The organism is Neisseria sp. P0004.S004, from assembly GCF_051963335.1.
GTDB lineage: Bacteria > Pseudomonadota > Gammaproteobacteria > Burkholderiales > Neisseriaceae > Neisseria.
Window position 1 is genome coordinate 114,473 of the sequence record NZ_JBQCUK010000004.1, and the last position, 111,952, is coordinate 226,424.

General features: G+C 49.9%; 107 protein-coding genes, 8 tRNA genes and 2 pseudogenes (2 of these 117 cut by a window edge). 51 read left to right on the forward strand and 66 right to left on the reverse strand.

The genetic code is table 11. The features are described 5' to 3' along the window. From ACTHRY_RS04675 to ACTHRY_RS04700, 6 genes are all read right to left on the reverse strand, one after another. A protein-coding gene (locus ACTHRY_RS04675; RefSeq protein ID WP_049323522.1) for an HlyD family type I secretion periplasmic adaptor subunit crosses the window boundary here: on the reverse strand, window positions 1–16 show its start. The gene continues 1,214 nt to the left of window position 1, outside the view; the window shows 16 of its 1,230 coding nt (coding positions 1–16); its start codon is at window positions 14–16; the stop codon falls past the left edge of the window. Window positions 17–105: 89 nt separating this feature from the next. Continuing rightward, window positions 106–2,322: a type I secretion system permease/ATPase gene (locus tag ACTHRY_RS04680; protein WP_049323523.1), complete on the reverse strand. Its 2,217-nt coding sequence runs from the start codon at window positions 2,320–2,322 to the stop codon at window positions 106–108. 43 nt (window positions 2,323–2,365) lie between these two features. Next, entirely contained in the window at window positions 2,366–3,634 is a 1,269-nt protein-coding gene (locus tag ACTHRY_RS04685; protein WP_419150070.1) for a TolC family protein, read from the reverse strand. A gap of 257 nt (window positions 3,635–3,891) precedes the next feature. Next, entirely contained in the window at window positions 3,892–5,151 is a 1,260-nt protein-coding gene (locus tag ACTHRY_RS04690) for an RsmB/NOP family class I SAM-dependent RNA methyltransferase (protein ID WP_049323524.1), read from the reverse strand. A 36-nt stretch (window positions 5,152–5,187) separates the two neighbouring features. Next, on the reverse strand, window positions 5,188–6,057 hold the full coding sequence (locus tag ACTHRY_RS04695) for a DUF1853 family protein (RefSeq protein ID WP_049323525.1): 870 nt from the start codon (window positions 6,055–6,057) through the stop codon (window positions 5,188–5,190). Between the two features lie 39 nt (window positions 6,058–6,096). Next, entirely contained in the window at window positions 6,097–6,912 is an 816-nt protein-coding gene (locus tag ACTHRY_RS04700; RefSeq protein ID WP_049323577.1) for an RNA methyltransferase, read from the reverse strand. A gap of 175 nt (window positions 6,913–7,087) precedes the next feature. On the opposite strand from ACTHRY_RS04700, the gene ACTHRY_RS04705 reads away from it, so the two are divergent. From ACTHRY_RS04705 to ACTHRY_RS04730, 6 genes are all read left to right on the forward strand, one after another. Beyond that, on the forward strand, window positions 7,088–7,873 hold the full coding sequence (locus tag ACTHRY_RS04705; RefSeq protein ID WP_049323527.1) for an inositol monophosphatase family protein: 786 nt from the start codon (window positions 7,088–7,090) through the stop codon (window positions 7,871–7,873). A gap of 263 nt (window positions 7,874–8,136) precedes the next feature. Further along, window positions 8,137–8,940, forward strand: a complete 804-nt coding sequence (proB, locus tag ACTHRY_RS04710; RefSeq protein ID WP_049323529.1) for a glutamate 5-kinase — start codon at window positions 8,137–8,139, stop codon at window positions 8,938–8,940. Between the two features lie 9 nt (window positions 8,941–8,949). Then, window positions 8,950–10,200: a glutamate-5-semialdehyde dehydrogenase gene (locus ACTHRY_RS04715; RefSeq protein WP_049323531.1), complete on the forward strand. Its 1,251-nt coding sequence runs from the start codon at window positions 8,950–8,952 to the stop codon at window positions 10,198–10,200. Window positions 10,201–10,288: 88 nt separating this feature from the next. Beyond that, on the forward strand, window positions 10,289–10,600 hold the full coding sequence (gene grxD, locus ACTHRY_RS04720) for a Grx4 family monothiol glutaredoxin (RefSeq protein ID WP_003681608.1): 312 nt from the start codon (window positions 10,289–10,291) through the stop codon (window positions 10,598–10,600). A gap of 146 nt (window positions 10,601–10,746) precedes the next feature. Further along, window positions 10,747–11,373, forward strand: coding sequence for a uracil phosphoribosyltransferase (gene upp, locus ACTHRY_RS04725; protein ID WP_003746048.1), 627 nt, complete (start codon window positions 10,747–10,749; stop codon window positions 11,371–11,373). A 97-nt stretch (window positions 11,374–11,470) separates the two neighbouring features. Beyond that, complete coding sequence (locus ACTHRY_RS04730; protein WP_049323534.1) at window positions 11,471–11,788, forward strand: DUF2322 family protein; 318 nt, start codon at window positions 11,471–11,473, stop codon at window positions 11,786–11,788. 62 nt (window positions 11,789–11,850) lie between these two features. On the opposite strand, the gene trxA is transcribed toward ACTHRY_RS04730, so the two are convergent. From trxA to ACTHRY_RS04780, 10 genes are all read right to left on the reverse strand, one after another. Continuing rightward, complete coding sequence (gene trxA, locus ACTHRY_RS04735) at window positions 11,851–12,183, reverse strand: thioredoxin TrxA (RefSeq protein WP_003681479.1); 333 nt, start codon at window positions 12,181–12,183, stop codon at window positions 11,851–11,853. A 126-nt stretch (window positions 12,184–12,309) separates the two neighbouring features. Continuing rightward, window positions 12,310–13,875, reverse strand: a complete 1,566-nt coding sequence (locus ACTHRY_RS04740) for an ABC transporter ATP-binding protein (RefSeq protein ID WP_049323535.1) — start codon at window positions 13,873–13,875, stop codon at window positions 12,310–12,312. 85 nt (window positions 13,876–13,960) lie between these two features. Further along, window positions 13,961–15,514: a fatty acid--CoA ligase gene (locus tag ACTHRY_RS04745; RefSeq protein WP_049323537.1), complete on the reverse strand. Its 1,554-nt coding sequence runs from the start codon at window positions 15,512–15,514 to the stop codon at window positions 13,961–13,963. A gap of 154 nt (window positions 15,515–15,668) precedes the next feature. Beyond that, window positions 15,669–15,767 (reverse strand): DUF333 domain-containing protein, encoded by a 99-nt coding sequence (locus tag ACTHRY_RS04750; protein WP_079453788.1) that lies wholly within the window; start codon window positions 15,765–15,767, stop codon window positions 15,669–15,671. Window positions 15,768–15,819: 52 nt separating this feature from the next. Continuing rightward, window positions 15,820–16,605 (reverse strand): TatD family hydrolase, encoded by a 786-nt coding sequence (locus ACTHRY_RS04755; protein ID WP_049323538.1) that lies wholly within the window; start codon window positions 16,603–16,605, stop codon window positions 15,820–15,822. Between the two features lie 4 nt (window positions 16,606–16,609). After that, window positions 16,610–16,963: a PilZ domain-containing protein gene (locus ACTHRY_RS04760; protein ID WP_003746058.1), complete on the reverse strand. Its 354-nt coding sequence runs from the start codon at window positions 16,961–16,963 to the stop codon at window positions 16,610–16,612. A 10-nt stretch (window positions 16,964–16,973) separates the two neighbouring features. Beyond that, window positions 16,974–17,954: a DNA polymerase III subunit delta' gene (locus tag ACTHRY_RS04765; protein WP_004520841.1), complete on the reverse strand. Its 981-nt coding sequence runs from the start codon at window positions 17,952–17,954 to the stop codon at window positions 16,974–16,976. A gap of 322 nt (window positions 17,955–18,276) precedes the next feature. Next, a complete protein-coding gene (locus ACTHRY_RS04770) occupies window positions 18,277–19,593 on the reverse strand; it encodes an MFS transporter (RefSeq protein WP_049323540.1) in 1,317 nt (438 codons plus the stop codon). Then, window positions 19,590–19,778 carry a cbb3-type cytochrome oxidase assembly protein CcoS gene (ccoS, locus tag ACTHRY_RS04775; RefSeq protein WP_003681462.1) on the reverse strand — a complete coding sequence of 63 codons (189 nt, stop codon included), beginning with the start codon at window positions 19,776–19,778 and terminating at the stop codon, window positions 19,590–19,592. The genes ACTHRY_RS04770 and ccoS overlap by 4 nt, the downstream gene beginning before the upstream one ends. Beyond that, window positions 19,778–20,083: an HLGFF motif protein gene (locus tag ACTHRY_RS04780; RefSeq protein ID WP_049344144.1), complete on the reverse strand. Its 306-nt coding sequence runs from the start codon at window positions 20,081–20,083 to the stop codon at window positions 19,778–19,780. The genes ccoS and ACTHRY_RS04780 overlap by 1 nt, the downstream gene beginning before the upstream one ends. 234 nt (window positions 20,084–20,317) lie before the next feature. On the opposite strand from ACTHRY_RS04780, the gene ACTHRY_RS04785 reads away from it, so the two are divergent. Continuing rightward, window positions 20,318–21,514: an acetate kinase gene (locus ACTHRY_RS04785; RefSeq protein WP_440374080.1), complete on the forward strand. Its 1,197-nt coding sequence runs from the start codon at window positions 20,318–20,320 to the stop codon at window positions 21,512–21,514. Window positions 21,515–21,698: 184 nt separating this feature from the next. Here ACTHRY_RS04785 and ACTHRY_RS04790 read toward each other — a convergent pair whose 3' ends face one another. From ACTHRY_RS04790 to ACTHRY_RS04800, 3 genes are all read right to left on the reverse strand, one after another. Then, a complete protein-coding gene (locus ACTHRY_RS04790; protein WP_049323545.1) occupies window positions 21,699–22,964 on the reverse strand; it encodes a histidine-type phosphatase in 1,266 nt (421 codons plus the stop codon). A gap of 141 nt (window positions 22,965–23,105) precedes the next feature. Next, on the reverse strand, window positions 23,106–25,868 hold the full coding sequence (locus ACTHRY_RS04795) for a TonB-dependent receptor domain-containing protein (protein ID WP_049323547.1): 2,763 nt from the start codon (window positions 25,866–25,868) through the stop codon (window positions 23,106–23,108). Window positions 25,869–26,251: 383 nt separating this feature from the next. Further along, complete coding sequence (locus ACTHRY_RS04800) at window positions 26,252–26,713, reverse strand: c-type cytochrome (RefSeq protein ID WP_049323549.1); 462 nt, start codon at window positions 26,711–26,713, stop codon at window positions 26,252–26,254. Between the two features lie 132 nt (window positions 26,714–26,845). Between ACTHRY_RS04800 and ACTHRY_RS04805 the strand changes: the two genes are divergently transcribed. The 6 genes from ACTHRY_RS04805 (at window position 26,846) to ACTHRY_RS04830 (ending at window position 32,197) form a co-directional block, all read left to right on the forward strand. Continuing rightward, complete coding sequence (locus ACTHRY_RS04805; RefSeq protein WP_049323551.1) at window positions 26,846–27,670, forward strand: SDR family oxidoreductase; 825 nt, start codon at window positions 26,846–26,848, stop codon at window positions 27,668–27,670. Window positions 27,671–27,783: 113 nt separating this feature from the next. Continuing rightward, on the forward strand, window positions 27,784–28,257 hold the full coding sequence (locus tag ACTHRY_RS04810) for a Fur family transcriptional regulator (RefSeq protein WP_003746077.1): 474 nt from the start codon (window positions 27,784–27,786) through the stop codon (window positions 28,255–28,257). Continuing rightward, window positions 28,245–29,174 (forward strand): CobW family GTP-binding protein, encoded by a 930-nt coding sequence (locus ACTHRY_RS04815; RefSeq protein WP_049323553.1) that lies wholly within the window; start codon window positions 28,245–28,247, stop codon window positions 29,172–29,174. Before ACTHRY_RS04810 ends, ACTHRY_RS04815 begins: the two co-directional genes overlap by 13 nt. A gap of 99 nt (window positions 29,175–29,273) precedes the next feature. Beyond that, entirely contained in the window at window positions 29,274–30,329 is a 1,056-nt protein-coding gene (locus tag ACTHRY_RS04820) for an ABC transporter permease subunit (protein WP_003746080.1), read from the forward strand. Between the two features lie 36 nt (window positions 30,330–30,365). Continuing rightward, window positions 30,366–31,406, forward strand: coding sequence for an ABC transporter permease (locus ACTHRY_RS04825; RefSeq protein WP_049323555.1), 1,041 nt, complete (start codon window positions 30,366–30,368; stop codon window positions 31,404–31,406). 110 nt (window positions 31,407–31,516) lie between these two features. Beyond that, window positions 31,517–32,197: a sulfite exporter TauE/SafE family protein gene (locus ACTHRY_RS04830; RefSeq protein ID WP_049323557.1), complete on the forward strand. Its 681-nt coding sequence runs from the start codon at window positions 31,517–31,519 to the stop codon at window positions 32,195–32,197. Between the two features lie 86 nt (window positions 32,198–32,283). On the opposite strand, the gene ACTHRY_RS04835 is transcribed toward ACTHRY_RS04830, so the two are convergent. The 3 genes from ACTHRY_RS04835 to xseA form a co-directional block, all read right to left on the reverse strand. Beyond that, on the reverse strand, window positions 32,284–33,093 hold the full coding sequence (locus ACTHRY_RS04835) for a sulfite exporter TauE/SafE family protein (protein ID WP_049323558.1): 810 nt from the start codon (window positions 33,091–33,093) through the stop codon (window positions 32,284–32,286). A gap of 1 nt (window position 33,094) precedes the next feature. Beyond that, entirely contained in the window at window positions 33,095–33,874 is a 780-nt protein-coding gene (pssA, locus tag ACTHRY_RS04840; protein WP_003746086.1) for a CDP-diacylglycerol--serine O-phosphatidyltransferase, read from the reverse strand. Between the two features lie 123 nt (window positions 33,875–33,997). Beyond that, complete coding sequence (xseA, locus tag ACTHRY_RS04845; protein WP_049323560.1) at window positions 33,998–35,347, reverse strand: exodeoxyribonuclease VII large subunit; 1,350 nt, start codon at window positions 35,345–35,347, stop codon at window positions 33,998–34,000. Between the two features lie 180 nt (window positions 35,348–35,527). Between xseA and lpxK the strand changes: the two genes are divergently transcribed. The 9 genes from lpxK (at window position 35,528) to rfaD (ending at window position 42,550) form a co-directional block, all read left to right on the forward strand. Next, window positions 35,528–36,553 carry a tetraacyldisaccharide 4'-kinase gene (gene lpxK / locus ACTHRY_RS04850; RefSeq protein ID WP_049323563.1) on the forward strand — a complete coding sequence of 342 codons (1,026 nt, stop codon included), beginning with the start codon at window positions 35,528–35,530 and terminating at the stop codon, window positions 36,551–36,553. 114 nt (window positions 36,554–36,667) lie between these two features. Continuing rightward, window positions 36,668–37,243, forward strand: a complete 576-nt coding sequence (locus tag ACTHRY_RS04855) for a DUF2059 domain-containing protein (RefSeq protein ID WP_049323564.1) — start codon at window positions 36,668–36,670, stop codon at window positions 37,241–37,243. 94 nt (window positions 37,244–37,337) lie between these two features. Then, entirely contained in the window at window positions 37,338–37,520 is a 183-nt protein-coding gene (locus ACTHRY_RS04860; RefSeq protein ID WP_003746098.1) for a Trm112 family protein, read from the forward strand. Continuing rightward, window positions 37,517–38,275 carry a 3-deoxy-manno-octulosonate cytidylyltransferase gene (gene kdsB / locus ACTHRY_RS04865; protein ID WP_049323566.1) on the forward strand — a complete coding sequence of 253 codons (759 nt, stop codon included), beginning with the start codon at window positions 37,517–37,519 and terminating at the stop codon, window positions 38,273–38,275. Before ACTHRY_RS04860 ends, kdsB begins: the two co-directional genes overlap by 4 nt. Before the next feature lie 21 nt (window positions 38,276–38,296). Next, entirely contained in the window at window positions 38,297–38,815 is a 519-nt protein-coding gene (locus ACTHRY_RS04870; RefSeq protein WP_049323568.1) for a hypothetical protein, read from the forward strand. 72 nt (window positions 38,816–38,887) lie between these two features. Further along, a complete protein-coding gene (adk, locus tag ACTHRY_RS04875; protein WP_003682888.1) occupies window positions 38,888–39,535 on the forward strand; it encodes an adenylate kinase in 648 nt (215 codons plus the stop codon). A gap of 110 nt (window positions 39,536–39,645) precedes the next feature. Continuing rightward, window positions 39,646–40,386, forward strand: coding sequence for an orotidine-5'-phosphate decarboxylase (gene pyrF, locus ACTHRY_RS04880; RefSeq protein WP_049323571.1), 741 nt, complete (start codon window positions 39,646–39,648; stop codon window positions 40,384–40,386). Window positions 40,387–40,442: 56 nt separating this feature from the next. Next, entirely contained in the window at window positions 40,443–41,405 is a 963-nt protein-coding gene (rfaE1, locus tag ACTHRY_RS04885; protein ID WP_053088396.1) for a D-glycero-beta-D-manno-heptose-7-phosphate kinase, read from the forward strand. Between the two features lie 140 nt (window positions 41,406–41,545). Then, entirely contained in the window at window positions 41,546–42,550 is a 1,005-nt protein-coding gene (rfaD, locus tag ACTHRY_RS04890) for an ADP-glyceromanno-heptose 6-epimerase (protein WP_049323572.1), read from the forward strand. 226 nt (window positions 42,551–42,776) lie between these two features. On the opposite strand, the pseudogene ACTHRY_RS04895 reads toward rfaD, so the two are convergent. The 11 genes and pseudogenes from ACTHRY_RS04895 to ccoG form a co-directional block, all read right to left on the reverse strand. Further along, window positions 42,777–43,070: pseudogene (locus ACTHRY_RS04895) on the reverse strand (transposase); the annotation flags it as partial. A 129-nt stretch (window positions 43,071–43,199) separates the two neighbouring features. After that, window positions 43,200–43,289 (reverse strand) — tRNA-Leu (locus tag ACTHRY_RS04900). Between the two features lie 21 nt (window positions 43,290–43,310). Further along, window positions 43,311–43,388, reverse strand: a tRNA-Cys gene (locus ACTHRY_RS04905). Between the two features lie 10 nt (window positions 43,389–43,398). Next, a tRNA-Cys gene (locus ACTHRY_RS04910) sits at window positions 43,399–43,472 on the reverse strand. A 31-nt stretch (window positions 43,473–43,503) separates the two neighbouring features. Continuing rightward, a tRNA-Gly gene (locus ACTHRY_RS04915) sits at window positions 43,504–43,579 on the reverse strand. A 21-nt stretch (window positions 43,580–43,600) separates the two neighbouring features. Then, window positions 43,601–43,676: transfer RNA gene (locus ACTHRY_RS04920), tRNA-Gly, on the reverse strand. 24 nt (window positions 43,677–43,700) lie between these two features. Then, window positions 43,701–43,776 (reverse strand) — tRNA-Gly (locus ACTHRY_RS04925). Between the two features lie 21 nt (window positions 43,777–43,797). After that, window positions 43,798–43,873: transfer RNA gene (locus tag ACTHRY_RS04930), tRNA-Gly, on the reverse strand. Between the two features lie 94 nt (window positions 43,874–43,967). Continuing rightward, window positions 43,968–44,528 (reverse strand): CDP-diacylglycerol--glycerol-3-phosphate 3-phosphatidyltransferase, encoded by a 561-nt coding sequence (pgsA, locus tag ACTHRY_RS04935; RefSeq protein WP_003679552.1) that lies wholly within the window; start codon window positions 44,526–44,528, stop codon window positions 43,968–43,970. A 680-nt stretch (window positions 44,529–45,208) separates the two neighbouring features. Then, window positions 45,209–45,775, reverse strand: a complete 567-nt coding sequence (locus ACTHRY_RS04940; protein ID WP_003746123.1) for a FixH family protein — start codon at window positions 45,773–45,775, stop codon at window positions 45,209–45,211. Between the two features lie 3 nt (window positions 45,776–45,778). Further along, window positions 45,779–47,263 (reverse strand): cytochrome c oxidase accessory protein CcoG, encoded by a 1,485-nt coding sequence (gene ccoG, locus ACTHRY_RS04945; protein WP_049323475.1) that lies wholly within the window; start codon window positions 47,261–47,263, stop codon window positions 45,779–45,781. 444 nt (window positions 47,264–47,707) lie between these two features. Between ccoG and tkt the strand changes: the two genes are divergently transcribed. Then, window positions 47,708–49,687, forward strand: coding sequence for a transketolase (tkt, locus tag ACTHRY_RS04950; RefSeq protein WP_049323474.1), 1,980 nt, complete (start codon window positions 47,708–47,710; stop codon window positions 49,685–49,687). Between the two features lie 67 nt (window positions 49,688–49,754). Here tkt and clpA read toward each other — a convergent pair whose 3' ends face one another. Beyond that, a complete protein-coding gene (clpA, locus tag ACTHRY_RS04955) occupies window positions 49,755–52,034 on the reverse strand; it encodes an ATP-dependent Clp protease ATP-binding subunit ClpA (RefSeq protein WP_049323472.1) in 2,280 nt (759 codons plus the stop codon). Window positions 52,035–52,037: 3 nt separating this feature from the next. Next, a complete protein-coding gene (clpS, locus tag ACTHRY_RS04960; RefSeq protein ID WP_003679561.1) occupies window positions 52,038–52,349 on the reverse strand; it encodes an ATP-dependent Clp protease adapter ClpS in 312 nt (103 codons plus the stop codon). A 257-nt stretch (window positions 52,350–52,606) separates the two neighbouring features. Here clpS and ACTHRY_RS04965 point away from each other — a divergent pair, with 257 nt between their 5' ends. The 4 genes from ACTHRY_RS04965 to ACTHRY_RS04980 all read left to right on the forward strand — a co-directional run bounded on the left by ACTHRY_RS04965 (window position 52,607) and on the right by ACTHRY_RS04980 (window position 54,143). Further along, a complete protein-coding gene (locus tag ACTHRY_RS04965) occupies window positions 52,607–52,810 on the forward strand; it encodes a cold-shock protein (RefSeq protein ID WP_002217533.1) in 204 nt (67 codons plus the stop codon). Between the two features lie 75 nt (window positions 52,811–52,885). Next, complete coding sequence (locus ACTHRY_RS04970) at window positions 52,886–53,101, forward strand: branched-chain amino acid ABC transporter (protein WP_440374081.1); 216 nt, start codon at window positions 52,886–52,888, stop codon at window positions 53,099–53,101. 84 nt (window positions 53,102–53,185) lie between these two features. Then, window positions 53,186–53,632, forward strand: coding sequence for an SsrA-binding protein SmpB (gene smpB / locus ACTHRY_RS04975; RefSeq protein WP_003679566.1), 447 nt, complete (start codon window positions 53,186–53,188; stop codon window positions 53,630–53,632). Between the two features lie 70 nt (window positions 53,633–53,702). Continuing rightward, window positions 53,703–54,143 (forward strand): hypothetical protein, encoded by a 441-nt coding sequence (locus ACTHRY_RS04980; RefSeq protein ID WP_049348438.1) that lies wholly within the window; start codon window positions 53,703–53,705, stop codon window positions 54,141–54,143. A gap of 72 nt (window positions 54,144–54,215) precedes the next feature. On the opposite strand, the gene ACTHRY_RS04985 is transcribed toward ACTHRY_RS04980, so the two are convergent. The 6 genes from ACTHRY_RS04985 to ACTHRY_RS05010 all read right to left on the reverse strand — a co-directional run bounded on the left by ACTHRY_RS04985 (window position 54,216) and on the right by ACTHRY_RS05010 (window position 60,367). Continuing rightward, window positions 54,216–54,701: a DUF4189 domain-containing protein gene (locus ACTHRY_RS04985; protein ID WP_049323466.1), complete on the reverse strand. Its 486-nt coding sequence runs from the start codon at window positions 54,699–54,701 to the stop codon at window positions 54,216–54,218. A 169-nt stretch (window positions 54,702–54,870) separates the two neighbouring features. Next, window positions 54,871–55,821: a thioredoxin-disulfide reductase gene (gene trxB / locus ACTHRY_RS04990; protein ID WP_049323462.1), complete on the reverse strand. Its 951-nt coding sequence runs from the start codon at window positions 55,819–55,821 to the stop codon at window positions 54,871–54,873. Window positions 55,822–55,929: 108 nt separating this feature from the next. Next, the gene (locus ACTHRY_RS04995; protein ID WP_049323460.1) at window positions 55,930–57,225 is read right to left on the reverse strand and encodes an NAD(P)/FAD-dependent oxidoreductase; all 1,296 of its coding nucleotides are present in this window, start codon (window positions 57,223–57,225) and stop codon (window positions 55,930–55,932) included. A gap of 149 nt (window positions 57,226–57,374) precedes the next feature. Then, on the reverse strand, window positions 57,375–58,262 hold the full coding sequence (locus ACTHRY_RS05000) for an ABC transporter permease subunit (RefSeq protein ID WP_003679574.1): 888 nt from the start codon (window positions 58,260–58,262) through the stop codon (window positions 57,375–57,377). Next, a complete protein-coding gene (locus ACTHRY_RS05005) occupies window positions 58,262–59,227 on the reverse strand; it encodes an ABC transporter permease subunit (protein WP_003746146.1) in 966 nt (321 codons plus the stop codon). Before ACTHRY_RS05005 ends, ACTHRY_RS05000 begins: the two co-directional genes overlap by 1 nt. Window positions 59,228–59,242: 15 nt before the next feature. Then, on the reverse strand, window positions 59,243–60,367 hold the full coding sequence (locus tag ACTHRY_RS05010; protein WP_003746147.1) for an ABC transporter ATP-binding protein: 1,125 nt from the start codon (window positions 60,365–60,367) through the stop codon (window positions 59,243–59,245). A 476-nt stretch (window positions 60,368–60,843) separates the two neighbouring features. Between ACTHRY_RS05010 and radC the strand changes: the two genes are divergently transcribed. Continuing rightward, the gene (gene radC, locus ACTHRY_RS05015; RefSeq protein ID WP_003746150.1) at window positions 60,844–61,518 is read left to right on the forward strand and encodes a RadC family protein; all 675 of its coding nucleotides are present in this window, start codon (window positions 60,844–60,846) and stop codon (window positions 61,516–61,518) included. Window positions 61,519–61,577: 59 nt separating this feature from the next. Here the strand turns inward: radC and ACTHRY_RS05020 are convergent, their stop codons facing one another. The 4 genes from ACTHRY_RS05020 to ACTHRY_RS05035 form a co-directional block, all read right to left on the reverse strand. Then, the gene (locus ACTHRY_RS05020) at window positions 61,578–61,850 is read right to left on the reverse strand and encodes an NF038104 family lipoprotein (protein ID WP_049359811.1); all 273 of its coding nucleotides are present in this window, start codon (window positions 61,848–61,850) and stop codon (window positions 61,578–61,580) included. Further along, window positions 61,838–62,170, reverse strand: coding sequence for a hypothetical protein (locus ACTHRY_RS05025; protein WP_004520787.1), 333 nt, complete (start codon window positions 62,168–62,170; stop codon window positions 61,838–61,840). The genes ACTHRY_RS05020 and ACTHRY_RS05025 overlap by 13 nt, the downstream gene beginning before the upstream one ends. 150 nt (window positions 62,171–62,320) lie before the next feature. Further along, window positions 62,321–63,019: an aquaporin Z gene (gene aqpZ / locus ACTHRY_RS05030; RefSeq protein ID WP_049359809.1), complete on the reverse strand. Its 699-nt coding sequence runs from the start codon at window positions 63,017–63,019 to the stop codon at window positions 62,321–62,323. A 347-nt stretch (window positions 63,020–63,366) separates the two neighbouring features. Then, window positions 63,367–66,420: a DNA translocase FtsK gene (locus ACTHRY_RS05035; RefSeq protein ID WP_049359808.1), complete on the reverse strand. Its 3,054-nt coding sequence runs from the start codon at window positions 66,418–66,420 to the stop codon at window positions 63,367–63,369. Window positions 66,421–66,584: 164 nt separating this feature from the next. Here ACTHRY_RS05035 and ACTHRY_RS05040 point away from each other — a divergent pair, with 164 nt between their 5' ends. Next, window positions 66,585–67,262: an energy-coupling factor ABC transporter permease gene (locus ACTHRY_RS05040; RefSeq protein ID WP_049323478.1), complete on the forward strand. Its 678-nt coding sequence runs from the start codon at window positions 66,585–66,587 to the stop codon at window positions 67,260–67,262. An 81-nt stretch (window positions 67,263–67,343) separates the two neighbouring features. Further along, entirely contained in the window at window positions 67,344–67,703 is a 360-nt protein-coding gene (locus ACTHRY_RS05045) for a CrcB family protein (protein ID WP_003679592.1), read from the forward strand. A 49-nt stretch (window positions 67,704–67,752) separates the two neighbouring features. On the opposite strand, the gene ACTHRY_RS05050 is transcribed toward ACTHRY_RS05045, so the two are convergent. From ACTHRY_RS05050 to ppx, 4 genes are all read right to left on the reverse strand, one after another. Further along, on the reverse strand, window positions 67,753–68,379 hold the full coding sequence (locus ACTHRY_RS05050) for an NAD(P)H-hydrate epimerase (protein WP_049323453.1): 627 nt from the start codon (window positions 68,377–68,379) through the stop codon (window positions 67,753–67,755). Between the two features lie 22 nt (window positions 68,380–68,401). Beyond that, the gene (truB, locus tag ACTHRY_RS05055) at window positions 68,402–69,316 is read right to left on the reverse strand and encodes a tRNA pseudouridine(55) synthase TruB (protein WP_440374082.1); all 915 of its coding nucleotides are present in this window, start codon (window positions 69,314–69,316) and stop codon (window positions 68,402–68,404) included. Between the two features lie 64 nt (window positions 69,317–69,380). After that, window positions 69,381–69,752, reverse strand: coding sequence for a 30S ribosome-binding factor RbfA (gene rbfA, locus ACTHRY_RS05060; RefSeq protein WP_049323451.1), 372 nt, complete (start codon window positions 69,750–69,752; stop codon window positions 69,381–69,383). Window positions 69,753–69,839: 87 nt separating this feature from the next. Then, window positions 69,840–71,348 carry an exopolyphosphatase gene (gene ppx / locus ACTHRY_RS05065; RefSeq protein WP_049323450.1) on the reverse strand — a complete coding sequence of 503 codons (1,509 nt, stop codon included), beginning with the start codon at window positions 71,346–71,348 and terminating at the stop codon, window positions 69,840–69,842. A 172-nt stretch (window positions 71,349–71,520) separates the two neighbouring features. Here ppx and ACTHRY_RS05070 point away from each other — a divergent pair, with 172 nt between their 5' ends. The 3 genes from ACTHRY_RS05070 to ACTHRY_RS05080 all read left to right on the forward strand — a co-directional run bounded on the left by ACTHRY_RS05070 (window position 71,521) and on the right by ACTHRY_RS05080 (window position 74,257). After that, window positions 71,521–72,144: a lytic transglycosylase domain-containing protein gene (locus ACTHRY_RS05070; RefSeq protein ID WP_049323449.1), complete on the forward strand. Its 624-nt coding sequence runs from the start codon at window positions 71,521–71,523 to the stop codon at window positions 72,142–72,144. 201 nt (window positions 72,145–72,345) lie between these two features. Continuing rightward, window positions 72,346–73,728, forward strand: coding sequence for an MFS transporter (locus ACTHRY_RS05075; RefSeq protein ID WP_049323448.1), 1,383 nt, complete (start codon window positions 72,346–72,348; stop codon window positions 73,726–73,728). Window position 73,729: 1 nt separating this feature from the next. Continuing rightward, window positions 73,730–74,257, forward strand: a complete 528-nt coding sequence (locus ACTHRY_RS05080; protein ID WP_049323447.1) for a single-stranded DNA-binding protein — start codon at window positions 73,730–73,732, stop codon at window positions 74,255–74,257. Window positions 74,258–74,329: 72 nt separating this feature from the next. Here the strand turns inward: ACTHRY_RS05080 and ACTHRY_RS05085 are convergent, their stop codons facing one another. The 5 genes from ACTHRY_RS05085 to argB all read right to left on the reverse strand — a co-directional run bounded on the left by ACTHRY_RS05085 (window position 74,330) and on the right by argB (window position 78,475). Continuing rightward, window positions 74,330–75,037, reverse strand: coding sequence for an SIMPL domain-containing protein (locus tag ACTHRY_RS05085; RefSeq protein WP_049323445.1), 708 nt, complete (start codon window positions 75,035–75,037; stop codon window positions 74,330–74,332). A 110-nt stretch (window positions 75,038–75,147) separates the two neighbouring features. Continuing rightward, window positions 75,148–75,639: a DUF1841 family protein gene (locus ACTHRY_RS05090; protein ID WP_049323443.1), complete on the reverse strand. Its 492-nt coding sequence runs from the start codon at window positions 75,637–75,639 to the stop codon at window positions 75,148–75,150. Window positions 75,640–75,740: 101 nt separating this feature from the next. Next, window positions 75,741–76,016 carry a cell division protein FtsB gene (gene ftsB, locus ACTHRY_RS05095; RefSeq protein WP_003679613.1) on the reverse strand — a complete coding sequence of 92 codons (276 nt, stop codon included), beginning with the start codon at window positions 76,014–76,016 and terminating at the stop codon, window positions 75,741–75,743. Between the two features lie 23 nt (window positions 76,017–76,039). Next, window positions 76,040–77,326: a phosphopyruvate hydratase gene (gene eno, locus ACTHRY_RS05100; protein WP_003746198.1), complete on the reverse strand. Its 1,287-nt coding sequence runs from the start codon at window positions 77,324–77,326 to the stop codon at window positions 76,040–76,042. Window positions 77,327–77,587: 261 nt separating this feature from the next. Then, entirely contained in the window at window positions 77,588–78,475 is an 888-nt protein-coding gene (gene argB, locus ACTHRY_RS05105) for an acetylglutamate kinase (protein WP_049323441.1), read from the reverse strand. A 174-nt stretch (window positions 78,476–78,649) separates the two neighbouring features. Here argB and ACTHRY_RS05110 point away from each other — a divergent pair, with 174 nt between their 5' ends. Both ACTHRY_RS05110 and lgt read left to right on the forward strand, forming a co-directional pair. Beyond that, a complete protein-coding gene (locus ACTHRY_RS05110; RefSeq protein WP_003746205.1) occupies window positions 78,650–79,780 on the forward strand; it encodes a M14 family metallopeptidase in 1,131 nt (376 codons plus the stop codon). Window positions 79,781–79,854: 74 nt separating this feature from the next. Further along, complete coding sequence (gene lgt, locus ACTHRY_RS05115; RefSeq protein WP_003746206.1) at window positions 79,855–80,715, forward strand: prolipoprotein diacylglyceryl transferase; 861 nt, start codon at window positions 79,855–79,857, stop codon at window positions 80,713–80,715. Window positions 80,716–80,791: 76 nt separating this feature from the next. Here lgt and trkA read toward each other — a convergent pair whose 3' ends face one another. The 5 genes and pseudogenes from trkA to ACTHRY_RS05140 all read right to left on the reverse strand — a co-directional run bounded on the left by trkA (window position 80,792) and on the right by ACTHRY_RS05140 (window position 87,461). Next, window positions 80,792–82,204 (reverse strand): Trk system potassium transporter TrkA, encoded by a 1,413-nt coding sequence (gene trkA, locus ACTHRY_RS05120; protein ID WP_049323440.1) that lies wholly within the window; start codon window positions 82,202–82,204, stop codon window positions 80,792–80,794. A 94-nt stretch (window positions 82,205–82,298) separates the two neighbouring features. After that, window positions 82,299–83,731, reverse strand: a pseudogene (locus ACTHRY_RS05125) (DASS family sodium-coupled anion symporter). 213 nt (window positions 83,732–83,944) lie between these two features. Next, complete coding sequence (locus tag ACTHRY_RS05130) at window positions 83,945–85,198, reverse strand: complex I 51 kDa subunit family protein (RefSeq protein ID WP_003746212.1); 1,254 nt, start codon at window positions 85,196–85,198, stop codon at window positions 83,945–83,947. Next, window positions 85,195–86,823, reverse strand: a complete 1,629-nt coding sequence (locus tag ACTHRY_RS05135; protein ID WP_070838242.1) for an FAD-binding protein — start codon at window positions 86,821–86,823, stop codon at window positions 85,195–85,197. Before ACTHRY_RS05135 ends, ACTHRY_RS05130 begins: the two co-directional genes overlap by 4 nt. Beyond that, the gene (locus ACTHRY_RS05140; protein WP_440374083.1) at window positions 86,823–87,461 is read right to left on the reverse strand and encodes a 2Fe-2S iron-sulfur cluster-binding protein; all 639 of its coding nucleotides are present in this window, start codon (window positions 87,459–87,461) and stop codon (window positions 86,823–86,825) included. Before ACTHRY_RS05140 ends, ACTHRY_RS05135 begins: the two co-directional genes overlap by 1 nt. A gap of 852 nt (window positions 87,462–88,313) precedes the next feature. Here ACTHRY_RS05140 and ACTHRY_RS05145 point away from each other — a divergent pair. Beyond that, window positions 88,314–89,837, forward strand: coding sequence for a fumarate hydratase (locus ACTHRY_RS05145; RefSeq protein WP_049323434.1), 1,524 nt, complete (start codon window positions 88,314–88,316; stop codon window positions 89,835–89,837). Window positions 89,838–89,989: 152 nt separating this feature from the next. Then, window positions 89,990–90,066: transfer RNA gene (locus tag ACTHRY_RS05150), tRNA-Pro, on the forward strand. Between the two features lie 153 nt (window positions 90,067–90,219). Here ACTHRY_RS05150 and ACTHRY_RS05155 read toward each other — a convergent pair. Together ACTHRY_RS05155 and yciA are read right to left on the reverse strand one after the other, a co-directional pair. Beyond that, window positions 90,220–91,011: a formate/nitrite transporter family protein gene (locus ACTHRY_RS05155; RefSeq protein ID WP_440374084.1), complete on the reverse strand. Its 792-nt coding sequence runs from the start codon at window positions 91,009–91,011 to the stop codon at window positions 90,220–90,222. Window positions 91,012–91,251: 240 nt separating this feature from the next. Continuing rightward, window positions 91,252–91,692: an acyl-CoA thioester hydrolase YciA gene (yciA, locus tag ACTHRY_RS05160; protein WP_036491440.1), complete on the reverse strand. Its 441-nt coding sequence runs from the start codon at window positions 91,690–91,692 to the stop codon at window positions 91,252–91,254. A 123-nt stretch (window positions 91,693–91,815) separates the two neighbouring features. On the opposite strand from yciA, the gene pip reads away from it, so the two are divergent. The 4 genes from pip to fghA all read left to right on the forward strand — a co-directional run bounded on the left by pip (window position 91,816) and on the right by fghA (window position 95,132). Continuing rightward, window positions 91,816–92,745, forward strand: coding sequence for a prolyl aminopeptidase (gene pip, locus ACTHRY_RS05165; RefSeq protein WP_049323425.1), 930 nt, complete (start codon window positions 91,816–91,818; stop codon window positions 92,743–92,745). 122 nt (window positions 92,746–92,867) lie between these two features. Next, window positions 92,868–93,059, forward strand: a complete 192-nt coding sequence (locus tag ACTHRY_RS05170) for a hypothetical protein (RefSeq protein ID WP_049323424.1) — start codon at window positions 92,868–92,870, stop codon at window positions 93,057–93,059. Window positions 93,060–93,159: 100 nt separating this feature from the next. Further along, entirely contained in the window at window positions 93,160–94,296 is a 1,137-nt protein-coding gene (locus ACTHRY_RS05175; RefSeq protein ID WP_440374085.1) for an S-(hydroxymethyl)glutathione dehydrogenase/class III alcohol dehydrogenase, read from the forward strand. An 8-nt stretch (window positions 94,297–94,304) separates the two neighbouring features. Beyond that, complete coding sequence (gene fghA / locus ACTHRY_RS05180; protein WP_049323422.1) at window positions 94,305–95,132, forward strand: S-formylglutathione hydrolase; 828 nt, start codon at window positions 94,305–94,307, stop codon at window positions 95,130–95,132. Window positions 95,133–95,283: 151 nt separating this feature from the next. Here the strand turns inward: fghA and rtcR are convergent, their stop codons facing one another. Then, the gene (rtcR, locus tag ACTHRY_RS05185; protein ID WP_049323420.1) at window positions 95,284–96,912 is read right to left on the reverse strand and encodes an RNA repair transcriptional activator RtcR; all 1,629 of its coding nucleotides are present in this window, start codon (window positions 96,910–96,912) and stop codon (window positions 95,284–95,286) included. A gap of 1,101 nt (window positions 96,913–98,013) precedes the next feature. On the opposite strand from rtcR, the gene ACTHRY_RS05190 reads away from it, so the two are divergent. Together ACTHRY_RS05190 and ACTHRY_RS05195 are read left to right on the forward strand one after the other, a co-directional pair. Further along, entirely contained in the window at window positions 98,014–99,588 is a 1,575-nt protein-coding gene (locus tag ACTHRY_RS05190) for a vWA domain-containing protein (protein ID WP_440374086.1), read from the forward strand. 88 nt (window positions 99,589–99,676) lie between these two features. Continuing rightward, complete coding sequence (locus ACTHRY_RS05195; RefSeq protein ID WP_440374087.1) at window positions 99,677–101,155, forward strand: RNA ligase; 1,479 nt, start codon at window positions 99,677–99,679, stop codon at window positions 101,153–101,155. Between the two features lie 32 nt (window positions 101,156–101,187). On the opposite strand, the gene ACTHRY_RS05200 is transcribed toward ACTHRY_RS05195, so the two are convergent. Then, the gene (locus ACTHRY_RS05200) at window positions 101,188–101,631 is read right to left on the reverse strand and encodes an RpiB/LacA/LacB family sugar-phosphate isomerase (protein ID WP_049323755.1); all 444 of its coding nucleotides are present in this window, start codon (window positions 101,629–101,631) and stop codon (window positions 101,188–101,190) included. A gap of 85 nt (window positions 101,632–101,716) precedes the next feature. Here ACTHRY_RS05200 and ACTHRY_RS05205 point away from each other — a divergent pair, with 85 nt between their 5' ends. The 8 genes from ACTHRY_RS05205 to ACTHRY_RS05240 all read left to right on the forward strand — a co-directional run bounded on the left by ACTHRY_RS05205 (window position 101,717) and on the right by ACTHRY_RS05240 (window position 108,818). Next, complete coding sequence (locus ACTHRY_RS05205; protein ID WP_049323754.1) at window positions 101,717–102,370, forward strand: phosphoesterase; 654 nt, start codon at window positions 101,717–101,719, stop codon at window positions 102,368–102,370. 137 nt (window positions 102,371–102,507) lie between these two features. After that, window positions 102,508–102,972: a dihydroneopterin triphosphate diphosphatase gene (gene nudB / locus ACTHRY_RS05210; RefSeq protein ID WP_049323753.1), complete on the forward strand. Its 465-nt coding sequence runs from the start codon at window positions 102,508–102,510 to the stop codon at window positions 102,970–102,972. Window positions 102,973–103,056: 84 nt separating this feature from the next. After that, window positions 103,057–103,590 carry an inorganic diphosphatase gene (locus ACTHRY_RS05215; protein WP_003678634.1) on the forward strand — a complete coding sequence of 178 codons (534 nt, stop codon included), beginning with the start codon at window positions 103,057–103,059 and terminating at the stop codon, window positions 103,588–103,590. Window positions 103,591–103,759: 169 nt separating this feature from the next. Beyond that, entirely contained in the window at window positions 103,760–105,517 is a 1,758-nt protein-coding gene (cysI, locus tag ACTHRY_RS05220; protein WP_049323752.1) for an assimilatory sulfite reductase (NADPH) hemoprotein subunit, read from the forward strand. A gap of 217 nt (window positions 105,518–105,734) precedes the next feature. Further along, entirely contained in the window at window positions 105,735–106,742 is a 1,008-nt protein-coding gene (locus ACTHRY_RS05225; protein ID WP_107832101.1) for an IS5 family transposase, read from the forward strand. Between the two features lie 262 nt (window positions 106,743–107,004). Next, window positions 107,005–107,436 carry a hypothetical protein gene (locus tag ACTHRY_RS05230; RefSeq protein ID WP_049322818.1) on the forward strand — a complete coding sequence of 144 codons (432 nt, stop codon included), beginning with the start codon at window positions 107,005–107,007 and terminating at the stop codon, window positions 107,434–107,436. Between the two features lie 19 nt (window positions 107,437–107,455). After that, complete coding sequence (locus ACTHRY_RS05235; protein WP_234398664.1) at window positions 107,456–108,229, forward strand: hypothetical protein; 774 nt, start codon at window positions 107,456–107,458, stop codon at window positions 108,227–108,229. Between the two features lie 67 nt (window positions 108,230–108,296). Beyond that, a complete protein-coding gene (locus tag ACTHRY_RS05240) occupies window positions 108,297–108,818 on the forward strand; it encodes a lytic enzyme (RefSeq protein ID WP_107832100.1) in 522 nt (173 codons plus the stop codon). 89 nt (window positions 108,819–108,907) lie between these two features. Here the strand turns inward: ACTHRY_RS05240 and ACTHRY_RS05245 are convergent, their stop codons facing one another. From ACTHRY_RS05245 to ACTHRY_RS05255, 3 genes are all read right to left on the reverse strand, one after another. Beyond that, a complete protein-coding gene (locus tag ACTHRY_RS05245; protein ID WP_049322329.1) occupies window positions 108,908–109,480 on the reverse strand; it encodes a hypothetical protein in 573 nt (190 codons plus the stop codon). Window positions 109,481–109,570: 90 nt separating this feature from the next. Continuing rightward, window positions 109,571–110,077 (reverse strand): hypothetical protein, encoded by a 507-nt coding sequence (locus ACTHRY_RS05250; RefSeq protein WP_049322330.1) that lies wholly within the window; start codon window positions 110,075–110,077, stop codon window positions 109,571–109,573. Window positions 110,078–110,526: 449 nt separating this feature from the next. Further along, window positions 110,527–111,952 carry the 3' portion of an assimilatory sulfite reductase (NADPH) flavoprotein subunit gene (locus ACTHRY_RS05255; RefSeq protein WP_049322331.1) on the reverse strand. Its footprint extends 365 nt past the window's final position, so the window shows 1,426 of its 1,791 coding nt (coding positions 366–1,791); its start codon lies beyond the right edge, outside the window; it ends in the stop codon at window positions 110,527–110,529.

The window sequence follows — 111,952 nt, forward strand, 5'->3', positions numbered from 1 at the left end:
TGTTTTCGCGGCTCATAATCGTGTATCTTTATTGTGTTTGGTGGATTTTAACCATTAGGGCAGGCCGTCTGAAAGAGTAAGTAGGTTTTCAGACGGCCTTTTGCTTTATTGTGCTGCCGATTGAGGGGCTGAGGCAGCTTGTTGTTGCTGCTGTTTGACTGCAGCAGCTTGTTGCTGTTGTTGTTTGACGTTGGCTGCTTTGGACTGTTCGTTTTGCATGAGTTTTTGCAATACTAGGTCACGCGGGCCGTCCATCACGACTTTACCATTGTCCATCACAATGATGCGGTTGACGATTTGCAGCACTTGCGGACGGTGGGTTACCAAAAGCATGGTGCGGTTGCGGCCCCATTGGGCAATGGCATTGAGCGCCATGCGTTCGGTAGCCTGGTCCAGGCTGGTGGTTGGTTCGTCCAGCAGGACGACTTTCGGGTTGCGCAAGGTCATGCGTGCCAGAGCGATGATTTGTTTTTGACCACCGGACAAGCCCAAGCCGTCTTCACCCAGAGGCATATCCAAACCGCGCGGATGGTTGCGGATGATTTTGTCGAGGCCGAAGCGGTTGAGCGCAATCAGCAGGTCTTGGTCGGTAGAATAACTGCCGGTACGCGCCAAGTCCATGTTTTCGCGCAATGTGCCGAGGAACAGGCGTGGCGATTGGCTCAACAGTAGGACTTGGTCGCGCAGGAAGTTGGGGTCAAGCTGGCGCATATCGACGCCGTCAAGGGTAACGTTGCCTTTTTCGGTATCGTACAGGCCGCTGGCCAGTTTGAGCATGGTGCTTTTACCGCTGCCGATACGGCCCAAAATACCGACTTTTTCACCCGGTTTGATGGTCAGGCGCAAATCTTCGACGGCGCTGTTGTTGTCGGCTTGATATTTGAACGATACGTTTTCAAAGGTAATATTGCCTTGAACGTTGTCCAAAGTAATGTATTTGCGTTCCGGATTGCGCTCGATAGGGCGGTTAACGATGTCGTTTACGCCTTTGAGGGCAAGTTTGGCTTGTTGGAAGCGGGTGGCCAAACCGGCGATTTGTGCCAACGGCGCCAAAGCGCGGCCGGACAGAATCACGGAGGCAATCAATGCACCCATGGTGATGCGTTCTGCATGGTTGTCGGCATGAATCAGATAGGTGCCGACGACGACCAAGAAGACGGTATTGAGCTGCTGCATGGCAACGGCGAAGTTGACCATGAAGTTACTGGTGTCTTTGACTTTGATGGAAGAAGCGGAAGTTTTGGCGGTGTATTCATCCCAACGTTGTTGTGCCCAAGATGTGGCGTTGTTGGTTTTCAGGGTTTCGATGCCTTCGATGGCTTCAACGGCAAGACCGGAGCGTTGCGAACCTTCTTTCATCGATTCGTTGATGTGGCGCGAGAGCGGGCGTTGTACGACAAAACCGACAATTACGACAATCGGAATGATGGTCAGGGGAACGAGTGCCAATTTGCCGCCGACCATGGAAATCACGAAGATAAACAGCAACAGGAAAGGCAAATCGACAATAGTCAACAAGCTGGCACTGGTCATGAACTCGCGCACGGCTTCAAATTCGCGCAGGTTGCTGGCGTATGAACCGGAAGAAGCAGGACGGTCTGCCAGACGCAATGCCATCACGCGGCGAAACAGGGCGGAGCTGATGATCAGGTCGGCTTTTTTACCGGCAATATCGGTCAAGTGGCCGCGGATCATCTTGGCGGCAAACTCAAACAAAATCGCCAAGACTACGCCGATGCTCAATACCCACAAGGTTTCATAGGCTTGGTTGGGAATCACGCGGTCGTACACGTTCATCACATACAGAGAGCTGACGAGCGCAAGGAAGTTAATGATGATGGTGGCCAAGATGACTTGGTAGTAGTAGCTGCGGAAACGCCAAATGACTTTCCAAAACCATGCTTTGGGCAAATGGTATTCAGGCAGCTCCGAGCGCATATCGGTAGCCATTTTGGGTTTGATAAACCAGCAGTAGCCTAAATACAGGCCGGAAAGCTGCTCGTGGCTGAGTTCCTGTTCCAAACCGTCAACCTGGCGGATATGGTATTTGCGCTCTTGGCCGGAGCCTTCGATTTTGGTAATGACCGCGGCCTCTTCGTTGTGCAGGATAATCATGACCGGCACGGCAAGCGAGGGAATGTCTTCCAGATTGCGTTTGGACAAGGTGTTTTCAAAGCCGTGGCTGCGCAGGACTTCGACCAGCGAGTGATAGTTGACCTTGAGCTTTTTGTCGCGCACAACTTCGGCGGACAAAGCGGCTTCGGATACGGGCGCACCCAAAAGGCGGGTCACTAAAACGATGTGTTCAATGATGGCTTTCATATTTTTTCGCGTAATGTTTTTGGTTTAACCGGCGGATATGGCTTTATTTTTGCGCCAAACCGACCCAAGCGGAGATTTTGGCCTGGGTATTTAAATAGTCGAGCGCCGCATCGCGGAAATCGTTGCGTGCGGCAACATAATCCTGTTCGATGGAGGATAACTCGCTGTATGCGCTTAAAACGTCGGTCAGTGTGCGCCGGGCGATTTTAAACTGCAATTCGTACACTTTGATGACTTCTTTCTGGGCGGCGATGTGTTGCGCCGTCAGCGCGGCACGCTGCTCGCTTTCCTGCATATCGATGGCCGACGTTTGGATGCGTTCGTTCATGTCGCGCAGGATTTGTTCGGACTTGGCTTCTGCGGCAATCAATGATTTGGCATTGCGTTCTACATTGTGTCGGGCGGCAATATCCAGCACATTCCATGCAACGTTTAAATAAAGCTGTTTGGTGTTGCGCGTTGCACTGCCTTCCAAATTGAGGGCAGGCAGGCGTTCGGCTTTGGAGGCGTCCAAATCGGCACGGACGCTGTCGCGTTCGGCCAACTGCGCCTGATAGGACGGATTATTGTTGCGGTTGGGGCTGCTGAAGCGTTCACTGATGGATTTTGCCGTGTCGTTTTTAAACGGATCTTCCAAATCGTTGGCAGTCAGTTGGCGCGAGGTGTAGCGGGATAGGCGGCTCAGCGCCAAATCCATGGTGCGGCGTTGTTGGGCAATGATGTTGGCCACTTGTAGTTGGCGCGCGCGCGCTTCAATCAACTCGGAACGGCGGCCGGCATCATATTTGACGATGGTATTTAAGTCTTTTAAGAGGTTGTTGTGGCGCGCCAAAGTCTGCTCGTTGAGGATCAGGGTTTCTTTTGCACGCAATGCGCTCAGATAGAGGCGGCCGATATCGCTTCCCAGCTGCTCTTGGCTTTCGGTGTATTTGTGTTGATAGTATTCTTCGCGGCTGCGGTCGCGGCGGACGGCGGCTTCAATCGCGCCCCATGAATAGATGTTCAGGCTGCCGCGTACGCCGACGCCGTCTTCCATATCGTTGCTGGTGTATTTATTGTGTTGTGCCAGTACTTTGGTGCCGGTCAGGGTAACAACGGGGTAATGGCGCGCACGCGTGGCTTTGGTTGTGCTTTGCGCCGCTTCTTGGGTAGCCTTGGCTTCACGCACAATCGGGTCGCTGATTAAAGCATCCCTGAGGATGTCTTGCAGGCTGTATGCAGAGGCCGTCTGAAACGGCAGCAGACAGCAGGCAACGGCAACGGCCGATGACAATAAACGGGGCTTTGTGGGGGAAGAATAAATATGCGACATGATTTTTAACCAAATGATTTATATATTATCGTTGTCCGTATCGGGTATCGCTTGAGGCAGCGAATTTTGAACGAGAACACATACATTTACAAAGCATAAAGCATTTTTTCCACCTTTTCACAATATTCTGATGAAAGGTCGAGATACATGCCTTAAAGTATATTATTGCAGAGCGCGACTATCGTATCTAATGATTTTAATGAAAAAAATCTATGAAAAAGGCCGTCTGAAAGGATTTCAGACGGCCTTTTTCAACCTTAATCCTTACGTTGCAATACGGCGGCAAAGAAGCCGTCGGTTTGGTGTTCTCCGGAGTTAAGGCGCAGGTATTTTCCGGTATCCAAATCAACCTTCAGGTTTTGCAGCAGTTCGGCGCAGTTGACGAGTTCAAATTCGGGATGTTCGGACAGGAAACGTTCGACCTGCTGCTCGTTTTCTTCCGGCAATACGCTGCAGGTGGCGTACACCAAGCGGCCTTGAGGTTTTACCAGTTTGGAGGCGGCATTGAGGATGCTGTGTTGCTGTTCCAAAAGGTTGGCCACTGTTTCGGCGGATTGGCGGTATTTGAGGTCGGGATTGCGGCGTAAAGTACCCAAACCGGAGCAGGGCGCGTCCACCAACACACGGTCAGCTTTGCCTGCCAGTCGGGCGATACGGGTATCGTGTTCGCTGCTGATGCGTTCGGGGTGGATGTTGGTCAGTCCGGCACGGGTCATGCGCGGTTTGAGGTTGGCAAGGCGTTTTTCGGCGATGTCGAAGGCGTAGATTCTGCCTTTGTTGGCCATTTGCGCGCCGACAGCCAAGGTTTTACCGCCGGCGCCGGCACAGAAATCGACAATGATTTCGCCGCGTTTTGCGCCCACCAATAAGGCAAGCAGCTGGCTGCCTTCGTCTTGGACTTCCAGTGTGCCGTCTAAAAACAATTCGTGTTTGTTAAGCGCGATTTTGTTTTTCAGGCGGATGCCCCAAGGCGAATAAGGCGTTGCCTCTGCATCGGCACTTTCGGCTTGTAACAGCGGCAGCACTTTATCTCGTTTGCCTTTCAAAGTATTGACGCGGATGTCGAGCGGGGCAGGTTGGTTGATGCTGCGGCCGAAGGCAAGGATTTCTTCTTCGCTCCAATGCTGTTGCAGTTGTTCCACCAGCCATTGCGGCAATTCTGCGGCGGTATTCAGGCCGTCTGAAAACTCGGTTTTACGGGCTTTCAAATTGCCGAGGAACGCTGTTTCTTCTTCATCAAGCAGGTCTTTGATTTGGCTGATATTGGTACTTCTGCCGAGAACCAGTGCGGCGAGAGCGGCTTTACGCGGCTGCGCGTGCGGACGGCGCAGGGCGGTGCTGATTTTTTGATAGTGGCGCAGCGCGGCAAAGGCAGTTTCGGCGATTTCGTGGCGGTCTTGGCGGCCGAGTTTTTTGTGTTCGCGGAAATAGGCGGAGAGGACGGCATCGGAAGGCTGTTTGAAAGTCAGCATTTCAGCCAAAACTTTGGCGGTGTGGTCGAGTTGTGCGGCGTTCATGATGTAATGGGTTTCTCTTAAAGTTAGTAAAGGGTTTCAGACGGCCTTCATAATGCGTTCGATTTCGTGCCAAAAGCCGTCCGGCCGTAATTCCAAAACGGCAATCAAGCCTTGGTCGATACGGCGGATTTCGGTTTCATTCAATGTTTCGGTTTCGGCAACACGCGCAGGTGCAAGATAGGCCATGCGGTCGAGCAGGTGGTAGCGCGCTTCTTGGCGTTCAAACCCGTATTCCGCCCAATCTTGAATATAGACGCCGCGCCAGCCGTATGGATTAAGCGGTGGCTCAAAAGCATGGAAACCTTGTGGAAAAAAGCCGATGCCGCGCACGATGGAAGCAGGAAGCGGATTTTCCGGCAGGTCTTGTGCGGCTAAGGTTGCTTTGCCTTGCGGCGTATGCAGCAGCTGGGATTGCTGCACCAGTTTGGCGGCTTTGTCCGGCAGCGTGTCTTTAGTATTGAGGCCGCGCAGGTTTTGCACTTGGTCTCCGCCGTAGTATTTACACGCCAGCTCGATATGGTAGGGCTGTTGGTTGAGGGAAACGACAAAATCCGCGGCGCCTAAAGTTTGGCCGTCTGAAAAAACGGGCAGATTGTATGCGTGCAGTTTGGCGTGCGGCGCGTTGGCAAACCAAAAAGCCAACAGTTCTTCGGCGTAAATGCCGAGACGGTGACCGAACGGGGCGCGTTGGGCAAGGTAATCCGTCAGCGGAGCGGGATCGGCGTCCAATGCTAAAAGATAGCGGAAACCGTGTTCCCCCAATAGTTCGCGCACGCTCAATTCGCAACCGCTTTGCCACAAAGGCGGCGCAGTCAGCAGCGAGGCGAGGTCACGGACGGGTTGGCTGGTGAGTTTCCACCATAATGCGTCTAGGGCGTAATTCATGCTTATCCGAATATCAGTCATGCCGTCTGAAAAGCTTATAATGTTTTCAGACGGCCTTAATCAGTCTTTTTTATGGATACGGTGGCTGACAGTATTGAAAAAACCGCGCAGGATGTCGATGTCTTCGGTTTGCGTGTTGGCGCGGCCGAACAGGCTCTGCATGCGGCGCATCAGGCGCTCGCCGTTGCGGCGGTTGAAAAAGCCGATGTCGGTCATCACGCTTTCCATGTGGGCGACCATGCCTTTGATTTGCTCGTGGGTTGCGGCATGGTCTTCCTGTTGCAGGTGAGTCATGGGCGAATCGGTTTGACTGAAGATTTCGTAGCACACGACCTGCACTGCTTGGGCGAGGTTGAGCGAGAAATAGTCGGGATTGCCGTTGATGGTCATCAGTCGGTTGCAGGCTTGGACTTCTTCGATGTTCAAGCCGAAAGTCTCGTTGCCGAAGACCAGCGCCACTTTCTCGCCACGGTTGGCGGCCTGCAGTAATTCGGGTACTAACTCGCGCGGGGTTTGCAGCGGCGCAGTGATTTCGCGGCGGCGGCTGGTCAGGGCGCAGGCGATAGTGGTGTCGGCAAGGGCTTCGTCCAAAGAGGCGGCAATGGTGGCATTTTCCAAAACGTCTGCCGCGCCGGAAGCGAGGATGAAACTTTCTTCCGGTAATTTAAACGATTGCGGATGATCCGGGTCGAACACGGGCGGATTTTCCGTCATCGGTGTTGCCATCAGATTGGGGGTGACGATGGTCAGTTTGTTCAGGCCCATTGTTTTCATGGCGCGCGCGGCGGAGCCGATATTGGAAGGATGGCTGGTGCGCGTGAGGATGATGCGGATGTTGTCCAGATAAGCGGGCAGGGCGGGTTTTTCGGAAGTCATGTTTTGTTTTCTGTTTGTACGGGAATCAGGTATAATGCGCCATCTTTTTGTTTTCAGACGGCCTTTTTCCATGCCGTCTGAAATGTTCTTTAACAGCATCGGAAACGATTAACAGCCTCTTGTGTGCCTTGTTCGGCGCATTAGGGCGTATTTTACCTGAATTAGGAAGAAAACCATGAATCCGTTTTTAAATACCGCTTTCAAAGCCGCCCGTAAAGCAGGGCAAATGATGATTCGCGCCGCCGGCAATCTGGATGCCGTCAAAGTAGACAGCAAAGCATTCAACGACTTCGTTTCCGATGTTGACCGCAGCTCCGAAATGATTTTGGTGGAAGCGCTCAAAGAAGCCTATCCGCATCACAAAATCACTTGCGAAGAAGGCGGCTCCCACGGTAAAGCCACCGCCGAGTACGAATGGATTATCGACCCGCTCGACGGCACAACCAACTTCCTCCACGGCCATCCTCAATACGCCATCTCTATGGCACTCCTGAACAAAGGCGTGTTGCAAGAAGCTTTGGTGTACGCACCTGAGCGCAACGACGTATACATGGCTTCCCGCGGCAAAGGCGCGTTGCTCAACGACCGCCGCATCCGTGTCTCCAACCGCATCGAATTGAACCGCTGCCTGATCGGCACCGGCTTCCCTGTTGTCGATCAAAGCATGATGGACAAGTATCTGGCGATTTTGAAAGATTTCTTGGCCAAAACCGCCGGCGGCCGTCGTGAAGGCGCGGCTTCTTTGGATTTGTGTGCCGTTGCGGCAGGCCGTTTGGACGGTTTCTTCGAGTTCAACCTCAAACCTTGGGATATTGCCGCCGGTGCATTGATTGTCCAAGAAGCAGGCGGTATCGTTACCGATATGTCCGGCAATGAAGGCTGGTTGGAAAGCGGCGACATCGTTGCGGCCAATCCTAAAGTATTGGCGCAAATGTTGAAAATTATTTCCGACCATCAATAAGCGTTTGTAGGGAACAGTCTGTATTTATCTTTGCAGACTAGAGTTTCAATAATTGGTAAAAGGCCGTCTGAAACCTGAAATAGGGTTTCAGACGGCCTTTTGTTTTGTTGTTAATGGATTCGGATAAGAGCTGAAAATATGGCTTTTGAAGGAGGCACTTTTAATTTTGTCTGTATTTTCTATTGCTTCGCAGTTATGATGTAGATACGTTTGGCTGAAATAATGCCGCTTGCAATCATAAAAATAGAAAGCAGAGGAGAATAATGAAACGAGATTTTGAAGCAGTAAAACGCATTGTCATTAAGATTGGAACCAGTTCTTTGGTGTTGCCAAACGGTAAAATCAATTTGGCAAAAATCGACCAACTGGCCTTTGTCATTTCCAGCTTGGTCGGAAAGGGCAAGGAAATTGTGCTGGTGTCTTCCGGCGCGATGGGCTTTGGGCTGAATGTCCTTAACATGGAAAAACGTCCGGTGGAAATGGCGCAGCAGCAGGCTGTTTCCAGCGTCGGCCAAGTGGCCATGATGAGCCTTTACTCGCAGATTTTTTCCCATTATCGGATGACGGTATCGCAAATCCTGCTGACGCGCGATGTGGTCGAATATCCGGAAAGTTTGGCAAACGTTACCAATGCTTTTGAATCCCTGCTTTCCATCGGCGTCATCCCTATTGTCAATGAGAATGATGCGGTCAGCGTGGACGAGATGGACCATGCCACCAAATTTGGCGATAACGACCGTTTGTCGGCAGTCGTGGCGAAAATCGTTAAAGCCGATTTGTTGATTATGTTGTCCGATATCGACGGTTTGTTTGATAAAAATCCGGCCGTTCACGCCGATGCCAAGCTGCGCAGCCATGTTGCCGATATTACCGAAGAAATTATTGCTTCTGCCGGCGGCTCGGGCAGTAAGTTTGGTACGGGCGGCATGCTCAGTAAGATTAAGAGCGCGCAGATGATGTTTGAACATCACGGCCAGATGGTGTTGATGAACAGCGCTAATCCGCGCGATATTCTTCAGGTTTTAGATGGCGCGCCTATCGGAACGTGGTTTGCACAAGAGAAATAGGGAGGTTGGATGAACTATATCGAACAGTTGGGCAAGAATGCCCAAAAAGCCAGTAAAACGTTAATCAGCTTGGGAAGCTTGGAAAAAAACAATCTGCTGCGTCAGGTTGCAACGGCTTTGGTTGAACAGGCTGAGATGATTTTGGCAGAAAATGCCCGCGATTTGGCTGCTGCAAAAGAAAACGGCATTTCGGACATTATGCTCGACAGGCTGCGCTTGAATCACGAACGCATCAAAGGCATTGCGGAAGGCGTTGGGCAGGTTGCCGATTTGCAGGACCCGATTGGGCAGGTTGTCCGCGGCTATACCAATCTGGACGGTTTGAAGATTGTTCAAAAACGCGTGCCTTTGGGCGTGGTTGCCATGATTTTTGAAAGCCGCCCAAATGTTTCGGTCGATGCGTTTTCTCTGGCCTTTAAAACCGGCAATGCCATTATTTTGCGCGGCGGTCGCGATGCCATCCATTCCAATACTGCATTGATTGCCGTCATTAGGCAGACTTTGATAAAAGCGGGAATGGATGCCGATGTAGTGCAGCTGGTCGAAGATACCAGTCATGTTGCTGCCGAGGAATTGATGCAGGCGGTCGATTATATTGATGTGCTGATTCCGCGTGGCGGCGCGCGCTTGATTCAGACGGTGAAAGAGAAATCGAAAGTTCCTGTCATTGAAACCGGAGTCGGTAATTGCCATATTTATGTGGACGACAGTGCCGATTTGGAGATGGCGGTCGATATCGTCGTGAACGCCAAAACGCAGCGTCCGAGCGTGTGCAATGCCGCTGAATCTTTGGTTGTCCACGAAAAGATAGCAGAAGCGTTTTTGCCCAAACTGGAAGAAGCCGTTGCCAAAATGCATCCGGTCGAATTTAGAGCCGATCAGGAAGCATTGCGTATGTTTAAAAATGCTGTTTTGGCAACCGAGGAAGATTACAGTACCGAGTTTCTTGACTATATTATGTCGGTCAAAACGGTAAAATCAGTGGAAGAAGCCGTCGATTGGATTAATGGCCATACGACGCATCACTCGGAAGCGATTGTGACCCAAAGCATTGCCCATGCCGAGTTTTTCCAAGAAAGCATTGATGCGGCGGCGGTTTATGTCAATGCGTCTACTCGGTTTACCGACGGCTTTGTTTTCGGATTGGGCGCGGAAATCGGTATTTCCACCCAAAAAATGCACGCCCGCGGCCCGATGGGTTTGGAAGCGCTGACTTCGACCAAGTTCTACATCAACGGCAACGGTCAGATCCGACGTTGATAAACGCCCCTCAACTTCATCAATTTGCGTATAATGGCGGGAAATTTGATTTTTCCCGAACAACCGATTTAGTAAAAAGGAACACACCATGTCCTCTATCCACGATCAAATCAAAGAAGTCGTTACCACCCACCGCGTCGTATTGTTCATGAAAGGCACGAAGCAATTCCCGCAATGCGGCTTCTCTTCCCGTGCCGTACAAATCCTGAATGCGGCAGGTTGCACCGACTATGTAACCGTCAACGTATTGGAAAACGATGCCGTACGCCAAGGCATTAAAGAATACAGCGACTGGCCGACCATTCCTCAACTGTACGTTAACGGCGAATTTGTCGGCGGCTCCGACATTTTGATGGAAATGTATGAAGCCGGCGAACTGCAAGAATTGCTGAAAGCTTAATCATCTGCAATATTCCGTAATGTAAAATTGTTGACAAAGGCCGTCTGAAACCCTGATTCAGACGGCCTTTCGCATGAATACGCACTTTGCGCGCCATGCGAAAAAAAGTATAATCCCCCTCCATCAACGCAATTCGGAAAATCAACATGAACGTTACCGTTATCAACCACCCTTTAGTCCGCCACAAACTCACGCTGATGCGTGAAGCGGATTGCAGCACTTACAAATTCCGCACGCTTACCACCGAGTTGGCACGTCTGATGGCATATGAAGCCAGCCGTGACTTTGAAATTGAAAAATACATTATTGACGGCTGGTGCGGCTCTATCGAAGGCGACCGCATCAAAGGCAAAACGCTGACCGTCGTCCCGATTTTGCGTGCCGGTTTGGGTATGCTCGACGGCGTACTCGACCTGATTCCGACTGCCAAAATCAGCGTTGTCGGCTTGCAGCGCGATGAAGAAACTTTGAAACCGGTTTCTTATTTTGAAAAATTTGTCGACAGCATGGACGAACGTCCCGCGCTGATTATCGACCCAATGTTGGCGACCGGCGGCTCTATGGTTGCCACCATCGACCTTTTGAAAGCCAAAGGTTGCCGCAACATCAAAGCATTGGTATTGGTTGCTGCGCCGGAAGGCGTGAAAGCCGTCAACGAGGCGCATCCTGATGTAACCATCTACACTGCCGCGCTCGACAGCCACTTGAACGAACACGGCTACATCATTCCAGGCTTGGGCGATGCCGGCGATAAGATTTTCGGTACACGTTAATTGAAATGTTTAAGGCCGTCTGAAAAGTGTCAAACCTAAACTTTCAGACGGCCTTGTTATATGGTTTGCTTTAAAACCCACATCAGAAAGGACAATCATGAGCTTCCAAGATAATCTGGCCACCATGCCTGCCATCAATCATTTGAGCGGCTTGGATATTCTCGATAAAGAGGGCAATGTGGTTCATCACATTCCCAATGCACCCGGCAAACAAGGCTCGCTCAAGCTTTACCATGCTTTGGCGCAAGAGTTTGACGGTAAACTTGACGCAGCGGCGGCAGAACGCGGTCTGGCATGGTTTGCCGAGCATGTTGCCGATGCCGAAGCCAATCCGGGTAAGCATCCGAATATTGATTTGCTGTTTAAAGTGAAGGCTGAAAATGCCAGCCTGATTTTGAAACCATTGGCTGCTTAATGAATACAAAAAAGGCCGTCTGAAAATTGTTTTCAGACGGCCTTTTTATATGCTTTAAAGCCTTAAGCGATAGAGGCTTCAACGAATGCAGTCAGTTGGCCTTTAGCCAATGCGCCGACTTTAGTGGCAACGTTTTCGCCGTTTTTGAACACCATCAGGGTAGGGATGCCGCGAACGCCGAATTTGGCAGGAGTGGCTTCATTGTCGTCGATGTTGATTTTAACGACTTTCAGACGACCTTGGAACTCGGAGGCGATGTCGTCCAAGATTGGGGCAATCATTTTGCAAGGGCCGCACCATGGTGCCCAGAAGTCCAGCAATACAGGTACGTCGGATTTCAAAACGTCTTGTTCGAAGCTGGCATCGCTGGCGTGGATAATCAATTCGCTGCTCATGTTTGTTTCCTTTTGAATCGGGATTAATAAATATGTTGTTCAGAATAGTGGCAGACAGGGAAAATTTCAAGTGCCGTCGCCCGGTAATAGTTTTTTTGAAATGCGCCTATCGTAATCTTTAAAGATTCAGACGGTCTCTTGAACCATGTGGCCGGAGTGTGCAATCAAATGGCGCGTGTAGTCGCTGCTTGGATTGGCAAATACGTTTTCACATTCGCCTTCTTCAACGATTTTGCCGTCTTTCAATACCATCACGCGGTGGGAGATAGCGCGGATAACCGCAAGGTCGTGGCTGATGATGATGAAGGCGAGGCCGTATTCTTTTTGCAGGCCGCTGAGCAATTCAAGGATTTGTTGTTGCCATTGGACATCGAGCGCGCTGGTTGGTTCGTCCAATACGAGGATTTTCGGGCGGACAATGATGGCGCGGGCGATGGCGAGGCGTTGGCGCTGGCCGCCGGAGAATGCGTGCGGATAGCGTTCGAGTGCGTCTTCGGGCAGACCGACTTGTTTGAGGACTTCTTCGACGCGGCGGCGCATTTCTTCGCGCGGCATTTCAGGTTCGTGCACGCGTAAGGCTTCGGAAACGGTATCAAAGACATTCATGCGCGGATTGAATGCGCCGAACGGGTCTTGGAACACCATTTGGATTTTGCGCCTCAATTCGCGTTTCCATGGCTCGCCGTTGATGTGTAGGCTGCCTTCGGAGTCGATAAGGTGCATAACGGCTTTGGCCAGTGTGGTTTTGCCGCTGCCGCTTTCGCCGATGATGCCTAAGGTTTCGCCAGATTTGAGGTCGAAAGAAATGGGGTTGAGGATGGTTTTGTCGCGTTTTTTAAACCAACCGTCCGATTCTTTGACGGAAAAGGCGACGTGTTCGGCCTTAAGTACGGTGGCCGGGTTTTCAGGCAAGGGGGCGACGCGGCGTGTTGTGCCGGCATTGAGCAGCATTTTGGTGTATTCGTGTTGCGGATTGGCGAAGACTTCGGCTGCTTTGCCGGTTTCAAGGATGCGGCCGTTACGCATAACGGCGATGTCGTCGGCAAAACGGCGCACGAGGTTTAAGTCGTGCGTAATGTAGAGCATGGTCATGCCGTGGTCTTCCTGCAGGCGCGAGAGCAGGTCGAGAATTTGGGCTTGGACGGCAACGTCTAATGCGGTGGTCGGTTCGTCGGCAATCAGGAGCTTGGGTTGGGCGGATACGGCCATGGCAATCATGGCCCGCTGGCGTTGGCCGCCGGAAAGTTGGAACGGATAAGCCTGGGCTTTTTGCTCGGGCTGGTGGATGCCGGTTTCATCTAGGAGTTCGATGGCGCGCGCCCATGCCTGTTTTTTATCCAAACCCAAATGCAGGGTCAGGACTTCGGCGATTTGTTCGCCGACGCGCATAACGGGGTTGAGGGCGGTCATGGGTTCTTGAAACACCATGCCGATTTCGCAGCCGCGCAGCTTTTGCAGGGCGCGTTCGGACTGGGTCAGCAGGTCGGTTCCGCAATATTTCAGACGGCCTTCAAAGCTAACCATCGGGTTGAGGCGCATAATGCCTTGCGACAATACGGTTTTGCCGCTGCCGCTCTCGCCGACCAATGCCAGCTTGCGGCCGGGTTGCAAGGTCAGGTTGATATTGTGCAGGACTTGCTTGCTCGGAAAGGAGCCGTTTAGGTTTTCGATTTCGAGTATAGGTGTCGTCATGGTCGTGGCCGTCTGAAAAGGTTTGTGGAATACAGATTGTTTTCAGACGGCCTGCATGAATCAAGAGGCCGTCTGAAACAGCGGTTTAGTCTTGAAACTGTTCTTTGAGTTTGCGTTTTAACACTTTGCCGGTGGCATTGCGCGGCAGCTCGTCTTGGAAGATGATTTGTTTGGGGATTTTAAAGTTTGCCAGCAGGCCGCGCAGGTGGCTGCGGACTTCGGCTTCTTCCAGTTTCATGCCTTCTTTGAGTTGGATAAAGGCAATGATTTCTTCATCGGCGTATTGGTCTTTCACACCGATGACCGCGGCGGCTTCCACGGCATCGAGTTTGTAAATGGCTTCTTCGATTTCGCGCGGATAGACGTTTTGGCCTTTGGAAATAATCAGGTCTTTTTTGCGGTCGACGATGAAGATGAAGCCGTCTTCGTCTATGGTGACGAAATCGCCGGTTTTCAGCCAACCGTTGACGATGGTTTCATCTGTGGCGTCAGGCATATTAAGGTAGCCTTGCATAACCGAACCGCCTTTGATGATGAGTTCGCCCACTTCGCCGCGCGGCACTTCGACCAATTCATCATCGACGGCTTTCACGGTCAGGCCGGGCAGGGCGACGCCGACGCTGGCGGTTTTTTGGCGTTCGGGCGTATTGACGGCCACGACGGGCGAGCATTCGCTCAAGCCGTAGCCTTCCAGCAATTTGGCGCGCGGGAATTTGGCTTTGAAGTCGTCAATGGTTTGTCCGGCCAGAGGTGCCCCGCCGCTGATAAACAGACGGACGCGGTTGAACCATCTGAAATACCAAGGGATTTTGGCTTTGCTCATGGCAGTGTAAATGGCCGGTACGCCGAGGAAAATGGTAGCGCGTTTGAGCAAAACCTGTTTCAACACGTTGGAGAACGGGAAGACGGATTTGACCAAAATAATCGAGCAGGCTTGAGATATCGGCAGCAAAACCATGGCGGTCAGCGTAAAGCTGTGGAACATGGGCAAGAAGACGACGAAACGGTCTTTTTGCGAGATTTGGAAAATTTGTTCGATGCCCGAAAGGTTGGAAAACAGGTTGCTGTAACTGATTAATGCGCCTTTTGGGTGGCCGGTTGTGCCGGAGGTGTAGATAATGTGCGCCAAATCATTGACAGACGGCTGACGGCTCAGATTCGGCTTGCCGGGGAATGTGCGTGCGGCATCGAAATAGCTGTCTTCGCCACTGGCGGCTTTGGTTTCGCCAATCCAGATGATTTTACGGACTTTGGTTTTGGCTTTGATGTTTTTGAGTTCTTTGGCCAACGGCGCGGAGGCGAACATAAAGCGTGCGTCGCAGTCATTGAGGATGTAGGAAAATTCTTCGCTTTTCAAAAAGACATTGAGTGGGACGGCTACCGCGCCGATGGAAGTAATGGCGAAATAGGCGGCAATAAATTCGGGAGAGTTGGAAACGACCAGGGCGACCTTGTCGCCATATTGTACGCCTTCGTGTTGCAGATAGGCGGCGACGGTTTCTACTTCGTGTTTGAGGGAGGAATAGCTGATTTTTTCTTTGTCGTTGAAAATGACCGTGCCTTTACCGTTTTTTTGGCAGGCGGCTGTTAGCATGGCGTAAAAATTAGGGTGGGTGTGCATTTCGGAGTTCGTGTCCATATTGTGTCGATGGGTGTACGGTTTCGATGAACCGTTTATTTCGAAGGATAGGTTTTACATCCTATCAGTAAAATAAGCAAGAGGCCGTCTGAAAATACTTTCAGACGGCCTTGAGCTTTGCTGGGCTTAGGAAAGCAATATTTTGAATTTAAACTTATTTATTGTGTTGATGGAAATATTTCCATTCTTTAAAGGTCCGGCCGTCCGGAAGATGGCACAAGCCGATTTCGTTATCGTTTCTGTCTTGAGCTATTTCGAGTTTGCCGCTGCGTTTGAGGCAGAACCGGTGGTAGAAAGTCTTAGAACTAGCCGTTGTTCAGACGGCTGTCGGGTACTTTCTTAAACAGGCGATAGAAATTGTCGCTGGTGTTTTGTGCCAATGTTTCCAAGCTCTCGCCGCGCAGATTGGCTACGAATTCGGCTGTATAGCGGACGTAGGACGGCTCGTTTTGTTTGCCGCGTTTGGGAACCGGCGCGAGGAAGGGGGCATCGGTTTCTACCAAGATTCTATCGGCAGGGACGTATTTGGCGGCTTCCTGTATCAGCGGTGCGTTTTTAAACGTCACAATGCCGGAGAAGGAAATGTATAAGCCCAAATCTAAAGCGGCTTTGGCAAAGGCGACGTCTTCGGAGAAGCAGTGGATCACGCCGGAGTTGGTGTGGCATTCTTTCAAAATCCGCAAGGTGTCTTCGGCCGCATCGCGTGTGTGGACGATAACGGGCAGGCCGCTTTCGTTGGCGGCTTGGATGTGGTCGGCAAAGCGTTGATGCTGCCATGACAAATCACCTTTACACCAGTAATAGTCCAAACCGGTTTCGCCGATGCCGACGATTTTCGGATGTTTGGCCGCTTCTACCATTTCGGCGATGGTAAATTCCTCCGCTTCTTGGCTGTCGGGATGTACGCCGATGGTGCAGTAGATGTGGTCGTGCGCCTGGGCAATGTCGAAGACTTCGGCAAAACTTTGTTTGCTGACGCTGATGGCAAGCGCTTGTTTGACGCTTTGTGCTTCCATGTTGGCAAAGACTTCGGGCAGGCGGTCTTTTAGGCCGTCAAAGTTGAGATGGCAATGTGAATCGATTAAATGCATGGTATTACAGGGTAAAAGTAGTACGGTCGCTGCGCAGGCGCGGGCCGAGCTCGGCTTCGATCAGGTTTTTTGCCTGCTGGCAGCTTTCGTGTTCGGAAAAGGCAAGGCCTACGCCTTTGGGGCGGTGGGCCGAGGTGCGCGCCGGATTGATCCAAACGACTTTGGTTGGCAGGAAGCGTTTGGGATAGTCGGCGATTTCGACGGCCAAGAGAATGTCTTCGCCTAGGGAGAATACGTCATCGGTCGGCACGAACAGGCCGCCGTGTTCTAAAAACGGCATATAGCAGTTGTACAACAAATTGGGGTCTTTGAGTTGCAAAGCCAACATCTTCGCCGGAATGTCTTTTTTATTCATCATTTATTACCTGTTAGGGTTTGTTTTGCCAAAAATCTAAATATTCGATAAGCAGATACTCAAGCTGCATTTTAACACTCAAGGTATGGTATCCGTAAGGGTTGAGCGCGTTCAGACGGCCCAATAGGGCAAACAGCCTGCGTGAATCGGTTTTAGAGGCCGTCTGAAGCAGGGCTTGGGCATGGTGCGGATAATAAAGCGGCGCCATGCTTTGTTGTGCCAAACCGACATCCGTCAGCCACTTTTGCAGCCAGTCGATGAAAACGGCCAGCGGTTGCTTTTGTTTGTCGAACGCAGCGGCGTAGTCGAGTATGGCCAACAGACGTGGGGCAGCCAGCAGCGTCAGCAACTCTTCGCGCAATGCGTCCAATTCGGGAGTCGGTGTGAATAAAGGTGCGCCGCTGTGGAATGCCAACAAGGCTTCGGCATTTTCCACGCCCTGTTGACGCAGATATGCTGCAGCTTGTTCATGGGTCGGCGAGGGCAGCACCATCTGGCGGCAACGGCTTTTGATGGTGGGCAGGAGTTTGTCGCGCGCATGGGTAACGAGCAGGAAAACAACGTGTTGCGGCGGCTCTTCCAAAGCTTTCAACAAACCGTTTGCCGCCTGTGTATTCATGCTTTCCGCCGGATGTACCAATACCACGCGCAGGCCGCCGCGGACTGCGGTCAGGTAAATGTTTTCCACAATATCGCGCACGGCATCGATTTTGATTTGCAGGAGTTTGCGTCCTATTGCCTCGCCTTCGGGAATTTCCGGCGTGAGTTCGTAAAAGTCGGGATGCGTGTTTTGGCTGAACAAATGGCACGAAGCGCACTCACCGCAGGGTTCATGACCGGACTTGGGCGATTCGCACAGCAATGCCTGCGCGACAAAGCGAGCAAACTCGGTTTTGCCGGTATTTTCTTTGCCGGTAAACAGCCAAGCGTTGGGACGGTTTTGCCAATGGGCGGCGAGCTGTTGCCATTGGGTTTCATGCCATGGATAAATCATATCGTTTGGGAACTATAAGGTAGGTGGTTATTATACGCTCAGGCCGTCTGAAAAAGTTTTCAGACGGCCTTTTATTAACTGCCTAAAAATTAATCAAATATCGTTTTGTTTTGAAATATCAAACATTAAGCCGACTTATTCACAGCCTTTGCACACGCTTGTTTGGGGAAAATGTGCATTTTGTCCGGCGGTAAAGTTGTGCTTAAAATTTAGGCAGTCCTGTTTTTTAATGTTAAATCAGACAGTAATCTGATTTATGCACAAGCTGTCCACGCGATTGAACAGTGAAAATGTGCATGGTGGGGATATATTTCAGACGACCTTATTTGCTGATTTTCAACAAAGCGGTCAAATCTCCGATAAATTTCGGTTCCCGTTTGATGAGGTAAACAATCAACGGAAGATTACCCACGGCAACAATCAAATACAGCAGCGTGATGCTGTCAAACAACATCAGCAAAACTGCGCTCAGAATGGCAGCCGACACCATAAACACGCCGTTGATGATGTTGTTGGCGGCGACGGCGTGGGCGCGGAAGGTTTCGCTGCTGGCGGTTTGCAGCCAAGTGTAGAGCGGTACGGAGAAGAAGCCGCCGAAAAAGCCGATGGCCGACATGACGAGCATAATCGGATACGCTTGGGCTTGCGATAAAAACCAGATAATGCCGTTTAATTCGGTGAAGCGTTGGCCGTGGGTCAGCCACACCAGCAATAATCCACAGACAGTCAGACCCAATGTGCCGATAGTAACCAAGCCCAAAATCAGGCGCTCGTGGCTGAGTTTGGCGCATAATACCGAGCCGATGGCGATGCCGATGGAGAACAGCGCCAACATCAGGTTGAACACATTATCGTTGCCGCCCAAATGGATTTGCGTGAACGTCGGCAGTTGGGTGGTATAAACCGAGCCGACAAACCAAAACCATGAAATACCGATAATGGAAGTGAATACAGGGCGGTCGGCCACCGCTTCACGAATCAGCGAATTCGTGCCTTTGATGATGTTCCATTCGATTTTTGTGTCCGGCATTTTAGCGGCTACAGACGGCATAAACAGGCTGGTCATCGTGCCGCCGATGGCGACCAACAACACCAAACCGCCAACAATATACGGCGGAACGCCTGCAACTGCGGTGCCCAAAATCTGGCCGAGCAAGATGGCGATAAACGTACCCGATTCAATCAGGCTGTTGCCCATAATCAGCTCTTTGTCGTTGAGGTAATCGGGCAAAATGGCGTATTTCAGCGGGCCGAACAGGGTAGATTGCGTACCCATGCAAAACAGGCAGATTAAAAGCAAAGGCGCGGATTGGATGTAGAAGCCATACGCCGCCACTGCCATGATGATGATTTCCAACAGCTTGATCCAGCGCGCCAAAACGGCTTTATCAAATTTGTTGCTCAGTTGCCCTGAGAGCGCGGAAAACAGGAAGTAGGGCAGGATAAACAGCATCGCGCCCAAGTTCAGCATTTGGCTGGATGGCAGAAAGTCGTTTTTGCCCAAACCGTAAAAACTGATCATCACGAATAATGCGGTTTTGAACACATTATCGTTAAACGCGCCCAAAAACTGCGTCCCAAAGAGCGGCGCAAAACGGCGGGTCGTGTGGAAATTCAGATTGTCTTTTTTAAGGCTCATTGTTTGGATTCTTTGTCTTCGTCTTTTTCGATCAGTTTTTCAGTGGAGTCGTCGTCCATCAAAATGCGGTGCGCAGGGCCTTCAAGGTCGTCAAACTGTCCGTTTTTACCCGACCACCAGAAAAACCAGCCGATAATAAAGGCCAAAATAATGCTGATGGGGACAAGGATAAACATACTTTCCATTACATCGCTCCGGTCAAATCGGTCAGGATAAAGGTTTTACCGCTGATGGTCAGGTATTCGTTACGCAACGAACCGATATTTTTATCGTCAAAAAACAGTTCGATACGGTCTTTAACCACGCGCCAGTATTGCGGGATATCGGTTTGCTCAAAAGGCGACAATACCGCCGCTTCGGCTGCGTCTTCACTTTGCAGCTTGATTACAAAGCGTCCGCTTTGCGGCGGATTTTGCGATTCATCGTCTGCCAGCATAATGAAAAATCCGGCGTGTTCGCCGTCTTGAGTGTGGATACTGAAATAATGCATATCGGTAAATTTTCAAAACCGCCGTCATTTTTTCAGACGGCCTAAAATAAAATTCCGTCCATTTTACATCAAATATTAAGTCAAGCAGCCGATTACATTTTTTGTTAGAATACGACGTTTACTTTGTTAATCTGTTCAGACCGCTACCCACTACGTCCCACAAGGGGTGCAACATAGCCGGAGCCGCAGTAAGGTCCCGACAAAAATGCCGTCTGAAACCTCAAGGAGCATAAAATGACACAAAAATTAATCTTGGTTTTGAACTGCGGCAGCTCTTCCCTCAAAGGTGCCGTATTGGATAACGACAGCGGCGAAGTATTGTTGAGCTGCTTGGCAGAAAAACTCAATCTGCCTGATGCCTATATCACCTTTAAATTCAACGGTGAAAAACGCAAAGTCGATCTTTCTGCCAAACCTGACCATACCGGTGCCGTTGAAGCCCTGATGGAAGAACTGAAAGCGCATGATCTCGACAGCCGTATCGGCGCCATCGGCCACCGTGTCGTCAGCGGCGGCGAGTTGTACAGCGAATCCATCCTCGTTGATGACGAAGTTATCGCCGGCATCGAAAAATGTATTCCGCTCGCTCCGCTGCACAACCCTGCGCACCTCTTGGGTCTGCGCGCTGCACAAACCATTTTCAAAGGCCTGCCGAACGTTGTCGTATTCGACACCGCCTTCCACCAAACCATGCCGGAACATGCCTACACCTACGCTGTTCCACATGAATTGTATGAAAAATACGGCTTGCGTCGCTACGGCGCGCACGGTACCAGCTACCGCTACGTTTCTGATGAAACCGCCCGTTTCCTCGGTAAAGACAAAAAAGATTTGCGCATGGTTATTGCCCACCTGGGAAACGGCGCATCCATTACCGCCGTTGCCAACGGCCAATCTCAAGACACCAGCATGGGCCTGACTCCGCTGGAAGGTTTGGTAATGGGTACCCGCAGCGGCGATATCGACCCTGCCGTTTTCAGTTTCTTGGCTGAAAACGCCAACATGACCATTTCCCAAATTACCGAAATGCTGAACAAAAAATCCGGCCTGCTCGGTATCTCCGGTTTGTCCAACGACTGCCGTACCATCGAAGAAGAAGCTGCCAAAGGTCATCCGGGCGCCAAACTGGCTCTGGAAATGTTCATCTACCGCTTGGCTAAATACATCGGCAGCATGACAGTAGCGGCAGGCGGTTTGGACGCATTGGTCTTCACCGGCGGTATCGGCGAAAACTCCGACATCATCCGCGAACGCGTATTGGGCTACTTGGGCTTCCTCGGTCTGTACATCGACCAAGAAGCCAACCTGAAAGCCCGCTTCGGCAATGCCGGTGTAATTACCACTGCCGACAGCAAAGCTGTTGCCGTTGTGATTCCTACCAACGAAGAATTGATGATTGCACACGATACAGCCCGTCTGAGCGGCCTGTAATCCTCGTCATTATTGAAAACAACCTGCCCGTAAGGGCAGGTTTTTTGTTGTGTATAGATGAAGAAAATTTTGAGAATATATTGAGAAAAGCCGGTAAACATTACGTTTGCCGGCTTTTCCGTTTGATCCACTCGCAGTTTCTGCGAATTCTCTTTTAAGTATTTTTCATAGGGTTGCATGAATGCTATTTTTTACCGTTCTTAATACCCTCACTCAACACCTGTTGAAAACGCTCGTAATCACAAAAGCCCTTTTCATCTTTTTCACAGCCTTTGAGCGTTAAAGCTGTTTGGTTTGGTGGTGTCGCTAAACTTAATGGCGTGGTGTTAATCAGCTGTTCGGTAGATTGATACACATAATCCAACTTAAATTTGAGCTTACCACTTGGTTTGTGCTTCCACACTTCAAATAGCAGCTTGCCACCGATTGGGATATTTTCCAATGAACCATCTAATTCATAAGGCTCAACACCTAATGCAGCCAGCAGAGCGACGATATTAGAATCGTGTCCAACCAATAAGTTAATTTTATTTTCGCTATTTAGCTGCTGCTGAATAAATGCCAATAACGGATATGATGCATTTTGTGCTAACGCTTCATTGTTTTTAAATAAAGTGCGGTAATATTCGTTTTTAATTTCGTTAATTGCGCGCCATTTTTCTTGGCTATCCACACGACCGTTTGCAATTTCAGAATCAGGCTTACCCACATAATGTGCGAGCAATAATGCACTGACAATTTTCTTCCCGGTGCTGATAGAACCCGTAATCTTGACCGACTTGCCGTCTTTGATACTGTATTCACCGACTTTTCCACCTAAATCACATTCGCCTTTTTGCAAACAGTTTGGTGAATTTTTATAATCGATGATTTCACTCAATAACGCATAATTTGGCACTAATTTTTGCTGTAAAGCGGTTAAATCAACGTTATTTTTTGCAGATTCAATCAAAGCTTGGCTTGGATTGTGCGCCTGCGTGTTAAAAATTGGATCTTTTTCTGAACCAATTTCACCGTGATGTTGCAGTTGAACATTACAGCCTGCAAAAGCTCCTGCCACAATGGCCTGACCTGTTGCAATGGTGCGTTGCACTCCATTCGCATAAGCGAAAATACCTTCACCCGATGCACAACGATCTGTCGTTAATAATCCTTTATCCGCAAGCCATTGTCCTAAATATTGGCCGAAATAGGTTTCTAGCACTGTCCCTTTTGCCGTGAGATAACCAGATGACACATCCCATTTTGCCCACGCATACGGGGAATATTTCGCCATTTCTTGCGGATCTTTTTCCACTGGTGAACGCAATCCGTGTCGGCTGAAAATCAATACTTTCTCTAATTCATAATCAGAACTTGAGGAAGTTTGACCATTTTCTGTTGCAAACGCACTACTTGCTAAAGCTGAGCCAAGCAAAAGTGCGGTGAATTTTAGGGTTATTTTTTTCATATTCGATACCTAATCATTTAATGTTGAAATTGAGCTATAAAAATTCAAGGCATATTTGGTGCCGTAAACTAACACCATAAATACTGCAACAATATTGACTACCGCTTAATCAGTGCAATATTAAGATACTGATAGATAGGTTTAGAACTTATAACTGATGGTAAACAGCAAAGTCCTGCCTCGTGCGTAGTTGTTCAAGACGGAGCGTGTCGTACCGCCATATTTGCCGTTGCATAAACCGTTGGCATCGCATTCGACCTCTTCATCATCCAAACCGCCTTTTCTTTCAAATACGCTGAAATAGCGCTGAGTCGCGGCATCGTTTGCGGCATCCAAAGGATCGATATAGCGTTTATTGAACGCATTTTGAATGTCGAAACGAAGGATAAGGTTTTTCTTCGGTTCATAATTGGCATAGAAATCAAAAATCAGCGGCTGTCTGTTGATGCTTTCTGTTTTTTTGATCACCCTTCTGCCCATTTGGTGTGAAGAGTAGGTATTGGCACCGGTTGTACCGTCAACAAATTCTTCCTCAGTCGTTGCCCGTGTGCTTTTGCCGTAATAGCGCATAATGCCGCCGATGGTCAATTTATTGCCCAACCATCGGGACCCTAATTCAAACCGGCCATAATCTCGGGGCAGGCGGGAAATTTTGCTTAAGCCGTAGCCTTGTTTGATTTGGTCTTCTTTAGAAGAGTTGCGGGGCGATTCGCTGGCATCGCTATAGTTGGTCGGCTGGTTGGTTTTTTGATAGGCGTAAGACAGGGTGGTAAAAAAGCGGCCGAAATCATAGTTCATTTCCACTTCCAAACCATTTTTATGGACAGGTTTGGCGTAGTTTCGATGTTGGATGGAGTATTGCAGGCCGGTACTGGTTACCCAGCTGGGTGCTTTATCCAAATCCCACCATTTGCCATAAACATTGTGGATATAGTTATTTATCCTGCTGCGATAGGCGACCAGTTTGAAACCCAATACATCGTCCGGCTTGAAAATCCCTTTTTTGAAGGTGTTGAAGCCTATTTGGTAAGTATTGGCCTGTTCCGGCTTGAGGGCGGTATTGACGCCCGAGTCGCCGATTTGTGAAAAATACATTTCTTGAATATTCGGCATTCTATGCGTGCGCGAATAGCTGATAAACGGCATAAAGTAGTCGTTGACATTGATGTTTAATGCCACCGAATGGTTTACTGCATGCTTTTTACCGGATTTGGTATAAACCGGTTCGTAAAGGTCGCAGCTTGGCGTGCAATGCTGTTTATAAATTTCAGAATCTTCTCCAAATGCTTTTTTAAAGTCTTCTTGGGTATTGAAGTAGTCGGTATATTCGCCCTTGTAGCGGTAGTTGACCATATTGGCACTGTAATTCAATTGATAAATGCCTTTTTTCAAGGAAGTATCAAAATAGAAGGTATTGAATTTTTGTTGGCCTGATGGTTGCAATATCGTTGATTTTTGGGGAAATATTCCTTTGTCGCCTTTGAAGCGGCCTAAAAAGCTGTACAAGCCGGCATCTTGATCGGGGCCGTCGTAAAACAGGCTCAGCTCTTCCGGAAAGCGGTTTTTACTGTATTGGTTTTTAAAGAAATTGAAACCGACGGTGGCTTTTAAATCTGTTTTGTTGGGAAGTTTGAAAGAGAAGCGGTTGTTGATATCCAAAAGATTGGCTGTGTTTTTGGTTTCCAAATAATCCAACAGCCCCCATCCTGAAAAACGTGAGTTTTTCGGATATTTTTGTTTACCCAGATTATGGGCGGCCAATACGTTTAAATCGACATAATCGCCAATGTTTAAATTGTAATTGGCTTGGTAGTTGCGGTTTTCTACTTTGCGGCTACCGATACGGTTGTTCATGGTACGAAGCTGAAGGTCCAGCTTGTTGTTGTCGTTTTCATATTCTACTTTGACCAAATGGCTGTTTGAGCGTTGTTGCAGGCTGGTCGGGTCGATTGGAGTCAGGTCCCATTGCGGTGCCAAATTCTCTTTCCAGCTTCTTTCCAAATCATCGACATAATCTCTTTGCAAAACTTCAGGATCGTTATATTTTTTGGAGAAAGGGTAGTCCCAATAGCTTTTGCCGACCGCATTGCGCTTGGAAAAGTCACGAACCCAGAGATTTTGTTCGTGGTCGAATTTCAATAAGTTGCTCTCAAAATATTCTTGTTTTTTACGGTCCAAATATTCCTCGCCAAAATTGCCGATACGCTGACCGCCGCCGCCTACTTTATAGTTTTGCTCGACATTACGGTGGCTGTAACCATATAACGCGCCAAGACGCGCTCCGCTGTCAAACCATTTTTGTACCGCTCCGGTTGCCATAAAGTTGCTTTTGGTGCTGTTTGTGCCGGTCAATCCTTTGGTTAAAAGGCCGAAGGTATGGTTTCCATGTACCACATCGTCTACCCGTAAAGTACGGAAATTGGCTGTACCGGATAAGGTATTGATGCCGTTGGCACCCGAGAAACTGCCTTTGGTTACATCCACGCCGGCAATAAAATTGGGATCCAGTGCCGTACCAAATTGCGAGGAGCTGCCGCTGCGTCCGGCATCGGCGGAAGTGGAATAGAAGGTTTGGGTTACGCCGTCAACCATCGTATTGACGCGTCCCAAACCGCTATCGCCACGGATATTGACCGCCAATACCCCCGATCCCTTGTCTTGTTGGGTGAAGACGCCGGGCATGCTCCGCACGATGGTATCGATGTTTTCGCTGGATTGATAAACGCGTTCACGCGAACTTTTGGCTTGGCCTTCGGTAAAAACTTTTTTCTCTTTGGCAATGTGTTTGCCTTTGACTTGAATTTCATCAAGCTCTTGAGTTGAAACCTCGTCTTCTGCGTGTGCGATACTTGTTATAGCCAGTAAAGATAATGTTAGTAGATTTAATTTGAAATTCGGATTCATGATAGTTACCTCAGAAACGAAGCTGCTACTTTATAACATATTATTAAACTTTACAAATATTTTAATAATGGTTTTTATTTGTTAAAAAATAAAGCAGATTTTTGTTTTAGGAGATAATCAATGCGCATATGATGAATCCGGCTGAAAAGATAAAGTAGGTTTAAATTTGAATCGGATCAGCCGGGAAGAGGGAAGATTTAATTGAATTTAAACGGCCGAAAGAAAAAAATTTGATTGCGATATGTGAATTGGTCCGTCGGTTTAAAATGAAACCGACAAAACATGAAATGCAAAATATAAAGTCGATAGGGAAAGGTTTGAAGCCAGTTGAAAAAAAGGCCGTCTGAAAATGATGTTTCAGACGGCCTTTATTGATTTAAGCCTTATTCCGGACCGCGGAATGTATCGTGGCAAGATTTGCAGCTTGCACCGGTTTCGCCGTAAGCGGCTTTGATTTCTTCAAGCTTGCCAGTTTGGGCGGCGGCGTTGAGTTTTTCAACTGCTGCGACGAATTTTTCTTCTTCGGCTTTGAATGTTGCCATGTCTGTCCAGATGGCAGGCAGGGCGCGGCCGTTGCCTTGAGGATCGGATTCAAACAGGGTGAACGGTTTTTTGCTGTTTTCAGCGAAGGTTGCGGCGGCTTGTTTGAATTTTTCTACGTCGTAAGGCTCTTCGTCTTTGACCATTTTGCCCATGCGGGTAAACTCGGGCATCATGGATTTGAACGCGGCCGTACGGTCTTCGGAAATTGGGCCTTTAGGCTGGGAAGGTGCGCCGCTGCCACCGCAGGCGGTCAGGGTAAGCGCCACTGCCGCCAAAGCGACAGGGAGAAAACGGGTTTTCATATGGAGTGTGTCCTATTGTGATGATATGATTATCGTTAAATTTAGAATCGGCCGGCCAAACACTCAGGCCGTCTGATAAGGCGTTATCATACCTTAAACCCAAGTCTGAAACGAGTATAGAAAGGAAACGATATGGCAATTTTGATTACCGGGGCATCGGCAGGATTCGGCGCGGCAATGTGCCGTACTTTTGTTGCGGCAGGATATCATGTCATCGGCGCGGCACGGCGCGAAGACAAATTGCAGCAGTTGGCAGAGGAATTGGGCGAGCAGTTTTACCCTTTGGAAATGGATGTTTCGCGCACTGAGTCGATTCAAAACGCTTTGAACAGCCTGCCCGAGCATTTATCCGAAATCGATTGCCTGATCAACAACGCCGGTTTGGCTTTAGGTCTGGATTCCGCCGATAAAGCCGATTTTGGCGATTGGGAAACCATGATTCAAACCAATATCATCGGCCTGACTTTTCTGACCCGCCAGATTTTGCCGCAAATGGTCGCGCGCAAACAGGGCTACATCATCAATTTGGGTTCGATTGCCGGCAGTTATGCTTATCCTGGCAGTAATGTCTATGGCGCGACCAAGGCTTTTGTGCGCCAATTCAGCATGAACCTGCGCGCCGAATTGGCAGACAAAAACATCCGCATTACCAATATCGAACCGGGCTTGTGCGGCGATACCGAGTTTTCCAACGTCCGTTTTAAAGGCGACGACCAGCGTGCGGCCGAGGTTTATGAGAATGTCGAGTTTATCCAGCCGCAAGATATTGCCGATACCGCTTTATGGCTCTACCAGCGTCCGGCGCGGATGAACGTCAATTCCATCGAAATCATGCCGGTTGCCCAGACCTTTGCAGGCATGAAAGTTTACCGCGACGAGCCTGCCCCGGCGAAGGAAGAAACGTTTGAAAAACAAAGCATGTCTTTGTTTGGAAAAATTAAATCTTGGTTTAAGTAATCGGCATCAGGCCGTCTGAACGTTTCAGACGGCCTCTTTGTTATCTGAAATTGAGTAAACACGCTATAATGTAATTTTTTATTAACAAGGCCGTCTGAAAGGCTGTTTCAGTTATGAACGCAATCAAACAAAAAATCTTAGAACAAGCGCAGCGCGATGGCGTGCAGGTAACCGCATTGCGCGAGCAAGTGCTTGATATTGTTTTGAAACAAAGCGGCGTGATTAAAGCCTACAACGTTCTGTCGCAGATGCAGCAGCAAAGCGAGGGTGTGGTTGCGCCGCCGACGGCCTACCGCGCTCTTGATTTTTGGGCGGAACAGGGTGTTTTGCACAAAGTGGCGGCGGTCAACGGCTATATTTTGTGCAGCCACGCGCAGCACGAGTGCAACGACCATTGCCACGACCACGAAGAAACAGAAGCGCACCATAGCGCGTTTATTTTGGTTTGCACCGAATGCGGTACGGCGGATGAGCAGACCTTGAGTCAAGAATGGGCGGCCTTGCGTGCAGGCGTGGCTGAAACCGGTTTCTCATTAAAAGAAGAACATGTTGTTTTAACAGGAATTTGTAAAAAATGTCAGAAGTAAAAAAGACCAAAGTCCACCTGATTTCAGGCTTTCTCGGAACAGGTAAAACCACCGCACTCAAAAGTCTGATGGCGCAAAAAGACCCAAACGAAAAATGGGTCATCATTGTCAACGAATTTGGCGAAATCGGCATTGACGGCGCTGTCTTGAGCGACAACGGCATTCCCGTGGCCGAAATTGCCGGCGGCTGTTTGTGCTGTACCGCCGGCGCGCAAATGGGGACGACCGTACAAAAAATGCTGCGCGATGCCCAACCCGACCGCTTGATGATTGAAGCCAGCGGCCTGGCACACGCCGCCAGCGTTATCGACGAACTGAAAGCCAAACCGCTCGACAGCATGCTGGAAATCGGTGCGGTCTTTACCGTCGTCGATCCGCGTCAGTTTATTAATCCCGATTACGCGCAACAAGCATTGTATAAAGACCAAATCGGCATTTGCGACGTATTGGTCGCCAGCAAAACCGACTTGTGCACCCCCGAACAGCTTGCCGAATTTCATGATAAAGCGGCCAAACTGTTCCCGCCCAAAGCCAAAGTGGTTGAAGTCCAAAATGCGCAGCTCGACATCCAGTGGCTTGATATTCCCGTTGTCGAAAAATCGCGCTACCGCCTCAAAGCCCTGCCAGACAACACCATGGGCTTCCAGTCCCAAGGCTTCACTTTCCCTGCCGGGCGTGATTTCGACGGAGAAAAATTGACCGATTTCTTCAACGACCTGCCTAAATTGACAGACGGCCTCGTCCGTGCCAAAGGCGTGTTCCAAGTGCTCGGTACATGGGTATGGCTCAACTGGGTGGACGGACAATGGGGCGCAAACCAAGTTTCATGGCGTCGCGACTCGCGCTTCGAGCTGATTGCCAAATCCTTTGACGCGGATTTGATTGAGAAAAAATTGCTGGAGGCTTTGGAGAAGTAAATCATCGTCCAAACGCTTATTAATCCGTTACGATAATGCCGTCTGAAGCAAGCGGTTTCAGACGGCCTTCAAATCAAAAAAATAGAGGAACACTTAACCATGTGGCGTTATATCTTTCATCGTTTGCTCCTTTTGATTCCCACGCTGTTGGGGATTTTGGCGATTACTTTCGCCGTGATTCAGTTTGTTCCCGGAGGCCCGGTGGAGCAGATGGTTCAGCAGCTGACGCAGGGCGCGGTTGGCGGCGAAACGGCGGGACACAGTATGCCCGGAACTTTGGCCAAAAACGGCAACCGCATCAGTGCGGAGGATTTGGCCGCGCTGAATGCTTTATACGGTTTCGACAAGCCGCCTTTGACGCGTTTTGCCGATATGGTATGGAAATTCGCCCGTTTCGATTTGGGCGAGAGCTTTTTCCATCACCAAACCGTATTTGAATTGGTGAAAGAGAAAATGCCGGTATCGATGAGTTTGGGTTTGTGGACATTTTTCCTGACTTATTTGATATGTATTCCGTTGGGTATTGCCAAGGCGGTCAGGGATGGCAGCCGTTTCGATACGATTACGGGCATGATTATTTTGGTCGGCTATACCGTACCGCCGTTTGTCTTGGGTTTGGTGTTGCTGGTGTTGTTTGGCGGCGGCAGCTTTTTTGCCTGGTTTCCGCAGGGCGGTTTGGTGGGCGATGATTTCGATACGCTCTCTTGGGCCGGTAAAGTCAAAGATTATTTGTGGCATATGGCCTTGCCGATTACCGCTTCGGTGGCAGGCAATTTGGCGGTGATGACCGTATTGACGAAAAACGTGTTCCTTGAAGAAATCCGCCGTCAATATGTTTATACCGCGCGGGCCAAGGGCTTGCCTGAGAAACAGATTTTGTGGAAACATATTTTCCGCAACGCCATGATTCCTCTGATTACCGGTTTCCCGGCCGCATTTATCGGCGCATTCTTTACCGGAAGCCTGTTGATTGAAACGCTGTTCTCGCTGGATGGTTTGGGTTTGCTGTCTTACGAGGCAGTGATGAAACGCGATTATCCTGTCGTAATGGGCACGTTGTATGTGTTCACGCTGATGGGGTTGTTGGCTAAATTGGTGTCGGATATTTCTTATTCGTGGGTCGATCCGCGCATTCACTTTGGCGGACAGAAATAAGGCCGTCTGAAAATATCTTCAATCCATTATTAAAGAATGTTTCGAACCATGAAAAAGAAAAAATCTACTTCAAACCCTACTTGGCAGGCTTTTAAGCAGCATAAGCGCGGTTGGCTGGCTTTGCGGATTTTGGCCGTTTTGTTTGTCGTTACCTTGCTTGCGCCTTTGTGGAGCAACGACAAACCTTTGTGGATACGCTATCAGGGCGAGTATTTCTTCCCTTTGGTAACTGAATACAACGAAACCGCATTTGGCGGCGATTTCGATACGCCTGCGGATTATTTGGATCCGCTTATCCGCCACAACATCACTTCAGACGGCAATTTCGCCCTGTATCTGCCCAATCCTTACGATGCCGATACCTTGAACGATTTCGATACGGCCCCCGATCCGGCCAAACCGTCCGAACGGCATATCTTGGGAACGGACGACCGCGGCCGCGACCTGTTGGCGCGCTTGGTTTACGGTTTCCGCGATTCGCTGCTGTTTGCCTTGGTGTTGACGGTAGTAACTACCGTAATCGGCGTGGTTGCAGGCGCGGTGCAGGGTTATTTCGGCGGTAAAACCGACCTTTTGATGCAGCGTTTTATCGAGGTTTGGGGCGGTATGCCGGAGCTGTACCTCTTGATTATCCTGTCTTCGTTTTTTAATCCGGGGCTGTTGATTTTGCTGGTGTTGCTGTCGCTTTTCGGCTGGATGGGCTTGTCCGACTATGTCCGCGCCGAGTTTTTGAAAAACCGTCAGACCGATTACGTTTTGGCGGCGCGCGCGATGGGCGTGAGCAACCGTGAAATCATGTGGCGCCATATCCTGCCCAACAGCTTGACGCCGGTATTGGCCTTCCTGCCTTTCCGTATTTCCGGTGCCGTACTTGCCCTGACCAGTTTGGACTTCTTGGGCTTGGGCGTACCTGCCTCACAGGCGAGCTTGGGCGAGTTGCTGGCGCAAGGCAAAGACAACTTGGACGCATGGTGGATCGGTCTGTCTGCCGTTGCTACGCTGACGGTGATGTTGCTTTTGCTGGTTATGATCGGCGAAGGTTTGCGTCAGGCATTTGACGTACGCGCACGCAGTTAATTGCTTTTCTAAAGCGTGAAGAGGGTGGGCGGAAAAGCCTGTCCTTCATTCTCAAGGCCGTCTGAAAAGTTTCAGACGGCCTCATCCATTCGTTTGAATCATTAAAAACCATGAATCAAGAAATCACATTTCTTACTCTTTTTCTGCTCGGCTTTTTTGGCGGAACGCATTGCGTCGGCATGTGCGGCGGATTGAGCAGCGCATTCGCTTTGCAGCTGCCGCCGCATTTAAACCGAATCGGGCTGATTGTATTGTTGAACTTGGGGCGCATCAGCAGCTATGTCGTCATTGGCCTTCTGGTCGGCTTGGTCGGGCAGGTCGGCATTTCCTTGGACGATACGCGCGCGGTTCAAAACGGTTTGTATATTGTCGCCAATGTCTTGCTGCTTTTGCTCGGTCTGTATCTTGCCGGTATTTCGACTGCCGCAACCAAAATCGAAGGCATCGGCAAACCGATATGGAAACGCCTGAATCCGTTGCTGAACAAATTGCTGCCGATTAAATCGGTGCCTGCCTGTTTCGGCGTGGGCGTGCTTTGGGGCTGGCTGCCTTGCGGTTTGGTGTACAGCGCGTCGTTGTATGCTTTAGGCAGCGGCAATGCCTTGCATGGCGGACTGTATATGCTGGCGTTTGCATTGGGGACCTTGCCGAACCTGCTCGCGATGGGCATATTTGCAGCGCAGTTGAAAACCTTTCTGCAAAAACGCATGGTTCGTTTGTGCGCCGGATTATTGGTGGCAGGATGGGCGATATGGCGCTTGGCCGTCTTTGCAATGGGGCAAATCGGGTAGGGAAAAAGATTTAATTTAGTTTGTTTTTATTGCTATGAAACAGGCCGTCTGAAAGATTTTCAGACGGCCTGTTTCACAAGAAAGATTTAATGTATCAAATTCCAAGTCATTTTGGCGGCAATCAGCAGCAACATAATACCGAAGGCGATTTTGAGTTTTCGGGCGGGCAGCTTGTGCGCCGTTTTAACGCCGAGCGGGGCAAAGAGGATGGTGGCAATGCTCAAAATGGCTACGGCCGGAAGATAGATAAAGCCTGCCGTACCTTCAGGCAGGTTGGCAATAGGCAAACCGTTGGCAAAATAGCTGATGGTGCCGGCAACTGCAATCGGCCACGCCAGGCCTGAAGATGTGCCGATGGCGCGGTGCGCCGGAAAGTTGCAATACAGTAGGAATGGAACGGATAGCGAACCTCCGCCGATACCGACCCAGCTTGAAGCCGCACCAAAAAGCGTGCCTGCGGCTGTCAGGCCGGGGAGGGTGGGCAGGGTGCGTGAAGGTGTGGGTTTGGAATCGCGTAGGGTTTTGAGTGCGATAAGGGTAAGAAATGCAATAAAGAAAACCTGCAAAGCCAGCGTCGGCATATATTTTGCCGTTACTGCGCCGAGGAGGACGCCGAGTATCATGCCCGGCGTCATCCGGCGGACGGTTGCCCAATCGATGGCATGTTTTTTATGCTGGGCATACATGCTGGAGAAGGTGGTAAACACCATGACGGCAAAGGAAGTGCCGATGGCGATATGCTGGGCATAGGGGTGGTTGCCTACGCCTTGCAGTTGCAATGCCCATAAGACAACGGGGACAACCAGCGTGCCGCCGCCTACGCCAAACAGTCCGGCAATAAAGCCTGCCGCGCTGCCGACGGCGAGCAGGGCAAGGATGATGTCCCAAGACCACATTTCAGACGGCCTTGTCGTGTTTGTGTGATTTATGGCGTTTTTTAAACCAACGGATGACTGCCATCACATAACCGGACAAGCTGTAACCGAGGAAGAATAGGAAGAGGACGAGCGAAGGCTCCCAATTGATCAAAAGCAGAATCAATACGGCCAACACCATGCCCATAAACGGCACTTGGCGGCGGATGTTGATTTCTTTGAAGCTCCAAAACGGAATCTGCACAATCATGGAAATGCCGGCAAACAGGGTGATACCCAATGCCCACCAATGCACGTTTGGGAAGCGTTCGACGCTGTGGTTGACCCAAATCAGGCCGACAATCAACGCAGCGGCGGTCGGGCTGGGTACGCCGATAAACCAGCGTTTGTCGACTTTGCCGATAAGCGTGTTGAACAGTGCCAAACGCAGGGCGGCGCAGGCGCAGTAGATAAAGGCGACGGAATAACCGATTTTGCCAAACTGCCAAAGTTGCCATTTGTAGGCAATCAGGGCAGGCGCGACGCCGAAGCTGACCATATCGGCAAGGCTGTCGAGCTGTTCGCCGAACGCGCTTTGGCTGTTGGTCAGCCGCGCCACGCGTCCATCCATACCGTCGAGCAGCATGGAAAGGAAAACTGCAATCGCCGCTGTTTCATAACGTCCGTGCATGGACTGGGTGATGGCGAAGAACGCGCAAAACAGTGCGGCGATGGTAAAGGAATTGGGCAGCAGGTAAATGCTGTTTTTGCGGATGGAGTTGCGCGGTGGAATCGGATTTTCTGTATTTTGTGAGTTGTCCATAATGTTTCCGTATATGCTGCGGGTGCAGATGAGGCATTATACCGCATTGGCAGGTTAAGGATTTTTAAAAGGCAATCGTAGTTTCACTTCATCAGCATAAAGTTTCAGACGGCCTTTATTGCGTCAGTCAAACAACTCGCCCTGCGCCTGCTCTTTGGTCACGCGTACGTCGGTTTCGCCGTCGGCAAAAGTGATGTGCAGTTTTTGACCTTGTTTCAACGTATCGGCATTGCGGATGACTTGTCCGCGTGTGTTTTTGACGACCGAGAAGCCGCGTTCCAGAATATGTTGAGGCGAGACGGCTTCGAGCAATGCGGCTTGGGCGGTCAGGCTTTGACGGCGGTGGGCGAGCAGCTGGCGGAAGGAATGCGACAAGGCCGTCTGAAAGCGGTCGATGTTGTTTTTGTAAACGGAAACATCAGGACGGCAATGTTTCAGGGTTTGGATTTGGCGTTCAAAACGGGCGGTATGGGCACGGAAGTTTTGCGTCATCGAGTAGGACAGGGTTTGTGCCAGTTTGCTGATTGAAGCGCGTTGCTCGTCAAGTTTTTGGCGCGGATGACGGATTTGCCGTGCGAGCCAGTCGAGCTTTTGGCTGGCATCGAAATAGCGTTGTTCCAAAACGGTTTTCAGACGGCCTTGCGCCTGTGCAAGACGGTGTAACGATTCTTGGCGGTTGGGGCTGACCAGTTCTGCCGCGCCGGTCGGGGTCGGAGCGCGTACGTCGGCAACAAAATCGGCAAGCGTGAAATCGGTTTCGTGGCCTACGCCGCTGACAACGGGAATTGCGCAGGCCTCAATGGCACGCACGACCGGTTCTTCATTAAACGCCCACAAGTCTTCAATGCTGCCACCGCCACGGCAGACAATCAGCACGTCACATTCGGCGCGTTGCGAAGCGGTTTTAATCGCTTGGGCAATTTGCAACTCGCTGCCTGTGCCTTGAACGGGCGTCGGATAAACGATAACGGGGATTTCAGGCGCGCGGCGTTTCAAGGTGGTAACGACATCGCGCAATGCCGCTGCCGCCAGACTGGTTACGATGCCGATACATTGAGGGCGGGCAGGCAAAGATTTCTTGCGTTCCGCCGCAAACGCGCCTTCCGCCTGCAACTGCGCCTTCAGCCGCTCGTAGGCTTCGTAAAGCTGCCCCAAGCCTTTGAGCCGCACCTCGTTCACGGTAATTTGAAATTCGCCCCGCGCTTCATAAATACTGATTTTTCCTGATACTTCGATATGGTCGCCTTCTTTCAAAAGCTTCGCCAAACGCATGGCTGCACCCTTAAACATCGCGCAACGTACCTGCGCGCGGCTGTCTTTAAGCGAGAAATAATAATGTCCGCTGGCGGCACGGGTCAGATTGGATACTTCGCCGGCAATCCATAAACCTGCGAGATGGTCTTCCAGCAAGGCTTTGGCGAGGGCGTTGAGTTCGGATACGGAAATGGAGGAGGGTGTGAAGAGTTCGGACATTGCGAAACAGAAAAATTGGGGAAAGCTGAATTATAAGGGTTTTAGGGCGATTCGTTGTATTCGTTTTTATGAAACTTGCGTCCTTTGTTTTAATATTATCAAAGCCGCATGTTCAGACGGCCTTGTCCGGGCAGGCTTGTGTTATATTATCGTTTGATTTTCGCTTCAAAAGCCGTGCGTATGCCCAAACTCCACCAAATTATTGAACGCCATTGGCAATCCCCTAATCCGTTTTTGTCTTTGCTGTTAAAACCATTGTCCAAGCTGTTTGCCAAAATTGTGGCGAAACGGCGCGATGATTTTGTTTCAAGCCGTCTGAAAAGCGAAAAATTGCCTGTGCCAGTGGTGGTGGTCGGTAATATCCATGCAGGCGGAACAGGGAAAACGCCGATAGTCGCCGCGCTGGTGTCGGGTTTGCAGAAAAAGGGCGTTAAGGTCGGTATCATCAGCCGAGGTTACGGGCGCAAGGGCAAGGCGGTTCATGTATTGAATACAGCCAGCAGCGCGGCAGATGCAGGCGACGAGCCTTTATTGCTGTTTCTCCAAACCGGTGCGCCGACGGCGGTAGGCAGCAGCCGTGCAGAAGCAGGCAGGGCATTGCTTGCGGCATATCCGGAGCTTGAATTGATTGTGGCCGACGATGGTTTGCAACATTATGCCTTGCAACGCGATATGGAAATTGCCGTATTTCCTGCGGCAGATACAGGGCGCACCAATTTAGATTTACTGCCCAACGGCAGCTTGCGCGAACCTTTGTCTCGATTGGCTTCCGTTGATGCGGTCGTCGTCAGCGGCGGAAAAGCAGATGCGGCATTTAAGCCGTCTGAAAATATGCTTGCCAGCCATATTGAAACAGGGCAGATTTACCGTTTGAACAGGCCGTCTGAAAAATTGGATTTTGCGGGTTTGGGAAATCAAACCATCGCCGCCGTCGCCGGTATCGCCAAGCCGGAGCGTTTTTTCGATTCGCTGCGGAACATGGGTATCACCTTGAACCAAACCGTTGCACTGCCCGACCATGCCGACATCGCAGCGGCAGACTTGCCCAATGCGGATGTGGTCATTATTACGGAGAAAGATGCGGTCAAGTTTTCAGACGGCCTTAATCTGAATCATGTATGGGTGTTGCCTGTTTGTGCGATAATTGAGCCTGACTTGGCGGCGTTCGTGTTGGAACGGCTGGAAGATTCCCGGCAGGTCGTCTGAAATCAATTGATTCCTTGTTGTGGTTTGCCTTTAATAATAAGGAAATTTATGAACCTGAAAAAATTGCTGCTTACTATTGTTGCCATTTCCCCTAAGCCTTAAAAAGGAGAAAAAATGAAATTGAAAACTTTATTGTTGCCTTTTACTGCTTTGGTCTTGTGTGCCAATGCATTTGCCGCTACACCTAGCGATGAGTCGCTGGAGCGTTTGTATCAAGTACAGAAGATGGATGCCCTGTTGGATCAGACCTTCCAAAGTGTCGAGGGGATTGTGCTCTCTGATCCAAAGATACAGGATTTTTTGAAAAATGCGCCGGAAGACAAACGTCCTCAGTTGGAAGCGGTCTTAAAGAAATATACAACTCAATTGATTGCTGAAATTAATACACCGCAAGTGCGTGCCCAGTTACATAAAGCGACGTTGGATGGCATAAAGACGGTTTATACTCAGGAAGAAGTCAACGCATTGATTGACTTTTACGGTACGACAGTGGGGCAATCGATACTCAATAAAATGCCGCGCTATCTTGAGACAACGATGGGCCCGATAATAAACATTATTAATGAAAAATATGAAAAATCAGGTTATGACAAAGACTTAATTCGAGAAATTCATCAGATTATGTGTGGCGGCAAAAATCCTGACCAAGTCTGTACACGGCAAACAAAGAAAACGGCACGGAAAAAATGATGCCGCTTGAGGCCGTCTGAAAACGAGCGCAGCAATTTTCGTCAATGTGAGCGCATCAAGTTCTGCTAAACCACCAAACCCGAAAGTAACCCCCATGGAAAAAAAATTCTTAGACATCCTTGTTTGTCCTGTTACCAAAGGCAAACTCGAATACCATCAAGACAAACAGGAATTGTGGAGCCGTCAGGCGAAGCTGGCTTATCCGATTAAAGACGGCATCCCTTATATGCTGGAAAACGAAGCACGAGCGTTGAGCGAAGAGGAACTGAAAGCATGACCGAATTTGTCGTATTGATTCCGGCGCGGTTGGATTCTTCACGTCTGCCGGGCAAGGCTTTGGCCGATATTCACGGTAAACCGATGGTTGTACGCGTCGCCGAACAGGCGGCAAAAAGTGAGGCTGCGCGTGTTGTCGTTGCCACCGACCATCCCGATATTCAGACGGCCTGTCAGGCGCATGGTGTCGAAGTGGTCATGACCTCCAATCAACACGAAAGTGGTACAACGCGCCTTGCCGAAGCGGCCAATACGCTGAAACTGCCGCAGCATCTGATTGTTGTGAACGTACAAGGCGACGAGCCTTTAATCGATCCCGAACTCATCAACCGTACGGCTGAAGTTTTGGTTGAAAACAATGTGCAAATGGCGACGGCCGCCCATGAATTGCACGATTTTGACGAGTTTATGAATCCTAACGTTGTCAAAGCCGTCCTCGATAAAAACCGCAACGCCATCTATTTCAGCCGCGCTCCGATTCCTTATCCGCGCGACGCCATGCGCGCCGAAAAACGCGAATTGCCTTCTGAAACAGCCGTTTTGCGCCATATCGGCATTTATGCCTATCGTGCAGGTTTCCTGCAACGCTATTCCGAAATGGATGTTTCTCCTTTGGAAACCATCGAATCGCTGGAACAATTGCGTGTCCTGTGGCACGGTTATCCGATTGCCGTTGAAATTGCCCAAGAAGCGCCTGCTGCCGGTGTGGATACGCAGGAAGATTTGGACAGAGTGCGTGTTGCGTTTAAAGCTTAAGGCCGTCTGAAAGGAAAAGATATGAATGATTTCCGCCATTTGAGCCGTGACGAACAAAAACTGCTTGCCGATGTTGCTTTGCTGGTCAAAGACGACGATCAAGAGTTCAACTACGAAATGTTGAAAGTAGCCGCGCCCGATGAGGCCAGCGGCGAATTTTGGTTTCGCATGGCAGAAATGCTCAGCACCCTGCCGCCCAACCAGTCTTTAGATTTGCGCATGACCGGCGGACGGTTGGCGGTCGCTGTATCGATTTTATCGGTGTTGTTGCAGGAAAGCCCCGATATTCCCCAGCTTTGGGCACAAAAAGTGATTGCGCTCAACTATCTGGCACACGGCCATCGGACACGCGCCCTCGGTTTGGCGCAACAGCCGGACAAAGCGGCAGAAGCCAACGAGGAAGAATATTTGGCAAAAGCCTTGTCCCAAAACCTACTTTCCACGTTGAAAGACGCATTGGAACGCTTCCCCGAAGACAGCTGGTTTATCGAAATGCGCGATGATGCGTGGCAGCACTTTGGCGCAGAGCAGGCCGTCTGAAGTTTTGAACGATAAACGCAAGGCGTGTAGAATTAAACAAACATCAAATCCATAAACCAAGAAGGACTCATCATGAAAGTATTATTGTTGGGCGCACCCGGCGCAGGCAAAGGCACTCAGGCCCAATTCATAACCGCCGCATTCGGCATTCCTCAAATTTCTACCGGCGACATGCTCCGCGCGGCCATCAAAGCAGGTACCCCGCTGGGTTTGGAAGCAAAAAAAATTATTGATGAAGGCGGTTTGGTGCGCGACGACATCATCATCGGCATGGTGAAAGAACGCATCGCCCAAGACGACTGCAAAAACGGTTTCCTGTTTGACGGTTTCCCCCGCACATTGGCACAAGCCGAAGCGATGGTGGAAGCAGGCGTGGATTTGGACGCAGTCGTTGAAATCGACGTACCCGACAGCGTGATTGTCGACCGCATGAGCGGCCGCCGCGTGCATTTGGCTTCCGGCCGTACTTACCACGTTACCTACAATCCACCTAAAGTCGAAGGCAAAGACGACGTAACCGGCGAAGATTTGATTCAACGCGACGACGACAAAGAAGAAACCGTGAAAAAACGCCTTGCTGTTTACCACGAGCAAACCGAAGTTTTGGTTGATTTCTACAGCAAACTGGAAGGCGAACACGCGCCGAAATACATCAAAGTTGACGGCACTCAGCCGGTAGAAGCCGTGAAAGCCGAAGTATTGAAAGGTTTGGGCAAATAAGTTTTGCCAAAGTAAAATCAAAAGGCCGTCTGAAAAAATACTTTCAGACGGTCTTTTGTGTACAAAAGCTGTTAAAATCGAAGCTATAACCGTTTATCCGCAGGCATCTTATGAATCCCTTAATCTCCGACTTCCAAACCCAGCAACAACGCACTCCCGTCATCGTCGCCCTTGATTTTGCCAACGAAAAAGACACGCTCGGATTTGTCCGCAACCTTGACCCGACATTGTGTCAAATCAAAATCGGCAAAGAGCTGTTTACCGCGACCGGCCGCAGTTTGGCAGAAAGCTTAATCAATCAAGGTTTCAAACTTTTCCTCGATTTGAAATACCACGATATTCCCCACACCGTTGCGCAGGCATGCAAAGTTGCCGCCGATATGGGCGTTTGGATGGTCGATATGCACGCATCGGGCGGCCGCCGCATGATGGAAGCCGCCGTAGAAGCCGTTGCCGGATATCACACCAAGCCGCTTTTGATCGGTGTAACCGTGTTGACCAGCATGGAACAAAGCGACTTGGCCGAAATCGGTTTAAACATCGCCCCTGAAGAACAAGTCATCCGCTTGGCGAAACTGGCGCAAAGTTCGGGCTTGGACGGCGTGGTATGTTCCGCTCAAGAAGCCGCACCATTGCGTCGTGAATTGGGACAAGATTTCGTCTTGGTCACACCGGGTATCCGCTTGGACGTTGCCGGTAATAATGACGATCAACGCCGCATCATGACACCGGCCGAAGCATTGGCGGCAGGATCGACTTATCTGGTAATGGGCCGTCCGGTAACCAAAGCTGCCGATCCGGTAGCCGTATTGCGCGAAGTGAACCGCGTGGTAAACCTTGAAGCAAACTGATTTTTAGGCGACCTTACAGGTTGAGGTCGTCTGAAAAAAAACACAACGGAGGCAAAATGCCCACCAAGTTCCAACAAGAAACCCTCAAATCCCGTTTTGCACAAGCAAAAGTCCTGGTTGTCGGCGATGTGATGCTCGACCGTTATTGGTTTGGCGATGTGTCCCGTATTTCTCCTGAAGCCCCAGTGCCGGTGGCGAAAATCGCCCGTATCGACCAGCGGGCGGGCGGAGCGGCAAACGTTGCGCGCAATATCGCCTCATTGGGCGGTAAAGCAGGGCTGTTGTCCGTTACCGGCGATGATGAAGCTGCAGATGCACTGGATGCGTTGATGGCGCAAGACAGTGTTTCTTCCTATCTGATGCGTGACAAGCAAATTGCGACTACTGTCAAACTGCGCGTTGTTGCCCGTAATCAGCAGCTTATCCGACTTGATTTTGAAGAGTCGCCTCATCGTGAGGTATTGGAACAAATCAAGCATCAATATCGTGAAGTGTTGCCTGAATACGATGCCATTATTTTTTCAGATTACGGCAAGGGCGGTTTGTCGCATATTTCCGATATGATCGATTGGGCGAAGCAGGCCGGTAAACCCGTTTTAATCGATCCTAAAGGCGACGATTACGAAAAATATGCCGGCGCTACGCTGATTACGCCGAATCGTGCAGAATTGAAAGAAGTGGTGGGCAGCTGGAGAAACGAAAACGATTTGACCGAAAAAGCTCAAAACTTGCGCCGTCATCTTGATTTGAATGCGATTTTGCTGACCCGAAGCGAAGAGGGCATGACCCTGTTCAATGAGGGCGAGCCGATTTATCAGCCTACACGGGCTCAAGAAGTCTATGATGTATCCGGTGCGGGCGATACCGTTATTGCCGGAGTGGGCTTGGGTTTGGCGGCAGGCTATACCATGCCCGAAGCGATGCACCTTGCCAATACGGCGGCAGGCGTTGTCGTGGCAAAACTTGGTACGGCGGTTTGCTCGTTTGCCGAATTGACCAATGCATTGGAAGAGCAATAATGATTGTTTCAGACGGCCTTAAAATTCTAAATGCCGTCTGAAAATAGAGTTGGAAAATAAACCAGACAGAAAAGTTTTTATTTTCAGACGGCATGATTACTTCAAGGCCGTCTGAAAAATCAAAATAAAGGAAACTCATTATGACCATTATCGTAACAGGCGCGGCCGGCTTTATCGGCAGTAACATCGTTAAAGCACTTAACCAGCGCGGTATTACCGACATTGTTGCCGTCGACAATCTGAGCAAAGGCGAAAAATTTAAAAACCTTGCCGAGTGTGAAATTGCCCATTATCTCGATAAACACGAATTCATCCGTCAAGTGCGCGGCCATCTTCTGCCTTACGATAATATCGAAGCGGTTTTCCATCAAGGCGCATGTTCCGACACCATGAACCACGACGGCCTCTACATGATGGACAACAACTATCAGTACACGCTTGATCTCTTGGACTGGTGTCAGGACGAACGTATTCCGTTTCTTTATGCTTCCAGCGCCGCCGTGTACGGCAAAGGCGAAATCTTCCGCGAAGAGCGCGAACTGGAAAAACCACTCAATGTTTACGGCTACTCTAAATTCTTGTTTGATCAAGTATTGCGCCGTCGCATGAAAGAAGGCCTGACCGCCCAAGTCGTCGGCTTCCGTTACTTCAATGTTTACGGGCAACAAGAGCAACATAAAGGCCGTATGGCATCCGTTGCCTTCCACCATTTCCACCAATACCGCGAACACGGCTATGTTAACCTGTTTGGTGCCAATGACGGCTACGGCAACGGCGAACAAACCCGCGATTTTGTCAGTGTAGAAGACGTCGCCAAAGTTAACCTTTACTTCTTCGATCATCCTGAGCTTTCAGGCATCTTTAACCTCGGTACAGGCCGCAGCCAACAGTTTAACGAACTTGCCGCTGCCACCGTCAACGCCTGCCGTGCAGCCGAAGGCAAGCCTGAAATGAGTTTGAAAGAGTTGGTTGAAGAAGAGCTTATTCGCTATATCCCATTCCCCGATGCACTTAAAGGCAAATATCAGAGCTTCACTCAAGCGGATATTACCAAGCTGCGCGAAGCCGGGTATAAAGAAGAATTTTTGGATGTAAAACAAGGCGTCAGCCGTTACGTGAAATGGATGCTGGAGAACTTGGTTTAAGTCTTTCTGATTTGAATGATAAGGCCGTCTGAAAAAAGATTTTCAGACGGCCTTATCATTTTGGGAAATTTTAAAATGAGACCTTTGTAAAATTCCTTTTCCTCCCAACAGCCGAAATTCAAACACAAATTTTCGGCTTTTTTCGCCCCTAATTATTCCTGATTCTACCCAAATACCCCCTTAATCCACCTTGGATACCTGATTAATCAGGCATCCGGGCCACCTTTTAGGCAGCAATAGGCACATTTAGCCTGTTAGCCGCTTTCAACAGGTTCAAACACATCGCCTTCAGATGGCTTTGCGCACTCACTTTAATCAGCCCGAAATAGGCTGCCCGGGCATAGCGGAATTTACGGTGCAGCGTACCGAAGCTCTGTTCGACCACATAACGGGTCTTCGACAAATATCGGTTACGTTTGGTTTGCGCTTCCGTCAGCGGACGGTTGCGGTGGGCTTTGCGCATAATGCCGTCCAGCAACTGATGTTCTTTCAGATGTTGCCAGTTTCCCTCACTGTCATAGTCTGAGGCCTTTGCAGGAGCTTGTCACATTTGACACAAATCAGGCACAAACAAAAAAGACAGCCTTACAAATAAGCTGTCAATTAGAAATTTAGAATCTTAGGTTTTTGAATAAATTCAGATATTTATTGGTGCCCGGAGCCGGAATCGAACCGGCACGGCCGGTTTAGGGCCGACGGATTTTAAGTCCGTTGTGTCTACCTATTTCACCACCCGGGCGTAGACAGTAAATTGAGAAATTGGAGGCGGGGGCGCGGATTTGAACCGGCCTGTATAAGGGTTGCACCCCTTATAGCATAAACACTCTGCCACCCCGCCATGAAAGGGATGGAGGCGAGAGTCGGAATCGAACCGGCGTAGACGGATTTGCAATCCGCTGCATAACCACTTTGCTATCTCGCCAAAACTACGTTTGAGTGTTGTAGTATGAAACTGGAGCGGGAAACGAGTCTCGAACTCGCGACCTCAACCTTGGCAAGGTTGCGCTCTACCAACTGAGCTATTCCCGCGTATTCGGATGCATGATTTAATGGAGCGGGAAACGAGTCTCGAACTCGCGACCTCAACCTTGGCAAGGTTGCGCTCTACCAACTGAGCTATTCCCGCATTTGAGTGCATCTGAAATTAAACTGGAGCGGGAAACGAGTCTCGAACTCGCGACCTCAACCTTGGCAAGGTTGCGCTCTACCAACTGAGCTATTCCCGCGTATTCGGATGCATGATTTAATGGAGCGGGAAACGAGTCTCGAACTCGCGACCTCAACCTTGGCAAGGTTGCGCTCTACCAACTGAGCTATTCCCGCTCTGATATTTGTTGCTTCGTATATCGAAGAAGACGCAATTATTATGGATTTAATCGTGTGCGTCAAGTGTTTTGTTTTTATTTTTTTAAAAAATTTATTTGAATTCTTTCCATGCCATTTTCAGGTAGTAGCACATTGACCAGATGGTCAATACAGATGCTATAAACATCAATATGTTACCAATGAGATAGAAAGGATCGTTATATTTGTCTGTGCCGATAAGCAAAAGGAAGATGGCGATCATTTGGGCAGTGGTTTTGAATTTGCCGATGGTTGCCACGGCAACGCTGCCGCGTTTGCCCATTTGTGCCATCCATTCGCGCAAGGCGGAAATGGTAATTTCCCGGCCGATGATAATCATGGCGAAGATGGCGTATGTCCTGCCAAGGCTGACGAGCAGGAGCAGGGCAACTGCGACCATGAGTTTGTCGGCAACGGGGTCGAGGAATGCGCCAAAGTCGGAAGTTTGTTTCCAGCGGCGTGCCAAAAAGCCGTCGAACCAGTCTGTAATAGCGGCAAGTGCAAAGATGATGGCGGCTGTCCAGTTGACGGTTTGTGGTTGAATCCATGTGTTCGGTAAATAGAATAGGATGGTGAACACGGGGATTAATAGGACGCGCATCCAGGTAAGTAAAATAGGTATGTTCCAAGGCATGGTTTGGGATCTTTTGGATGATGTGTCGGGTTGTTCATTATAGCTTATTTGTTCACTCTGCTTTTTGAAGTGTTGTTTTTTTGCCGACAAGTATCTCGGGCATAGATTTTTGTCGTGTGGGTCGTGAAGAAAATCTGCTAAGGCCGTCTGAAAAATAGGCTGTTGCGGAGTGTAAATGTTTTTGGGTAGAAAAGTAGCTGCGAAATAGTGGGCAATAAGGTCTGCCTGCTGTTCGATATTTAATTGGTTAATGTGGGGTAAGGGGATGGGATAGGCGTAAGCTTTGCGTTTTCTGTATCCGCCTTTGAGCATGATGAATAGGCCGGAAAGCCAAACTTTGTGACCGCGCTGGTGTTGCCAGACATGTGTCAGCTCATGAATCAGCCAAATTTTGTAGGCTATGCCGGCTTGAGTGAAATCTTCTGGGCAGTGTTTACGCGGAAAGTATATGTTTCCATTGGGCGCAATGGCGGTATTGGCGTTGGGTAGAAGCGGAATGCCGCGATATATTTTGATGCGGTGGAAGTCTATGCTGTCCGAAAAAACTTGTTTTGCCATGCGGACTTCGTTTTCGGTCAGTCTGCGCCAATCGGAAAAAATCATATTTGGAAGAGAATAAATATAAGAGGGTATGAAGATTTCAGGCCGTCTGAAAGGTTTCAGACGGCCTGGGTCGGGATTTATTGTTCTGTTGAAGCGGCTTGTTTGCCGTTGTCGAACAATTTGTCCATGGGTGTCAGGTTGACTGCATTGCCTTGGCTGACTATCCATTTGTTTTCAACACGCCATACGCCTGAAGCATCTTCAACGCGCAAGTACCAATGGTTGGTTGGGCGTAAAGGCTTAAAGACGGCTTCGTATTCCATGCGGCCGTTTTGTGGCTCGGCTGTTACGGCGCGCAGCTTGACGGTTTGGTCATCGGCTTTGCGTGTCGGGTGCATCAACAATAGGTTTAATGGCTGTTTGGTATCGAATTGTCCGCTGACGAATACTTTGGCGGCGTTCATATCCGGACTGATTAAGACCTGCACCTGAATTTGCCGTTTAACGGCTTCTTCATCGCGGTGAAGTTGGATTTCGATGTGTTTGCCGTCTTTGTAGTAATCGTCAGACACCAAGTCTGTCGTGTGTTCTTTTGCGACGAAGAACATGGAAACGCTGGCGATAACGACGAAGATGGGGCCGGCCATCAGCACCCAGGGCCAAATATGTTTGTACCAAGGTTTGATTTGGGGTTGTGGGGACACCGTTTATTCTCCGATAAAGGTTGCTTTTTCTTCTAAAGTAGTCGGTTTGGAGTCGGCAGAGCCGGTCTCGCGATAGGTAAAGGTAAATTCGATCGGATGGCTGCCTTTGTCGGCGTATTCGGGAATGGTAGATACCTGTACTGGGATGGTAACGGTTTCCCGCGGCGCAATTTTAATACCGTTTTCAGGCAGGCCGGTCAGCGCGATTTCATCAAAGCCTTTGACGGTTGCAGTCATCAGTTGTTCGTTTTCACTATTGTTGATAATGCGCAGGTTATAGGCATTTTCCAACCAGCCTTGGCTGTTTTCGCGAACCATGACGCCACGGTCTTTCAGGATATCGACTTCGACCATTTTTCGGGTGGAAATGCCGACCAGGAAGGCGATGATGACCACCAGGAGTACTGCGCCATAACCGGCTACGCGCGGACGTTTCAAGCGTTTTTTGATGTCGCTTTCAGGGTATTCATGTTCCAACGCGCCTTCGGTCGTATAACGGATCAAGCCGCGCTCGTAGCCCATTTTGTCCATGATTTCGTCACAGGCATCGATACACGCTGCGCAGCCGATACATTGGTATTGCAAACCGTCGCGGATGTCGATACCGACGGGGCAGACTTGCACGCACATGGTGCAGTTGATGCAGTCGCCCAAGCCGCTGTCTTCTTTGTTGGCGGTTTTTTTGCGTGCGCCGCGCGGTTCGCCGCGTTCGGTATCGTAAGAAATAATTAGCGTGTCTTTGTCAAACATTGCACTTTGGAAACGTGCATACGGACACATATGCAGACAAACTTTTTCGCGCATGATGTGGGCGAAGAAGAACGTCATGAATCCGTAAAACGCTGCGGCAAACATCGCGCCGCCGCCTGCTGCTCCGGTAAACAAATCAGGAACAAACTGGCGGATCGGGACAAACCAGCCGGCAAAGGTAATGCCTGTCCATGCGCAGACAAGGAAAATCAGCAGGTATTTAGTGGCTTTGATGCGGATTTTGGTGAAATTCCACGGCGATTTTTCCAGTTTTAGGCGTTTGTTTCTATCGCCTTCGACCAAGTTGTCAATCCACAGCATAATTTCGGTGTAAACCGTTTGCGGGCATGAATAGCCGCACCACAAACGGCCGGCAATGGTTGTCCACCAAAACAATCCGAATGCGCAAATCATCAGCAGCAAGGCAAGGTAAATCAAATCGCCCATGCCCAGTGACAGTCCGAAAATGAAGAAATGACGGTCAGGAATATTGAATAAAACCGCCTGACGGCCGCTCCAGTTGAACCATGGAATAACGTAAAATACAAACTGGGTCGCCAATACGGCGGCGATACGCAGTTTGGCAAAGCGTCCTTCCGCCTTTTTGGGATGGATGCGTTCGCCTTCAGGATGGATTTGAATCACGCTGGATTTGGGTTTGGAAGGTTTGGGCGCAGTGGCTTTTGCTGTTTTTTCTGTTGAGGGTGTGGTGTTTTCAGCTTGGTTTTCTGGTGACATTTCAGTGTTCCTTGATGAAGTGCACACAAGCCTGTTGTCATGGTAGTAGTTGGATGTGAATATTTTCAGACGGCCTTTCGCGTGCATACAAATCATAACATTTGACTCTATTCAAAGCAAAAGAAGGACTTCGTCTTAACAACGGATTCCTTGCGGCCGTTTGATGTAGGGCCGTCTGAAAAGGGCGGTATTCAAAGGTTTACGGTTCAGCTTGTGTACAAACTTATAGTGATTTGCTATTTACACGATAAAAATATATAAAGCACTGTTTCAAAACGAAATAACAGTTAATATCATCTATCCTGTCTGTTTCGGGCAACCGAGTGGAAACAGGCCGTCTGACAAAGCGAATATCAAAAGCCATCCTTGAAAGCACGGCTGATTCAGGCGATAATCGGTACACCTTTTTTCATATTTCCAATCTTGTCCAAGGAAGGTCAAACCATGTCTCAACTGGCAAACGCAATCCGTTTCCTCTCAGTCGATGCCGTACAGAAAGCCAACTCCGGCCACCCCGGCGCACCTATGGGTATGGCGGAAATGGCGGAAGTATTGTGGACGAAGTTCCTCAACCATAACCCTGCCAATCCTAAATTCTACAACCGTGACCGTTTCATCCTCTCCAACGGCCACGCGTCCATGCTGCTGTACAGCCTGTTGCACCTGACCGGCTACAATGTATCCATCGAAGACTTGAAAAACTTCCGCCAATTGCACAGTAAAACCCCCGGCCACCCCGAATACGGTTACACCGACGGCGTGGAAACCACGACCGGCCCGTTGGGACAAGGTATTGCCAACGCAGTGGGTATGGCTTTGGCCGAAAAAATCTTGGCTGCCGAATTCAATAAAGACGGCTTAAACATCGTTGATCACCACACTTACGTCTTTATGGGCGACGGCTGCATGATGGAAGGCGTATCGCATGAAGCCTGTTCGCTTGCCGGCACTTTGGGCTTGGGCAAGCTGATTGTTTTATATGATGACAACAATATTTCCATTGACGGTAAAGTGGACGGCTGGTTTACCGAAAACATCCCGCAACGCTTTGAAAGCTACGGCTGGCATGTGATTCCAAATGTGAACGGTCATGATACCGATGCCATTCAGACGGCCATTGAAGCAGCCAAAGCCGAAACCGGCAAACCGTCCCTCATCTGCTGCAAAACCTTAATCGGCAAAGGCAGCGCCAACAAAGAGGGCAGCCACAAAACCCACGGTGCGCCTTTGGGCGCGGACGAAATCGAAGCCACGCGCAAACATTTGGGTTGGGCATATCCTGCGTTTGAAATTCCGCAAGAAATCTATGCCGCATGGAATGCAAAAGAAAAAGGCGCAAAACTTGAGACTGAATGGAACGAGCTCTTCGCTCAATATCAAGCCAAATATCCTGCCGAAGCCGCAGAATTTGTGCGCCGTATGGATAAAAAACTGCCTGAAAACTTTGACGCTTATGTTCAAGCTGCATTGAAAGAAGTGTGCGCCAAAGCCGAAACCATCGCCACCCGTAAAGCCAGCCAAAACAGCATTGAAATCTTGGCAAAAGAGCTACCTGAATTGGTGGGCGGTTCTGCCGACTTGACCCCGTCCAACTTGACTGACTGGTCAAACAGCGTTTCCGTTACCCGCGAACACGGCGGTAACTACATTCACTACGGTGTGCGCGAGTTCGGCATGGGCGCAATCATGAACGGCCTTACCCTGCATGGCGGTGTGAAACCATTCGGCGCGACTTTCCTGATGTTCAGCGAATACGAGCGTAATGCCTTGCGTATGGCTTCACTGATGAAAATCAATCCTGTATTTGTGTTCACCCACGATTCCATCGGTTTGGGCGAAGACGGTCCGACCCACCAACCTATCGAGCAAACTGCCACTCTGCGCCTGATTCCGAATATGGATGTATGGCGTCCATGCGATACTGTTGAATCTTTGGTAGCGTGGTCTGAAGCCGTTAAAGCGGCCGATCATCCGTCCAGCCTGATTTTCAGCCGTCAAAACCTGAAATTCCAAGCGCGTGATGAGCAACAGTTGAACGACATTAAACGCGGTGCTTACGTAATCAGTGAAGCTCAAGGCAATGCACAAGCTGTTGTGATCGCAACTGGTTCTGAAGTTGAATTGGCTCTGGAAGCGCAAAAAGTATTGGCAGAACAAGGTATTGCCGTGCGCGTTGTTTCCATGCCTTCTACCAATGTATTCGACCGCCAAGATGCCGCCTATAAAGCCGCCGTTCTGCCGGAAGGCTTGCCACGCGTAGCTGTAGAAGCCGGACATGCCGATGGTTGGTATAAATACGTTGGTTTGAACGGTGCCGTGGTCGGTATCAACCGCTTCGGCGAGTCTGCACCTGCTGACTTGCTGTTCAAAGAATTCGGCTTTACCGTAGACAATGTGGTTGCTACTGTTAAATCCGTTTTGTAAATCAGATTTTTGATTGAAATAAAAAGGCCGTCTGAAATTTCAGACGGCCTTTTTATTTTTCAGTCGGTTAAACAGTTTCTGTTTCAGGTTTGACCTTGCTTTTCTTAAACTTCAACACAGCTTCTTCTTTTGTATCATCCCAGTCTATCCGCACGAAGCCGCCGTCAGCGAGTTTGCCGAACAGGAGTTCGTCGGCGAGCGGTTTGCGGATTTCTTCCTGAATCAGGCGGTTCATCGGGCGTGCACCCATTTGCGGGTCGAAACCTTTTTCTGCCAGATATTTGCGCAATGCCGGCGTGAATTCGGCTTCGACTTTTTTGTCGAGGAGCTGGTGTTCGAGCTGGAGCAGGAATTTGTCCACGACTTTGACGATGATGGGTTCGGACAATGGGGCAAACGGGATAATCGCATCCAAACGGTTGCGGAACTCGGGCGTGAAGAGTTTGTTGATCGCCTGCATTTCGTCGCCGCGTTCGCGTTTGGCGGTAAAGCCGAGGCTGGGGCGGCTGAGGCTTTCCGCGCCTGCGTTGGTGGTCATAATCAGGATGACGTTGCGGAAATCCGCGCTCTTGCCGTTGTTGTCGGTCAGTTTGCCTGCGTCCATGACTTGCAGGAGGACGTTGAAAATGTCGGGGTGGGCTTTTTCGATTTCGTCCAAAAGCAACACGCAATGTGGCTGTTTGTTGACGGCTTCGGTCAAAAGACCGCCTTGTTCAAAGCCGACGTAGCCTGGCGGCGCACCGATGAGGCGCGATACGGCGTGGCGTTCCATGTATTCGGACATATCGAAGCGTTGCAGCGGTACGCCCATTGAGTAGGCAAGCTGTTTGGCGACTTCGGTTTTGCCGACGCCGGTCGGGCCGGAGAAGAGGAAGCTGCCTATGGGTTTGTCGGGCAGGGCAAGGCCGGAGCGCGACATTTTGACGGCGGCAACCAACGCATCAATGGCATTTTCCTGACCGTAAACCATGTTTTTCAAATCGCGGCCGAGGAATTGCAGCACTTGTTTGTCGTCGTGCGATACGGTTTTTTCGGGAATCCGTGCAACTTTGGCAATGACGGTTTCGATTTGCGCTTTGCCGATGACTTTTTTCTGTTTGGATTTGGGCAAAATCCGTTGCGCCGCGCCTGCTTCGTCCATCACGTCGATGGCTTTGTCGGGCAGGAAACGTTCGTTGATGTAGCGGGCGGAAAGTTCGGCGGCGGCTTCGAGTGCACCTTGCGTATAGCGCACTTGGTGGAAATCTTCAAACATTGGTTTTAAGCCGCGCAGGATTTGCACGGTTTCGGCGACGGTGGGCTCGACCACATCGATTTTTTGGAAGCGGCGGCTTAAGGCGTGGTCTTTGTCGAAAATGGTGCGGTATTCGTCGTAAGTTGTCGCGCCGATACAGCGCAATGAACCTTTCGCCAGCGCGGGTTTGAGCAGGTTGGACGCGTCCATCGTGCCGCCGCTGGTACTGCCCGCGCCGATGATGGTGTGGATTTCGTCGATAAACAAAATGGCGTGCGGGATTTTTTCGAGCTGTTTCAAGACGGATTTGACCCGCGCTTCAAAGTCGCCGCGGTATTTCGTGCCCGCCAAAAGCGAACCCATATCCAGCGCGTACACTTCGGCTTCTTTCAGCGCATCGGGAATGTCGCCGTTGACGATTTGATGTGCCAGACCCTCCGCCAGTGCGGTTTTGCCCACGCCGGCCTCGCCGACCAAAAGCGGATTGTTTTTGCGGCGGCGGCACAGGATTTGTACCAGCCTTTCCATTTCGTGTTTTCTGCCGATTAAGGGGTCGATGCGGCCGGCTTTGACTTCGGCGTTGAGGTTGACGGTGTAGTCGGAAAGTGAGCCGGTTTTTTGTTCCGCTTCTTCGCCCTCACGTCCCAGGCCGTCTGAATCATTGCCGTCTTCGTCATCGGGTGAGCCATGGGCAATGCAACGCAAGACTTCAAAGCGCGTAATGGATTGCAATTTGAGGAAATAAACGGCATGGCTTTCGGATTCGCTCATCATGGCAACCAAAATATCCAAAGGCTCTACTGAGGCTTTACCGGCAGACTGGGTATGCACCATTGCCCGTTGGATGACGCGTTGGAAGCCCAATGTCGGCTGGGTTTCGACCGTATCCAGAAGATGATCGGGAATTTGCGGCGTATTTTCGGCAACACTGGCGGCCAGCTGCTCAGACAGGACTTTCAAATCCGCACCACACAGTTTCAAGACGTTCGGCACAGCCGCATCTTCTTCTATCAGCACCAAAAGCAGGTGTTCCAAGCTGATAAACTCATAACGCGCGTTGCGTGCTTCACGGTAGAGCAGTTGCAGGATGTGTTCCAATTCGGGTGAAAGCATGGTTTAAACCTCTTCGACTATACATTTGAGCGGATGCCCTTCAGCTTTGGCGCGTTCCATGACCTGATGCTGCTTGGTTTGCGCAATATCGCGCGTGTAGGTGCCGCACAGGCCTTTGCCTTCGTGGTGCACCAGCAACATGACGGCCACGGCCTGTTCTTGTGCAAGCATAAAGACTTCGGTCAGGATTTCGACGACAAATTCCATGGTGGTGTAATCGTCGTTCAATAAAAATACGCCGTAACGTTTCGGCGGCTGTGTGTTGATATCGCTGAGCAGGGTATCGGATTGGTGGTCGGTATTCGGATGGTTCATGATCTTAGATTTCAGTTTTCAGACGGCCTGTTTAAGAGTGCAAACCGTTTTCTGTTGTATTTCGGTCAATTTTTTCTATTTTCCCACTTTTTTGAAAACATAGCTTGACGTTTTGTCTTAACAAATGTAAAAAGACGGTTAAGCAGAAGTTGGCACTCGACCGCGTAATAAAAACGAGGGAGAAACGCTGAACGTTTTAGTTTGCTGTATGCCTTGTTTTGCTGATTTTGTTAATTTTTAAGTATAGGAAGTTTCTAATGGCAACCGGTATCGTAAAATGGTTTAACGACGCTAAGGGTTTTGGTTTCATCACTCCTGACGAAGGTGGCGAAGATTTGTTCGCTCACTTCTCAGCGATCAACATGGAAGGTTTCAAAACCCTGAAAGAAGGCCAACGCGTGTCTTTCGACGTAACCACCGGCCCTAAAGGCAAACAAGCTGCTAACATTCAAGCTGCTTAATCAAATGCGCGGCGTAAGCCGTAAAATCATGGCGGGGTTTCCCGCCATTTTTTATGGGCGTTCGAGTTAAAAATTATGAATCCAAATTCATCTTATCAAAATGCTTTAAACCAGTTGGACGAGCTTATCCGTCATTTCCGCAGCGAAGGCGAGGTCAGATGCGCCGTTGCCGAGCGTGAAGACCAAATTTTGATCCGCCTTGCCGATTTGAAACTGGATTTGCGCCCTGAAGATGAAAAAGCCATTGCCGATATAGACCGCTTTTACCGCCGCCATGTTTTAAGCGAATAAACGTTTCAAAACCGTTTGCCGTTTTATTTTTTAAGCATGCCTGATAAAATAGGCCGTCTGAAAAGTTTGTAAAGAATCAGCACAATGAGTATTGCCAATAATAAAAAAGCCTTTCACGATTTCTTTATCGAAGACCAAATCGAAGCCGGTATAGTATTGGAGGGATGGGAGGTCAAAGCCATCCGCGCTGCACGCGTGCAATTAAAAGAAAGCTATATCTACTGGAAAAAAGACGCATTTTATTTGGTGGGCTGCCACATTACCGCATTGCCCACTGCCTCGACACACGTCAAACCCGACCCTGTCCGTCCGCGTAAGTTGTTGTTGAAGCAATCGGAAATTAATAAGTTAATCGGCAAAACCGAACGTGCCGGTTATACGATTGTGCCCTTAAACCTGCATTACACCCGCGGTAGAATCAAAGTGGAAATCGGTTTGGCCAAGGGTAAGAAACAGCATGACAAACGCCAAAGCCTGAAAGAAGCGGATTGGAAGCGTGAGAAACAGCGTTTGATGAAAAACGTACGTTGATTTTTTCAGACGGCCTTTGCATAAAGGCCGTCTGAATATTTATTGTTTGAACATTTTAAAAGGAAAACAGATGAAAACCATGATTTTAGCGGCGGCTTCAGCCGTATTGTTGCTGGGCGCGTGTTCTACGACCGAACAAAGAGTATTGAAGCCTGAAGAGCTGTCCAGCATCAAACATGTCTGCATCATTCAAAATGCAAAAGTAAGACCGCATGATTTGGATCGTGCTTTGTCCAAAGCTTTGGCAAAACGCGGCATTGGCAGCACGATTGTAACTGCAGACAACCGCGGCAAACTGTATGATTCTTCTTGCCCGTATAACTTGCGTTACAAAACTAAAGGCAATAACGAAATCTTGCGTAAAGGCGTATTTGTGTTGAGAAGCACGAAGTATGCGGTTTCTACTGTCAGCTACTCTTTGAACGATGAAAACCACTTCCGAACCAATCCTGATTTGGTAAAACAGGCTGAAGGCGTTGTGGCTAAATTGTTGGAAAAAAACAGCAAATAAAAGCCAGAATAAAAAACCGGCTTGCCGTGATATGGAGAATATCGGGCAAGCCGGTTTTATTTTCAGACGGCCTTAAATGGATTTGATTTTTTCCCAAAGGGTTTTGACCGTACCTTGATAGTAAGTATCGGAAGTGCAATAGACTGTTTCTAAAGAACATTGTCCTTGAGAGCCGTATTTTTTGATACATTGGCTCAAGGCAATTTGATGCACGTTTTTGAAGCGCGGAGACGTAATGGCCACTACGTTTTGAGCGGTCAATTTGCCCATGGCTTTAGGGTAGGCAACCGCGATACAGGTATTGTGCAGAGGTACAACCGTTTTGCAGCCTGTTGCTTGGCCTGCGCCGATACCGGCTAAGGCATCTTGGCCTTTGCAGAATGTTTCGAGTTCGGCTGTCGCGTCCAGTTGGGTGGCATTTTCTTTGGTGGTTTTGATTTGCAGCGCTTCATTGCTGTCGGCAGGGTTTTGCCACATGGCTAGGTAGCCGTAAGTGTCGGCAGCCAGGGCGGCAGGAGTCAGTGCGCAAAGGATAAGTGTCGTTAGTGTTTTTTTCATGTTTGTTCCCTGTTTGTTGGGTATTTGTTGTCATTATAAAGCAAAAGTACTTATTTGATATAAATTTGCCATTAAAATGAAATTCAGTGTGGCAAACAGATAATAGGCCGTCTGAAGTTTCAGACGGCCTGTTGATGATGTTTCAAAGAATAGAGCGTAGTTTAGAGATTCATGCGCTGTGGCGGTCGAGCCAACGTTCGGCATCAAGCGCGGCCTGACAGCCGGAAGCCGCGCTGGTGATGGCTTGACGGTAAGTATGGTCTTTGACGTCGCCTGCCGCCCATACGCCTTCGATATTGGTAGCGCCGACATTGTCGCCGGTGCCGCCTTTGGTTTTCAAATAGCCGGTTTCATCCATATCAAGTTGGCCTTTGAAGATGTCGGTATTGGGTTTGTGGCCGATGGCGATGAAGACGCCTTTGACGGAGATTTCTTCAGTGCCGCCGTCATTGTGTTTCAGGCGTGCACCGGTAACGCCGCTTTCGTCGCCCAAGATTTCATCAACCGAGCTGTTGAGCTTGAGGATGATTTTACCTTCTTCAACGCGTTGCATCAGTTTGTCTACCATGATTTTTTCGGCGCGGAAGCTGTCGCGGCGGTGAATCAGGGTAACGGTGTTGGCGATATTGGCAAGGTAGAGGGCTTCTTCTACAGCGGTATTGCCACCGCCGACTACGACAACATCTTGTTTTTTATAGAAGAAACCGTCGCAAGTCGCGCAGGCGGAAACGCCTTTGCCGGCAAAGGTTTCTTCGCTTGGCAAACCTAAATATTTGGCGGATGCGCCGGTAGCAACGATGAGCGCATCGCAGGTGTATTCGCCCATATCGCCTTTGAGGGTAAACGGACGGTTTTGCAAATCAACGGTGTGGATTTGGTCGAAAATCATTTCAGTGCCGAAGCGTTCGGCATGAGCTTGGAAACGGGCCATCAGTTCCGGACCTTGTACGCCTTCTGCGTCGGCAGGCCAGTTGTCCACTTCGGTGGTGGTCATCAGTTGTCCGCCTTGCTCAACGCCGGTAATGATTACAGGGTTAAGGTTGGCACGGGCGGCATAGACGGCGGCAGTATAGCCGGCAGGGCCGGAGCCGAGGATGATGAGTTTGTGATGGTTGCTCATGATGGTTTCCTTGCTGATAAATGATTGAATTTTGTCGTGTCTACGCTTTCAGACGGCCTAAATTCTACTTGAATCTGCCGCCGTCTGAAATATGTTTGTCGTTTGGGTTTAGTGGCTGTCTTTCCATTGATAGTATTTTGAACCGAGGTAAGAACCGAGTTTGCGCAGGAATGGTTGGGTGATAATATTGCTGTGGCGCAGCTGCTCGAAAGGTTTCAGACGGCCGTCATCACCCATGATGGCTTCAGCAATTGCCAAGCCGGCAATGCCGGTAATCGCCATGCCGTGTCCGGAGTAGCCTTGTGCAAAGAAAACGGTAGGGGCGAGGCGGCCGAAATGTGGGGCGAGGTTGCGCGTGATGTCGCATTCGCCGCCCCAGGAATGCTCGATTCTGACATCGGCAAGTTGCGGGAAAACTTTCAGCATGTCTTGGCGGACGAGTTCGGTCATGCGGTCTGGATCGTCGATAAATTCGTTGTCTTTGCCGCCAAAGAGCAGGCGGCCGTCGGCGCTGAGACGGTAGTAGTCGAGGACGTGGCGGTTGTCGCAGATGGCCATATTGTTGCGGATCAGGTCTTTGGCACGCTCGCCCAGAGGCTCGGTGGCGATGATAAAGGTGCTGATGGCAATGGCTTTTTGTTCCAATACTTTGAATTTCGGGTGTAAACCGGCATAAGTATTGACGGCATAAACGAGGTTTTTGCACTCAACGCTGCCATTGGGTGTGTGTACCAGCCAGCCGTTATCGCATGGCTCGATACGTGTCATCGGGGATTGTTCAAAAAGTTGTGCACCTGCATCGGCTGCCGCTTTGGCAATGCCTAGGGTGTAATTGAGCGGGTGCAAGTGGCCGGATAAAGGATCAAATTGCGCGCCTTGATACCTATCGCTGGCTAGTTGTTGCTTCAGCGTGGCTTTATCCCAAAGCTGGTAATGGCTTGCGCCATAATGTTTTTGGGCGTGTTCGTGCCATTGCAGCAATTCTTCCCAATGCTGAGGACGGACGGCGACGGTCGCATAGCCGCGTTGCCAATCGCATTGGATATTGTGTTTTTGAATGCGCGAGTCAACCAGTTCAACGGCTTGCAGGGATTGCTGCAAGAACCATTGGGCCTGTTCTAAGCTGACTTGTTTTTCGATCTCTTCCATGCCGCAGGCAAAGTCGCTGATGACTTGTCCGCCGCTGCGGCCTGATGCGCCGAAACCGATACGGGCGGCTTCAAGCACGATGACTTCATGGCCGTTTTCGGCAAGCGGTAGGGCGGTGCATAAACCGGTCAAGCCGCCGCCGATAACGCAGGTTTCAGTTTTCAGACGGCCTTCGAGCGTCGGATAAGACGGATGGGGATTGGCTGTGCTGACATAGTAGGAAGGAAGGTATTCTTTGAAGCTGGGATTGATCATGATTTGGGCTTTAGGTTGGTTTTCACTTTATTGAAAACAGGTTTTCAGACGGCCAGGAATATGAGCTTAAGTTTAGGCCGTCTGAAAGGATAAAATGCGGTTAATAAAACAGGCTGTTCCGACACTTTATCGGACAGCCTGTCTGCATATTAGGCGGCTTTCTCGGCTGCCAATTTTTCTTGGCGGTAGGCTTCGGCAGCCTCGCGTTCCCGTTTGGTTGCCTGACGCATCATCCAGTAGTTGACGACAATCACCAGCGTACCGATGATACCGATCAGGATGGTTGCCAAAACGTTCATCTGAGGGTCAAGGCCGAGTTTAATTTTGGAGAAAATCACTTGCGGCAATGTCGATGAACCCGGGCCCGATAGGAAGGAGGTAATGACCAAGTCGTCCAAAGACAGGGTAATGCCCAAGAGGAAGCCGGACGCAATCGCAGGGGCAATCAGCGGCAGGGTAATCACGAAGAAAATCTTCAGAGGACGGGCACCCAAGTCCATAGCGGCTTCTTCCAAGGATTGATCCAATTCCACCAGGCGCGAGCGGATGACGACGGTAATGTACGCCATGCAAAGCGTGGTGTGGCCGAGGAAGATGGTGAAGAAACCGCGATCGAAGTAGAGCGATTGCAGCAATTCGCTGCCTTGCAGGAACATTTGCACCTGAATAATCAGCAGCAGCATGGACAAACCGGTAATCACATCAGGCATCACCATAGGCGCGGAAATCATACCGGCAAACAGGGTGCTGCCGCGGAAGCGTTTAATCCGCGCCATAGCGTAACCAGCCAATGTGCCGAGTGCCACGGCGGCAAGCGAGGAAACGATGGCGATACGCAATGACAGCCAGGCCGCTTCCAAGATGGTGTCGTTTTCCATTAATGCGCCGTACCATTTGGTTGAGAAACCGCCCCAAACGGTAACCAGTTTGGATTCATTGAAAGAATAGATGACCAAAACCACCAGCGGAATATAGAGGAATGCCAGCGAGAGCAGGAGCATCAGTTTCAAGAACCAGGATAATTTGGTTTTCTGCATTATTTGCCTCCTTCTTCCAATTCGCGGTTTTCATAGTGCTGGAACAGGGCAATCGGTACAACCAGCAGGGCAACCATGACGACGGCGACGGCAGAAGCCAGCGGCCAGTTGTTTTGGTCGAAGAATGCCTGCCACAATACTTTACCGATCATCAGGTTTTCAGAACCGCCCACCAATTCAGGAATCACAAATTCACCGACGGCCGGAACGAAGACCAACATAGAGCCTGCGATGATGCCGGTTTTGGACAAAGGCAGGGTAATGGTAAAGAACGATTTGATCGGACCTGCGCCCAAGTCGGAAGCGGCTTCGAGCAGACGGTTGTCCAGTTTTACCAATTGTGTGTACAGCGGCAAAATCATAAACGGCAGATAGGCGTAAACCATCACCAAATTCAGAGAAAAAGCATTGTAGAACAAGTCTAAAGGCTCGCTGATGATTCCGTATTTGATTAAGAAATTGTTGATGATGCCGTTGTGTCCCAATAAGCCCATCCATGCGTAAACACGCAACAGGAAAGAGGTCCAGAAAGGCAGCATGATTGCCAACAGCAGGCCGTTGCGCGCAGCCGGATTGGCGCGTGAAATGGCATAAGCGGTGGGATAACCAATCAACAGGCAGATGATGGTCGTCGTCAGCGCAGTCTTAATCGAAGACCAGTAGGTCATCAGATAGATATTGCTGTTTTCACTGTCGCCAAACGGATTGAGCGTATTCCAAAAGTTTTGGAAAATGTCGGCGTAGTTTTGATAGCTGATGGCAATGTTCAGACGGCCTAAGTCTTCATCAATCGTTGTCAGCGGCGTAAATGGCGGAATGGCAATTTCTTGTTCGGCAAAGCTGATTTTCAATACGATGGCGAACGGAATCAGAAACAGAATCAAAAGCCAAATATACGGCACGGCAATCACTGCACGCTGGCCGGGGCGGCGGAACAGTTTGTTTTTCAGTTTTTTAAGGTTCATTGCATTTCCCTCAAATTAACTGAACAGAGGTGTCGGTTGGTTTTCAGGCCAGCTGATGTAGACAGTCTCGTCCCAGGTCGGCGGCGTAATGTTGCGCACATACCAATAAGGTGCGGGAACTTGGCTCTTAACGACACGGCCGTTGGCAAGTTTGATGTGGTAAATCGCGAAGCTGCCCAAGTAGGCAATTTCTTTGACTGTGCCTTGGGCCCAGTTGTGCGCGCCCAGGTGTTCCGGTTTTTCTTTATGCAAATCAATATCTTCAGGACGGATGCTGATCCAAATTTCATGGTCGTTCGGAACGCCCAGGCCGTGGTCGATGCGGACGTGGTTTTCCAAGCCGTCACATTTGACGATAGAGAAATCGGCGCGGTCGTCAATAACAACGCCGTCAAAAATATTGGTTTCGCCGATAAATTCGGCGGTAAAGCGGCTGTTAGGATAGTCGTACACGTCGCTAGGCGTACCGACTTGGCGCAATTGGCCGTCGGACATAATGGCGATACGGGTCGCCATCGTCATCGCTTCTTCTTGGTCGTGGGTAACCATGATACAGGTTACGCCGACTTGTTCCAGCGTGTTGACCAATTCCAGTTGGGTTTGTTGGCGCAGTTTTTTATCGAGTGCGCCCAAAGGTTCGTCAAGCAGCAGGATTTTCGGACGTTTTGCCAGGCTGCGCGCCAAAGCGATACGTTGTTGCTGGCCGCCGGAAAGTTGATGCGGCTTGCGTTTGGCGTATTTGGTCATTTGCACCAGGCGCAACATTTCTTCGACGCGGGCGTCGATTTCGCCTTTAGGCATTTTGTCTTGTTTCAGGCCGAAAGCGATGTTTTGTTCAACGCTCATGTGCGGGAACAGGGCATAGCTTTGGAACATCATGTTGATTGGGCGCTCATACGGGGCAAGCTTGGTAATGTCTTGACCGTCGAGAATGATTTTGCCCTGATTGGGGCTTTCCATGCCTGCCAACATACGCAGCAGTGTGGATTTGCCACTGCCTGAGCTGCCCAAAAGGGCGAAGATTTCGTGTTGATAGATGTCCAAGTCGATGTTATCGACAGCGTAATTGTCACCAAACTTTTTCACCAAGCCTTGGATTTGCAAATAAGGTTTGGCTGAAGACGCAGTGGTTGCGGTCATAATGGCAATACTCCAAAAAGAAAGACGAGTACCGGCAAAACGGATTTTCGAATGGGTGATAAAAAGCTGTTTGATTGCTGGCGGGAGTCGGACGGAGGCCGTCTGAAACTCTTGTAAAGCGCACGGGCAGCGTGGATAGAAAGCAGTTTAAGCCTCAGCTTTTGCTCTCGGCAAACTCAATATTATATTAGCCTAAGCCTCATAGGGGCAATATGAAAATGCTTGTAGCGGCTGATTTGAAGTAAATAGGAAAGGAAAGGCAGGCAGGGGAACAGGATAGCGAAAATGGGTAACGTTGTTTTTCTGCACAAAAGGATTTAATTTATATTCAAATGTCTTAAAAAATAATTAGAGATAGAATAAAATACGCAAATTGCATTAATTTTAATAAAATCGTGCGGATTGCGTTTTATGCGGGCAAGATGGTTTTGTCCTAAATAAAAACCAAATCCGCTATATGAATAAAAAGGGAAAACATGAGCATTAAAGAATGGCCCGAGGGGGAGCGGCCGCGTGAGAAGCTGTTGGAGCGCGGCGCGGCGGCGTTGAGTGATGCGGAGTTGCTGGCGATTTTATTGCGTGTCGGAACACGCGGCATGAGCGCGGTCGATTTGGCGCGTTATTTGTTGAGCGAGTTCGGCAGCTTGGGAAAGCTGATGAGTGCGGATGCCAAAACACTTTCTGCTTGCAAGGGCATGGGTTTGGCGAGCTATACTCAGTTTGCCGTGGTCAAAGAAATCGGGCGGCGGATTTTGGGTGAGGATTTGCAGGAGCAGATGGTTTTGTCAAACCCGAAATCGGTTGCGGATTATCTGCGCCTGCATCTGGGGCATGAAAAAATCGAAGTCAGCGTTGCGTTGCTGCTCAACCGTCAAAATCAATTGATTGCGGTACGGGAATTGTCGCGTGGTACGGTGGCGGAAAACACGGTTTATATTCGTGAAATCGTCAAATTGGCATTGGATGAATATGCCGACAGTTTGATTTTGGCACACAATCATCCGGGCGGCTCGGCAAGGCCGTCTGAATCTGATGTGCAGTTTACAGAGCGTTTGAAACAGGCTTTAAGTTTGGTGGATATTACGCTCTTAGACCATTTTATCGTAACGGCAAAAGAAACCTGCTCTTTGCGTGAACAGGGCTATATGTAAGGATGAATGCTCAGACGGCCTCAGTAGGATGGGTTACCTTACCAAGGCCGTCTGAAGGATTATTGCGTTACTTCATCGGAGGACTCTTCCTTATAGATGATTTCTTCCGATTTTGGCTTTTCTTTGCTCTTTTCTTTTTCTTTGTCCTTGTCTTTTTTGCCGTCAGGAATGGCGGCATCAATCACTGTTCCCGTTCCTTTGACAACCAATTTCCCGGCAGTCAGGACGGTCGTGGCAGCCAAATCGACAGCCGCGCCTACAACGCAGCTGTTAAGCGTCAGGCAAAGGGCAAGTGCCGGAAGCAGGCGTTTTGCACATCTCAATGGCTGCATCCGCAGTGCCCTTCGTGATGATGGCCGCATCCGAGTGCTTCTTGCCAAGCATCATCGTCGCCGTCAAATTCTTCGACTTCGTCAAATTCACCGTTTTCTACCATGCTTACCAGCTCTTCCAAGCTTTCTGCGCCTTCTACCCAAAAGCAGGGAATATCGGGCGGTGTGTCGGGGGCAAGCAGGGCGGCTTGTTGGTCGTGCCAAGCAATCCAATAGCCGTTTTGCGTTTGTACGAATACGGCATCGGGATGGATGGTTTCGTTTTCAGTATTGACCAGCATTCTGGCAGCGATATCGGTTTGAAAAGGTAAGGTTTGCATGATGGTTTGAGAATGTGGGAAAAGGAAATATTGTAACACGGCAAAAACAAACGCACCGTCTGAGTCAGGCGGTGCGTTTGTATCTCGGCAACTTGGGTGCGGACGGTTTAGTAGGGTATCGGCCGCACCGGAAATATCATTCCGTTTAGATTATTTGTCGTCGTTGTTTGCCAAAACAAAGCGGTAAATAGCCGCGCCAACTGCTGCGCCGGCAATAGGGGCCAACCAGAACAACCACAGTTGTTCAACAGCCCAGCCGCCTTGGAACAAGGCAACGCCGGTAGAGCGTGCAGGGTTGACGGAAGTATTGGTCACAGGAATGCTGATCAAGTGAATCAGGGTCAGACCCAGGCCGATGGCGATAGGAGCGAAGCCGGCCGGAGCCAGTTTGTCGGTAGAACCCATGATGATGATCAGGAAGAATGCGGTCAGTACGAATTCGATCAGCAACGCGGCCATCATGTCGTAACCGTTAGGAGAGTGCTCGCCGAAACCATTGCTGGCAAAGCCGGAAGCAACAGCATCAAAACCGGTTTTACCGGAAGCAATCAGATACAGAACGCCTGCAGCGGCAATCGCACCGATGACTTGGGATACGATGTAAGGCAACAGGTCTTTACCGTTGAAACGGCCGCCGATGAAGAGGCCGACGGAAACGGCAGGGTTGAAGTGGCCGCCGGAAATATGGCCGACGGCGTAAGCCATGGTCAGTACGGTCAAGCCGAACGCCAAGGCGACACCGGCAAAGCCAATGCCGAGTTCAGGGTAGGCTGCTGCCAATACTGCGCTACCGCAGCCGCCGAATACCAGCCAGAAAGTGCCGAAAAATTCTGCAAAATATTTTTTCATTTGTTTTTCCTCGTAAAGGTTGGAGTGTTGCCGAGGGCATGAATCATAATAATATTGTTTCTAATCGAAAAACGGATTTACCTGTTTTTTCCGGTCTTGACAAAAGGCCGTCTGAAAATAGTGATGAACGGGTAGAGATATGCATTTTGCAGGTAGAGTTTGGTTGATTGAACCTTGTTTATTTGTGAAGCAAATACCGTCAATGTAAAAGCATTTAGATTTGTAAGAAATGTTGTTTATAGATTACTTATTTGCTTGTTTATTTGATTGGAATCTCTGAACTATATCTGATTTAAAAAGGCCGTCTGAAAAGTTTTCAGACGGCCTTGATTTTATACAAGGATAAATTAATCCAGATGGTCGCTGCTTTGTGCCAAGATGGTGCGGTTGCCGTTGTTTTCCGCCGGGGAAACAATACCGTCGGCTTCCATTTGGTCAATCAGGCGGGCGGCGCGGTTGTAGCCGATGCGCAGTTGGCGTTGGATATTGGAAATGCTGGCTTTACGCGATTTCAAGACAACGGAAACGGCTTCGTCATACATGGGGTCGAGGTCGCTGTCGTTGCTGCGGCTGGTACCGGTAAAGTCTTCGGTGGAACCGTTGCTCAAAATATCGTCGATATAATCGGGTGCGCCGAATTGTTTCAGGTATTCTACTACGCGGTGTACTTCGTTGTCGGAAGCGAACGCGCCGTGTACACGTTGCGGATAGCCGGTACCGGGTGGCAGGAACAGCATATCGCCTTGGCCGAGCAGGTTTTCCGCGCCCATTTGGTCAAGAATCGTGCGGCTGTCGATTTTGCTGGATACTTGGAAGGCAATGCGTGTCGGAATATTGGCTTTAATCAGGCCGGTGATGACATCCACGCTGGGGCGTTGGGTGGCAAGAATCAAATGGATACCGGCTGCGCGGGCTTTTTGGGCAAGGCGGGCAATCAGCTCTTCAATTTTCTTACCGGCGGTCATCATCAGGTCGGCAAATTCATCTACGACGACCACGATAAACGGCAGTTTTTCCAATGGCTCAGGATCTTCAGGCGTGAGGCTGAACGGGCTGCCGATTTTTTCACCACGCGCGGCGGCTTCGGCAATTTTTTGGTTGAAACCGGCAAGGTTGCGCACGCCCATAAAGCTCATCAGGCGGTAGCGTTTTTCCATTTCGTTGACGCACCAGTTCAGTGCGTTTGCAGCCAATTTCATATCGGTTACGACAGGGGCGAGCAGGTGCGGAATGCCTTCGTAAATGCTCAGTTCCAGCATTTTCGGGTCAATCATAATCATGCGCACGTCTTCCGGCGTTGCTTTGAAGAGCATAGACAGAATCATGGCGTTCACGCCTACGGATTTACCCGAACCGGTCGTACCGGCAACCAGCAGATGCGGCGCTTTGGCCAAGTCAGTGACGACAGGCTGGCCGGTAATGTCTTGGCCGAGCGCGAGGGTGAGTTTGGATTTGGACTCGGTAAACGCAGGCGAATTGAAGATTTCGCTCAGGCGGATCATTTGGCGTTTCGGATTAGGCAATTCCAAGCCCATGCAGGTTTTGCCGGGGATAGTTTCCACCACACGGATGGAAGCCACGCCAAGCGAGCGCGCCAAGTCTTTTTCAAGGTTCAAAACGGCACTGCCGCGCACGCCGACATCAGGCTCAATCTCATAACGCGTAATGACCGGGCCGGAATAGGAGTCCATCACTTTGACTTTAACTTTGAACTCGGCCAGTTTTTCTTCGATGGTGATGCTGTTTTCCAGTAATTGTTCTTCAGTTTGCGAGGCGCTCGGGTCAAACTGAGGCGGCAGGAGCAGGGCAGTGGTCGGTAGAAGCGCATCGGTCAGTGTTGCCGAAGTTGGAATCGCTACGCTTGGTGTATCTTCTTGAACGCTGGGTTCTACGCTTCGAACAGGCGTTTCAACGATTGTCTGTGTATATTCAGACGGCCTTGCGATTGTTTCAGCAGGTTCAACGGGTTCAATCGTTTCAACCGCTTGAATCGCTTCTGTTTCCGCTTGTACCGGCGCTTCCGGCTCACCATCGAATTCTGTTTCTTCTTCCGCAGATTCGCTGATTAAATAATCGCGGATACTGCGTTCAGGTTGGTTGCTGACATGCGCATTGACTTGTGCATCAAAAATCGGCACTTGGATTTTATGTTCAAAAGCAGGCGGCTCGGGGATATCAATCGGCGCAATCGAGGTTTGGAAAACGGGCGGCTCGGGGATATCGGTTTTCGCCATCGGGACGACCGGTACGGCAGGCGGCTCGACTACGGTTGCGTTTGGCGCGGCAGGTCGGGAGATATAAGGGGATTTTTTAACAGGCGCAGCCGGTTTCGGACGGGACGGCGTTGCCGGTGCGGCAGGTTGCGGTGCAACAGCTTCCGTGGCAGCTTGTTTACGCGCCCATCTTTCGGCGGCAGCTTCGGTATGGCGAACTTGACGGCGCAGGCTGGCAGGACGGCTGATTTGTCCCAAGTTGGCCAGAATTTCGTCATTTTCGATGGTGCGCGGAGAGTAGTCGCGCAAAGGGGCGACGGCCGCGGCCAGTTTGTGGCGTGCGGCGGTACGGCGGGCAAGGTTGACGTGAATATCTTCCGCTTGGATTTCAGAAGGGAATGCCTGCATGGAAGTATAGGGGAGGATGGCTTCTTTTTCGGCAGTTCTTAAGGCCGTCTGAACGGTTTCGATATGCGGCGCATGGGCTTCTGCCACGCGGACATTATTGGCGCGCGCCAAGGCACGCTCGCGTGTGCGGCGCAAAATAGGGTCGTTGTAGTCGATGATTTCCATGCCGGTCATCGGCAGGGATGAAGCGCGCAACAATGGGGTTTCAACTTCGTCTTTGTAAATCGGCGCATTTTTTTCGGCCAAATGCTCGTTCCATTCCTCAACCGCCGCTTCGTGCAGGGAGCGGGTGGCTTCTTCTAATGTGATTTCTTCAAAATTGCTATTTTGCACCAAAGACGGGCTGTATTCGGGTGTTTCCATTTGTGCAAACGGCGTAATTTTAGGAATACGTTCCGGTTTGGCAGATTTGCGGGTTTTAGGCACAACTTTGATTTCTTCTTCGGTCGCTGCGATGTGTTCCAGCTCTTCGGCAACGGGCTCTGCTGCGTGCTCTTTGTCTGTTTCGGCGCGTTGCATTTTATTGTGTTCGAGCGCGGAAAGCAGGCGGATACGGGCGATTTTATGGTTGTCGGCAGTGTGCTTGTTCATGCTGAACAAACGTTTCAGGCTGTCCAGTTGGTCGGAAAAACCGACCGGGCTGTCTTCTTCGTTGATTTCTTCTTCATCGCCACTGAGTCGGGCTAATTCTTGGCGCCACTTTTGCTCTTGTTTCTGGCGCCACCAGAACAAGCCGGCTATGACAGCCAGCAGAATTAAAGCCAATATTGTCCAAAGCATGCGTCCATCCCCTTAATTAAACGGCAAAGTCCGTTATTCTAACGCTTTTTTCGGGTAAACAAAACCAGCCGAAACAAGCTTTAACGGCAAAGGCAGACAGGATTGTCAAAGCTGTGGCTTGAGACGCGTATAATAGGCCGTCTGAACATTTTGCGGATGAGATGATGATTTTTCAAAACGGATGGTTTCCCGTTGGTATCGTGATGGCGGCATGGCCTGTGTTGCTGGTGATTTTTGCTTTGTGCGCAAAGCAGGCATGGGTGTCGGTATCGCAGCATCGTTCCGCATTTTTGTTGGCTGCCGTGATGTTGCCGCTGGCTTGGAGTTTGAATGCCTCTCCGGAAAGCGGACAACTGGCCGGTATGAGCTATCATTTGCTTGCTTTAAACCTGACGGCTTTAATGCTGGGCACTTCTGCTGCTTTCTGCATCGGCGTTTTGCTGTTTTTTCCATATTTGTGGCTTTGGGGCGATTGGCATATGTTCCCCATCAATGCCTTGTCCGTATTGCTTCCGCCTTTGTTGGTGAACTTGGGCTTCCGCCATTGGGTGTCGCGTTTGCCTGCCAATATCTTTATCTTTATTTTTCTGAATGGTTTTTGGGCCGCGGCGGTCGGCATGGTGTTTACCGGCGTGGTTTTGGTCGGTTTGTTGGACTGGGCGGATGTGTTTGATACGGCTGTATTGTGGAAAACCGCTTTTCCTGTTTTCTTCTTAATTGCTTGGGCGGAGGCATTTTTGAGCGGTATTTCAACAGCCATTTTTATCGCGCTCAAGCCGCAATGGATTTGTACTTTCGATGACGACAGGTATTTGAAATCCGCGCCTAAGATTTGGCAATAAGATATGAAGGCATCCTTGCTTGGTTTTCAGACGGCCTAATAACCGGATGGCCTGTTTTTTGAATTGAATGTTTAACTTGTTATGTTTGCTTATATTTTTCCCATTGTTTGCGGTGCCGCTGTCGGGGCTGTATTGCGTTGGCTGTTTGGCTTGGTGCTGGTGTCTTCTGCGCCTTTTTCTATCGGTACATTGGCTGCAAACTGGCTGGGCGCGCTGCTGATTGGTGTATTGGCGGAACTCTTAACCGATCCGCAATGGCGTTTGCTTTGGATTACCGGCTTTCTCGGCAGCTTGACCACATTTTCAGGTTTTTCAGTGGAGATGGTGGGTTTGATGCAGGCGCAACGTTGGGGCATGGCTTTGATGGCAACCTGTCTGCATGTTTTCGGTTCGTTTGGTTTGACGGCGCTGGGGATTAAATTGGCGCAGATTTGGAAGTAAGCAAAAATAACAGGGTGCAAAATTGCACCCTGTTATTTTTTATAGGTATTTAATCAATGCCAATAGGTAAACAGACGGTTTCTTGACAATAGGTTTGGCCGGACTCGCTTAAATGCGCCGGTTTATAGGCGGCAAAGGTGTAGGTCAGGTCTGCACGGAATGTATCTGGATCAGCTTCGGCGGTGTCGCAGTTGAGGCCAGTGGGAATATCAAGGGCGACTTTCAGGCCGTCTGAATGATTGAGTTGGCGGCAGAGGGCGGCGATTTCGGTTGGAAGCGCGCCGCTGAAGCCTGTGCCGAATATGCCTTCGATAATGATGTCGTAACCTTTTTTCAGACGGCCTGCCAGTTCTTGTGCGGATATCAATTCAATATGGGGCAAACCGTTGAGGCGTTCGCGATTGGTTTGAGCCAAAGGGGAGAGGTTTTTCCCAAGTGAAAACAGAATATCGATGTGCCAACCTTGCGCCTGCATATATCTTGCCATGACTAGGCCGTCGCCGCCGTTGTTGCCTTTGCCGCAAACAATCAGGGCGCATCCGGCTTGAGGATGACGCTGCATGAGGTCTCGGGCGGCAGAACTGCCGGCGTTTTCCATCAGTTGGTCGAAGCTTGTGCCTTTATCGACGGCTGCTTGTTCGCGTTCGCGCATTTGGGCGGCGGTATAGACCTTCATGATCGGCTCTCTTTGCAGGAAGTTATTTGTCGGCGGTATTCATCAGGCGTAAGGCTTTCAGACGGCCTATTTCTTTTTGATATTCCACCAGTCCGATAAATGTGCCATCTCGGCTGTACACGCGGATGGGCTGCTCGGCGGAAATGTCTTCGGTGAACTGGGGACGTTGGCCGTGTTTGAGCATAGTAACGGCGTAGTCGTTCAACTCAAGTTTGGGGAAATGTTGTACCAAAACATCGCAAGGCAACAATAGGGCATCGCGTTCGGCTTCGTCCAATTCTGCCAAGGCTTCGAGCGTGTAGCTTTGGGCAATGGTAAAGCCAGCGGTTTCAGTACGGCGCAGGGCGGTCAGGTGGGCGAATGTGCCGATGTGTTTGGCGATGTCTTCGCTGAGGGTGCGAATGTAAGTGCCCTTGCTACAACGTACGTCTATCACGGCTTGGGGTGCATCAAACTCAGTGATATCAATGGAGTAAATGGTGATGTCGCGCGCTTTGCGTTCGATAACGATGCCTTTTCGTGCGTATTCGTACAGCGGTTTGCCTTCATGCTTGAGGGCGGAAAACATAGGTGGAACTTGGCGGATATCGCCCGTTAAGGCTTGGCAGGCCGTCTGAAATTCGGACAATGAAATATCGGCGCGTGCGGTGGCGATGATTTCGCCTTCGGCATCGCCCGTGCTGCTGGCTTCGCCCAGTTTCAGCGTGGCGGTATAGGCTTTGTCGGCATCAATCTGGTATTGGGCAAACTTGGTCGCTTCGCCGAAACAAACGGGCAAAAGCCCTGTGGCCAAAGGATCGAGTACGCCGGTATGCCCGGCTTTTTCAGCACGGAACAAACGCCGCGCTTTTTGCAGGGCGGTGTTGCTGGAAAGGCCTTCGGGTTTGTCGAGGAGAAGAACGCCGTTGACCGGGCGTTTGGTGGGTTTGGTTGTCATATCGGGTATGGGGTAATGTTCAGGCCGTCTGAAAGCATTCAGACGGCCTGTGTGTTTTAATCAATTAGTCTTCAACCGGTTTTTCCGCCGCCACTTGGTCGATCAGGCTGGAAATGCTCATGCCGCGTTCGAGTGATTCGTCGTATTTGAAGTGCAGCTCAGGCGTTTTGAAGAGTTTGATGCGTTTGGCCAATTCGCTGCGCAAATGGCCTTTGGCGTGTTCCAAAGCTTCTTCGGTGATGTCGCGTGTGCTGTCGTCGAGGACGGTGTAGAACACGGTCGCGTGGCTGTAATCGCGGGTAACTTCGACTTCGTTGATGGTGATGAAGCCTGCGCGCGGATCTTTCAGGCCGGTGCGGACGAGTTCGGCCAGTTCGCGCATGATTTGTTCTTTGGCACGGTCTTGGCGGGCGTAGCCGCGTTGGGGTTTTCTCATGGTTTTCCTTGATGTATGGCAGGCTGTCGTTTTCAGACGGCCTGCGGCTTGGATTTTGAACAGCTGCCTATTATAACGGAGCGCGGTTTATTGTGCTTGAACCGAGAAAGGCATATCGATTTTTTGCCATTGCGCGCTTTCGTAGTCCAGCGCATCGGCGATGAGGGGGTGTTGCTCCAGCCATTGGGCGTTGATGCGCAAGATAAAGCTGTGGTTACTTTCATCGATGCGAAGCTGGGTTTGCGGCGGTAAATCGAGCGGCAGGCGCGAGCGGCAGAAGAGGGCGGCCAGACGTAGGGACAATACGGCACACCACATGATTTCGTTGTCGCCGATAATGTCCGCCATTTTCTTGAGGTCGCCGCGATGGCCGATAACCAGTTGCGCCAAAATGGTTTGCTCTTTGCGTGAGAAGCCCGGCATATCGGCGTTTTCGAGAATATAGGCGGAGTGTTTGTGATAGCCGGTATGGGCGATATCCAAACCGATTTCATGCAGACGGCCTGCACGGCTGAGGTATTGGTTCCACAGGGCAAGCTCTTGAACGGTTACGTTTTTGACGTGGCACAGACTGTTCATGAAGGCTTGCGCGGTATCGGCAACACGTTTGGCTTGGTTGAGGCTGACGTGGTAGCGTTTTTGGAACTCTGCCGTTGTCTGCTCGCGCATATCGACATTGAGGCTGCGGCCGATTAAGTCGTAGAACACGCCGTCGCGGAGGGCGGCTTCGGTAACGGTCATTTTGGTCAGCGAGAGTTCGTCGAAAGCGGCCATCATCACGGCCAACCCGCCCGCAAAAACTTCGACGCGTTCGGGTTTGAGGTTTTCAAATTTGGCTTTTTTTACCGAACCAGCTTCGATAATCCTATCGGCAAGATAACGCATGCCTTGGGCGGTAATGTCGGCTTCCTGCGGCAATTCGGCCGCCAAAACGTCGCGTATGGATTTTGCCGAACCGGACGTGCCGATGGCGAAATCCCAACCGGTGCGCTTCATCAGTTTGCTGATGCGCTGGATTTCGATACGCGCGGCGGAAACGGCGGCTTGGAAATCTTTGGCGGTTACTTTGTTTTGGAAGAAGCGCATGCTGTACGTTACGCAGCCCAAAGGCAGGCTTTCTGTGGTCAGCGGTTGCAAATCCGAGCCGATGACAAATTCGGTTGAACCGCCGCCAATGTCGATAACCAGCATTTTGTCGCCTTTGGGCGGCAGGGTATGTACTACGCCGGTGTAAATCAGACGCGCTTCTTCACGGCCGGCAATGACTTCGATGGGGAAACCCAGTGCCGCTTCGGCACGGGGCAGGAATTGGGCGATGTTTTTGGCGACGCGGAAAGTGTTGGTGGCCACCACGCGCACGTTTTCAGGTTGAAATCCGCGCAGGCGTTCGCCAAATTTTGCCAAACATTCCAAGGCTTGTTCTTGAGAGGCTTCGCTCAGGTTTTTTTGTTCGTCCAAGCCGGCGGCAAAGCGTACCATTTGTTTGAAGGAGTCGATAACTTTCAGCTGGCCGTTGTTGTTTTCACAAATTTGCAGGCGGAAACTGTTGGAACCCAAATCGACGGAGGCTAAAACGTTGGCGGGAGTGGTGGTCATAAAAAATACCGCTTGATTAGAAAAACCTAAATGTTACTTGAGGCGGTATCACTTGACAATAAAAGGAATACAGCTCTTTGATTCTGCTCATAGATGTATTTTATAATGCTGATTTTAAGCAAATATATCAAAGGCCGTCTGAACTTTTCAGACGGCCTAAAAAGAGAAACACATGAAATCGGAAAACCAAGATTCCTTATTTTTATCGCGCCGCCGCCTGTTGCAAGTCGGCGGAGCCATGCTTTTGACGCCTGCAGCCGCTTGGGCGGGGGCGCAACGTGAAGAAACGCTGGCCGATGATGTGGCGTCCGTGATGCGCAGTTCGATCAATAGCGCCAGTCCTGCGCGGCTGGTGTTTACCGATGCAAGGGAAGGGGAGCGTTGGTTGGCGGCGATGTCTTCCCGATTGGCACGCTTTATTCCCGATGAGGGCGAGCGCCGCCGCCTGTTGGTCAATATTCAATATGAAAGCAGTCGTGCCGGACTCAATACTCAAGTGATTTTGGGCTTGATTGAAGTGGAAAGTGCGTTTCGCCAATATGCGATTAGCGGCGTGGGTGCGCGCGGTTTGATGCAGGTGATGCCGTTTTGGAAAAACTATATCGGCAACCCGTCGCACAACCTTTTCGATATCCGCACTAATCTGCGCTATGGCTGCACCATTCTGCGCCATTACAACAATATCGAAAAAGGCAATATTGTCCGCGCTTTGGCAAGGTTTAACGGCAGCTTGGGCAGTAACAAATATCCGAATGCCGTGTTAGGCGCGTGGCGAAATAGATGGCAGTGGGGTTGATTCGGGATAAATGGGATAGGGCAGATGTCGCGTGACGTTGTTTTTTGTTGTAACCGTTTTATACCGATGAAGCAGGTTTGCGATAAACGGCTTGCGATTTGACCCCATGCAATTCCTTTGAATCCTGTATAATCAGAGAATCTGTTAATTCACACTTTCAGACGGCCTTTTGCAAACTTAAGGCCGTCTGAAACATTATTTATGGCAAGAGATAACCGCATTCAAATGTTTCCGCACGAGTGGCGTGCCAGTACCACACTTTCCGGCGTTTACGCACTGCGTATGTTGGGGATGTTTTTGGTGTTGCCTGTTTTGGCAATGTATGCCGCTTCGTTGCCCGGCGCAGAAAACAATAAAGCGCTGGTCGGTATGGCGATGGGTATTTACGGGCTGACACAAGCTTTGCTGCAACTGCCTTTGGGAATGGCTTCCGACAAGTTCGGCCGTAAAAAAGTGATTTATGCCGGCTTGATTGTGTTTGCGGCAGGTAGTTTTTGGGCTGCAGTTGCCGACAGCCTGCAGATGTTGGTTGCCGCGCGTGCCATTCAAGGCGCGGGTGCAGTCAGTGCGGCGGTAACGGCTTTGCTGGCGGATTTGACCCGTAACGAAGTGCGGACGCGTGCGATGGCGATGATCGGCCTGAGTATCGGCTTGACCTTCTCCGTCAGCCTAGTGCTGGCGCCGATGATTGCCAGCTTTATTGGTGTATCCGGCCTGTTTGCGCTGACCGGTATTCTGACTGTAATCAGTATCGGCGTGGTTGCCTGGATGACGCCTGATCCGGAAGTGTCAAAAATGCACGAAGACACGCAGGCGCAGCCTTCACGTATGGGCGAGGTATTGAAAAACCGCCAACTGCTCAATCTCGACTTCGGTATTTTTGCCTTGCATGCGGCGCAAATGGCATTATTTACCGCATTGCCGTTTGCCATGACGCAGTTGGGTTTGGAAAAAATCCATCACTGGCAAGTCTATCTGCCGTCAACCATTACCGGCCTGATTATTATGGTGCCGCTGATTATCGTCGGCGAAACGCGCAACAAACTCAAGCAAGTGTTTATCCTCGGTATCGTTTGCATCACGGCGGCGCAAATCGGCTTGCTGTTTGGCATGCACTCGATATGGTTGATTACCGCCTATTTGATTGTTTATTTTATTGGTTTCAATGTATTGGAAGCCAGCCTGCCGTCTATGGTATCGAAAATCGCCCCGTCCGATTTGAAAGGAACGGCGATGGGCGTGTATAACACATTACAGTCAGTCGGCTTGTTTGTCGGCGGCGCGACCGGCGGCTTATTGTTCCAAAAATATGGGTTTTCAGGCGTTTTTACCTTTTGTAGCGTATTGATGTTGCTGTGGCTGGTATTGGCACTCATCTTACCGGCACCGAAACCCGTCAAAAACCTCAGCTATCCGCTTAACGCCGAATGGCAACAAAATCCGGATTTGCTCTACCAAAAACTGACCGAAATTGAAGGCGTCGAAAGCATCAGCTTCAGCGCAGACAAACAAACTATTTATATCAAGGCCTTGCAAAAAGGATTTGACCAAGAGGCCGCCGAAAAAATCATCACAGGAGTGTAAAATGTCATTGAATAAAGTTATCCTCATCGGCCGTCTCGGCCGCGACCCGGAAGTCCGCTATATGCCCAACGGCGAGGCCGTCTGTAACTTCAGCGTTGCCACCAGCGAAACTTGGAATGACCGCAACGGCCAACGCGTAGAACGTACCGAATGGCACAACATCACCATGTACCGCAAACTCGCCGAAATCGCCGGCCAATACCTGCGTAAAGGCAGCCAAGTGTATTTGGAAGGCCGCATCCAAAGCCGTAAATACCAAGGCAAAGACGGTATCGAACGCACCGCTTACGACATCATCGCCAATGAGATGAAAATGCTCGGCAGCCGCAACGACAACAGCGGCGGCGCACCATACGATGACGGCTACAACCAAGGCGGTCATTCAAGCCAAAGCAGTTACCAACAAGCGCCTCAACAGCAATACCAATCTGCCCCGGCGCAAGAACCCCCGGCAGCCCCGGCCCGTCGTCCTGCACCGGCACAACCGACCGCTCCGGTTGAAGATATCGACGACGATATTCCCTTTTAATCATTGAGCAATACAAAAGGCCGTCTGAAAATATACTTTCAGACGGCCTTTAAAATGATTTAAAAGAAAATCCTACATTTGCACCGAGCCGTTGACGGTCAGGCTGATTTCTTCCGAACCCGGAGAAGCCGGTACGCCATCTTCTATTCCTGCAGCCACTTCTGCGGCGGGGATTGCACGCAGCATTTTGGCGTGTGCAAAGTCGCCGCCGACTTGGCGGTTGCCGATGTGGCCCAGGTTGAGTTTGACGATTTTGTAGCTGGAGAAGCCGAGCGTTTGGGCGAGGTTTTGGGCGCGGTCTTTGAAGCGCAGGATGACGGCTTTGCTCAGTTGGTCGACGGTTTCTTCGCGTTTTTCTTTGGATACGGAAAATGAGGCGTTTTCCAAAACGGCGATATTGATGCTGTCGGCAATCAGGCGGTTGAGTGCTTCAAAGTCTTTGCTTTCTACTTTGAAGTAGGCGTGTTCTTCCCAGCCGGTTTGGGTACGTTTGCCGTTGGTGTATTGATAGCGTGGGGAGGCGTTGCGTTCCATCAGCTCGGCTTTAAATTTGCTGTTTTGGGAGATTTTGTTGAACTGGTTGAATTTCTTCATGAAAGCTTGGTTGACGGCTTGACGGTCTTTGCCTTCTGCATTGACGCTGAAATACGCGGTCATGGTATCTCGCGGTACTTCCATATTCGCGGATTCGGAAAATTCAACGATGTTGTAGTTGAGGCTTTCTGCTGCTACGGGCAGGGAGGCGGCTAGCAGTAGGGCAATAAGGGATGGACGGAGCATTTTGGTTTCCTTATAAGGGGATTTCAAAAAAGTAATTTAGCATGAAAGATGAAAACGTTGGCTTTGGCAAGCGTAAGGACTTGTATGGGATGAGGCCGTCTGAAAAGAAGTTACTTTGTATCCATCAGGCTGACCTCGTGGGGATTGAGGCGGGCGTTTTCTTCTTGGCCTAAGCCGACCAATTTCCGCAAGCGGGTCATGTAGGCATTGACGTCAAGGCCCCGTCCGTAGCGTTGCGCTTCCCAGATGGTTTCTGCCAAGGCTTCCATCATATCGTGTTCAGCTTTGACCCAGTCGCCGTTGTAACGGGCGCAAAGTTGTTGGTGGATGGCACGGATGCCCGGCGGTTGATCGATGGCGCTTTGCTCTTGCAGGGAAAGGTGTAGCGACATATGTAGGAATGGATTGCTTTCGCCGTCTTCGGGCAGCCATTCTTTATCTAAATATTGCTCGATGTCTTCGAGATAGTGTCCGTATTCGGGATGGGCTTCGATAATGCGCAAAGCTTTTTGTTGCAGGCCGTCCAATTGGAGCGGTGCGAGCCTGTGTTGCCAGACGTGGGCAAAAAATTGGCGGACATCGTGGGTGTTTACGTCATACATGATGGGTGTAATTTGATTTTGGGATATGTGATTATATAGCGATTGCGATAAAAAAGGCCGTCTGAAAAGTGTGTTTTCAGACGGCCTTTGTTTGATAGGGTTTAGCGGCGGTCGATGATTCGGTAATACACTTCGCCGTCTTGGACATAACCCAATTCGACGCGGGCAATTTCGGCGATGGCCTCTTGTCCGTGTGCCAAGTCTTCAACTTCCGCATTGAGGAAATTGTTGCGTAAAGTGAGCGTTTGGTTTTTTTCCTCCTGACGGACGAGCTGCTCCTGCAATTCTTCCGTATGCCCGACGCTGCCTTTGCCAAACCAAAGGCTGTACTGACAGCACAACAGTGCGAAGGTTAAAACAAAAGTCACCCACTTCATACAATCAATATCCTATATTTTGCTTATTTGCCCAGTTGGTAGAATGCGGCTTTGCCGGGGTAGTAGGCGGCTTCGGCCAATTCTTCTTCAATGCGCAGCAATTGGTTGTATTTCGCCATGCGGTCGGAGCGGGACAGGGAGCCGGTTTTGATTTGCATACAGTTGGTGGCAACTGCCAAGTCGGCAATGGTGCTGTCTTCGGTTTCGCCGGAACGGTGGCTCATTACGCTGGCGTAGCGGTTGCGTTTGGCCAAGTCGACGGCTTGCAGGGTTTCGCTCAATGTACCGATTTGGTTGACTTTAACCAGCAATGCGTTTGCCACGCCTTTTTCGATGCCTTCGGCCAAGATTTTTGGATTGGTTACGAACAAGTCGTCGCCGACCAATTGAACTTTTTTGCCCAATTTTTCGGTCAGCAGTTTCCAGCCTTCCCAGTCGTTTTCGTCCATGCCGTCTTCGATGGAAATGATTGGGAATTCGTTAACCAGGCCTTCCAGGTATTCGGCAAATTCTGCGCTGGTGTAGGAGCGGCCTTCTGCTTCCAGGTGGTATTGGCCGTCTTTGTAGAACTCGCTGGATGCGCAGTCCAGGGCAAACAATACGTCTTCGCCTGCTTTGTAGCCGGCGGCTTCGGTGGCTTCCACCATCAATTGCAGGGCTTCTTTGTGGCTGTTCAGGTTGGGTGCGAAACCGCCTTCGTCGCCAACGGTAGTTGGGAAGCCTTTGCTATCGCACAGTTTTTTCAGTGCGTGGAAAATTTCGGCACCGCAACGCAGGGCTTCGCGGAAAGATTTTGCGCCGACAGGCATGATCATGAATTCTTGGATGTTCAGGCTGTTGTTGGCGTGTTCGCCGCCGTTGATTACGTTCATCATCGGAACCGGCAGAGCCATTGGGCCTGCGCCGCCCAAGTAACGGTACAGCGGCAGGCCTGCATCTTCAGCGGCCGCACGTGCTACGGCCATAGAAACGGCCAAAGTGGCATTGGCACCCAAGTTGCCTTTGTTTTCAGTACCGTCCAATTCGATCATGATTTGGTCGATATAAGATTGCTCGCTGGCATCGATGCCGATGAGGGCTTGCGCGATTTGGTTGTTAACGTGGTCAACGGCTTTCAATACGCCTTTGCCCAAGTAACGGGATTTGTCGCCGTCACGCAGTTCCAAAGCTTCTTTTTGACCGGTTGATGCGCCGCTTGGTACGGCTGCACGGCCCATGACGCCGGATTCCAACAATACGTCACACTCTACAGTAGGGTTGCCGCGAGAGTCTAAGATTTCGCGTGCAAAAATATCAACGATTGCGCTCATGAATATCTCCAAATAGGATGGTAAAAGAAAAGTAGCTTTGTTACGCTTCAGACGGCCTTGAGGATGATTGCCGAAGTCTGATAAATGCGGACATTATACCGTCTTTGCCGGGCATGGCATCGACGTCGGTATGAAACCGACTGTAAGTTTGTTTCACGTCAACATCGGTCAAACAAACATAAGCTGTATAGTGTAACATTTTTTACCCTTTTTAGGGTGAAAAGCTGATTAAATCAGGCATAATGCCGTCTGAAAACCAGATTAGCCTTCGCCTAAAATCATCGAACCTACGCCGTCATCGGTCAGCACTTCCAAGAGCAGGGCGTTGGGAACGCGGCCGTCTATGATGTGTGTGGCTTTGACGCCGCTTTTGGCGGCTTCGACGGCGGAGGCAATTTTAGGCAGCATGCCGCCGTACAGCGTGCCGTCTTCAATCAGTTCGTCAATGCGGCTTGGCGTCAGGGTGGTCAATAATTTGCCTTCTTTATCCAGTACGCCGGGGATGTTGGTCATCATCAGCAGTTTTTCGGCTTGAAGTTTTTCCGCCAGTTTGCCGGCAACCAAGTCGGCATTGATGTTGAACGCTTCGCCGTTTTGCCCTACGCCGATGGGTGCGATGACCGGAATGCAGCCGCGCTCGACCAAGCCTTCCACCAAACGGGTATCGATGTCGGCCACGGTGCCGACTTGGCCGATGTCCACGCCTTTTTGCTCGGGCGTGTCGATCAGGAGTTTTTCCGCTTTGATGAAGTGGTTGTCCCGGCCGGTAATGCCGACGGCGCGACCACCGAAGGAGGTAATCATGGAAACGATTTCTTTATTGACGTGTCCGCCCAAAACCATTTCTACGATGTCCATGGTTTCGCTGTCGGTGACGCGCATGCCTTGAACAAATTCTCCTTTTTTGCCGACTTTTTCCAGCATTTCATTGATTTGCGGGCCGCCGCCGTGAACGATGACGGGATGCAGGCCGATCAGTTTGAGCAGGACGACATCGCGTGCGAAGCCCTCTTTTAAGGCCGACTCGGTCATGGCGTTGCCGCCGTATTTGATGACGATGATAGAGCCGGAAAAACGGCGGATATAAGGTAAAGATTCGGCAAGGACGCGTGCTTTGATCGCAGAGGAGACAGATTGTTGCTGAGTCATGGTTTCAACCTTGTTTCATGATTTCGGCCTTTATCTTAATCCCAAAGGCCGTCTGAAACAATATTTCCAAGCGCTTGAAATCCTGTTAAATCAGTTAAATGGTTGAAACCAGCCTCATGCAAACGGTAAAATGACGGTTTGCTTCGGCCTCTTCGCCGATTACTAAGGATACCCATGATGAAAATCAGCACCCAATTCGATGCCGGTTCGGTCGTTGTCAAAGACTTGAGCAACCCTGCCGATATCCGCCTCGCCCTGCGTCCCGACAATGCTTCGGAGTTTGCCCAATGGTTTTACTTCCGTTTGCAGGGTGCGGCCTATCAAAACTGCGTGATGCATTTTGAAAATGCGGCGGACGCTGCGTATCCTTTGGGCTGGGAGGACTATCAGGCTTGCGCTTCTTACGACCGTCAAAATTGGTTCCGCGTGCCGACCAGCTACGAAAACGGCGTGTTGACCATCAACCATACGCCTTTGTCCAACAGCGTTTACTACGCTTATTTCGAGCCTTATTCCAACGAGCAGCATTTGAACCTTTTGGGCGATGCGCAGGGCAGCGGTTTGTGCCGTATCGACGACTTGGGCAGCACTGTTCAAGGCCGCGACATCAATCTTTTGACCATCGGCAACCAAGTCGAAAGCGACATGAAAGTCTGGATTATCGCCCGTCAACATCCGGGCGAAACCATGGCGGAATGGTTTGTCGAAGGTTTGCTGGGCCGTTTGCTTGATCCGCAAGATCCGACCGCGCGTATGCTGCTTGACCGTGCGACTTTCTACATTGTGCCGAATATGAATCCGGACGGTTCGGTTTTGGGTAATCTGCGCACCAATGCCGCCGGCGCCAACCTCAACCGCGAATGGGAAAACCCGACTTTGGAGCGAAGCCCCGAAGTCTTTACCGTCCGTGAAAAAATGATGGAAACCGGCGTGGATTTGTTCTTGGATATTCACGGCGATGAAGGTCTGCCGTTTGTCTTTGTGGCCGGTACCGAAGGCGTGCCGAACTACAACGAGCGCATCGAAGCCTTGGAAGACCAATTCAAACTCGCGTTGCTCAATGCCAGCCCAGATTTCCAAGACGATTACGGCTATGACAAAGATGCGCCGGGTCAGGCAAATATGACTTTGGCGACCAACTGGGTCGGCAATCATTTCAACTGCCTTGCCTATACTTTGGAAATGCCGTTTAAAGACAATGCCAACCTGCCGGACGATGATTTCGGCTGGAACGGCCAACGCTCGCTGCGCTTGGGCGAGGCCATGTTGTCTGCTATTTTGAATGTGGTTGGCGATTTGCGTTAAACCGTCTGACACTGCATACAGGCCGTCTGAAAGTTCAGGCTTTCAGACGGCCTTTGAGATAAGGAACACACATTATGATGATACATCCCCAGTTTGATCCGGTGCTGATCAGCATCGGCCCGCTTGCCATCCGCTGGTATGCCTTGAGCTATATTGTCGGCTTTATCCTGTTTACGATTTTGGGCCGCCGCCGTATCGCGCAGGGCAATTCTGTGTTTACCAAAGAAACACTCGACGATTTCCTGACTTGGGGTATCTTGGGCGTCATCTTGGGCGGCCGTATCGGCTACGTTTTGTTTTATAAATTTTCCGACTATTTGGCCAACCCGTTGGATATTTTCAAAGTGTGGGAAGGCGGCATGTCGTTTCACGGCGGCTTCTTGGGCGTGGTCGTTGCCATGTGGCTGTTTGGTCGCAAGCACAACATCAGTATCTTGAAGCTGATGGATACCGTTGCGCCACTCGTACCGCTGGGCTTGGCTTCCGGCCGTATCGGCAACTTTATCAACGGCGAACTTTGGGGACGCGTGACCGAACTCAATGCTTTCTGGGCAATGGGTTTCCCGCAAGCGCGTTACGAAGATGCGGAAGCCGCGGCGCATAATCCTTTGTGGGCAGAATGGCTGCAACAATACGGCATGCTGCCGCGCCATCCATCTCAACTTTACCAGTTTGCCCTTGAAGGCATTTGCTTGTTTGTCATTGTTTGGATTTTCTCGAAAAAACCACGTCCGGCCGGACAAACGGCAGCATTGTTCTTGGGCGGTTACGGATTGTTCCGCTTCATCGCCGAATTTGCCCGTCAGCCTGACGACTATCTCGGCCTATTGACTTTGGGCTTATCCATGGGTCAATGGTTGAGCGTGCCGATGATTGTATTGGGCGTGATTGGTTTCGTTTGGTTTGGCCGTAAAAACAGTGTTGCCAAAGCGTAAATGAAACAAGAATAAAGGCCGTCTGAAAAGGTTTTCAGACGGCCTTTTTATGGCTTCAAGCAAACGGATTTTGAGCTTAACCGAAAAAGCCCATTTTGACTTGAATGAGTTTTTCCAACTCCGGCAGGACGCGGCGGCGTGAGACGAAGAAGATAATGTGGTCGCCGTCTTGGAGGATGGTTTCGGTGTGGTGTCCCATGATGACTTCGCCGGTTGCGCCGCGGACGATGGCGGCGATGTAGCAGTCGCTCGGCCATTTGATGCCGCTGATGCGGCGGCCGACGATGGCGGAAGTGTTTTTGTCGCCATGTACCACCACTTCGATGGCTTCGGCCGTGCCGCGGCGCAGAGGGTGGACGGCAACGATGTCGCCTCGGCGGATGTGGGCGAGGATGGAGCCGATGGTAATCAGATGGGGGGAAACAACAATATCGATTTTGTTGCCTTCGAGCAAATCGACGTAACTTGAGCGGTTGACGATGGTGATTACGCGTTTGGCACCAAGGTTTTTCGCCAACAGGCTGGACATGATGTTGTTTTCGTCGTCGTTGGTCAGCGCGCAGAAGACGTCGATTTCGTCGATGTATTCTTCGTCCAGCAGGGTTTCATCAGTAGCGGAACCTTGCAGGACGAGGGTGTTGTCCAGATTTTCGGCCAGCCATTCGGCACGGTGGGGTTTGTATTCGATGATTTTGATGTCGTATTTGGATTCGAGCTGCTTGGCGAGGCGGTAGCCGATGTTGCCGCCGCCGGCGATCATGATGCGGCGGGTACGCGCTTCTTTCGGACGCAATTCGCGCATGATGGCTTCAACGCTGTTGATGTCGGCGGCAAACAGGACTTCATCGCCTTCGATGATGACGGTTTGCGGGGTGGGGACGATCAGGCGGTTGTTGCGGTAGATGGCGCAGATTTGGCAGTCCACGCCTTCGAGCAGGTGTTGGTTAATGTCGGCAATTTCACGGCCGATCAGTAAACCGCCTTTGCGGGCTTGAACAATCACCATGCGCACTTTATCGTTGGCAAAACTGAGTACCTGCAATGAGCTGGTGTAGTTGAGCAGGCCGACGAGTTGTTCGGTAACCAGTTGTTCGGGGCTGATGGTTTCGGTAATGCCGAAGATGTTGAGGCTGCCTTCTTCGGGGTTGTCGCTGCCGGCAACCGGATATTCGAGGTATTCACTTGAGCGCACGCGTGCGATGCGGCTGGGGATGTTGAATAGGTCGGCGGCGATTTTGGAGGCGACAATGTTGGTTTCGTCGCTGCGTGTCAGGGCAAGCAGGAGGTCGGAGTCCGCCGCGCCTGCCTGTTCGAGGGTAAAGGGCGATGCGCCGTTGCCGACGATGGTTTGGACATCGAGGCGGCTGCTGATGCGGTTGAGCGCTTTTTCGTCGATGTCGATAATAGTGACGTCGTTGCTGGGAACGGAGGCGAGGTTTTGGGCGACGGTCGAGCCGACTTGGCCGCTGCCGAGAATGAGTATTTTCACGGTAATTGATTGTGTTCGGTAAAAGTGAAATTGTAACAAAAGGCCGTCTGAAATTGGAGTTTCAGGCGGCCTGATTTTTCAATCGGCTAAAGGATTACCAATAGCCTAAGGCTTTCCACCACAAGATGCCGACAGTGCTGAAAATCAGGATTTCGACCACGCTCATGATGAAGCCGGCTTTCCACCATTCGGTCATGTTGACGTAGTTTGAGCCGTAAATGACAGGTGCGGAACCGGTGGCGTAGTGGGTCAGCGACATCATGATGCCGGTAGCGGCTGCCATAATCAGGGCAAACAGCATCGGTGGTGCGCCCAAGGCCAAGCCTGCGCCGTAGAATGCGCCGAACATGGCGGTAACGTGTGCCGTACCGCTGGCGAAAACGTAATGGGCGTAGAGGTAGGCCAGCATCAACAGGGCGCAACCGGCTTCCCAACCCAAACCCATGTGGGCGATACCGCTTTGCATGGAGTCGGACAACCAGCTGATGAGGCCCAGTTTGTTGAGGAAGTTTGCCATCATGACTAAGGCCGCGAACCAGACGATGGTGTCCCACGCGCTTTTTTCTTTCAGCGCGTCGTCCCAAGTCAGTACGCCGGTCAAAAGGCACAGGCTCAAGCCGAGGAAGGTGGTGGCGGTAGCGTCCACTTTCACGCCGAACAGCATTTCAGGAATACCCGCCCACAACAGCAGCAGAACTAAGAAAATACCCAGCATGATTTTTTCTTCACGCTTCATCGGCCCCATGGCAGCCAAATGCTCTTTTGCCAATGCAGTGGCGTTGGGGGTTTGTTTGATTTCAGGCGGATACAGGAAATACAGCACCAGCGGCATCAGCAGCATAGCAATCAGGCCGGGTACGACCATTGCCAAGAACCAAGTACCCCAAGAGAGTTGGATTTGCGCATTGGTGGCTTTGGCAACCAATTCGACCACCAGCGGATTAGGTGCGGTGGCGGTGATAAAAATCAGACAGGTAATTACATTGGAGTGGAAGTTGACCAGTGAAAGGTATTTACCGATTTTGCCTTCCGTCCCTTTTTCTGGGTCGGAGTCGAAGCTCAAAGCAATGGATTTCATAATCGGATGCACGATGGCACCGCCACGCGCAGTATTACTCGGCGTTACCGGACCGATGACCAAGTCGGCCAATGCCAAGCTGTAACCTACGCCCAGCGTGCGTTTGCCGAAGAGGGAGATAAGCAGGTAGCCGATACGCATACCCAAGCCGGTTTTCAACAGGCCGCGCGAGATGATGATGGCGATACCGATCATCCAGATAAGTGAGTTATTGAGGCTGCTCAAAGCGTCTTTGGTTGCATCGGCGGCTTTTTCGTTAGTTACGCCGGTCAGCGCGACCAAGGTAATACCCAAAATAGCCATGGCACCGATAGGCATGGCTTTGCCGATGATGCCGGCAATGATGCCGACGAACAGCGCCAAAAGGTGCCATGCGTCACGGGTATGACGAACCAGATAATCAGCGTCAGCGCGAGCGCAACCGCCGCAGGAATTGGCTTGAAGCCCATGTTGAATCTCCTAATTTGAGGATTGAAGTATTGGGAAATCGGTTTTCAGACGGCATGAGTGTTGTTTAAGCTTTTCTGAACGTGTGTTGGTAGGTTCGGAAGGTATTTTTCTTATTGGGTTTCTCTTCCATCTTGGAAAGAAGAGAAAGGGAGTTTGGTATTGGTTTTTCAGACGGCCTTTACAGTAACAGGCCGTCTGAAAACAATACCGATTTACTCCTGTTCTGCCGGCAGGCCGTACTCTTCGGGGAAGGTGCGCAGCGAACTTTGCAGAACCGTTACCGCGCCGTCAATCAAACCGCAACGGCCGCTTCGGGGCAGCAGTTGGCACAGGCTTTGCAAGGCGCGCAGGTCGTCGGGAGTACCGATGCCGGTGTCCACGCGGTTGAGCAGGCGGGAAAGTTGGAACGTGCCACCCTTGCACGGTGGGCATTGTCCGCATGAGTTGGCAGCAAAAAACTCCACATATTCAGATACTTTACGCACCACACTCGTGCCTTCGGAAATCACAATCATCGCACCCGTACCGAGGCTGGATTTGCGTTCGCGTACGGAAACGAAGTCCAATGGCACATCCAAATCTTTGGCTGTCAGAAGCGTGTTTGACGGACCGCCAGTGAAGACGGCTTTAAACGTGCGGCCTTCAAGCATACCGCCGCCGTGATCGAAAATCAGTGATTTCAGCGTTGTACCCATTGGCAGCTCGTACAGGCCCGGGTTCAATACGTCGCCGGAGAGCGAGTAGAGTTTCGTACCTGCGGCATCGCCCAAACCCAGCGATTTGTACCATTCCGCGCCTTTGGCAAGGATTTGCGGAATATTGGCGAAGGTTTCGGTGTTGTTGATTAGGGTCGGTTCACCGTTGACACCGCTTTCGGCAGGGAAAGGCGGTTTGCGGCGAGGGAAGGGGAAACCGCCTTCCAACCATGAAATGACAGCGGTTTCTTCGCCGCCGATATAACGGCCCGAAGTTTCAACCAGCTGCAAATCCAAAGGTTTGCCCAAGTAGTTTTCGATGCGGATAAACAAATCGCTGTTTTTCCATTGCTCGATGGCCGGTGTGATGGAAGCGATGGATTCGGTTTGATGCGGGTTGATGTACAAAATCGCTTTGTTGGCGCGGCAGGCAACAGCGGCAATCAGGACGCCTTCGATAACTTGGTGCGGTGTTTTTGCCAGCAAAACGCGGTCTTTGAATGTACCCGGTTCGTCTTCGTTGGCATTGCAGACGACGTATTTGTCGCCATTTTTGCTTTGGGCGGCAACGGCAGCCTCCCATTTGCGCCAGGTCGGGAAACCTGCGCCACCCATACCGCAAAGATTGGCTTCTTGCAGTTTGGAAACAATGCTTTGAGGATCGGCAAGCGCCGCCAACAGGCCTTCGCCGCCGCCAACTTTACGCCATGCGGCTAAATCTGCGCCGACTTGGCGGGAAGGGTGCAGTAAGTTTTGATTGGCTTGATTCATGATTGTTGCTCCTGCAAACCGGCATGTTCGCGCAAATCGAATTTGCCGTAGTCGGGATATAAAACGGGGGCTTTGATGTCGCTGGTCAGACCGGCGCGGGTCATTTCGCGTTGCAGGTCGTGGACGTGGCCGACACCGCCGCGTACTTTTTTCAGCGGCAGGCCGCAATTTGCCGCGGCTTTACCGGCACGGCGGCCGAAGCTGATGATGTCCAGAAGTGCGTTGCCCATCAGGCGGTTGCGGCCGTGGATACCGCCGGTTACTTCGCCGGCGCAATAGAGGCCTTCCACGCAAGTCGCGCCGTCGCCGTTGATTTCGATGCCGCCGTTTTGATAGTGAAGGGTCGGATGAATCATCATCGGCTCAACAGCAGGGTCGATGCCGCATTTGTGGGCGACGTGGCCGAGTGTTACCAAACGGTTCAATACATCGGGGTCGTTGGCAATCAGGCGCGGGGTGTCGAGGAACACGCCGACTTGACCGTCGCGCACCACGCCGCGGCCTTCGCGACATTCGCGCAGAATCGCGGCGGCAACGACGTCGCGCGGCTGCAATTCGTCAACGAAACGCTCGCCCAAGCCATTGACCAGCTTGGTACCTGCAGAGCGCACTGCTTCAGAAATCAGCGCGCCTGCCAAGTGAGGAGGGTGGGCAACGCCGGTCGGGTGGTATTGGAAAGAATCGACATCGCGCAGTTTGGCACCGATGCGGTAAGCCATTACCAGGCCGTCTGCAGTCGCGCCATAGTGGTTGGAAGTGGCAAAACCTTGCAAATGCAGGCGTCCGCTGCCGCCGGTTGCCAATACCACGGCTTTGGCGTGAACCAATACCAAAGAGCGTTTTTCCAAATCGTACAAAATCGCGCCGACGCAGCGGCCGTGTTCGTCTGATAATAATTCGATGGCGGGGTGGCGGTTGAGCTGAGTGATGTTTTCGTCGAGTTCGACCGCTTCGCGCAGTACGCGCATCATTTCGAGGCCGGTAAAGTCGCGGTAGCTCAAAATACGCGGCACGGTTGTACCGCCTGCACGTTTGCGACTCAGCATGCCGTTGCTGTCCGCGCCTTTGGCAAGATCGAAAGTCATGCCCAAGCCAATCAGCCAGCGGATGGCTGACGGCGCGTCGGTAACCATTTGCGCCACCAATTCTTTTTTGCCTGCGTTGTGGCCGCCTTTGATGGTGTCGTCAAAGTGTTGCTGCAGGCTGTCTTCCGCGCCGACTGCCGCCTGAATGCCGCCTTCGGCCATCACGGTATTGCTGTCGCCGATACGCAGCTTGTTTGCCATGATGACGCGTGCGCCGGCTTCAGTCGCAGACAATGCCGCCGCCGCACCTGCACCGCCGCCGCCGATCACCAAGACGTCGGTGTTCAGGTGTTCTGCACCAGACAAATCATAGTCGTCAATCAGAGGCTGACTGATTAAGAGTTTGGCCAGGTCAGGGTGGCAGTAATCGCCTTGGTTCGGGCCGATAGGCAGTTTCACACGCGCATCGGCTTGATAGTCGGGGTGAAACTGGCTCAGCAATTCGTTTTTTTCAGGTAAATCGCCACGCAGTTCCAATGAGGACGCACGCAGATTGGCAAGGGCGGTTTCGTAGTCTATGCCTTGGATTTTGTTAGCCATCACACTGACTCCTCTTCAAATTCGACTTTCATTTTGCCGCTGTCGATTTCGCGCAGGCGGCGCATCAAATCCACCGGACGCAATGTACGCGCCGCTTTCATGCGGCGGGCGAACAGGCCCAAGTGGTTCGGACGGATGTGTTCGGGGCAGGAAAGGGTGCAGAGGTTGCACATCACGCATTGGTCGAAGGTCAGCGCAGCCGCGCCGAAATCGCCGGAAACTACCTGCGCTACGCCGTTTTCCACTTGCAAACCTTTAGGACAGGCGCGATTACAGCCGCCGCAATGACGACAGTTTTGCGCTTCGGGGAAGGCTTTGGCGGTATCGTCCAACCAGTTCCAGCCGTCGCCAATCTCGCTCACGTTGTAATATTGGATATGCTCAGGAATAAAGTAGTCCAAGAAGCTGACCTGCATGCCTTCCTCGACTTTGGTCTCGCACGCCAACGCAGTCGTTACTTCGCGCTCGCCGTCTTTACGAATCATGCAGCGGCAGGAACCGCATACGCCTTGACCCATGCAGCCGACGTTGGCAGTAATTGCATTGCCCGAACGTGCATAGGCTTGGATGATTGACGAATCGGCGGAGGCTTTGACTTCGTGGCCGTCTATGGTCAGGGTTAACAAATTTTCACTCATGATTTGTTCCTGTGAAATTGGAAGTTGGAATAGTGGATAATTTGGTTAATTGTATTTTTATTACATTTATTGCGTATGAGGAAAATATCCAAGTGATTTACTCGGAAATTCTTTTAAAATCAATGTTTATCTATATAAGACGAAGTGTATTAGAATTTGTTGGATTTGATGATAGGGAGGGATTAGCCTTGCTTAAGGAAAAAATTGTAAACAAAATATGCCTATTATTTAGACAAATTAATTATTTATATTTGATTTTAAAGGTAAAAGAAAATTACCTTTTCAGTATATTTGCAAAAATAATCTAATATTTGCTAGTAGAAATCATTATTATATCTTAGAAGTTAATATATAACCTGTTGTATAGATTGGATAATATCTAATTTTGTAAACAAACGAAAAGGCTGTTATAAAATTTCAGAAAATTAAATAAGTTTGACATCCGTCAAGAAGGTTGAGGGAGGAAATGACATAAATTTTACAATTGTGTATCGTATTAAAAAATAAAATGGCCGTCTGAAATGGGGATGGTTCTCTTTTAAATACAGGTTACTAAATTGTTTACTTAGATGCGTAGGGCAAATATTTCAGACGGCCTGGCAATAAGGTTATCGTTTAAAAATAATGTAATTTTATTTCTATGCAAGTGAATGGCCAGTAGATATAGGTTATCAATAACCAAGTGATTTAATATGTTATTAAATTCTATTTAAATCAATAAGGTATGAAAATGATATTGTCTGGATTATTCATTTAAAAGCACTATTACACTATTGAAGGCCGTCTGAAAAATCGGTCTCTTAAAAAATAAACAAACCCTTCCTACCATGACTCCCGAAAAGGAACACAATCATGACCGTCATCAAGCAAGAAGACTTTATCCAAAGTATTTTCGATGCTTTCCAATTCATCAGCTACTACCATCCTAAAGACTACATTCAGGCTTTATACAAGGCTTACCAAAAAGAAGAGAACCCTGCCGCCAAAGATGCGATGGCGCAGATTTTGGTCAATAGCCGTATGTGTGCCGAAGGCCATCGTCCGATTTGTCAGGATACCGGTATTGCAACCGTATTTTTGAAAGTGGGCATGGATGTACAGTGGGATGCCGAGATGAGCGTACAGGAAATGGTCAACGAAGGCGTACGCCGTGCATATACCTATCCTGACAACAAACTGCGCGCCTCCGTATTGGCCGACCCGGCTGGTAAACGTCAAAATACCAAAGACAACACCCCTGCCGTTGTACATATGGAAATCGTGAAAGGCGACAAAGTCGAAGTTACTTGCGCAGCCAAAGGCGGCGGTTCTGAAAACAAAACCAAAGTGGCCATGCTCAACCCATCAGACAGTATCGTGGACTGGGTATTGAAAACCGTTCCTCAAATGGGTGCAGGCTGGTGTCCTCCGGGCATCTTGGGTATCGGCATCGGCGGTACGCCTGAAAAAGCAGTGTTGATGGCCAAAGAAAGCCTGATGAGCCATATCGATATTCAGGAACTCAAAGAAAAAGCCGATTCCGGTGCAGAATTGTCTACCACCGAAGCCCTGCGCTTGGAACTCTACAAAAAGGTAAATGCCTTGGGCATCGGCGCACAAGGCTTGGGCGGTTTGAGCACCGTGCTGGATGTCAAAATCCTTGACTACCCAACCCACGCGGCTTCCAAACCGATTGCCATGATTCCAAACTGCGCGGCAACCCGCCACATCGAATTTGAATTGGACGGCTCAGGCCCGGCCAAACTGGAAGCCCCGTCTTTGGAAGACTGGCCGGATTTGACTTACAGCCCTGACAACGGCAAACGTGTCGATGTCAACAATCTGACCAAAGAAGAAGTAGCCACATGGAAAACCGGCGACGTATTGTTGCTGAACGGTAAAATCCTGACCGGCCGCGATGCCGCGCACAAACGTCTGGTTGACATGCTCAATAAAGGCGAAGAGTTGCCGGTGGATTTCACCAACAAACTGATTTACTATGTCGGCCCGGTTGATCCAGTCCGCGACGAAGTTGTTGGCCCGGCAGGTCCGACCACCTCCACCCGTATGGATAAATTTACCCGCCAAATGCTTGAACAAACCGGCCTTTTGGGTATGATCGGTAAATCCGAACGCGGCGCAGCGACTTGCCAAGCCATTGCCGATAACAAAGCCGTTTACCTGATGGCTGTCGGCGGCGCGGCATATCTGGTAGCCAAAGCCATTAAAGCATCTAAAGTCTTGGCGTTCCCAGAATTGGGCATGGAAGCGATTTACGAATTTGAAGTCAAAGACATGCCGGTTACTGTTGCGGTGGACAGCAACGGCGAATCGGTTCACGCCATTGCGCCAAAACAATGGCAGGCAAAAATCGGTATTATTCCAGTTGAAGCTTGATATTTGACTGAATAATCAAAGGTCGTCTGAACGATTTCAGACGGCTTTTTTTGCTTACAATAATTCAAATATTTTCAAACGAGTAAATTTCCCTTTCTAAAAAACACTTGTCAAAATCAGCGTTTGAAACTAAAATTCACGGCTTATCGAGTCGGAGTGTGGCGCAGTCTGGTAGCGCACTTGCATGGGGTGCAAGGGGTCGAAGGTTCGAATCCTTTCACTCCGACCAAAGAATTGGAAAGAGCCGTTTTAAAAACGGCTCTTTTTTCGTTTGGATGATTTATCTGAATAATGTGTCCAAATAGATTTTAAAACTTAATACCAATGCCGTCTGAAACAAAACCTGCTTTCTCAAAGCAAGTTTTGTTGTTTATAAAGCAGGCTATTTGGTACTATCTTTCAGCGTGTCTTTATAAGTATAAAGATAAGATGCGCCGACAAAGGATGCGCCACCGACGACATTGCCTAGGAATACGGGAATCATGTTGAAGAAAAACTGCCCCCATGTGATGTTTGCGCCTGCCAAAATACCCGCTGGGATAACGAACATATTGGCGACAAGGTGTTGGAAGCCGTTTAATACGAAAATCATGACGGGGAACCAAATGGCCAGCATTCGTCCGGTTGTGTTTTTAGCGGCAAAATGCAGCCACGCGCCCATGCAGACCATCCAGTTACATGCTACTGCCGATACAAAAGCGCGGCCGAAATCCATATGGACTTTTGCTTCCGCTACGGCAATGGTTTTTTCTGCCACGCTGCCTTCAATCATGCCGACATAGTATCCAAGGAAAAAAGCCATTGCCAGCGTGCCCACCAAATTGCCTATGCAGACGATAACCCAGTTGCGCAGCAGCATTTTGGAGGAAATCCGTCCGGCCAATCTGCCTAAAGACATAATCATCATATTGCTGGTTACCAGCTCGCCGCCACCAAGTAGGATACAAATCAAGGCGATTGGGAATACGGCGGCACCGAGTAAAGTCGCAACGCCGCCCCATTCGTGCGGAATGCCGCTGACTACTTTTAAATAGGCAAGATAACCGAAGCCGATGTATCCGCCGGCCAAAATGCTCAAGATTGCCAGTGTGGGTATGCTGGATTGTGCTTTGGCGCAGCTTTTATCGAGAACAACCTGTAAAATTTCCTGTGGGTATAAATCGCGCGAAGCCATGATGTTCCTTAAAGTAGGTTGAGGAGGAAACGTTGTTTTAAAGGTGGTACAAACTGTCGCGGTAGAGTGGTGTTATAGGGAGCCGGTGTACGGTCTTTGTCTTATCAATCAGTCTGAATTAAACCTAAAAAACAGATACTTCGCCTTGTTTTAGCTCAAAAGAAATATTATTACATTTTGTCTCCATATTCAAAAAGGCCGTCTGAACATTGAAATTTCAGACGGCCTGGTTTTGATTTCTTAAACTGACAAATGAGCCAGCTTTGCATTGCCTTCGCGTGGAATAGGGCGCGGATTACCTTGTGCATCGATGGCGACGTAAGTGAATACAGCTTCAGTAACCAGTTGGCGGTCTTCCGTTACCATATCGTTCATCAAAGTCTTCACCCACACTTCGATTTTCAGTTGCAAAGAAGTATTGCCGACGCGTACGCAATGACCATAGCAGCATACGACGTTGCCGACCTTTACCGGTCTGATGAAATTCATTTCTTGAACGGCCACGGTGACAATGCGTCCCTGTGCGATTTCTGCCGCCAAAATACCGCCGCCCAAATCCATTTGCGACATAATCCAGCCGCCGAAGATGTCCTGATTAGGGTTGGTATCGCGCGGCATGGCTACCGTACGCAATAAAAGTTGTCCTTCGGGTGCAGCATGGGTTTGTTTGTTGTCAGCCATAAAAAATCCTGTCAAAAAGTGGTATTTTACGCCATTTGTGGCGTTAAACCTATGTAGGCCGTCTGAAAAATCAGAAGGCAAAGTGTTACAATCAACATATTCATCAGACAAAGGAGAAAGATTATGCATCCGATTCAAGAACCACGAAATAGCGGCCTTTTGCGCGTATCCGACATTCACGAAATCTACTGGGAGGAATCAGGCAATCCGGATGGCCACCCCGTGATTTTCCTGCATGGCGGCCCCGGAGCAGGGGCATCACCGGCCTGTCGTGGCTTTTTCAATCCAGAGCATTTCCGCATCGTTATTATCGACCAACGCGGTTGCGGACGTTCCAAACCCTATGCCTGTATCGAAGACAACACCACATGGGATTTGGTTGCAGATATTGAAAAAGTGCGCGAAATGCTCGGTATTCAAAAATGGCTGGTTTTCGGCGGCTCATGGGGCAGCACCTTGTCGCTGACTTATGCCGAAACCCATCCCGAGCGCGTCAGCGGCTTAGTTTTGCGCGGTATTTTCCTGTGCAGGCCGTCTGAAATGGCATGGCTAAACGAAGCAGGCGGCGTCAGCCAAATTTATCCGGCTCAATGGCAAAAATTCATTGCCCCCGTAGCCGAAAACAAACGCCAAGCCCTAATCAAAGCCTACCATGAAATGCTGTTCAGCGAAGATGAGGCCACGCGCCTCAAAGCGGCTAAATCATGGGCAGACTGGGAAAGCTACCTTATTCAGTTTGAACCTAAAGACGTAGATGAAGACCCGCAAGCTTCCCTTGCCATCGCAAGAATGGAAAACCATTACTTCGTGAACGAAGGCTGGCTGCAGGGCGATAAAGCTATCTTGGCAAACATCGACAAAATCCGCCATATCCTAACCATCATCGTCCAAGGCCGCTACGACCTATGTACCCCGATGCAAAGCGCGTGGGAACTCTCGCAAGCCTTCCCTGAGGCAGAATTGAGAATCGTCCAAGCAGGCCACTCTTCTTTTGATCCTTCGCTTTCCGAGGCTTTAGTGAAAGCAGTGGAGGATATTAGAAGTAAGTTATAAAGGTTAATAAATAACAATGCCGTCTGAAAAAGTTTCAGACGGCATTTTTTCTATTTATATATTAAATTTAATATCATATTATCATTGCATGATATCAGTTTGAATTTTTTTAGAATTTCAATATGAAACCCCTAATTTACTATGCTCATTTTGCCCAAGATGAACTCGGCAATCTCTTGCCTTACGAACATTGGCAAACCTTGCAAAACCATTCGGTCAATGTTGGCGAAATGGCGGCGCAGTTTGCTCGGGTATTTGGTGTACAGAAAATTGCCTGCCAGCCCTTCAGCCGATCATGCTACCGCCGGGGCTAAAATTGCAAAAATGCTTGCTTCAGGGTGGGTTCCAAAGTATAAACTGTGGTTATCTTTCTTAGGCTAGATAACTTTATTAATGAATTAAAAGGCAAAAATAATGGAAACGAAACAAACCAATTCAACCATCAAATCGCGTGCGGCGGTAGCATTCGCGCCAAATCAACCCTTACAAATTGTGGAAATCGATGTAGAAATGCCGCACAAAGGCGAGGTGTTAATCCGCAATACTCACACGGGCGTATGCCATACTGATGCGTTTACGTTATCAGGAAGCGATCCTGAAGGCGTATTCCCTGCGGTGCTTGGACACGAAGGTGCGGGTGTGGTCGTTGCAGTGGGCGAAGGTGTGGTAAGTGTAAAACCGGGTGATCACGTCATTCCTCTTTACACCGCTGAATGTGGAGAATGTGAGTTTTGCCGTTCAGGTAAAACCAACTTATGCGTTGCGGTACGTGAGACGCAAGGTAAAGGCTTAATGCCGGACGGCACAACGCGTTTTTCTTATCAAGGTCAGCCGATCTATCACTATATGGGCTGTTCGACTTTCAGTGAATACTCTGTTGTTGCGGAAGTTTCATTGGCGAAAATCAACCCCGAAGCCAACCACGAACAAGTATGTTTGCTCGGCTGCGGCGTTACCACAGGTATTGGCGCGGTACATAATACGGCAAAAGTGCAAGAAGGCGACTCTGTGGCGGTGTTTGGCTTGGGGGCGATTGGTTTGGCTGTGGTGCAAGGTGCGCGTCAAGCCAAAGCGGGTCGCATTATCGCCATTGATACCAATCCCGCAAAATTCGAGTTGGCAAAACACTTCGGTGCAACTGACTGTTTAAACCCGAACGATTACGATAAACCGATCAAAGATGTGTTGTTAGACATCAATAAATGGGGTATTGACCACACCTTTGAATGTATCGGCAATGTAAACGTAATGCGTCAGGCATTAGAAAGTGCACACCGTGGTTGGGGACAATCCATTATCATCGGCGTAGCAGGTATAGGACAAGAAATTTCAACTCGTCCGTTCCAGTTGGTAACAGGTCGTGTTTGGAAAGGCTCGGCATTTGGTGGCGTGAAAGGCCGCTCTGAACTTCCGAAAATGGTCGAAGATTCAATGAAAGGCGATATCGAGTTAGAACCATTTGTAACCCACACACTGACACTCGATCAAATCAATGAAGCCTTTGATTTAATGCACGAAGGTAAATCGATCCGCGCTGTTATTCATTACTAAGGCCCGAGATGAAACTGATTGAACAACATCAAATTTTCGGCGGTTCGCAACAAGTTTGGGCACATCATGCCCAAACGCTGCAATGCGAAATGAAATTTGCAGTCTATTTGCCAAATAATCCGGAAAATCGACCGCTTGGCGTGATTTATTGGCTTTCCGGGTTAACTTGTACGGAACAAAATTTCATTACTAAATCAGGCTTTCAGCGTTACGCGGCAGAACATCAAGTGATTGTGGTTGCCCCCGATACCAGCCCTCGCGGAGAGCAAGTGCCGAACGATGCGGCTTACGATTTAGGGCAAGGTGCAGGCTTTTATTTGAATGCGACCGAGCAACCTTGGGCGATGAATTATCAAATGTATGATTATATTTTGAATGAGTTGCCCCGTCTGATTGAGGAAAAATTTCCTACCAACGGCAAACGTTCCATTATGGGGCATTCAATGGGCGGACATGGCGCATTGGTATTGGCACTACGAAATCGAGAACGTTATCAAAGTGTCTCTGCCTTTTCACCGATTTTGTCGCCAAGCCTTGTGCCTTGGGGAGAAAAAGCCTTTTCTGCCTATTTAGGGGAAGATCGTGAAAAATGGCAGCAATATGATGCCAGCTCACTCATCCAACAAGGCTATAAAGTGCAGGGTATGCGCATTGATCAGGGCTTGGAAGATGAGTTTTTGCCAACACAATTGCGTACCGAAGATTTTATCGAAACCTGCCGTGCGGCAAACCAACCGGTCGATGTGCGCTTCCATAAAGGCTACGATCATAGCTATTACTTCATCGCCAGTTTTATTGGTGAGCATATTGCCTATCATGCGGCATTTTTGAAGTAAACCAAAGAAGTGATTTGTGAATCGATCAAACGTTGGTATGAACGTTAATTTTTCATGTTAACGAAAATAAAAGGCATCGGATTGATGCCTTTTATTTTTTATAAATGATGAAAAATGATGCGATTAAAATGAGCTATCTTACCCACTCTATTTAAATATCCCCCCATTCCAATCCAAATCGCTGTAAATATTTCCTCAATCGGTCGCTGTCATTGACTTTTGCCCTTTCTGTTCGGGAGACGTTGAACAATGCACGGCCGGCAGCAGCCATGTTGGGATGTTTGCGGCATTCGTCGATGACGTGTTGCAGTTGCAGTTTGTCGAACAAATCCAATGTGTCCCAATTGATTTTATCGGGGTAGTCTTGTGCTTTTTCAGACGGCCTGTTATGTAAGAGGCCGTCTGAAAAGGGTTCTTCCGACCATAACCATTTTAGGCGTTCGATTTCGGCTTGGACTTGTTCTACCTGTATCCTGCCTTGCGGCGCGAGTGTGGCCAGACGCATGATGCTGGCGGCGAGGTCGCGGAAGTTGCCGCGCCATGGGGCTTGGTTGGAGTGGGCGAAGTCGAGGTAGGCGGCCAGGGCTTCTTTGTTGAAGCGGGTAGTTCGGCCGAGTTCTTGCGAAGCTAGGGCGAGCTGGTGTTCGACATTGGGCTCGATGTCTTCGCGGCGGTTGGCGAGTGCGGGCAGCGGATAGTTCCAAATATTGATGCGGGCAAACAGGTCTTCGCGGAAGCGTCCGGCGCGGATTTCGTGGCGTAGGTCGCGGTTGGTGCCGGCGATGAGTTGGAAGTCGCTTTTGACTTCGCTGTCGCTACCGACGGGATAAAAATGTTTTTCTTCAATGGCTTTGAGCAACATGGCTTGTTCGTCCAAGCCCAATTCGCCAATTTCGTCTAAAAACAGCACGCCACCGTCGGCGGTTTTCAGGTAGCCTTCGCGCTTTTCCGCCGCGCCGGTAAAGGCGCCTTTTTTGTGGCCGAACAAGGCAGATGCTGCGCCGTCGCCGCGAAGGGTGGCGCAGTTTACATCGACAAATGTGCCTTTAATCAAATGGCGTGCTTTTTTCAATTCAAAAATCCTGCGTGCCAGCATAGATTTGCCTGCGCCTGTCGGGCCGGAAAGCAGAATGGGGGAAGGAGAGTTGAGTGCGACTTGTTCGATTTCGGCAATCATGCGGTTAAAGGCGGCGTTTTGGGTGGAAATGCCGCTTTTCAGGTAGCGCACTGCGTCGTCGCGTACGGCGGCAAGGCGTTCGGCCAGTACGTCGTAACGAGCCAAGTCTAAATCGATGATTTCATAACTGCCGACATTACCGTCCTCCATACTGCGTCTTTGATTTTTGGGAGGTGCGGTTTGTAACAGAACGCCGGGGATTTGACGCGATTCCACCAATAAAAACAGACAGATTTGCGCAACGTGCGTACCCGTGGTGATGTGGGTGAGATAGGTTTCTTCTTCTGTATCAAATGGATAGCTCGCCGCCCAATCATGCAATTTGGTATAAACTTCAGAAAAATCCCACGGGTTTGCCAGCTCCATAGGCACAAGATTGACGACTGTGTGCGGCGACACCTGCTGAATATCGGCTTTTACATGATCCGCCAACTCGCGGTATTTCTCCGCATAAAACAGTTCCATGCGGTCGAGATGAAAATCTTGACGCTGATTCATGGCGACATTCGGCCGCCATTTCTGCCAACGCCCTTGACCGAAACCACTGTCCAATACCGTACCGAGAAAGCTGACGGCGACTTGTTTTTTAGGATGGGTATTCATATTTCAGACGGCCTTTAAATTATTTTTTCCAAGACAAATTTGCCGTTTACTTAGCCGCAAGCGTTTGTCCAAATCATCGAATCGCATCATATATCCTTTTATATTTTATTTTCTATATAGCTATCTATAAATATATTTTTTACTATTCTGCGCTTCTTGCCGATAAAAGCTACTTTAAAATATATTTTATTTATATTCAATCAATTAAAAATTATTTTTATAAAAATTTTATTCTTGGCACACTGTTGGCTATGTTGTGAATGTAACGATACAGCAGATGCTTCGGGAAATACAGTTACCGGAGAAAAATTTTCCGTAAATTTGGTTGCTGTGTGGTTACAGGGCGAATGCCGACAAGACTACATTTGGATTAACAGGTTCGAGTCCTGTCTCGTCTGATAGACGTTGAACGTCTTGTTTATTTAGTCGCCCACCCTTTTCCAATATGGCAGGCAAATGCCTGGGGAAACTACAACATGGATACCCTTGTGTCGCAGGTTCGAGTCCTGCCTCTGTTATCCAAAATAGCAGAGTAGCTCAGTTGGTAGAGTAAAGGCATGTTTCCCTGAAAAACTTGTTGCGTGCCATATTACTTTTACGGCAGCAGGCGGATGCCCAGAAGAGAGTACATTAGCTTTCAGTTAAAACCGTTTCTCTTCATCTTTAGCCGCTATGCTGCCACCCATTCAAGGCCATCTGAAATATTCAGGCAGGCCGATATAAAAACCGTTTTCGGTGCAAACGGCAAATGCCGGAGGAATTACAGCCTGCTAAGCTCGAGGTCGCGGGTTCGAGTCCCGTCTCTGCCGCCAACTATGGCAGAGTAGCTCAGTGGATAGAGCGCGTAACAATTTCTCCATTCTTTGTTGCCCAATGTACCACCCCTTATGGGTGAATGTCATTAGGATTACATTCCTTGCTACAAACCCGAATGATCCTAATTAAACGGCAGCAGGCGGATGCCCGGAAGAGAGTACATTAGCTTTCAGTTAAAACCGTTTCTCTTCATCTTTAGCCGCCACGCTGCCACCCATTCAAGGCCGTCTGAAAAACAAAGCCAAAACAAGTTCAGACGGCCTCAAACCAACAATATGAAAGAAAATGAAAATGGCTAATACTACCTTGTTTCAATCTATTAAAAACCGTTTGATTAAAACCGATACCTATAATGAAGCCGGCGGCATCGCCTACACGCTGACACACAAACAACAGCTGGCCCAGCTTGCCGCTACCGGTTGTCTGAACAATACCTACTATGCCGATGCCCAAAGCCAGCTTGACCAAGTGTTGAAATTGGCAGAAAACCTGGATGCCGAGTTTATCGCCAAAACCGCCGTGTATGCCCGTCAAAAAGGTTTCATGAAAGACATGCCAGCGCTTTTGCTTGCCGTGTTGGCACAAAAAGACGTGAACATGCTCGCCCGCGTATTCGACCAAGTAGTGGACAACGGTAAAATGTTGCGCAACTTCGCACAAATTATCCGCAGCGGCGCAGTCGGCAGAAAATCTTTCGGCAACCGTCCGAAAAAACTGATGCAGACTTGGCTTTTGACCGCCACCGAAAAACAACTGCTTAACGCCGCCGTCGGCAATTCGCCGTCGCTGGCAGACGTGGTCAAAATGGTGCATCCCAAACCGCGTGAAGCATGGCGTGCCGCCTGGTTTGCATGGCTGATTGGCAAACCTTACGACCGCGAAGCATTGCCGCCCATTACCCGCGCTTTTGAAGACTACAAACAAAGCCGAGAAGGCGCATTGCCCAACGTTCCTTTCCAAATGCTCACTGCTTTAGACTTGAACAGCGGCGACTGGGCAGAGATTGCCCGCAACGGCTCATGGCAGCAGGTTCGTCAAAACCTGAACACTTTCCTGCGCCACGAAGTGTTTGCCAAAAGCAAAAACATCAAAATGGTGGCAGAAAAACTGCGTGACGAAACCGCCATTGCCCGTGCCCGCGTCCTGCCTTACCAATTGCTGACCGCGTATCAGGCAACATCTAATCAAATGCCGTTTGAAATCCGCGAAGCCCTGCAAGAAGCGATGGAAACCGCCGTACAAAACGTACCGGCCATCCAAGGCAAAGTCGTGGTTTGTCCGGACGTCTCCGGTTCTATGCACAGCTCGGTTACCGGCCATCGCGGCAGCGCGACCAGCAAAACCCGCTGCATCGACATTGCCGCACTCGTATCCGCCGCCATGTTGCGTACCAACCCGCAAGCCCGCGTGATTCCGTTTGAACAAATTACGGTAAACGTGAAGCTCAATCCACGCGACAGCATCATGACCAACGCCGAAAAACTCGCCAATATCGGCGGCGGCGGAACGGCATGCAGCGCACCGCTCGCCATGCTGAACCGTGAAAAAGCCGATGTGGATTTGGTCGTCATCGTATCAGACAACGAAAGTTGGGCAGATGACAGCCAAGGATGGGGTGCCACAACCAGCCTGATGAAAGAGTGGGACATTCTGAAACGGCGTTGTCCCGAAGCCAAACTTGTTTGTCTGGATATCCAGCCCTACACCAAGGCTCAAGTACGAAACCGTCAGGATATTTTGAACATCGGCGGCTTCTCCGACCAAGTATTCTCCCTGATCGGTTCCTTTGCCGAACGAGGTATGGGTACAGATTTCTGGGTAGAAGAGATTGAGAAAACGCCGTTGGCAGTTGTGAACTGAAGCTAAGGCCGTCTGAAAAAAGGGTAGAAATATTTTTCAGACGGCCTATTTATTCAGGGTAAGCTGAGAAAAAGAATAAGGAAACAAAATGCAAAAATTTATCTTAATCCGCGGTCATCAAGGTTCGGGAAAATCGACGTTTGCCGAACAAAAAGCCACCGAATTTAAAGCGCAATATCCGGATGCAGAAGTTGTCCGTATTGAAAACGATTTGTTCATTACCGATGAATACGGTGAGTATCATTGGTCGGGTGAAGCAGTGGATAAGGTGCAGAAACGCGGTAATACCTTGATGACTGAAACTTTGAGACTTGGACGCCAAAATCCGAACCGAAATATTCTGATCATTAATTCCAATACCAACCAAAAAGCTTCGCGTTGCCGTCATTTATTGGATCAGGCGGAGAAAAGCGGTTTTGAAACAGAGGTCTATCGACTGCACAATTTCTATCCCAACCTGCATGGCGTGAAAGAGCATGACGTATTGGCGGCGTATATCAAGCTGAACCAAAACCGAGTGGCAAACGAAATCCATATCGAGGCCGTGCAACCGGCAAATGCGGAACAGTTAGAAAAAATCGAACAGATGCAGGCTATCGAGCATAAGCCGCTGGTGTTTGATGAGGCGCAGCAAACCTTTGTGACCGATCACTATCTGCAACACAGCAGCCGTAACTTTACCGCCAAAGCATCCAAGCGTTATCCCGAATTGCGCGTGTTGAAATACGCCCGCAGCGTGTTCTATAACAACCGCTTTGATGATGCGTTGCTGGAAATGCGCGGTTTGATTATCGATGCGCATAATCGAATCATCGTGCGTCCGTTTAAAAAAGTGTTCAATTATTCGGAACGTATTGCCAAATGCAGCCGTTATCCGATCATAATCGGCGACGAGAGACTGGTAGATGCGGTGGTGAAAGTAAACGGCTTCCTCGGCTGCTGTACTTTCGTCTCGCTTTCAGACGACCATCTGTCTAAAGGCGCGGCGTTTGACGGCAAAGTGCTGTATTCGACCACCGGTTCGCTTGATAGCGCGTTTGCCGACATGACCGCCACACACTGCGCACAATACGAACCCCTGTTCCGCGCTTATCCGAACCACACTTTTTTGTTTGAAATCACAGACGCGAAAGACGTACACATCATCCGCGAAGCATTGGGCGAAACCTTAATCGGCTGCATTGATGTGGCGACCGGCCGTCAGTTTAGCGAAGCGGAATTGGACGAAATCGGCAAACAATACGGCATCCGCCGTCCCGAAACGCTGAAAAACATTACGTTCGGCGAGCTGAAAGGCCGTCTAAAAAACGTGGAACATGAAGGCTTTATGGTATTTGATGCGCAAAACGGCGAAATGCTGTTCAAACTCAAATCGCCGTATTACCTGATTTCCAAGTTTTTAGGACGAAGCAACGAAGGCAATATCGGCCGCAAACTGGACAAACGCCATGTCGATGAAGAATTTTATCCTTTAATCGACTACATCCACGAGCATCAGGAAGCGTTCAACGCTATGCCGGAATTGGATAAGATCGCGTTTATTCAAGCGTTTTTGAGACAGTTGTAAGGCCGTCTGAAAATAGAGGGAGCAATGCGTATTTATTTTTCGCGCTCATACGCTTCGATTTCGCCGACTTTAGGCGCATAGCCGCTGCTTGTGTCATGGCGCAAATCCAACCAGATATCGACCAATGCCCAAGCGGCAGGTGCAGCAATGACGTTTTGCCCCATACATAAAACTTGCGCGTTATAGTTTTCCACCGAGCCGCGGACGGTGAGCAAATCGTGCGCCGTCGCCGCCCGTATACCGCGCACCTTATTGGCGGCGATTGCCGTGCCCACGCCGGTACCGCAAATCAACAGCGCACGGTCGGCGCGTCCTGCCGCGACTTCTTCGGCCACGGCAAACGAGAGTTGCGGATAGGTTCCTTCGGGCGAGGATAAATCGACCAAGCTGCTGACGCGCAGGTCGTTTTGCAGATGCGCTTTGAGCGCGTCCTTCAATATTGCGCCGTTGGCCGGCGCGGCAATAACCAAACGCATACGAACTCCTTGAAGCACATAAAAACATTACTCAGCATACGCCCGCGCGTGATACGATTCAAGCCTGCAACTTAGAAAACACGGTATGAGCAAAATCTACTTCACATCAGACCTACATTTCTCACATAAAAACATCACCAAATTCTGCCCGCAATTTCGACCGTTCGATAACGTGGCGCAGATGGATGAATTTTTAATTCAGACATGGAATGAAACCGTTACGCCAGAAGATACGGTGTACAACTTGGGCGATTTTTCCTTTGCCCACGACCATAAGCAGATAGAGTGCGTTTTGTCGCGTTTAAACGGGCAACATCACTTGATTTATGGCAATCATGATCATGTGATTCGGCAGCATGCCGACTTTTTCCGCAGCCAAACCAAGCATGACGGCCATCCGCTGCTGTCGTCCATACGGCCGTATATGAAACTCAAATTGCCGGAAATTAAGAATACGCTGGTTCTATTTCACTATCCGATTCAGGAATGGGACGGCTGCTATCAAGGCTGGTATCACTTGTACGGCCATTTGCATGACAGGATGGCTGAAATCAAAGGGCGTGCTTTAAATGTCGGATTCGATTTGCACGGCCGCTTTTTGACGGTAGAAGATGTCGATAAGTTTTTGTGTGAGTTGCCTAAAATTTCGTATTTTGGCGAAGCAGGATTGAAGGCCAACTCGCCGGAAGAAGCGGCAGAGCTGGTGTCTTGGAAACTGGCGCAGTTAAATCAGGTATAATTTCAGACGGCCTTTGCGGATTTTCGGCAAAGGCCGTCTGAATATCAATTTCCCATTTTTGAGTGAGACATGGAAAACCTTTTGGCTTACTTACTACAAAAAATCAGCTTCCCCAATCAATCCGGCAAGGACAAGTCATGAGCGGCAAGCCTTTGAAGTATCCTGTTTCCGCGTTGGTCATTTTGCATGATGAAGACGGCAATATCCTGCTGATTGAACGCACGGCGCCGCAAGGTTTTTGGCAGTCGGTTACCGGCAGCTTGGAAGAAGGCGAGCGTATCGAAGAAACCGCATGGCGCGAAGTGTGGGAGGAAACCGGTATCCGCCTTGCAGACGGACAGCTGGAAAACTGGCACGACAGCACCGTTTATGAAATCTATCATCACTGGCGCCATCGCTATCCTAAAGGCGTTTTTGAAAACCGCGAACACATCTTCTCCGCCCAAATTCCGCACGATACGCCCATCGTCCTGCAACCGGACGAACACGTTGCCTACGGTTGGTTTCGCGCAGAAGAAGCGGCGGAAAAAGTGTTTTCACCTTCCAATAAACGCGCAATTTTAGAACTGGTCAAAAGGCTGAATGCCAAAAAGGCCGTCTGAATACGACAGTTTCACATTTTCAGACGGCCTTGGGTTTGCTATACTTTCGCCGTTTGACTCTCTTTAAAATCAAAGGAAACCATCATGGCAGACTTCAACAAAATCCTGACCCCGGGCGACGTGGACGGCGGCATCATCAACGTTGTCAACGAAATCCCAGCAGGCAGCAACCACAAAATCGAATGGAACCGCAAACTGGCCGCCTTCCAACTCGACCGCGTTGAACCGGCAATTTTCGCCAAACCGACCAACTACGGCTTCATTCCGCAAACTTTGGACGAAGACGGCGACGAATTGGACGTATTGTTGGTTACCGAGCAGCCTTTGGCAACCGGTATTTTCCTGGAAGCACGCGTTATCGGCGTGATGAAATTCGTTGACGACGGCGAAGTGGACGACAAAATCGTCTGCGTTCCGGCCGACGACCGCAACAACGGCAATGCCTACAAAACTTTGGCCGATTTGCCGCAACAACTGATCAAACAAATCGAGTTCCACTTCAACCACTACAAAGACCTGAAAAAAGCAGGTACCACTAAAGTTGAATCTTGGGGCGATGTAGAAGAAGCGAAACAAGTCATCAAAGAATCTATCGAACGTTGGAACAAACAAGCCTAATCGGTTTGCTCCACTCAATATCAAGGCCGTCTGAAAGCAAAGTTTAGACGGCCTTTTTATGTTCCAAACCAATATAACAAAATCGTCTTTAAAACAAACAAACCATTCTTTCCCATTTTCAGACGGCCTCATTAAAGTAACGCCTATACCAAAAATAAGGAGTACTTCAATGACTGCTACCACGACCGATCCGCGCGCCAAGCTGCCTGATACACCGCTTTCCGGCAACGAAGCCTTGAAAGAACGCAGCGATTATCTGCACGGCACCATTAAAGAAGAGTTGAAAGACGACTTTACCGGCGGCTTTACCGCCGACAACTTTCAACTTATCCGCTTCCACGGCATGTACGAACAGGACAACCGCGATATCCGTGCCGAGCGTACCGAACAAAAGCTTGAACCTTTAAAAAACATGATGTTGCGTTGCCGTTTGCCCGGCGGCATCATTACGCCGAAACAGTGGCTGGGTATCGATAAATTTGCCGGCGAAAATACAATTTACGGCTCCATCCGCCTGACCAACCGCCAAACCTTCCAATACCACGGCATTCTGAAAACCGATTTAAAACAGGCACATCAGGCATTGCACAAACTGGGTTTGGATTCCATTGCCACAGCCAGCGATGTCAACCGTAATGTGTTGTGCACCAGCAATCCTGTACAAAGTACTTTGCACCAAGAAGCCTATGAATGGGCGGCGCGCATCAGTATGCACCTCCTGCCGCGTACCATGGCATATGCCGATGTATGGCTGGACGGTGAAAAAGTGTTCACGACCGAGCCGACCGAGCCGCGCAATAAAGAAATTGCCGACGACGTAGAGCCGATTTTGGGTAAAACCTATTTGCCGCGCAAATTCAAAACCGCCGTTGTGATTCCGCCTGATAACGATGTGGACATTCATTCCAACGATTTGGGTTTTGTGGCGATTGCAGAAAACGGCAAGTTGGTGGGTTTTAATGTATTGGTAGGCGGCGGTTTATCCAGCGAACACGGCAATACCAAAACTTATCCCAATATTTCCTATAAATTTGGTTTCGTTCCGCTGGAATACACCCTCAACGCCGCTGAAGCCGTCGTCAGCACCCAGCGCGACTGGGGCAACCGCAGCGACCGCAAAGCAGCGCGTACACGCTATACGCTGCAACGCGTCGGCGTAGATGTGTTCAAAGAAGAAGTCGAAAGGCGCATGGGCATTAAATTTGAACCCATCCGCCCTTATGAATTCACCCATCGCGGCGACCATATCGGCTGGGTACAAGGGCATGAAGGCAACTGGCATTTGACTTTGTTTATTGAAAACGGCCGCCTGCTCGATTATCCCGGCAGACCTTTGAAAACCGGCGTACGTGAAATTGCCAAAATCCATCCCGGCGACTTCCGTCTGACGGCCAACCAAAATCTGGTGGTTGCCAATGTACCGCCCGAATTGAAAGACACGATTGATAAAATCGCCAAAGATCATGGCCTTATCAGCAAATCGATTACCATCCAGCGTGAAAACTCCATGGCTTGCGTTGCCTTGCCAACTTGCCCGTTGGCAATGGCGGAGGCCGAACGCTTCCTACCGACATTCTCCGATAAAATTGATGACATGTTCGCCAAATACGGCTTGGAAGACGAATACATCGTTTTGCGCGTAACCGGTTGCCCCAACGGTTGCGGCCGCGCCATGCTGGCGGAAATCGGCTTGGTCGGCAAAGCCGTCGGCCGCTACAACCTTTACGCAGGCGGCAACCGCGAAGGCACCCGCATCCCGCGCCTGTTTAAAGAAAATATTACCGAACCTGAAATCCTTGAAATTGTCGAAGGCTGGGTAGCCGATTGGGCGCAAAACCGATTCGATGATGAAGGCTTCGGCGATTTTGCCGTCCGTACCGGTATCGTCAAACCCGTATTGGACGCACCGCGAGACTTCTGGGCATAACGCATACAGACAGACCTGACAAGTTTGTCATCAGAAAACAGAGAAAAAAGTAGAGGCTATGCTCTGTGAAGTAGGAAAAACTCATGAATGTTCAGGATATATTAGTACTGGCATTAGTTCGGGAAGTAGTTGTGTAACATATTGATATTGTATTGAGACCTTTGCAAAATTCCCCAAAATCCCCTAAATTCCTACTAAGACATTTAGGGGATTTTCCATGAGTACCTTCTTCCAGCAAACCGCCCAAGCCATGATCGCCAAACACATCGACCGCTTCCCACTATTGAAGCTGGATCAGGTGATTGATTGGCAACCGATCGAACAGTACCTGAATCGTCAAAGAACCCGTTACCTTAGAGACCACCGCGGCCGTCCCGCCTATCCCTTGTTGTCCATGTTCAAAGCCGTCCTGCTCGGACAATGGCACAGCCTCTCCGATCCCGAACTCGAACACAGCCTTATCACCCGCATTGATTTCAACCTGTTTTGCCGCTTTGACGAACTGAGCATCCCCGATTACAGCACCTTATGCCGCTACCGCAACTGGCTGGCGCAAGACGACACCCTGTCCGAATTGCGGGAACTGATTAACCGACAACTGACCGAAAAAAACCTAAAAGTAGAGAAAGCATCCTCCGCCGTCGTTGACGCCACCATTATTCAGACCGCCGGCAGCAAACAGCGTCAGGCCATAGAAGTCGATGAAGAAGGACAAGTCAGCGGACAAACCACACCGAGTAAAGACAGCGATGCCCGCTGGACAAAGAAAAACGGCCTCTACAAACTCGGTTACAAACAACATACCCGTACCGATGAGGAGGGCTATATCGAGAAACTGCACATCACCCCCGCCAATGTCCATGAGTGCAACCATCTGTCCCCTTTGTTGGAAGGCATTGCCGAAGGTACGACCGTCTATGCCGACAAAGGCTACGACAGTAAGGAAAACCGGCAACATCTGAAAGAGCATCGGTTGTTGGACTGCATTATGCGTAAAGCCCACCGCAACCGTCCGCTGACGGAAGCGCAAACCAAACGCAACCGATATTTATCGAAGACCCGTTATGTGGTCGAACAAAGCTTCGGTACGCTGCACCGTAAATTCCGCTATGCGCGGGCAGCCTATTTCGGGCTGCTCAAAGTGAGTGCGCAAAGCCATCTGAAGGCGATGTGTTTGAACCTGTTGAAAGCGACTAACAGGCTAAGTGTGCCTGTTGCTGCCTAAAAGGCAGCCCGGATGCCTGATTATCGGGTGTCCAAGAGAGATTAAGGGGGTATTTGAGTAGAATCAGTGGATATTTGAAACAAAAACAGCCGAAAATCTTTATTTAGTTTTCGGCTGTTGGGGGAAGGGCTTTTTTGCAAAGGTCTCTGTATTGTTATTACCCCTAAAAAATAGATTCTTTGAAAGTTACAAAAGAAATTGTTGAGGATACAGAAAAAGTAAGTTAGAATCAGTAGATTAGAAATAAAAAGGTACTTAAAATATGAGAAAATTACTTCCTGTATCATTTGCTGTACTTGCTCTATTTTCTGCTGGTTGTGAAGCCAATAATCATGAAAAAAAAGCACAAATTCAACACTCTAACTTGAAAGATAGAAAGAATATGGTTAACTTAAATCTGATGTTAAATGAAATTCTAAAAACCCGTATTACAGATATTGCAAGCCAGCGTGCAGATGTTAGTAATATTGTTTCACAATATCTTCATTCGGGACTAACTAAAAATGAAATTATCAATTTAATTCCTAACGAGTTTAAGATTCTAGAAAATTCAGATGATAACCTACTTATCCATTATCAAAGAGGTGAAGGTTATTTAGGTAATAGACGTGATTTATACATTAGTCTGTTTTTTAATAAAAGTGGGCAATTACTAAAAAATGTTTCTTATCTAGATAAGAGCAACAATCTATAAAACTACAAGGAAATTGATCATGTCAGAGAAAATAGAAGTTGGTTACAGAAAGCTTGGTAGTTTGGGATATGATTATCATCATATGTTTCTGCTTTATACTGATAAAATGGGGAAGCAGTATACCATTAGTGGTTGGACAGATGAAGAAAATACAAACCCAAATTTACCCCTTGGTAATATAAGAGTCATTGCGGGTATGCCATATGATAGCAACAACCCAGATTCTTCTACTAGACACCCAGGACAAAAACAATACCGTGAGTTAATCACGGAAGCGTCTGATTTATCTGAGAAATGGGCAGAAATGGTGAGGAATGCTCGAAGCAAAGACAATATTTATCCTTATGATTTTTTGCGTCAGAACTCCAATACTATTGCAGCTACCGTATTACGTGAAGCTAGGCTTAAAGAACCTGAAAAAGATGGTTATGGTTTGGGTGATCATCTTGCCCCTGGTTCTGAAAATAAATTGGATAAAAATCTCGTCCCTAAAGATCCTAACAAAGCAGGGGTTTTAGACCTTTTGGATTTGAGTGCACAAAATAATCAAACAGATAATCTTCAATATGCTGAGCAAACCTCAGCCGATAAACTCCAAGCTCTAATTCAAGGCTTTAAAAACGACAAAGATGGTACGTTCACAGCCAAAGCATTGGCTGACAATGCCGATGTGGTGGCAAATTTTAGAGATGAGTTGCGAGAGACTTTAAAACAAAATCAGGCTCAAGAAGTTGCTCAAAATACTCCTCAAGTTCAAGAAGAGCGCAGCTATGGAGGTCGTTCGTTTGGTTAAATCCTTCCCAAATTTGAAGAATGCTGATGGTACGTTTTTTCCTTATTCTTTCAATAGATAGTGACGTATGAATAATAACGAACTTGAACAGGCACATAATCTTTTGCTTGAAACCGCCGAGGTAATGGTACAATTTAGGCAAAGTGCTCATCAGATTGTCCAAAATCTTGAGGATAAATTGGATAAATCACTTTACGATCAACGCAAGATGATTACAGAGATGGTGCGTGCGGAAGTGACGAAAGAAATGTCGAATTCTGTGGCAGGGTATGTGCGTGATATGGAAAAGGCACGCAACCAAATGGCTGATCAAGTACGTGAATTCAATGTATATTTGAATAAGGTAAATGAAGAAAATCAGAAGATTTCTTCACGTTTGGTATGGGTTATTTCGCTTGCAATGGCAACATTGGTTATTGGTGGATTGGCATTATCTTTCTTTTATACAATGTTGATTGACCAAAAACGACAGGATGCAGATATGGTTGGTCGCATCAATAGAGCCAATATCGTGCGATGCGGTGATGAACTTTGTGCCAAGACAGGTAAAAGCGTAGAAAATGGCTATCGAGTTATTCAGAATAGATAGCTAAGAAACCAAAGGCCGTCTGAAAATCTGATTTTCAGACGGCCTTTTATATTGGGAGCGTTTATATCAAAGATGGGATATAAACCGAATCAGCGACGGCGGCCAAAGCCCCGACCCATGCTTGGGCGGCGGTAGTTGGAAGGCTGACGCGTAGTTTCGCGGTATCGTTGTTGCTGCTGGGCATTTTGTTGCTGGGCACGCAGGGTGCGTGTATTCAGCTGTTGGCTGGTGCGTCCGTTTGGACGTGCGCTTTGATAATAGTTGGCACGGGCTTGACGGGCAATCGGGCTGTTTTGATTGCGCGCCTGTGTGAATTTATTGGCCAATGCGTTGCCGATAAATGCACCGGCTGCCGTACCCACCAAGCTTTGCAGCAGCCAGCTGCCAGTGGATTGGTCGTAGATGTATTGTTGGCCGTCTGTACCGGTTACCGGTTGGCCGTTGTTGCCGTTGGCTTGTGCCTCGGCAGGAATGGTGTCTTTCACGGCTTCTGGCGTGAGCTGGTAAACCGTATTGTCTTCTTGTTGGCCTGTTTGTTGTGCCAACTGTTGTTGCAATGCTTCGATTTGTTTTTGTTGCTGCTCAAGTTGCGCTTGGGTATTGTCTTTGCAGGCAGCAAGGGTGAAAGTGGAAAGGGCGGCTAAGGCAATCAGTTTTTTCATTGTTTTTCCTGAGAGAAGTTTGTCTTTGCCGAGATTTCGGCGGAGTGTGTTTGCCTAATATTAAACCATTTCCCTGTTTTTCAAGTGGTTTTACAAAATAATATTGGAAAGTTGCGCGGCAAATGCACGGCTGTTGGCGGCCAGGTTGCCCAGTGCAGGCATCTCGTGTTCGGTTTCGATAATCAGCAGGTTGGCAGGGCGGCGGGTGTGCAGGGACATTTGCATTTCAGCAGGAGAGAAGGGCATGTGATGGCGTTTGGCGAAGGCTTCGGCGCGTTTGTTGGCGGTTTTGAGCATGGGCAACAGGGTAATGTCCAAATGGAAACGGCGTACGCCCAAAACCAAAATACGCGCCGCGAAGAAATCCGCTTCATCGGTAAAAACACTGGGGCTGCTTTGATTGAAATCGTGACGTTCTGCGGCAATCAAAGTCGCGATGGTGCGCACTTGCGGAATTAAGGCTTCGCTGATGAGGTTGTCGGGCGTATCAGGCAAAGTGAGCGTGTTGGGCATGCTGTGGTGGCTGTTGCTATCAACGACCATGCGGCAGGTGTGTAACATTTGAGTTTGGCTGTGGATTTTGGTTGAAGCGGTCATGGCTGTATTCCTTATTTCTTAAAAATGGGTGGATTTAAGCGGCCATGGTGGGTATAAAAAAAGCCGCTCAATTGAGGCGGCTCTGATTTGCGTATTTTCAATTTGGTCTGTTTCAGACAAGCGCAAAAAAGTACCGCACGTTTGTGTGGTACCAATAGAAGAAAGTAGCAGAGCATTGCGCGGTTTGCATGATGAAAATACGTCTTTAATGTATAAAAGTATGGAACGTAGTTTAAAACAAGAAGGCCAGTAATTTCAATATCCAATCGATAAAACCCACCAATAAATCTACAAGTTGTTGTAATCCTTCCAATTTATTTTCTTTCGAGTGAGTCAAATTTGCACAATTATAATGCAAGACAAGATAAATTGATAACAATCCGAGCAAGTTCCTTAAAAAGGCCGTCTGAAATCCAGCTTTCAGACGGCCTTTATTTTGGCTTATCCAATCAATAAACGTCGCGTTGGTAGCGTTTGTCTTCGCGCAGGTCGTTGAGGTAGTCCTCGGCTTCGTCGCGGCTGAGTTTGCCTTGGGTTTCGATGACTTCGATCAGGGCGTTTTCGACATCGCGTGCCATGCGTGCGGCGTCGCCGCAGACGTAGATATGTGCGCCTTGTTGCAGCCAGTTCCAAACTTCGGCCGCGCGTTCGGTGATTTTGTGTTGGACATAGACTTTGTGTTCGCCTTGTCGGCTCCATGCGAGGTCGGCGCGGGTGAGGAGGCTGTCTTTGCGCCAATCGCTCCATTCGAGTTGGTAGAGGAAGTCGTCGGCCAGGCGTTGGTTGCCGAAGAAGAGCCAGTTTTTGCCGCTGTCGCCATTGGCGGCGCGTTGTTGCATGAAGGAGCGGAAGGGGGCGACGCCTGTGCCTGCGCCGATCATGATGATGGGTGTATCGCCGTTTTGCGGCAGGCGGAAGTTGGGGTTGGGTTCGACAAAGACGCGGACTTCGCTGCCTTCTTCGAGGCGTTCGCCCAAGTAGCCGGATGCTGCGCCGGTGTAGGTGTGGTCGTGGTGGTCGAAACGGACGACGCCGATGGTGAGGTGGACTTCTTCGCCGACTTCGTCTTGTGCGGAGGCGATGGAATAGAGACGCGGGGTTTGTGGGCGGAAGAGGCTGTATAGGGTTTGTGCGTCCAGTGGGTGCGGATAGGCTGCGAATACGCCGACGGGCGGTGTGACGGCGAGGTAGGCGTCCAGTTGGGCTTTATCTGCGGCTATGGTTTTGAGTTCTTCGTTATTTGTTAATTCGGCGTATTGTTGGACGAATGCCGGTGTGTTTTGGGTAATATCTGCGGATTCGGTCAGGGCGGTGCGGATGCCGGTTTCGCGGCCGTCTGAAAGTTGGACGGTTTCGCTGCCGGTCAGTTGGTTGAGGTCGAGGATTTCTTGAACGAGGTCGGCGGCATTCAGCGGCCATACGCCGAGTGCGTCGCCTGCCTGATAATGCAAACCTGAGCCGCTGAGGTCGATTTCGATGTGTTCGACGTCTTTTTCTGCGGTGTGTGAGGTGATTTTTTGGCGCACGGAGAGGGTGGCTGTGTAGGGGTTTTCTTTGGTGTATGCGGTGCCGCTGCTTGGGGTGGCCGGGCTGTGTGCTGCGGTATTTGCACTAGGGCTTGCTGCTTGGGCGGTCAATTCGGCTACTTTGGGTACGATGGCGGCTACCCATGCGTCGGCATTTGCTTGGAACTCTAAGTCGCAAATGCCCAAGTCGTTCAGACGGCCTGCGCCCAGTTCGGCAAATTTGGCATCAAAGTCTTTGCCTGCTTGGCAGAAGTTGGGATAGGATGAGTCGCCAAGCCCTAAGACGGCAAAGGTGAGTTTGCTGAGGTCGGGTTTCTTTTTGCCGTAGATGAATTTGTACAGGGGTAGG

What these genes read in the sequence shown, in the direction of transcription:
- rfaD (WP_049323572.1), top strand. Translation starts at nt 41,546, where the DNA reads ATGACCATTATCGTAACAGGCGCGGCCGGCTTTATCGGCAGTAACATC.
- ACTHRY_RS04790 (WP_049323545.1), bottom strand. Translation starts at nt 22,964, where the DNA reads ATGAAAAAAATAACCCTAAAATTCACCGCACTTTTGCTTGGCTCAGCT.
- ACTHRY_RS05025 (WP_004520787.1), bottom strand. Translation starts at nt 62,170, where the DNA reads ATGCAAACCTTACCTTTTCAAACCGATATCGCTGCCAGAATGCTGGTC.
- ccoG (WP_049323475.1), bottom strand. Translation starts at nt 47,263, where the DNA reads ATGTCACCAGAAAACCAAGCTGAAAACACCACACCCTCAACAGAAAAA.
- nudB (WP_049323753.1), top strand. Translation starts at nt 102,508, where the DNA reads ATGAGCGGCAAGCCTTTGAAGTATCCTGTTTCCGCGTTGGTCATTTTG.
- ACTHRY_RS05040 (WP_049323478.1), top strand. Translation starts at nt 66,585, where the DNA reads ATGATTTTTCAAAACGGATGGTTTCCCGTTGGTATCGTGATGGCGGCA.
- ACTHRY_RS04870 (WP_049323568.1), top strand. Translation starts at nt 38,297, where the DNA reads ATGAATGATTTCCGCCATTTGAGCCGTGACGAACAAAAACTGCTTGCC.
- ACTHRY_RS05080 (WP_049323447.1), top strand. Translation starts at nt 73,730, where the DNA reads ATGTCATTGAATAAAGTTATCCTCATCGGCCGTCTCGGCCGCGACCCG.
- ACTHRY_RS05085 (WP_049323445.1), bottom strand. Translation starts at nt 75,037, where the DNA reads ATGCTCCGTCCATCCCTTATTGCCCTACTGCTAGCCGCCTCCCTGCCC.
- ACTHRY_RS04825 (WP_049323555.1), top strand. Translation starts at nt 30,366, where the DNA reads ATGTTTCGAACCATGAAAAAGAAAAAATCTACTTCAAACCCTACTTGG.
- ACTHRY_RS04770 (WP_049323540.1), bottom strand. Translation starts at nt 19,593, where the DNA reads ATGAGCCTTAAAAAAGACAATCTGAATTTCCACACGACCCGCCGTTTT.
- kdsB (WP_049323566.1), top strand. Translation starts at nt 37,517, where the DNA reads ATGACCGAATTTGTCGTATTGATTCCGGCGCGGTTGGATTCTTCACGT.
- aqpZ (WP_049359809.1), bottom strand. Translation starts at nt 63,019, where the DNA reads ATGAAAAAATATTTTGCAGAATTTTTCGGCACTTTCTGGCTGGTATTC.
- ACTHRY_RS05130 (WP_003746212.1), bottom strand. Translation starts at nt 85,198, where the DNA reads ATGAATCAAGCCAATCAAAACTTACTGCACCCTTCCCGCCAAGTCGGC.
- ACTHRY_RS04705 (WP_049323527.1), top strand. Translation starts at nt 7,088, where the DNA reads ATGAATCCGTTTTTAAATACCGCTTTCAAAGCCGCCCGTAAAGCAGGG.
- ACTHRY_RS04700 (WP_049323577.1), bottom strand. Translation starts at nt 6,912, where the DNA reads ATGACTTCCGAAAAACCCGCCCTGCCCGCTTATCTGGACAACATCCGC.
- rbfA (WP_049323451.1), bottom strand. Translation starts at nt 69,752, where the DNA reads ATGAGAAAACCCCAACGCGGCTACGCCCGCCAAGACCGTGCCAAAGAA.
- ACTHRY_RS05245 (WP_049322329.1), bottom strand. Translation starts at nt 109,480, where the DNA reads ATGAAAAAACTGATTGCCTTAGCCGCCCTTTCCACTTTCACCCTTGCT.
- upp (WP_003746048.1), top strand. Translation starts at nt 10,747, where the DNA reads ATGAACGTTACCGTTATCAACCACCCTTTAGTCCGCCACAAACTCACG.
- clpS (WP_003679561.1), bottom strand. Translation starts at nt 52,349, where the DNA reads ATGAACCATCCGAATACCGACCACCAATCCGATACCCTGCTCAGCGAT.
- ACTHRY_RS04730 (WP_049323534.1), top strand. Translation starts at nt 11,471, where the DNA reads ATGAGCTTCCAAGATAATCTGGCCACCATGCCTGCCATCAATCATTTG.
- ACTHRY_RS05050 (WP_049323453.1), bottom strand. Translation starts at nt 68,379, where the DNA reads ATGAAGGTCTATACCGCCGCCCAAATGCGCGAACGCGAACAAGCAGCC.
- ACTHRY_RS04815 (WP_049323553.1), top strand. Translation starts at nt 28,245, where the DNA reads ATGTCAGAAGTAAAAAAGACCAAAGTCCACCTGATTTCAGGCTTTCTC.
- cysI (WP_049323752.1), top strand. Translation starts at nt 103,760, where the DNA reads ATGACTGCTACCACGACCGATCCGCGCGCCAAGCTGCCTGATACACCG.
- ACTHRY_RS04780 (WP_049344144.1), bottom strand. Translation starts at nt 20,083, where the DNA reads ATGCATTATTTCAGTATCCACACTCAAGACGGCGAACACGCCGGATTT.
- ACTHRY_RS04695 (WP_049323525.1), bottom strand. Translation starts at nt 6,057, where the DNA reads ATGACTGATATTCGGATAAGCATGAATTACGCCCTAGACGCATTATGG.
- ACTHRY_RS05205 (WP_049323754.1), top strand. Translation starts at nt 101,717, where the DNA reads ATGAGCAAAATCTACTTCACATCAGACCTACATTTCTCACATAAAAAC.
- pssA (WP_003746086.1), bottom strand. Translation starts at nt 33,874, where the DNA reads ATGGACAACTCACAAAATACAGAAAATCCGATTCCACCGCGCAACTCC.
- ppx (WP_049323450.1), bottom strand. Translation starts at nt 71,348, where the DNA reads ATGACCACCACTCCCGCCAACGTTTTAGCCTCCGTCGATTTGGGTTCC.
- ACTHRY_RS05135 (WP_070838242.1), bottom strand. Translation starts at nt 86,823, where the DNA reads ATGGCTAACAAAATCCAAGGCATAGACTACGAAACCGCCCTTGCCAAT.
- ACTHRY_RS05155 (WP_440374084.1), bottom strand. Translation starts at nt 91,011, where the DNA reads ATGGCTTCGCGCGATTTATACCCACAGGAAATTTTACAGGTTGTTCTC.
- ACTHRY_RS05170 (WP_049323424.1), top strand. Translation starts at nt 92,868, where the DNA reads ATGAAACCCCTAATTTACTATGCTCATTTTGCCCAAGATGAACTCGGC.
- rfaE1 (WP_053088396.1), top strand. Translation starts at nt 40,443, where the DNA reads ATGCCCACCAAGTTCCAACAAGAAACCCTCAAATCCCGTTTTGCACAA.
- adk (WP_003682888.1), top strand. Translation starts at nt 38,888, where the DNA reads ATGAAAGTATTATTGTTGGGCGCACCCGGCGCAGGCAAAGGCACTCAG.
- ftsB (WP_003679613.1), bottom strand. Translation starts at nt 76,016, where the DNA reads ATGAAGTGGGTGACTTTTGTTTTAACCTTCGCACTGTTGTGCTGTCAG.
- ACTHRY_RS05200 (WP_049323755.1), bottom strand. Translation starts at nt 101,631, where the DNA reads ATGCGTTTGGTTATTGCCGCGCCGGCCAACGGCGCAATATTGAAGGAC.
- pyrF (WP_049323571.1), top strand. Translation starts at nt 39,646, where the DNA reads ATGAATCCCTTAATCTCCGACTTCCAAACCCAGCAACAACGCACTCCC.
- proB (WP_049323529.1), top strand. Translation starts at nt 8,137, where the DNA reads ATGAAACGAGATTTTGAAGCAGTAAAACGCATTGTCATTAAGATTGGA.
- lpxK (WP_049323563.1), top strand. Translation starts at nt 35,528, where the DNA reads ATGCCCAAACTCCACCAAATTATTGAACGCCATTGGCAATCCCCTAAT.
- ACTHRY_RS04995 (WP_049323460.1), bottom strand. Translation starts at nt 57,225, where the DNA reads ATGATCAATCCCAGCTTCAAAGAATACCTTCCTTCCTACTATGTCAGC.
- trxA (WP_003681479.1), bottom strand. Translation starts at nt 12,183, where the DNA reads ATGAGCAGCGAATTGATTATCCACGCCAGCGATGCCAGCTTCGAACAA.
- ACTHRY_RS05045 (WP_003679592.1), top strand. Translation starts at nt 67,344, where the DNA reads ATGTTTGCTTATATTTTTCCCATTGTTTGCGGTGCCGCTGTCGGGGCT.
- tkt (WP_049323474.1), top strand. Translation starts at nt 47,708, where the DNA reads ATGTCTCAACTGGCAAACGCAATCCGTTTCCTCTCAGTCGATGCCGTA.
- ACTHRY_RS04830 (WP_049323557.1), top strand. Translation starts at nt 31,517, where the DNA reads ATGAATCAAGAAATCACATTTCTTACTCTTTTTCTGCTCGGCTTTTTT.
- ACTHRY_RS04800 (WP_049323549.1), bottom strand. Translation starts at nt 26,713, where the DNA reads ATGAAAACCCGTTTTCTCCCTGTCGCTTTGGCGGCAGTGGCGCTTACC.
- ACTHRY_RS04810 (WP_003746077.1), top strand. Translation starts at nt 27,784, where the DNA reads ATGAACGCAATCAAACAAAAAATCTTAGAACAAGCGCAGCGCGATGGC.
- ACTHRY_RS04835 (WP_049323558.1), bottom strand. Translation starts at nt 33,093, where the DNA reads ATGTGGTCTTGGGACATCATCCTTGCCCTGCTCGCCGTCGGCAGCGCG.
- ACTHRY_RS04855 (WP_049323564.1), top strand. Translation starts at nt 36,668, where the DNA reads ATGAAATTGAAAACTTTATTGTTGCCTTTTACTGCTTTGGTCTTGTGT.
- ACTHRY_RS05110 (WP_003746205.1), top strand. Translation starts at nt 78,650, where the DNA reads ATGATGAAAATCAGCACCCAATTCGATGCCGGTTCGGTCGTTGTCAAA.
- ACTHRY_RS04740 (WP_049323535.1), bottom strand. Translation starts at nt 13,875, where the DNA reads ATGACGACACCTATACTCGAAATCGAAAACCTAAACGGCTCCTTTCCG.
- pip (WP_049323425.1), top strand. Translation starts at nt 91,816, where the DNA reads ATGCATCCGATTCAAGAACCACGAAATAGCGGCCTTTTGCGCGTATCC.
- argB (WP_049323441.1), bottom strand. Translation starts at nt 78,475, where the DNA reads ATGACTCAGCAACAATCTGTCTCCTCTGCGATCAAAGCACGCGTCCTT.
- ACTHRY_RS05005 (WP_003746146.1), bottom strand. Translation starts at nt 59,227, where the DNA reads ATGAACCTTAAAAAACTGAAAAACAAACTGTTCCGCCGCCCCGGCCAG.
- ACTHRY_RS04970 (WP_440374081.1), top strand. Translation starts at nt 52,886, where the DNA reads ATGAATCCAAATTCATCTTATCAAAATGCTTTAAACCAGTTGGACGAG.
- ACTHRY_RS04715 (WP_049323531.1), top strand. Translation starts at nt 8,950, where the DNA reads ATGAACTATATCGAACAGTTGGGCAAGAATGCCCAAAAAGCCAGTAAA.
- grxD (WP_003681608.1), top strand. Translation starts at nt 10,289, where the DNA reads ATGTCCTCTATCCACGATCAAATCAAAGAAGTCGTTACCACCCACCGC.
- ACTHRY_RS04745 (WP_049323537.1), bottom strand. Translation starts at nt 15,514, where the DNA reads ATGGACACGAACTCCGAAATGCACACCCACCCTAATTTTTACGCCATG.
- trxB (WP_049323462.1), bottom strand. Translation starts at nt 55,821, where the DNA reads ATGAGCAACCATCACAAACTCATCATCCTCGGCTCCGGCCCTGCCGGC.
- ACTHRY_RS04795 (WP_049323547.1), bottom strand. Translation starts at nt 25,868, where the DNA reads ATGAATCCGAATTTCAAATTAAATCTACTAACATTATCTTTACTGGCT.
- ACTHRY_RS05140 (WP_440374083.1), bottom strand. Translation starts at nt 87,461, where the DNA reads ATGAGTGAAAATTTGTTAACCCTGACCATAGACGGCCACGAAGTCAAA.
- smpB (WP_003679566.1), top strand. Translation starts at nt 53,186, where the DNA reads ATGAGTATTGCCAATAATAAAAAAGCCTTTCACGATTTCTTTATCGAA.
- ACTHRY_RS05235 (WP_234398664.1), top strand. Translation starts at nt 107,456, where the DNA reads ATGTCAGAGAAAATAGAAGTTGGTTACAGAAAGCTTGGTAGTTTGGGA.
- ACTHRY_RS05035 (WP_049359808.1), bottom strand. Translation starts at nt 66,420, where the DNA reads ATGCTTTGGACAATATTGGCTTTAATTCTGCTGGCTGTCATAGCCGGC.
- ccoS (WP_003681462.1), bottom strand. Translation starts at nt 19,778, where the DNA reads ATGGAAAGTATGTTTATCCTTGTCCCCATCAGCATTATTTTGGCCTTT.
- ACTHRY_RS04965 (WP_002217533.1), top strand. Translation starts at nt 52,607, where the DNA reads ATGGCAACCGGTATCGTAAAATGGTTTAACGACGCTAAGGGTTTTGGT.
- rtcR (WP_049323420.1), bottom strand. Translation starts at nt 96,912, where the DNA reads ATGAATACCCATCCTAAAAAACAAGTCGCCGTCAGCTTTCTCGGTACG.
- ACTHRY_RS05145 (WP_049323434.1), top strand. Translation starts at nt 88,314, where the DNA reads ATGACCGTCATCAAGCAAGAAGACTTTATCCAAAGTATTTTCGATGCT.
- ACTHRY_RS05020 (WP_049359811.1), bottom strand. Translation starts at nt 61,850, where the DNA reads ATGCAGCCATTGAGATGTGCAAAACGCCTGCTTCCGGCACTTGCCCTT.
- yciA (WP_036491440.1), bottom strand. Translation starts at nt 91,692, where the DNA reads ATGGCTGACAACAAACAAACCCATGCTGCACCCGAAGGACAACTTTTA.
- xseA (WP_049323560.1), bottom strand. Translation starts at nt 35,347, where the DNA reads ATGTCCGAACTCTTCACACCCTCCTCCATTTCCGTATCCGAACTCAAC.
- ACTHRY_RS04685 (WP_419150070.1), bottom strand. Translation starts at nt 3,634, where the DNA reads ATGTCGCATATTTATTCTTCCCCCACAAAGCCCCGTTTATTGTCATCG.
- ACTHRY_RS04690 (WP_049323524.1), bottom strand. Translation starts at nt 5,151, where the DNA reads ATGAACGCCGCACAACTCGACCACACCGCCAAAGTTTTGGCTGAAATG.
- ACTHRY_RS04805 (WP_049323551.1), top strand. Translation starts at nt 26,846, where the DNA reads ATGGCAATTTTGATTACCGGGGCATCGGCAGGATTCGGCGCGGCAATG.
- ACTHRY_RS05075 (WP_049323448.1), top strand. Translation starts at nt 72,346, where the DNA reads ATGGCAAGAGATAACCGCATTCAAATGTTTCCGCACGAGTGGCGTGCC.
- clpA (WP_049323472.1), bottom strand. Translation starts at nt 52,034, where the DNA reads ATGCTTTCACCCGAATTGGAACACATCCTGCAACTGCTCTACCGTGAA.
- ACTHRY_RS04680 (WP_049323523.1), bottom strand. Translation starts at nt 2,322, where the DNA reads ATGAAAGCCATCATTGAACACATCGTTTTAGTGACCCGCCTTTTGGGT.
- ACTHRY_RS04785 (WP_440374080.1), top strand. Translation starts at nt 20,318, where the DNA reads ATGACACAAAAATTAATCTTGGTTTTGAACTGCGGCAGCTCTTCCCTC.
- ACTHRY_RS05175 (WP_440374085.1), top strand. Translation starts at nt 93,160, where the DNA reads ATGGAAACGAAACAAACCAATTCAACCATCAAATCGCGTGCGGCGGTA.
- fghA (WP_049323422.1), top strand. Translation starts at nt 94,305, where the DNA reads ATGAAACTGATTGAACAACATCAAATTTTCGGCGGTTCGCAACAAGTT.
- ACTHRY_RS05000 (WP_003679574.1), bottom strand. Translation starts at nt 58,262, where the DNA reads ATGCAGAAAACCAAATTATCCTGGTTCTTGAAACTGATGCTCCTGCTC.
- ACTHRY_RS04985 (WP_049323466.1), bottom strand. Translation starts at nt 54,701, where the DNA reads ATGAAAAAAACACTAACGACACTTATCCTTTGCGCACTGACTCCTGCC.
- ACTHRY_RS05190 (WP_440374086.1), top strand. Translation starts at nt 98,014, where the DNA reads ATGAAAATGGCTAATACTACCTTGTTTCAATCTATTAAAAACCGTTTG.
- ACTHRY_RS05090 (WP_049323443.1), bottom strand. Translation starts at nt 75,639, where the DNA reads ATGTATGACGTAAACACCCACGATGTCCGCCAATTTTTTGCCCACGTC.
- pgsA (WP_003679552.1), bottom strand. Translation starts at nt 44,528, where the DNA reads ATGCCTTGGAACATACCTATTTTACTTACCTGGATGCGCGTCCTATTA.
- radC (WP_003746150.1), top strand. Translation starts at nt 60,844, where the DNA reads ATGAGCATTAAAGAATGGCCCGAGGGGGAGCGGCCGCGTGAGAAGCTG.
- truB (WP_440374082.1), bottom strand. Translation starts at nt 69,316, where the DNA reads ATGACAACCAAACCCACCAAACGCCCGGTCAACGGCGTTCTTCTCCTC.
- ACTHRY_RS04980 (WP_049348438.1), top strand. Translation starts at nt 53,703, where the DNA reads ATGAAAACCATGATTTTAGCGGCGGCTTCAGCCGTATTGTTGCTGGGC.
- ACTHRY_RS05240 (WP_107832100.1), top strand. Translation starts at nt 108,297, where the DNA reads ATGAATAATAACGAACTTGAACAGGCACATAATCTTTTGCTTGAAACC.
- ACTHRY_RS04755 (WP_049323538.1), bottom strand. Translation starts at nt 16,605, where the DNA reads ATGCATTTAATCGATTCACATTGCCATCTCAACTTTGACGGCCTAAAA.
- lgt (WP_003746206.1), top strand. Translation starts at nt 79,855, where the DNA reads ATGATGATACATCCCCAGTTTGATCCGGTGCTGATCAGCATCGGCCCG.
- ACTHRY_RS04860 (WP_003746098.1), top strand. Translation starts at nt 37,338, where the DNA reads ATGGAAAAAAAATTCTTAGACATCCTTGTTTGTCCTGTTACCAAAGGC.
- ACTHRY_RS05070 (WP_049323449.1), top strand. Translation starts at nt 71,521, where the DNA reads ATGAAATCGGAAAACCAAGATTCCTTATTTTTATCGCGCCGCCGCCTG.
- ACTHRY_RS05250 (WP_049322330.1), bottom strand. Translation starts at nt 110,077, where the DNA reads ATGACCGCTTCAACCAAAATCCACAGCCAAACTCAAATGTTACACACC.
- ACTHRY_RS05010 (WP_003746147.1), bottom strand. Translation starts at nt 60,367, where the DNA reads ATGACCGCAACCACTGCGTCTTCAGCCAAACCTTATTTGCAAATCCAA.
- ACTHRY_RS04820 (WP_003746080.1), top strand. Translation starts at nt 29,274, where the DNA reads ATGTGGCGTTATATCTTTCATCGTTTGCTCCTTTTGATTCCCACGCTG.
- ACTHRY_RS05230 (WP_049322818.1), top strand. Translation starts at nt 107,005, where the DNA reads ATGAGAAAATTACTTCCTGTATCATTTGCTGTACTTGCTCTATTTTCT.
- ACTHRY_RS04760 (WP_003746058.1), bottom strand. Translation starts at nt 16,963, where the DNA reads ATGATGAATAAAAAAGACATTCCGGCGAAGATGTTGGCTTTGCAACTC.
- ACTHRY_RS05195 (WP_440374087.1), top strand. Translation starts at nt 99,677, where the DNA reads ATGCAAAAATTTATCTTAATCCGCGGTCATCAAGGTTCGGGAAAATCG.
- ACTHRY_RS04765 (WP_004520841.1), bottom strand. Translation starts at nt 17,954, where the DNA reads ATGATTTATCCATGGCATGAAACCCAATGGCAACAGCTCGCCGCCCAT.
- ACTHRY_RS05215 (WP_003678634.1), top strand. Translation starts at nt 103,057, where the DNA reads ATGGCAGACTTCAACAAAATCCTGACCCCGGGCGACGTGGACGGCGGC.
- eno (WP_003746198.1), bottom strand. Translation starts at nt 77,326, where the DNA reads ATGAGCGCAATCGTTGATATTTTTGCACGCGAAATCTTAGACTCTCGC.
- ACTHRY_RS05225 (WP_107832101.1), top strand. Translation starts at nt 105,735, where the DNA reads ATGAGTACCTTCTTCCAGCAAACCGCCCAAGCCATGATCGCCAAACAC.